Source organism: Vibrio rotiferianus CAIM 577 = LMG 21460, assembly GCF_002741985.1.
GTDB lineage: Bacteria > Pseudomonadota > Gammaproteobacteria > Enterobacterales > Vibrionaceae > Vibrio > Vibrio rotiferianus.
Genome location: NZ_APHW01000013.1, coordinates 57,672 through 143,303, shown reverse-complemented (window position 1 = coordinate 143,303; position 85,632 = coordinate 57,672). Strand labels below are relative to the sequence as shown.

At 43.9% G+C, this 85,632-nt stretch carries 70 protein-coding genes, 2 tRNA genes, 8 pseudogenes and 1 riboswitch (1 of these 81 cut by a window edge); of the genes and pseudogenes, 39 read left to right on the top strand and 41 right to left on the bottom strand.

The features are described from left to right. Window positions 1-2,427: pseudogene (locus B853_RS06215) on the bottom strand (hypothetical protein); the annotation flags it as partial. 402 nt (window positions 2,428-2,829) lie between these two features. On the opposite strand from B853_RS06215, the gene B853_RS06210 reads away from it, so the two are divergent. From B853_RS06210 to B853_RS06195, 4 genes are all read left to right on the top strand, one after another. Next, the gene (locus B853_RS06210) at window positions 2,830-4,140 is read left to right on the top strand and encodes a TolC family outer membrane protein (RefSeq protein WP_038884146.1); all 1,311 of its coding nucleotides are present in this window, start codon (window positions 2,830-2,832) and stop codon (window positions 4,138-4,140) included. 2 nt (window positions 4,141-4,142) lie between these two features. Further along, entirely contained in the window at window positions 4,143-4,757 is a 615-nt protein-coding gene (locus tag B853_RS06205; protein WP_038884147.1) for an OmpA family protein, read from the top strand. 109 nt (window positions 4,758-4,866) lie between these two features. Continuing rightward, window positions 4,867-5,220: a DUF2750 domain-containing protein gene (locus B853_RS06200; protein WP_010448080.1), complete on the top strand. Its 354-nt coding sequence runs from the start codon at window positions 4,867-4,869 to the stop codon at window positions 5,218-5,220. A 178-nt stretch (window positions 5,221-5,398) separates the two neighbouring features. Continuing rightward, entirely contained in the window at window positions 5,399-7,366 is a 1,968-nt protein-coding gene (locus B853_RS06195; protein ID WP_038884148.1) for a tetratricopeptide repeat-containing diguanylate cyclase, read from the top strand. On the opposite strand, the gene queC is transcribed toward B853_RS06195, so the two are convergent. Beyond that, window positions 7,323-8,021 (bottom strand): 7-cyano-7-deazaguanine synthase QueC, encoded by a 699-nt coding sequence (gene queC / locus B853_RS06190; protein WP_038884149.1) that lies wholly within the window; start codon window positions 8,019-8,021, stop codon window positions 7,323-7,325. The genes B853_RS06195 and queC overlap by 44 nt on opposite strands. A 14-nt stretch (window positions 8,022-8,035) precedes the next feature. Further along, the gene (gene queE / locus B853_RS06185; protein WP_038884150.1) at window positions 8,036-8,686 is read right to left on the bottom strand and encodes a 7-carboxy-7-deazaguanine synthase QueE; all 651 of its coding nucleotides are present in this window, start codon (window positions 8,684-8,686) and stop codon (window positions 8,036-8,038) included. A 165-nt stretch (window positions 8,687-8,851) separates the two neighbouring features. On the opposite strand from queE, the gene B853_RS06180 reads away from it, so the two are divergent. Next, the gene (locus B853_RS06180; protein ID WP_010448084.1) at window positions 8,852-9,661 is read left to right on the top strand and encodes a Cof-type HAD-IIB family hydrolase; all 810 of its coding nucleotides are present in this window, start codon (window positions 8,852-8,854) and stop codon (window positions 9,659-9,661) included. Between the two features lie 66 nt (window positions 9,662-9,727). Here B853_RS06180 and B853_RS06175 read toward each other — a convergent pair whose 3' ends face one another. The 11 genes and pseudogenes from B853_RS06175 to B853_RS06130 all read right to left on the bottom strand — a co-directional run bounded on the left by B853_RS06175 (window position 9,728) and on the right by B853_RS06130 (window position 27,000). Next, window positions 9,728-11,161: an NUDIX domain-containing protein gene (locus tag B853_RS06175; protein ID WP_038884151.1), complete on the bottom strand. Its 1,434-nt coding sequence runs from the start codon at window positions 11,159-11,161 to the stop codon at window positions 9,728-9,730. A gap of 336 nt (window positions 11,162-11,497) precedes the next feature. Then, window positions 11,498-11,971, bottom strand: coding sequence for a GNAT family N-acetyltransferase (locus tag B853_RS06170; protein WP_038884152.1), 474 nt, complete (start codon window positions 11,969-11,971; stop codon window positions 11,498-11,500). Window positions 11,972-12,130: 159 nt separating this feature from the next. After that, window positions 12,131-13,776 (bottom strand): annotated as a pseudogene (locus B853_RS06165) (AMP-binding protein). Window positions 13,777-13,902: 126 nt separating this feature from the next. Next, window positions 13,903-14,010: pseudogene (locus B853_RS26790) on the bottom strand (acetyl-coenzyme A synthetase N-terminal domain-containing protein); the annotation flags it as partial. A 61-nt stretch (window positions 14,011-14,071) separates the two neighbouring features. Beyond that, entirely contained in the window at window positions 14,072-15,259 is a 1,188-nt protein-coding gene (gene prpF, locus B853_RS06160) for a 2-methylaconitate cis-trans isomerase PrpF (RefSeq protein ID WP_038884155.1), read from the bottom strand. Between the two features lie 23 nt (window positions 15,260-15,282). Next, window positions 15,283-17,894: pseudogene (gene acnD / locus B853_RS06155) on the bottom strand (Fe/S-dependent 2-methylisocitrate dehydratase AcnD). Between the two features lie 132 nt (window positions 17,895-18,026). After that, on the bottom strand, window positions 18,027-19,169 hold the full coding sequence (gene prpC, locus B853_RS06150) for a bifunctional 2-methylcitrate synthase/citrate synthase (RefSeq protein ID WP_038884158.1): 1,143 nt from the start codon (window positions 19,167-19,169) through the stop codon (window positions 18,027-18,029). 131 nt (window positions 19,170-19,300) lie between these two features. Beyond that, window positions 19,301-20,197, bottom strand: a complete 897-nt coding sequence (gene prpB / locus B853_RS06145; protein ID WP_038884159.1) for a methylisocitrate lyase — start codon at window positions 20,195-20,197, stop codon at window positions 19,301-19,303. A gap of 12 nt (window positions 20,198-20,209) precedes the next feature. Continuing rightward, entirely contained in the window at window positions 20,210-20,929 is a 720-nt protein-coding gene (locus B853_RS06140; protein WP_038884161.1) for a GntR family transcriptional regulator, read from the bottom strand. Window positions 20,930-21,511: 582 nt separating this feature from the next. Next, window positions 21,512-24,682 (bottom strand): HD domain-containing phosphohydrolase, encoded by a 3,171-nt coding sequence (locus B853_RS06135; RefSeq protein ID WP_038884162.1) that lies wholly within the window; start codon window positions 24,680-24,682, stop codon window positions 21,512-21,514. Window positions 24,683-24,981: 299 nt separating this feature from the next. Next, window positions 24,982-27,000, bottom strand: a complete 2,019-nt coding sequence (locus B853_RS06130; protein WP_038884164.1) for a methyl-accepting chemotaxis protein — start codon at window positions 26,998-27,000, stop codon at window positions 24,982-24,984. A gap of 149 nt (window positions 27,001-27,149) precedes the next feature. On the opposite strand from B853_RS06130, the gene B853_RS06125 reads away from it, so the two are divergent. Beyond that, a complete protein-coding gene (locus B853_RS06125; protein ID WP_038884165.1) occupies window positions 27,150-27,629 on the top strand; it encodes a C40 family peptidase in 480 nt (159 codons plus the stop codon). Between the two features lie 36 nt (window positions 27,630-27,665). On the opposite strand, the gene B853_RS06120 is transcribed toward B853_RS06125, so the two are convergent. The 3 genes from B853_RS06120 to B853_RS06110 form a co-directional block, all read right to left on the bottom strand. Then, complete coding sequence (locus B853_RS06120; protein WP_010448125.1) at window positions 27,666-28,010, bottom strand: DUF3802 family protein; 345 nt, start codon at window positions 28,008-28,010, stop codon at window positions 27,666-27,668. Window positions 28,011-28,136: 126 nt separating this feature from the next. Beyond that, a complete protein-coding gene (locus B853_RS06115; RefSeq protein WP_038884166.1) occupies window positions 28,137-29,111 on the bottom strand; it encodes a GGDEF domain-containing protein in 975 nt (324 codons plus the stop codon). Then, window positions 29,111-30,082 (bottom strand): response regulator, encoded by a 972-nt coding sequence (locus tag B853_RS06110; RefSeq protein WP_038884167.1) that lies wholly within the window; start codon window positions 30,080-30,082, stop codon window positions 29,111-29,113. Before B853_RS06110 ends, B853_RS06115 begins: the two co-directional genes overlap by 1 nt. A 224-nt stretch (window positions 30,083-30,306) precedes the next feature. On the opposite strand from B853_RS06110, the gene B853_RS06105 reads away from it, so the two are divergent. Together B853_RS06105 and B853_RS06100 are read left to right on the top strand one after the other, a co-directional pair. Continuing rightward, window positions 30,307-31,173: a fructosamine kinase family protein gene (locus B853_RS06105; RefSeq protein WP_010448131.1), complete on the top strand. Its 867-nt coding sequence runs from the start codon at window positions 30,307-30,309 to the stop codon at window positions 31,171-31,173. 267 nt (window positions 31,174-31,440) lie between these two features. Beyond that, complete coding sequence (locus B853_RS06100) at window positions 31,441-31,635, top strand: CPXCG motif-containing cysteine-rich protein (RefSeq protein WP_010448133.1); 195 nt, start codon at window positions 31,441-31,443, stop codon at window positions 31,633-31,635. Window positions 31,636-31,725: 90 nt separating this feature from the next. On the opposite strand, the gene B853_RS06095 is transcribed toward B853_RS06100, so the two are convergent. After that, a complete protein-coding gene (locus B853_RS06095; RefSeq protein WP_038884169.1) occupies window positions 31,726-32,337 on the bottom strand; it encodes a riboflavin synthase in 612 nt (203 codons plus the stop codon). A 281-nt stretch (window positions 32,338-32,618) separates the two neighbouring features. Between B853_RS06095 and B853_RS06090 the strand changes: the two genes are divergently transcribed. Next, window positions 32,619-33,989, top strand: a complete 1,371-nt coding sequence (locus B853_RS06090) for an MATE family efflux transporter (RefSeq protein ID WP_010448137.1) — start codon at window positions 32,619-32,621, stop codon at window positions 33,987-33,989. 107 nt (window positions 33,990-34,096) lie between these two features. Continuing rightward, window positions 34,097-35,110, top strand: a complete 1,014-nt coding sequence (locus B853_RS06085; RefSeq protein WP_038884170.1) for a DUF3080 domain-containing protein — start codon at window positions 34,097-34,099, stop codon at window positions 35,108-35,110. A gap of 2 nt (window positions 35,111-35,112) precedes the next feature. Here the strand turns inward: B853_RS06085 and B853_RS06080 are convergent, their stop codons facing one another. Next, window positions 35,113-35,949 (bottom strand): DNA ligase, encoded by an 837-nt coding sequence (locus tag B853_RS06080; protein WP_170001014.1) that lies wholly within the window; start codon window positions 35,947-35,949, stop codon window positions 35,113-35,115. 381 nt (window positions 35,950-36,330) lie between these two features. On the opposite strand from B853_RS06080, the gene B853_RS06075 reads away from it, so the two are divergent. The 16 genes and pseudogenes from B853_RS06075 (at window position 36,331) to B853_RS06000 (ending at window position 54,487) form a co-directional block, all read left to right on the top strand. After that, window positions 36,331-36,648: an STAS domain-containing protein gene (locus B853_RS06075; RefSeq protein ID WP_010448144.1), complete on the top strand. Its 318-nt coding sequence runs from the start codon at window positions 36,331-36,333 to the stop codon at window positions 36,646-36,648. Between the two features lie 33 nt (window positions 36,649-36,681). Then, entirely contained in the window at window positions 36,682-37,515 is an 834-nt protein-coding gene (locus B853_RS06070; RefSeq protein WP_038885931.1) for an OmpA family protein, read from the top strand. Between the two features lie 83 nt (window positions 37,516-37,598). Further along, window positions 37,599-39,617 (top strand): annotated as a pseudogene (locus B853_RS06065) (SLBB domain-containing protein); the annotation flags it as partial. Next, entirely contained in the window at window positions 39,617-40,297 is a 681-nt protein-coding gene (locus B853_RS06060) for a P-loop NTPase family protein (RefSeq protein ID WP_038885934.1), read from the top strand. The pseudogene B853_RS06065 and the gene B853_RS06060, both read left to right, overlap by 1 nt. Before the next feature lie 13 nt (window positions 40,298-40,310). Beyond that, window positions 40,311-40,688: an Hpt domain-containing protein gene (locus tag B853_RS06055; protein ID WP_038885936.1), complete on the top strand. Its 378-nt coding sequence runs from the start codon at window positions 40,311-40,313 to the stop codon at window positions 40,686-40,688. A gap of 145 nt (window positions 40,689-40,833) precedes the next feature. After that, window positions 40,834-42,339: a sigma-54-dependent transcriptional regulator gene (locus B853_RS06050; protein WP_038885938.1), complete on the top strand. Its 1,506-nt coding sequence runs from the start codon at window positions 40,834-40,836 to the stop codon at window positions 42,337-42,339. Continuing rightward, window positions 42,320-43,366 (top strand): glycosyltransferase family 4 protein, encoded by a 1,047-nt coding sequence (locus tag B853_RS06045; protein ID WP_050568987.1) that lies wholly within the window; start codon window positions 42,320-42,322, stop codon window positions 43,364-43,366. Before B853_RS06050 ends, B853_RS06045 begins: the two co-directional genes overlap by 20 nt. A gap of 195 nt (window positions 43,367-43,561) precedes the next feature. Further along, on the top strand, window positions 43,562-44,746 hold the full coding sequence (locus tag B853_RS06040) for a glycosyltransferase (RefSeq protein ID WP_038885940.1): 1,185 nt from the start codon (window positions 43,562-43,564) through the stop codon (window positions 44,744-44,746). 12 nt (window positions 44,747-44,758) lie between these two features. Further along, window positions 44,759-45,925 (top strand): glycosyltransferase family 4 protein, encoded by a 1,167-nt coding sequence (locus tag B853_RS06035; protein WP_038885941.1) that lies wholly within the window; start codon window positions 44,759-44,761, stop codon window positions 45,923-45,925. After that, a pseudogene (locus B853_RS06030) lies at window positions 45,918-47,350 on the top strand (lipopolysaccharide biosynthesis protein). The gene B853_RS06035 and the pseudogene B853_RS06030 overlap by 8 nt, the downstream one beginning before the upstream one ends. Further along, entirely contained in the window at window positions 47,347-48,744 is a 1,398-nt protein-coding gene (locus B853_RS06025; protein WP_170001013.1) for an O-antigen ligase family protein, read from the top strand. Before B853_RS06030 ends, B853_RS06025 begins: the two are co-directional and overlap by 4 nt. A gap of 78 nt (window positions 48,745-48,822) precedes the next feature. After that, complete coding sequence (locus tag B853_RS06020) at window positions 48,823-49,941, top strand: glycosyltransferase (protein ID WP_038885944.1); 1,119 nt, start codon at window positions 48,823-48,825, stop codon at window positions 49,939-49,941. Continuing rightward, window positions 49,938-51,365: a GumC family protein gene (locus tag B853_RS06015; RefSeq protein ID WP_038885945.1), complete on the top strand. Its 1,428-nt coding sequence runs from the start codon at window positions 49,938-49,940 to the stop codon at window positions 51,363-51,365. The genes B853_RS06020 and B853_RS06015 overlap by 4 nt, the downstream gene beginning before the upstream one ends. 183 nt (window positions 51,366-51,548) lie before the next feature. Next, window positions 51,549-52,657, top strand: a pseudogene (locus B853_RS06010) (glycosyltransferase). Then, on the top strand, window positions 52,654-53,844 hold the full coding sequence (locus tag B853_RS06005; protein WP_038885949.1) for a glycosyltransferase family 2 protein: 1,191 nt from the start codon (window positions 52,654-52,656) through the stop codon (window positions 53,842-53,844). Before B853_RS06010 ends, B853_RS06005 begins: the two are co-directional and overlap by 4 nt. 10 nt (window positions 53,845-53,854) lie before the next feature. Then, on the top strand, window positions 53,855-54,487 hold the full coding sequence (locus B853_RS06000; RefSeq protein WP_010448176.1) for a sugar transferase: 633 nt from the start codon (window positions 53,855-53,857) through the stop codon (window positions 54,485-54,487). Between the two features lie 21 nt (window positions 54,488-54,508). Here B853_RS06000 and B853_RS05995 read toward each other — a convergent pair whose 3' ends face one another. Then, window positions 54,509-54,895 (bottom strand): ATP-binding protein, encoded by a 387-nt coding sequence (locus B853_RS05995; protein WP_038885951.1) that lies wholly within the window; start codon window positions 54,893-54,895, stop codon window positions 54,509-54,511. Between the two features lie 287 nt (window positions 54,896-55,182). On the opposite strand from B853_RS05995, the gene B853_RS05990 reads away from it, so the two are divergent. The 3 genes and pseudogenes from B853_RS05990 to B853_RS05980 all read left to right on the top strand — a co-directional run bounded on the left by B853_RS05990 (window position 55,183) and on the right by B853_RS05980 (window position 59,840). Then, window positions 55,183-58,287: a response regulator gene (locus B853_RS05990; RefSeq protein WP_038885952.1), complete on the top strand. Its 3,105-nt coding sequence runs from the start codon at window positions 55,183-55,185 to the stop codon at window positions 58,285-58,287. An 11-nt stretch (window positions 58,288-58,298) separates the two neighbouring features. Continuing rightward, complete coding sequence (locus B853_RS05985; protein WP_128826826.1) at window positions 58,299-58,784, top strand: hypothetical protein; 486 nt, start codon at window positions 58,299-58,301, stop codon at window positions 58,782-58,784. Window position 58,785: 1 nt separating this feature from the next. Continuing rightward, a pseudogene (locus B853_RS05980) lies at window positions 58,786-59,840 on the top strand (porin). Window positions 59,841-59,902: 62 nt separating this feature from the next. On the opposite strand, the gene B853_RS05975 reads toward B853_RS05980, so the two are convergent. The 4 genes from B853_RS05975 to cyaB all read right to left on the bottom strand — a co-directional run bounded on the left by B853_RS05975 (window position 59,903) and on the right by cyaB (window position 62,895). Beyond that, window positions 59,903-60,841 carry a DMT family transporter gene (locus B853_RS05975; RefSeq protein ID WP_038885959.1) on the bottom strand — a complete coding sequence of 313 codons (939 nt, stop codon included), beginning with the start codon at window positions 60,839-60,841 and terminating at the stop codon, window positions 59,903-59,905. Window positions 60,842-61,025: 184 nt separating this feature from the next. Beyond that, entirely contained in the window at window positions 61,026-61,640 is a 615-nt protein-coding gene (locus B853_RS05970) for a sugar O-acetyltransferase (protein WP_038885960.1), read from the bottom strand. Between the two features lie 239 nt (window positions 61,641-61,879). Further along, window positions 61,880-62,209 (bottom strand): hypothetical protein, encoded by a 330-nt coding sequence (locus B853_RS05965; RefSeq protein ID WP_038885963.1) that lies wholly within the window; start codon window positions 62,207-62,209, stop codon window positions 61,880-61,882. Window positions 62,210-62,346: 137 nt separating this feature from the next. Beyond that, entirely contained in the window at window positions 62,347-62,895 is a 549-nt protein-coding gene (cyaB, locus tag B853_RS05960) for a class IV adenylate cyclase (protein ID WP_038885965.1), read from the bottom strand. Between the two features lie 106 nt (window positions 62,896-63,001). Between cyaB and B853_RS05955 the strand changes: the two genes are divergently transcribed. Then, window positions 63,002-63,628, top strand: coding sequence for a DJ-1/PfpI family protein (locus B853_RS05955; RefSeq protein WP_038885967.1), 627 nt, complete (start codon window positions 63,002-63,004; stop codon window positions 63,626-63,628). Continuing rightward, complete coding sequence (locus tag B853_RS05950) at window positions 63,621-64,061, top strand: MarR family winged helix-turn-helix transcriptional regulator (protein ID WP_038885968.1); 441 nt, start codon at window positions 63,621-63,623, stop codon at window positions 64,059-64,061. The genes B853_RS05955 and B853_RS05950 overlap by 8 nt, the downstream gene beginning before the upstream one ends. A gap of 38 nt (window positions 64,062-64,099) precedes the next feature. Here the strand turns inward: B853_RS05950 and B853_RS05945 are convergent, their stop codons facing one another. Further along, window positions 64,100-64,534 carry an Mpo1 family 2-hydroxy fatty acid dioxygenase gene (locus B853_RS05945; RefSeq protein WP_009706035.1) on the bottom strand — a complete coding sequence of 145 codons (435 nt, stop codon included), beginning with the start codon at window positions 64,532-64,534 and terminating at the stop codon, window positions 64,100-64,102. A 261-nt stretch (window positions 64,535-64,795) separates the two neighbouring features. Further along, a complete protein-coding gene (locus B853_RS05940; RefSeq protein WP_038885972.1) occupies window positions 64,796-65,278 on the bottom strand; it encodes a MarR family winged helix-turn-helix transcriptional regulator in 483 nt (160 codons plus the stop codon). Between the two features lie 120 nt (window positions 65,279-65,398). Between B853_RS05940 and B853_RS05935 the strand changes: the two genes are divergently transcribed. Then, window positions 65,399-66,304 (top strand): DMT family transporter, encoded by a 906-nt coding sequence (locus B853_RS05935; protein ID WP_038885974.1) that lies wholly within the window; start codon window positions 65,399-65,401, stop codon window positions 66,302-66,304. 164 nt (window positions 66,305-66,468) lie between these two features. Here the strand turns inward: B853_RS05935 and B853_RS05930 are convergent, their stop codons facing one another. Then, window positions 66,469-67,029, bottom strand: coding sequence for an HdeD family acid-resistance protein (locus tag B853_RS05930; RefSeq protein ID WP_038885976.1), 561 nt, complete (start codon window positions 67,027-67,029; stop codon window positions 66,469-66,471). Window positions 67,030-67,321: 292 nt separating this feature from the next. Here B853_RS05930 and B853_RS05925 point away from each other — a divergent pair, with 292 nt between their 5' ends. After that, entirely contained in the window at window positions 67,322-68,602 is a 1,281-nt protein-coding gene (locus tag B853_RS05925; RefSeq protein ID WP_038885985.1) for a mechanosensitive ion channel family protein, read from the top strand. A 43-nt stretch (window positions 68,603-68,645) separates the two neighbouring features. Here the strand turns inward: B853_RS05925 and B853_RS05920 are convergent, their stop codons facing one another. After that, a complete protein-coding gene (locus tag B853_RS05920) occupies window positions 68,646-69,737 on the bottom strand; it encodes a linear amide C-N hydrolase (protein ID WP_081641219.1) in 1,092 nt (363 codons plus the stop codon). Between the two features lie 228 nt (window positions 69,738-69,965). Between B853_RS05920 and B853_RS05915 the strand changes: the two genes are divergently transcribed. After that, window positions 69,966-70,883 carry a universal stress protein gene (locus B853_RS05915; protein WP_038885977.1) on the top strand — a complete coding sequence of 306 codons (918 nt, stop codon included), beginning with the start codon at window positions 69,966-69,968 and terminating at the stop codon, window positions 70,881-70,883. A gap of 72 nt (window positions 70,884-70,955) precedes the next feature. Here B853_RS05915 and B853_RS05910 read toward each other — a convergent pair whose 3' ends face one another. The 9 genes from B853_RS05910 to hppD form a co-directional block, all read right to left on the bottom strand. Continuing rightward, window positions 70,956-72,437, bottom strand: a complete 1,482-nt coding sequence (locus B853_RS05910) for a lytic polysaccharide monooxygenase (protein WP_487247906.1) — start codon at window positions 72,435-72,437, stop codon at window positions 70,956-70,958. Window positions 72,438-73,073: 636 nt separating this feature from the next. After that, window positions 73,074-73,150: transfer RNA gene (locus B853_RS05905), tRNA-Val, on the bottom strand. 46 nt (window positions 73,151-73,196) lie between these two features. Then, window positions 73,197-73,273, bottom strand: a tRNA-Val gene (locus B853_RS05900). Between the two features lie 179 nt (window positions 73,274-73,452). Then, window positions 73,453-73,791, bottom strand: a complete 339-nt coding sequence (locus B853_RS05895) for a hypothetical protein (protein WP_010447842.1) — start codon at window positions 73,789-73,791, stop codon at window positions 73,453-73,455. 146 nt (window positions 73,792-73,937) lie between these two features. Next, entirely contained in the window at window positions 73,938-74,600 is a 663-nt protein-coding gene (locus tag B853_RS05890) for a DUF2726 domain-containing protein (protein WP_010447841.1), read from the bottom strand. 184 nt (window positions 74,601-74,784) lie between these two features. Next, entirely contained in the window at window positions 74,785-75,453 is a 669-nt protein-coding gene (maiA, locus tag B853_RS05885) for a maleylacetoacetate isomerase (protein ID WP_038887171.1), read from the bottom strand. A gap of 20 nt (window positions 75,454-75,473) precedes the next feature. Next, window positions 75,474-76,511, bottom strand: coding sequence for a fumarylacetoacetate hydrolase family protein (locus tag B853_RS05880; protein ID WP_038887169.1), 1,038 nt, complete (start codon window positions 76,509-76,511; stop codon window positions 75,474-75,476). Between the two features lie 9 nt (window positions 76,512-76,520). Next, window positions 76,521-77,651 (bottom strand): homogentisate 1,2-dioxygenase, encoded by a 1,131-nt coding sequence (locus B853_RS05875; RefSeq protein ID WP_038887166.1) that lies wholly within the window; start codon window positions 77,649-77,651, stop codon window positions 76,521-76,523. Beyond that, a complete protein-coding gene (gene hppD / locus B853_RS05870) occupies window positions 77,644-78,717 on the bottom strand; it encodes a 4-hydroxyphenylpyruvate dioxygenase (protein WP_038887165.1) in 1,074 nt (357 codons plus the stop codon). Before hppD ends, B853_RS05875 begins: the two co-directional genes overlap by 8 nt. Before the next feature lie 388 nt (window positions 78,718-79,105). Between hppD and B853_RS05865 the strand changes: the two genes are divergently transcribed. Next, complete coding sequence (locus B853_RS05865; protein WP_038887163.1) at window positions 79,106-79,567, top strand: TetR family transcriptional regulator; 462 nt, start codon at window positions 79,106-79,108, stop codon at window positions 79,565-79,567. 163 nt (window positions 79,568-79,730) lie between these two features. Here the strand turns inward: B853_RS05865 and B853_RS05860 are convergent, their stop codons facing one another. Both B853_RS05860 and B853_RS05855 read right to left on the bottom strand, forming a co-directional pair. Then, window positions 79,731-80,465, bottom strand: a complete 735-nt coding sequence (locus tag B853_RS05860) for a hypothetical protein (protein WP_010447830.1) — start codon at window positions 80,463-80,465, stop codon at window positions 79,731-79,733. A 31-nt stretch (window positions 80,466-80,496) separates the two neighbouring features. Then, window positions 80,497-80,655 (bottom strand): hypothetical protein, encoded by a 159-nt coding sequence (locus B853_RS05855; protein ID WP_010447828.1) that lies wholly within the window; start codon window positions 80,653-80,655, stop codon window positions 80,497-80,499. Window positions 80,656-81,184: 529 nt separating this feature from the next. Beyond that, window positions 81,185-81,286, top strand: a riboswitch (glycine riboswitch). Between the two features lie 117 nt (window positions 81,287-81,403). Here B853_RS05855 and B853_RS05850 point away from each other — a divergent pair. Further along, a complete protein-coding gene (locus tag B853_RS05850; RefSeq protein ID WP_010447826.1) occupies window positions 81,404-82,780 on the top strand; it encodes an alanine/glycine:cation symporter family protein in 1,377 nt (458 codons plus the stop codon). A gap of 51 nt (window positions 82,781-82,831) precedes the next feature. Here B853_RS05850 and B853_RS05845 read toward each other — a convergent pair whose 3' ends face one another. Beyond that, entirely contained in the window at window positions 82,832-83,398 is a 567-nt protein-coding gene (locus B853_RS05845; protein ID WP_038887160.1) for a hypothetical protein, read from the bottom strand. Beyond that, window positions 83,398-84,033: a LysE family translocator gene (locus tag B853_RS05840; protein WP_010447822.1), complete on the bottom strand. Its 636-nt coding sequence runs from the start codon at window positions 84,031-84,033 to the stop codon at window positions 83,398-83,400. Before B853_RS05840 ends, B853_RS05845 begins: the two co-directional genes overlap by 1 nt. Window positions 84,034-84,342: 309 nt before the next feature. Here B853_RS05840 and B853_RS26370 point away from each other — a divergent pair, with 309 nt between their 5' ends. The 3 genes from B853_RS26370 to B853_RS05825 form a co-directional block, all read left to right on the top strand. Then, window positions 84,343-84,837 (top strand): hypothetical protein, encoded by a 495-nt coding sequence (locus B853_RS26370; RefSeq protein ID WP_038887158.1) that lies wholly within the window; start codon window positions 84,343-84,345, stop codon window positions 84,835-84,837. Between the two features lie 85 nt (window positions 84,838-84,922). Next, window positions 84,923-85,417, top strand: a complete 495-nt coding sequence (locus B853_RS05830) for a hypothetical protein (protein ID WP_010447818.1) — start codon at window positions 84,923-84,925, stop codon at window positions 85,415-85,417. A gap of 86 nt (window positions 85,418-85,503) precedes the next feature. Continuing rightward, a protein-coding gene (locus tag B853_RS05825) for a fimbrial biogenesis chaperone (RefSeq protein WP_050569006.1) crosses the window boundary here: on the top strand, window positions 85,504-85,632 show its beginning. Its footprint extends 576 nt past the window's final position; the window shows 129 of its 705 coding nt (coding positions 1-129); its start codon is at window positions 85,504-85,506; its stop codon lies off the right edge, out of view.

Sequence of the window (85,632 nt, the reverse complement as noted above, 5' to 3'; positions counted from 1 at the left end):
AACCACCACGGAAATGCTCTCTGCACCAGTGAGGGTTAGCTCGATGCCCTCGTTGAACAACGCCTTAAGTGCATCGCCTGTGTAGGTCGTGTCACCAATCTTGACCGAATCGATATCGTCGATATCAACCGAGTCCGCCATGCTGGTATCGAACTTGAAGGTGACCTTAGCTGGTTCGCCTTCTTCTTCTGTGCGTGAAATAGCAAACGAAGCCGTGCTTTCACCTTCCACTGCGGCAGCGTCCACCGTCTTGATTGACACCTCCGCCACTTCGTTACGGTCAACGGTTTCATCATTGATGGTGGCGTTTGCTTTGTTATTACCCGGTAGGATCGTCGCGCCTTCGCCAGCCACAATCTGACCGACTAAGCTCTCTAAACCTTCAATCTCTGCGTCGTCTTTTGGTGTGACGACAACACTGATGCTCTCAGCACCGGTGAGGGTCAGCTCGATGCCCTCGTTGAACAACGCCTTAAGTGCATCGCCTGTGTAGGTCGTGTCACCAATCTTGACCGAATCGATATCGTTGAGATCAACCGAGCCCGCCACGCTGGTATCGAACTTGAAGGTGACCTTGCTTTCTAAGCCTGTTGGTTCACCTTGGTTTGGAGTACGCGAGATCTGGAATGAAGCGCTGCTTTCACCTTCAATAGCTAATGCACTAACAGTCGTAATAACAACATCACCAATATATTCTGGTATCGTTACACTGTCTTGTGCTTCTGGGGATGTAGTACCAGCCTGATCCGTAATCGTAGCGACAACCGTCAGCGTCTCACCTTCTGCTGGAACCGGGTATTGCAGTGTGACGCCATTATCTAAATCGTTTTGTGTCAGTATACGATCTGGCTGACCAGTCACACTGAGCGTATCACCCACTTCTGCATTAGCCGGCAAGGTAACCAGTACATCGACCAAACCATCCACTTCATTGTTTTCAAGCGAGCCATCGTTGTTACTGTCTTCAGTTATTACCACCGTTGGCGCGTCTGGTGCGTCCGTATCTGGTACTTCAACGGTTGGAACCGTTACCGCATCTTGGCCTGGCTCTGAAGTATTACCAGCCTGATCCGTAATCGTAGCGACAACGGTCAGCGTTTCACCTTCTGCCGGAACCGAGTATTGCAGCGTGACACCATTATCTAAATCGTTTTGTGTGATGACTCGATCTGGCTGACCAGTCACACTGAGCGTATCGCCCACTTCGGCATTAGCCGGCAAGGTAACCAATACATCGACCAAACCATCCACTTCATTGTTTTCAAGCGAGCCATCGTTGTTACTGTCTTCAGTTATTACCACCGTTGGCGCGTCTGGTGCATCCGTATCCGGTACTTCAACGGTTGGAACTGTTACCGCATCTTGGCCTGGCTCTGAAGTATTGCCAGCCTGATCCGTAACCGTAGCGACAACGGTCAGCGTCTCACCTTCTGGCGGAACCGGGTATTGCAGCGTGACACCATTATCTAAATCGTTTTGTGTGATAACTCGATCTGGCTGACCAGTCACACTGAGCGTATCGCCCACTTCTGCATTAGCCGGCAAGGTAACCAGTACATCGACCAAACCATCCACTTCATTGTTTTCAAGCAAGCCATCGTTGTTACTGTCTTCAGTTATCACCACCGTTGGCGCGTCTGGTGCATCCGTATCCGGTACTTCAACGGTTGGAACCGTTACCTTATCTTGGCCTGGCTCTGAAGTATTACCGGCCTGATCCGTAATCGTAGCGACAACGGTCAGCGTTTCACCTTCTGCCGGAACCAGGTATTGCAGCGTGACACCATTATCTAAATCGTTTTGTGTGATGACTCGATCTGGCTGACCAGTCACACTGAGCGTATCGCCCACTTCGGCATCAGCGGGTAAAGTAACCAGTACATCGACCACGCCATCCACTTCATTGTTTTCAAGCGAGCCATCGTTGTTACTGTCTTCAGTTATCACCACCGTTGGAACACTCGGTGCCAGAGTATCAGGGTTACCGCTTGCGGAACTTATAACTTGGTTGAAGTTAAGATATGCTTCGAGCAATGACAGTGTTTGAGTTTGCGACACACCAAGATCGTGAAGGCCAGAGGTTTGAAAATCTGTCGCGGCTAAAATTTCAGATGCACTTCTTTCAAGTGTCGCCGTTAGTTGATAGCTAGAACCATTGGCAGTACCTGCTGCCGTAGCAAACTCTTCGCTGAGTTGGGTTGGATCTTCACCCGATTCTAGAGTTTCAATAATTTGAGCAATATCATCGCTGACATCAGTACTTTGTTCGTCTTTTACGAGCTCCACTTTCAAGTCACTTTGACTAACTCGCTCTACGATAATCTCACCGTTACGTGGCTGTGAGCCTTCGGAGAGTATGCGTATGTGGCCATCTAAACCTATTACAACCACTTGCTCTTGATATGAAACTAAAGATGTACGATCCATGATACTATGTGACCTTTTGTTTGCGTCAAACTTTTGACCAGTAATGCTTAATAGTTATATATTGCCTTAATGGCAGTATTATTAACAGCAAGTTAATAACTATTTTCATTCAATAGGTCACATATTTACCAATGAGCCCTCTCTTTCAATATCGTGATGTTGGTTCAAAACTTAGAGCACTTTAAATGCTGAAACCTATAGAAACATATAGAAACAATACATAAATCCTATCACTAACTTGTTTACCGAAAAGCTCTCGGTAACATTTTATTAATATTCAAACAATTGTATTGTTGCTTATGTAACTCAATGTGCGTTAAATTATTGACACAACGAACGACGCTCAATAAAAAGCACTCAGATCTGAGCATTTACCTATATAAATCACTTAGGAGCAACGAAGTGAAGTGGACTCCAGCCAAGCTGATTAGTCTCAGCGTGATAGCATCTTTTTCTACAGGTGCGCAAACTTTAGAACAGGCTGTTGCCAATAGCCTTCAAACCAACCCAGATATCAAAGGTGCGTTTAACGAATTCGTTAGCAAAAAATATATAAACGAAGCAGCCACAGGAGCCTACCTGCCGAGTGTTGATCTAGACGCTGGCATAGGTTACGAGCGTGTAGACTCCGCCGACTCTGACCGTGATGTAACTGACTTAACACGTAAAGAAGCAAGCATTACTTTCACTCAGCTAATTTGGGATGGTTCAGCCACCCTAAATAATATGGATAGAACGGCAGCAGATGCAGAATCTTTACGCTATCAACTGTTGGCGGATGCTCAAGACATGGCATTACAAGTTGCCAAAGTTTATCTTGATTCTGTAAAAGCCTATGAGATCTTAACGCTTTCTGAAAACAATCTTGCTGTACACAAAAAAATCTATCGTGACATCAAGAAGCGTGTCGACTCAGGGATCGGCTCTACCGCAGATTTGACACAGGTTGAGGCTCGTTTAGCTAAAGCGCACGGTAACCTTGCTGCGGCACAGAATAACTTATTTGATGCACATACCATGTTTATGCGCATTGTCGGTCAGTCACCTCAGGGCCTTGTGTTTCCAAGAGCAGATCAGAACTTTATCCCATACACAATAGATGAAGCGGTAGGTAAAGCGTTCGAAGAGCACCCTGTCATCAAGATAGCAAAAGTCGATGTAGACTCTGCCAAATTCCAGTACAAGCAATCTAAAGGTAACTATTACCCGACAGTGTCTGTAGAGGCTTCACAGACATGGCGAGATGATGCTGGAGGCATTGAAGGTGACAGTAATGAGACCAGTGCTATGCTACGCATGCGCTATAACCTGTTTAATGGTGGCAGTGATAGTGCAAATGCAGAGAGCTTTGCATACCAGCTAAACAAAGCAAAAGACTTAAGAGAGAGAGCTTATAAGAATGTAGAGGAAGGCTTAAGACTTTCATGGAGCGCTCTAGATCTAACACTTCAACAAAAAGAGTTTCTGTCAGACCATGTGGATTCTGCAGCTAAAACTGTTATTGCCTATGAAAAACAATATCGCATAGGAAAACGTACCCTCCTTGACGTCCTCAATACCGAGAATGAACTGTTTGAGGCACGAAAAGGTTATCTTGATGCTAAATATGCTGAGCAATACGCAAAATACCGAGTAATGAATGCTACTGGTCAGTTACTCAATGCATTGAGAATTGACACTCCCCAAGAGTGGAAGCAGAAGGTGGAATATTAATTATGCGAAAATTGACTTTTTTACTTAGTCTGATGCCGTTAGCTATTACTCTACCTACTCAGGCTCAGGATGAATTCGCTTACCAATCGGTGCCAGTTGCGCTCCAGTCGGCTGATTTACAAGATGATGATTCTGACGGTGTAATCAACGCAAGAGACTTGTGCCCAGAAACACCCTTAGAATCTGAATTAGACAACGATGGATGTGGTCAGTACGTTAAGTCATCGGAAAAAATGCAAATACGCGTTCTTTTTGCTAATGATTCAGATGAAATTAACCCTGTCTTTAGAAAACAGATCAGTGACATGGCTAGTTTCCTAAAAGAATACCCATCAACGTCAATTGAACTTCAAGGTTATGCAAGTAAAACAGGAACCAGTCAGCACAACTTTGAATTGTCGCAAAGGAGAGCAGAAAACGTCAGAAATCTTCTTATAAACTTTGGCATTACTCCAGAACGCTTGCGAATTGTCGGCTTTGGCGATACTCAATTAGCCTACCAAGGAAGCGATGAAGTTAGCCATGCCATGAATCGAAGAGTGACAGCGACAGTAGTCGGTTACAAAGGTAACGTAAAAAAAGAATGGACAATCTTCACAGCTTTACCGAAAAGCTAGCACTGAAGTGTTGAATAAGTAGGCATCTTTGATTCAAAGACTATTTATCATTGGGGGAAAGTTGAGTTTAGTGTTACCCTTAACATGTTCTAACAATGAGAGTTTTGAAATGAGCAAACTTACATCAGATATCCAAGCAAACTTGGATCTTTTTGTTGCCGAAACAAAAGAAAACCAATTGGTTTGGGGTTTACGTAACGAAGAAGGTTGGCTATCTTGCGATTCAACTGAATTCGAAAACAGCGAAGTTATGCCGTTTTGGTCGTCGAAAGAAGACGCACAAGCGCATAATGTTGAAGAGTGGGCAGATTTTGAAGTCTTAGAAATCCCTCTTGATATCTTTGTTGAAGATTGGCTTCTAACTCTTGCTGAAGATGGTGTTTTAGTTGGTACAAACTGGAATGCCCAACTTGAGGGTAAAGAAATGGAACCTCAAGACCTTGCGAAACTATACATCGCATAAAATCCCCTTTGATTGTTAAGCCTCGCGCATATGCGGGGCTTTTTATTATCTCTTTTTCAGTGACATATTTTCCGCAATAAAAAAATCCCAATCATCAGCCCTACGTCACAAAGGCCCTTATGCAAATGGTATATCATTCCGCTAATAATAATTTAGAAAAATTAAGGTTATATGCACTATGCGCAAGCTTTTTCTTTTTTTTACTCTGCTCGCCATAAGCGCCCCTCTATCCGCTGAAAACGCCCAAAGTATGACAAATTGGCATTCAGTCTATCAGCGCACGGTAAAGACAAACAAAGAGCTGGCTCTCAACATGCTTCAAGACAGATATCATGCTGTCAGCTCAACCGCGGAAAAGCTCTACATTAGCGGTTTAATTCTTGACTACATGTTTATGCTTAATCAGCCTTACTTTGGCAACAACCAAGCCGAAGATGGGAAAGCTGCGCGTGTGGAATCCAATTATTTGAATGCGATTGCAAACCGAAAAAAAGGTAAATATGACTTATCGGTAAAAAAATTTACTGAGCTTCTTAATATAGCGAAGGCTGATTCTGACGTACCGATGAAAGCCCTCTTCAATTACCAGTTGTGTTACACGCTCAACGAACAAGGCAGGTATCATCAGGCAAATTTTTACTGTTCGTCACTAGAAGCAGCATTAGCAACGGGAAGTTTATCCTTCCTTCCTTTAGATCTTGCTTACAGGGTAATTGCAAACAACTACGATCATAGAGGCAACTATCAAGAGGCACTATCAAAGTACGCAATATTACTTAACCTACTACCTGAGAGCAGCGACCCTACTGGCATCTACAATGATGCTGCTTTACTAATGATAGAAGTAGGCCAATATGACCAAGCAAAAGATTATTTACTCCAAGCGCTATCTATAAGGAAAGCCAAGGGGTCTCCGTTAGAAATTGCTCAAGTAGAGCATAGTTTAGCAACCCTATTTAGAAAGACTCATGAATATCAGTTAGCTACTCAACATTACCAGAATGCGTTGCTTATATTGAAAGAAGAGCGTTTTTACTATGGATTGGGTCTAACATACTTAGGTTTAGGCTCCACGATATTGGAATCCGGCGATCTTGAGCGTGCTTTACCATATCTAGAGGAGGCACTCCACCTAGGAAAGCAAACTCAAAACCATCGCCTACAACTCGAAAGCCACATTGCACTCGCTGATGCGTACTTATCAGCAAACGCCCTGTCACAGGCAGAGACCAACGCTAGAAGTGCACTCTCACTTGAAAGTAATAGTTCGGCGCCTTCACTGCAAGCACAGGCTTTGCTTATCAGTTCAAAAATCGAACAACAGCGAAAGAACTTTAAGTCTGCTCTTTCTTACTACGAGGAATACGCAAATCTTGAGCTTGCAACAAGGGATGCGAGCAACATTAAGGCTATAAAAGCTCTAGACTTAACCAAGAAAGAACTTGAGCACGAGTTAAAGTTAACTGAGATTAGAAACCTTAAAGATTTAAAGCAGCACGAGTTCCAAGAGCTTAAATATCAACAACGTGCATATAACTTTGTAATTGCTTGCCTTATCATGGCCATGGGTGCCCTTTGGTTCATACATAAGAAGGCAAAAACAAGAGCGCAATTTGACGACCTGACTGGTGTCTTAAATCGAGCTTCAGTAATAAAGAAAATCAAAACTAAAGCATCAATCAGTGGAAGTGAGAATAAACACGTACTCGCGTTATTAGATCTCGACAAGTTCAAAGATATTAATGATATATACGGCCACCCTACTGGTGACAAGGTATTACGCTATATCTGCGATAGCTTGACTGCGAAGTTACACAAAGGTGAGTTGATTGGCCGATTAGGAGGAGAAGAATTTATACTTTTAATGACGAACGTCGATGAGGTTGACGTGCCTTTCAGAATTAATAGTTTGCATAAAACGATTTCTGAAAAGCACATCTATTCTGAAAGTAACCAAGCGCTCAAAGTTACCGCAAGCATGTCCTATTTATCGACCTCAAAATCGTTGAAAGACTTTGATGAGCTTTATTCAATACTTGATCAAGCCCTGTATCAAGTAAAGAAAACGGGACGAAACTCAGTCATTGATGCCTACAATGAGCCTATTGACCTTCCACCTTCTGCTTTTCAACCAAAGAATGCATAACAGCTTCTTTGTTGTTTAGGTAGTCGTCTAAGCCCGCTTTGCGTAGATCGCAGGACGGGCAATCACCACAACCATCACCGATGATGCCGTTGTAACAAGTTAGTGTGTTTTCACGCACTAGTTGCAACGCGTCATATTGATCGGCCAATGCCCACGTTTCTGCTTTGTTCAACCACATCAATGGCGTCTTGATTTGAAATTGACGATCCATGCCTTTAACCAGCGCACTGTTCATCGCTTTTACAAAGTCATCACGGCAATCTGGGTAACCACTAAAGTCTGTTTCACAAACACCCGTAATTACCGTTTCTGCGCCAATTTGGTAAGCGTAGATGCCAGCTAGCGTTAGGAACAAGATGTTGCGGCCAGGAACGAACGAGTTCGGTAAACCGTTTTCTTGTAGCTCATGTGAAACTGGAATGTCGTCACGTGTCAGAGAGCTGATAGCAAGTTCATTCAGCAGGCCAACATCCATCACTTTATGTGCAGCGACACCAAGATCTTTTGCGACTTTCTCTGCCACTTCAATCTCCAGCTTATGTCGCTGACCGTAGTCAAATGTAATGGCATGTACTTCGTCAAACTCTTTTAACGCTTGAACCAGACATGTTGTAGAATCCTGTCCACCACTGAAAACAACCACTGCTTTTTTCATCTTTCTCTCCGAGCTTAAGCAATACTTAGGTATTTATGAGTTTGAACCGACAGACGCCAGTTGCGAGCAACACAGGTATCAATACACAGTTGGGTAGCACGAGGCTTTTGACTGATAGGCTGAAGTGCGATCACTGTCTTCTCACCGATCTCTGCAGAGGCCAATAACACATCCAGTTGAACGATGTCTTTTTGGGTGCCAACTGGGTGCTTGATTTCATTTGCGCGTTCTAATGCACTTTTAAGCACTGGTAGCTTCCCTTTCATTGCGACCTTAGGTGACACTGTCACCCATGTTCCTTCTGAAGTCACTACCTCTGAAGTACCACTGGTTTCGATTTGGCATTGGCAACCCATTTCTTCAAATGCAGCCGTCAAAGCACGTAAATCATAAATACATGGTTCACCACCAGTGATCACAATATGCTTCGCATTGAAGCCCTGCTTTTTATATTCAGCTACGATGTCTTCTGCCGATGCGAAACACCACGTTGGAGAATCTTCTGTTTTCACCAAGATATCACCGATCTGGCGCTGGTCTTCTTCTTCCGCGTACCAAGTCTGTTTCGTATCGCACCAAGAACACCCAACCGGACATTCTTGCAAACGCACAAAAACTGCTGGCACACCAGTGAAAACCCCTTCCCCTTGGATGGTTTCAAACATCTCATTTAGCTTATACAACGTAGAACTCACTCAACTCATTATACTTCGAGGCGAAGACCTTAATGGAGAGGCGCACTCAGGTCAATTTAAACCAAAAATAAATTGTTAAAATAGGTTGTTTTGTAGTTTCATACGCAGGTTCCCAATTTTTTAAGGTAAGTAAAGATGTACAAGCTGATCGCCCTAGACATGGACGGTACGTTGCTAAACAGCGACAAAGTAATTTCTGAAGAGAACAAACAAGCAATTGCAAAAGCACGTGAAGCGGGTGTTACCGTTGTCCTTGCTTCTGGCCGCCCTCTTGAAGGAATGCAAGACAAATTAGATGAGTTGAACATCGACTCAGACAAAGACTTTGTTTTGTACTACAACGGCTCAATGGTGAAAAACATTGGTACGAACGAAATCATCCACCAGCAAATCATTGATGGCAAAGCGGCGAAGAAAATTGCACGTAAAGCGCGCGAGCTTGGCGCTTATGTTCACGCATTCAGCCAAGAGCACGGCCTAATCACAGAAGAGAATAACCCTTACACAGACATCGAAGCGAAGATCAACGGTCTTGAAATTACCGAAATGAACTTCGACTCTCTAGAAGATGATCACGCGATCATTAAAGCGATGATGGTTGCAGAGCCAAGCAAACTAACTGAAGTTATTGCGACTTTACCTGCGGAATTAAAACAAGAGTTTACGGTAGTGCAAAGCGCGCCTTTCTTCTTAGAGTTTTTGAACCCATCAAGTAACAAAGGCATCGGTGTTTCGGCGATCGCTGAATACTTGGGCATCAAAGCTGAAGAAGTGATTTGTATGGGCGATGCAGAAAACGATCACCATATGCTTGAATACGCGGGCCTCGGTATTGCCATGGCAAATGCGATGGAAGAGACCAAACGCATCGCAAACTATATTGCCGAAAGCAATGATGACCACGGTGTGGCTAAATCAATCGAGAAGTTTGTTCTCAACGCTTAATGATCCACGCCCTCTTCTACCAAAAGGATAGAAGTAAAAAGCCTCGCGTTAATGCGAGGCTTTCTTTTAGGACAAGACCGTTTTTTGCAGAGTCAGCTTTCGTGCGATAGCGACAAAAATTAGCATTAATAATGGGTACTTTAACGTTGCTGTAATTAGAGACCATAACCCACTATAAGCGACTAACTGACTTAGATAGTCCCAAACCTGATTCGCAAACAGCAAAATTAAAATCAGGTACAACATTTGCTGAAATGTGAGTCGAACTTCATTATCTCTAAATGTGATAACAACAGCGGAAGCCGTTACAAGTATGGCTAACCAAGCAGCAAAAACGGGTCGCGGCCAAATTACGGAGATAACAGCTGTAATACAAGTGACCGTCAACCAAACACTCTTCGCGCAAAGTAGGTTATCAACATCAACTTCTGGGTTACTTTCCAACCTTAAAATATGCCAAGCAACCAGTGAACCAAATACAGCACCAATCAACATGTCCAATATAAATGCCGTACCTAGATAGAACTTACAGAACATCACCAAAACGGTTAATGTAACTGCACCCATCGTTATACGATTCATCCCGAAGGACTCTGTTCGTTGGAATATAAACATGCCAACACAAAACCAAACAGCAATTGGAAGGCTTGGGAAACTAAATCCATAGCTCTTAGTTAATTCTGCCATCGGTAAATATACATGCGGCCTAGGTAGAGAAAAGCCCTGCTGAGCGACTAAGGACATTATCGAAGTAATTGATACTGCAAAGAAAAGTCGGTATACAAACCGACCGTCGAAACGCATCATTACATAGGGAAACAGCAGTAACAGCATGACGGGTGAGGTTAGAAAAGTTACTGCTTTCGCAAAGTTACATGCAGAACTTTCACTCGTATCTGAAAAAGAACCAACAAAACTTTGTAAGTTGGTCATCCAATACAGTTCAAGTTGACGAAAGCTAGGTGCAGACTCAACCAACTGGCTGACATACAAGACTTCTTGATTAGTAGCTTCTTGGATAAAGGATTTTACCTGTTGCCACTGGCTAGGATACCGATAAAGGCTCGAAGGTAATGATTCAGCCTGCATTAACATCGTAGACGCAACTTCAACTCCATAATGAGGAGCGAACCAACTCGGCATTTCGTTAGCATCAAGCATGTTGTTTTGAGAAAAAGCAATAATTTCAGAGTCCGATATACAGTCAAAAATGACTGCCGTCTCTGTTCTTCCAAGCTCTTCTCCAACTGTCACTGACAAACCAGCTTCTTCCCATGTTTCTCGCTGGGCAGCGACCTTCGCAGGTTCCCCTGCAATGATGGTTCCGCCAGGTAGGGAAATTCTGTCAGTCAGAATCTCATGAACCAATACGACCTTTTCATCGGCCTTCACGACACAAAGTGCACCTTTTATGGCAGTTGAATCAGAGGCAGCAAATACGCTCCCTGAAACAATAGATGACACCGACAAAAATATGAGAATAAACAAAGATCTCAGCACAAAAAAACCTTAAATAATACAAGCCACGCAGACATATAATGTCTACGCCACAAATATTTTACGACAAAAATTAAGTAACAAGTTGTAGAATTGCTACCTAACGCATATTCACTATAGCAAACATCAGAAACTGATTTTCAATTGACTTAGCTCAGACACTAGACCAACTGAGCGCGAGATTCTGCCAGTATTATCAGAATTATGTCAGAAATTTTGACATGGAAAATATCATTTCTCAACAATGACACACCATCAGATTGCATTGAATTCACGATACGAATGGTAGAAAACTCAAAGCACAGGGTTACCTATTAGAAGTGTGCTCACATGCCCTTTTTATAGCGATTTTCTTAACCAATGAATATGATGCCCAAAACCTTGGTTCTCATAGAGAGAAATCGCTGTCTGGTTAAAGTCCCAAACCTCAACAAACATCTGTTTCACTCCATAATCAACGAATGTCGCCTCTATCTTCTCAATCAGAGCTTTTGCAGTACCCTGTTTACGATACTCTGGTAAGACGTAGAGCTCATCAACACTTCCCATCATGACAGGTTTACTAACCGTAGAAATAAGCTCGCAGAAATGCCCAGACACAAAGCCGATGATCTCATCCTCTACTCTAGCGACATAAACCAAACATTCAGGATTATCGAGATAGCGAGCAATGCTCTTTTCTTGTTCGATTTCTTCTGCGGTTTTAAACAGCTCTGGGGATTGAATGTGGTGTTCATCATGCAACTCAAACATTAGGTCGTTAAGTTGCTCAAGATCGTCAAAAAGCGCTGGTTTGATTACAAAAGTAGACATAAGAACTAAGCCAAAAATAAGAATCCATATAGTGTGTGTTTAAACATGCATTTAGGCAAGCAGGAATGCAAAAGCCTCTTGCCGACAAAGCAAGAGGCCTCGATGTTTGTGCTTGCTCCTAGGTAACCTAAGGGTACAGTTACTTAAGATCTTACTTAGCTAGCCACGTTTAAGCACTCGTTCGATTTCGCCTAAACTGGATGGATCATCAATGGTTGATGGCACCACGTATTGCTCACCATCGGCTATTTGACGAATGGTTCTTCGCAAAATTTTGCCTGAGCGTGTCTTTGGCAAACGATCGACAACCAGCGCATGTTTAAAGCAAGCCACAGCACCAATCTCGTTGCGCACTTTACCCACCAACTCACCTTCTAGCGTTAGATCATCAATCTTCACACCATCTTTAAGAACCACGAAGCCAAGTGGTAGCTGTCCTTTTAACTCATCATGGATACCGACTACCGCACATTCCGCAATCGCTGGATGACCACCAACGATTTCTTCCATCTCACCGGTAGACAGACGGTGACCTGCGACGTTAATTACGTCATCAATACGACCCATGATAAACAGGTACCCCTCTTCATCTAGGTAACCGCCATCTCCCGATACGTAGTAACCCGGAAATTGACTTAGATAACCAGTCTCAAAGCGGTCATGGTTGCGCCAGACAGTCGGTAGACAGCTTGGTGGTAATGGGCGCTTCAAAGCGACAAAACCTTGTTGATTTGCGCCCACTGGCATGCCCATTTCGTTGAGAATCTCGACCTGATAGCCAGGAATCGGCTTGGTAGCAGAGCCCGCTTTTACTGGCATTACCTCGATACCGGTCGGATTGCCCGCGATTGCCCATCCTGTCTCGGTTTGCCACCAGTGGTCAATGACCGGCTTATCTGCTTTGCTTTCGACCCATTCTAGCGTTGGTGGATCAAGCGTTCGCCTGCCATAAAGATAGAGTCGAGATTGGACAAGTCGTATTGCTTAATGAACTCGCCTTCTGGGTCTTCTTTCTTAATTGCACGAAAAGCGGTTGGCGCGGAAAAAAGCACATCCACTTTGTATTCGTCACAAACACGCCAGAATGCACCCGGATCCGGTGTTCTCACTGGTTTGCCTTCAAATAGAATAGTTGTACAGCCATGAATCAACGGCGCGTACACAATGTAAGAGTGACCAACAACCCACCCTACATCCGATGCAGCCCAGAACACGCCATCTTGGGGGATGTTATAAATCGACGTCATCGAATATTTCATCGCTACGGCATGACCGCCATTGTCGCGCACCACGCCTTTTGGTTTCCCTGTTGTGCCAGAAGTATAGAGAATATAAAGAGGATCTGTTGCTAACACAGGGACACACGCATGAGGCAAAGCTTGTGCGTATTCTTGCTGCCAATCTAAATCACGTTCTAGATTAAGTTCGGCTTCGCACTGTGGGCGCTGAAGAACAAAGACTTTCTCTGGCTTCCAACGACTGTCCATAATGGCTTTATCAACCATTGGTTTGTATGGAATCACCTTATTGATTTCGATGCCACAAGACGCCGTCATGATGACTTTGGGTTCTGCGTCTTCAATTCGAACGGCAAGCTCATTCGGGGCAAAACCGCCAAACACCACCGAGTGAATCGCACCCAATCGAGCACACGCTAGCATCGCCATTGCCGCCTCTGGGATCATCGGCATATAGATGACCACACGATCGCCTTTGGTTACACCTCGGTTCGAAAGCATACCCGCAATTTTTGCCACTTGGTCACGCAGAGCTTGATAGCTGTATGTTTGTTTTTGCCCCGTCACTGGCGAATCATAAATCAGGGCGGTTTTGTCGCCTCTCCCTTGCTCGCAATGATAATCCAACGCGAGCCATGACGTGTTCAACACGCCGTCAGGAAACCAACGTTCAACCCCATGTTCGTCAGCTTGTAAGATGGTATTTGGCGCTTCAAACCAATCGATGTTTTCAGCTTGAGCACGCCAAAAGTTTTCCGGTTCATTTTGTGCCCAAAGGTATTCTTTTTGATATGCAGACATATTGCTTCCTCCAGTATGTCCTGACATTGCTTCTCTTAAGTATCACTACCATGCAATTGTGTTATTCAAAGACATTGGAGGGAACACGCACAAAGCCCTCCATCAGTATTCTCGCGCTGCGGCTCATGACGGCTTTCTCAACCACCCAACCTTGTTCTGTTTGTTTGGCTTTTGCCCCCACCTTAAGTGTTCCTGATGGATGCCCAAACGTCACAGATTCTTTCTTTCCGCCACCAGCAGCTAAGTTGACTAAGGTACCCGGAACGCATGCCGCCGAGGCAATAGCGACCGCCGCGGTTCCCATCATCGCGTGGTGAAGTTTGCCCATAGATAAAGCTCGGACGAGAATATCGACCTCACCTGCTTCTACGGTTTTACCACTCGACGATAAGTAGGATTTAGGCTGGGAAACAAACGCAATCTTAGGCGTGTGTTGACGTGTTTGAGCCTCTTCGAGCGAATCAATAAGGCCCATTTTTAGCGCGCCATAAGCACGAATGAACTCAAACCTTGCAAGAGCAGATTCATCGTTATTGATGTCATCTTGAAGCTCAGTGCCTTGGTAGCCAAGTGCTTCTGCATCAATGAAGATCGTCGGTATACCAGCGTTGATGAAGGTGGCATTAAAAGTCCCAACATCCGGTACGACCAAATCGTCTACTAGATTGCCGGTTGGAAACATGCTGCCTTCGCCATCAGCAGGGTCGACAAAATCAACTTGGATTTCTGCCGCAGGGAACGTCACACCATCAAGCTCAAACTCCCCTGTTTCTTGAACGAAACCATTTACGATTGGCACATGAATCAATATGGTTTTGCCAATATTTACCTGCCATACACGAACGGTAACGATGCCGTTTTGAGGAATACGATCTTCGTCGATCAACCCTGCATGAATGGCGAAAGGGCCGACTGCAGCAGAAAGGTTGCCACAGTTACCACTCCAATCGACAAATGGCTTATCTATTGATACTTGTCCGAACAGGTAATCAACGTCGTGATCGACTCGCTGACTGCGCGACACAATCACAGTTTTACTGGTGCTGGAAGTCGCGCCGCCCATGCCATCAATTTGTTTGGCATACGGGTCTGGGCTACCAATCACACGAAGTAGCAGTTTGTCTCTTGCCTCGCCTGCAACTTGCGCGGGCTGTGGCAAATCTTCAAGGTTGAAGAACACACCTTTACTCGTACCGCCGCGCATGTAAGTCGCCGGGACTTTGATTTGGCTTTGCATCTTGCTATCCATATCTTGCTCCGTTATTGCGCTATCTATTGCGAGAGGAAGTCTTGAGCAAAGCGCTGTAACACACCGCCCGCTTTGTACACGTGGACTTCATCTTCGGTATCGAGTCGACAAGTCACTGGTACATCAACCTTGTCGCCATTAGCACGGGTAATCACCAACGCCAAATCAGCACCAGGAGTGATATCGCCGATAACGTCATAAAGCTCAGTGCCATCTAATTCGAGCGTATTTCGGTTCACGCCATCTTTAAATTGCAGAGGAAGCACCCCCATCCCAACTAAATTGGTACGGTGAATACGCTCAAAACCTTCCGCGACAATCGCTTCTACACCCGCCAAGCGAACGCCTTTCGCCGCCCAATCTCGCGACGATCCTTGACCATAATCCGCACCTGCGACCACGATAAGCGGCTGCTTGCGATTCATGTAAGTCTCTATCGCTTCCCACATACGTGTCACTTTGCCTTCAGGTTCAACTCTCGCCAGCGATCCTTGCACGACTTCGCCATTTTCCTTGACCATTTCGTTGAACAACTTCGGGTTAGCGAAAGTGGCGCGCTGCGCGGTTAAGTGATCACCTCGGTGAGTCGCGTATGAGTTAAAGTCTTCTTCTGGCACGCCCATCTTCGCAAGGTACTCACCTGCGGCGCTGCTTGCCAAAATTGCGTTTGATGGCGACAAGTGGTCGGTCGTAATGTTATCGCCTAAAACGGCAAGAGGACGCATTGAAGACAGAGTTCGCTCACCAGCCAGTGCACCTTCCCCCTCCTTTTTGCCAGTAGGGAGGTCGACGGATATACGTACTCATCGGACGCCAATCGTAGAGCGGATTCGGGTTACGAGCCTCATCATTCAGTTTAAACATTTGAATGTAGACTTGATTAAACTGCTCTGGCTTAACGTACTCACCCACCACAGCATCAATTTCTTCATCCGTTGGCCACAAGTCATTGAGATAAACCGGCTTGCCGTCTTTGTCTTTGCCTAAAGAATCACGTTCGATATCAAAACGAATCGTACCGGCTAACGCGTAAGCAACGACCAAAGGTGGCGATGCTAAAAATGCTTGTTTTGCGTAAGGATGAATTCGACCATCAAAGTTGCGATTCCCCGAAAGTACCGCCGTTGAATACAGATCTCGGTCGATGATTTCTTGTTGGATTTTCGGGTCAAGTGCGCCACTCATACCGTTACAGGTTGTACACGCATAAGCCACGATACCAAAACCAAGCTTCTCCAATTCGGGGAGTAATCCAGATTCTTCAAGGTAGAGTCGAGCAACTTTAGAACCCGGTGCAAATGAAGACTTCACCCAAGGTTTGCGCACCAACCCAAGCTCATTCGCTTTCTTGGCGACAAGACCAGCCGCCACAACGTTTCTTGGGTTACTGGTGTTGGTGCAAGAAGTAATCGCCGCAATGATCACCGCGCCATCTGGAAGCTCGCCTTCCTTCTCTTGCCACTCGCCAGAAACACCACGCTCAGCAAGCTCTGAGGTTGGCAAACGACGATGAGGATTTGATGGACCTGCTAGATTGCGCCCGACTTGGGACAAATCGAACTCAAGCACGCGTTCGTAAACAGCCGTGTCTAAATCATCCGCCCACAGACCGGTTTGTTTGGCGTACTTCTCTACCAAGTCGACCTGTTGATCATCGCGCCCTGTCAGTTTGAGGTAATTAATGGTCTGCTCATCAATGTAGAACATCCCAGCGGTTGCGCCGTATTCTGGCGTCATGTTTGAGATGGTCGCGCGGTCACCAATGGTTAGATCCCGAGCCCCTTCGCCAAAGAATTCGAGATAGGATGAAACCACGCGTTCATTTCGCAGGAACTCGGTAATCGCCAACACGATATCGGTGGCGGTAATACCCGGTTGACGCTTACCAGTCAGCTTCACACCAACAATGTCTGGCAGACGCATCATCGACGGGCGACCAAGCATAACCGTCTCCGCCTCTAAACCGCCGACACCAATCGCAATAACGCCAAGTGAATCAACGTGGGGGGGTGTGACTGTCCGTGCCGACACAGGTATCTGGGTAAGCAATGCCTTGCTTGGCTTGCACAACCGGAGACATCTTCTCCAAGTTGATTTGGTGCATGATGCCGTTACCCGCAGGAATAACGCTAACGTTCTCAAACGCTGTTTTACACCATTCAATAAAATGGAATCGGTCTTCGTTTCTGCGCTCTTCTATTGCGCGGTTTTTCTCAAACGCGTCTGGGTCAAAGCCTGCGTGTTCGACTGCCAGTGAATGGTCAACGATCAACTGCGTTTCGACCACAGGGTTCACTTTCGCTGGGTCACCGCCTTGTTCGGCAATCGCATCACGCAAACCAGCGAGGTCGACTAATGCGGTTTGTCCAAGGATGTCATGACAAACCACACGTGCCGGATACCAAGGAAAATCAAGGTCACGCTTGCGTTCAATCAACTGTTTTAAGCTATCAGTGAGCGTATTTGGGTCACAGCGACGAACCAACTGCTCTGCTAAAACGCGTGAGGTGTATGGGAGCTTTTCATAGGCTCCTGGAGAAATATCGTTAACAGCTTCTCGGGTATCAAAATAATCGAGTTGGGTTCCCGGGAGCGGCTTACGATATTGAGTATTTATATTTGTGGTGATGCTCATGGGCTTGCTTCCGCTTTAGTGTACATCTTGTTCCTGAACGCACCGCGATACTGTTTTTGAAATGGATTCGCGATGAAAGAGACGCCCCTTGTGAATGCCATCAAGACAAAACTCACAAAGAGGCGTCACGCGCTAGCGTTGTTCGATTGGCACCCAGTCTTGATGATCCGGTCCGGTATAATCCGCACTTGGGCGAATGATTCGGTTGTTCGCACGTTGTTCATACACGTGCGCCGCCCAACCTGTCAGTCGGCTCATCACGAAGATTGGCGTGAACAATTTGGTTGGAATATCCATGAAGTGGTAAGCCGAAGCATGGAAGAAATCGGCATTACAGAACAGACCTTTCTCGCGCTTCATAACGGATTCCACACGCTCAGAGACCGCGTAAAGATGTGTGTCACCCACCTCTTTCGATAACGCTTCTGACCAACGCTTGATCAGTGCATTACGAGGGTCACTTTCACGATAAATCGCATGCCCAAAGCCCATGATTTTGTCTTTGTTCTCTAGCATTTGCAGAATATTGGCTTCTGCCTCATCTGGCGTTTGCCAATCTTGAATCATCTCCATCGCCGCTTCGTTTGCACCGCCATGAAGTGGACCACGCAACGTGCCGATAGCGGCTGTGATACAAGAATGAAGATCAGAAAGCGTAGAAGCACACACACGCGCCGCAAATGTTGAGGCATTAAACTCATGCTCTGCATAAAGGATCAAAGAACAGTGCATCACCTTTTTGTGCGTTTCACTTGGTGCTTGATCAGTAAGCAGTTTCAGGAAGTAGCCGCCAATACAGTCTTCGCTGTTATCGTGAGTTTTGATTCGTACGCCATCGTGGCTGAAGCGATACCAGTAACAGATGATCGCAGGGAAAAGCGCCAGCATTCGCTCAGTAGCATGGAGCTGTTGTTCAAAGTCCATTTCTTGCTCTAAGTTACCCAGCATAGAGCAACCTGTGCGCATAACATCCATCGGATGTGCGTCAGCAGGAATCAGCTCTAACGCTTGCTTAAGCTCCGCTGGTAAGCCACGCAGGCTCAATAGATGTGTCTTGTAGGCGTCTAGCTCTTGTTGATTAGGTAAGTGACCACGTAATAGTAAATGAGCTACTTCTTCAAATTGAGCATGATTTGCCAAGTCCGTAATATCGTAACCACGATACGTTAGACCTGTCCCCGTTTTACCGACAGTGCATAAAGCTGTGCTTCCAGCGCTTTGACCGCGTAGACCTGCGCCACCTATCTCAGCTTTCTTTTCTACAGAATGAGGCATTGTTGAACTCCTTTTCTGTCTGATTTGGCTCTCTTAAATCGGCTCTTTTGAATCAGACAATTTTCACGTTATTGGATTAGAGATTCTTAAATAGTATTTGTCTTGGGCTTCCGTTTGTTTCTTCGTTGACCTTATTTACCCTCCGAAAACAGCTTGTCTAACTTATTCTCGTAGTCGTGGTAATTAAGGTGCTCATACAGCTCTTTTCGTGTTTGCATTGAATCAAGCAACGCTTCTTGGTTGCCAACTTCTAGCAAGTGTTTGTAAACCATCTCGGCCGCTTTGTTCATCGCACGGAATGCGCTCAATGGGTACAAAACCATGTCCACGTTGGATTGGGCTAACTCTTCACAGCCGTATAGTGGCGTTTGTCCAAACTCAGTAATGTTGGCAAGAATCGGCACGTGCTTCCCTGTCGCGTCTTCGAGCGCTGCCGAGAACTGTTGATATTGGTCTAGCTGATTCATTGCCTCTGGGAAGATCATATCTGCGCCCGCTTCCACACATGCAATCGCTCGTTCAATCGCGCTATCCATGCCTTCCACCGCTAACGCATCAGTACGAGCCATAATGACAAAGCTCTCATCATTACGTGCATCCACCGCCGCTTTCACTCGGTCGACCATTTCTTGTTGGCTAACAATCGCTTTGTTCGGACGATGGCCACAGCGTTTCTGTGCCACTTGGTCTTCCATATGCACTGCCGCCGCACCCGCTTTTTCCATCGCCTTGATAGTGCGTGCGATGTTAAACGCACCACCAAAACCGGTATCGATATCGACCAATAACGGCAAATCACACGCGTTGGTGATACGGTCTACATCGACTAAAACATCGTTCAGTGTCGTAATGCCAAGATCTGGCAAGCCGTAAGACGCGTTAGCGATGCCGCCACCCGACAAATAGATAGCTTGGTGACCCAAATTTTTCGCCATCATGGCGCAGTATGGGTTAATGGTGCCGACGATCTGCAGCGGGTTGTTTTGCTCAATGGCGAGTCTGAACTTCGCCCCCGGAGATAAGCTCATGACAATTTCCTTCTAGTCTTGTTCTCTATCTTTACTTTCAGAATGTAAGATCTGTAATTCGATAAGTTTTCGGCTGCCTGAGATGTGCCTTCTCATCAGCATTTCTGCCAGTTCTTCATCACGGTTGCGAATCGCTTGCAGAATGAATTTGTGCTCGTTGAGTGCTTCATTAGGACGAGATTGCGCACGCGGTGATTGGTAACGATACATGCGCAGCAAGTGATACAGCTCGTCGCAAAGCAAAGAGATAAGCTTGCTGTTTCGACTCGCTTGAATGATTCGATAATGGAAGTCGAAGTCACCATGCTGGTGGAAGTAAGACGCCCCTTCAACTTCATCGATATGTTTGGAATGTGTCGACAATAGCATTTCCAAACTCAGTAACTCTTCTTGAGTGATATAGCGAGCCGCGAGTCTGGCAGCCATGCCTTCTAAAGCTTCGCGGACGGAATACAATTCGATGAGTTTTTCCGGAGAGAAAGTAATAACACGAGCACCAACATGCGGAATGCGCTCAATCAACCCAAGACCTTCAAGACGCATCATGGCCTCACGCAAAGGGCCTCTACTCACTTGATATTTCTTGGCTAATTCAGGCTCTGAGATTTTACTGCCCGGTTCGATTTCACCACTCACAATCGCTTCCACTAACGATTCGGTCAGCGATTCAGATTTAGTGTGCTCCTTCTCAGAGACAATCACTTTATGACGAGTTTTCAATTCTGTATTCATATTCAAAGCACTCGTATTTAGAAATCAAAGTGTCAACAATTTGTTAACCTGAATATAAAATAGACGATCAGATTGTCGACAATCAAGTAAATTGTCGACAATTTAGACTAAGGTATAGTACCAAGAAGGGTAATTAAGGTTGAAATCGACCATTAAACAAAAAGATTACTGAAGATTGTCGACAATTAAAGCCAAGTACATTCAAGAGTTAAAACAAAGTAGTAAATTAATTGAACAGTACTGGATGCGCACGTGTGTACACTAGTTGATGAGCTCTTGTATTTTCTGATGCCCCCTCAATGAAATCCTTCTAAACTCTGATCCTTGGAATCTATACCCAAGTAGCCTCGAGATGCTAGGTTCAGCGAGAATGACTTGGTTTGTAGACGCGCGGCGATTTAAAGGTCTAGTGGGTCTAAATCAAGAATCGACAACAAAGTATACAAGCCAAGGCCCTTACTATTTGTAAAGAGTGCCCTTTGGGAGCGTGTCATTGACTCGGTTTTTTATTAAACCAATGGCTACGTCAAACAACTTGGAAAGAACAGGCTATTACACTGCGTTGTTTTCCTTGCCCTCGAATCAATGACAACGCTCTGAATCCTGCACCTTGAAGTCACTTGGGTATATATATTTACTCACATCAACATGGTCAACCTGCTTGGAAGGTAAAAACGTATTGGCATACTCAAGATAAACACCACTTTCTAGAAACAGTTGGAATAGCTCCATATCCAAGTGTTCATCCAACGCCATTTTGTACATAATGTCGACTGCCACACTGACAGGTTTAGCCTTTTTATATGGCCTATCCGCTGCAGTTAACGCTTCAAATATATCTGCGATAACCAGAATTCTCTCAGGAACTGAAAGATCTTCAGCACTCAGCTTTCTAGGATAGCCAGAACCTTTTAGCGTCTCATGGTGCGTTGATGCATATCGAGGCACATTGCGTAGCTCAGGAGGAAACGGCAGCGCCTCAAGCATCTTTATACCGCTTATCATATGTTCATTAATTTTATAGCGATCTTCAGCTGTCAATGTACCGCGAGAAATAGATAAGTTATAAACCTCACCCATGTTGTATTGGTGTTCTGGAACCTGCATTTTGATCCCATGCTTAGGATCAAACTCCACTGGGCGTATACGATGAATAATATGTTCCGGCTTGTCAGCTAATAGCTTCTCAACAACAGGCAAGTTTGCGCTGTTTTCTTTTTTATTCAGCTCTTCAAACGGAGACAAACCCAGACGGTCATCGAAGTGCCTTAACCAAGTTTGTTGAGCGATCTGTTTGATTCGCTCTACCTTCTCATCACTCATAAACTCACCACCAATGTTTGCCTGAGCGATAAATTCAAAGTCATCGGTTAACTTACGTTTCTTTTCATAGAAGATGTCTCTCGCTTCTTCTTTTGTTAACTCACCAGACAGTATCGTTTTCAAATATTGGATTTCTGCATCACGCCACAATACTTCAAAGCGTGTGCGTATTTCATGAATTCGGTTATAGTTTGCTTCTAACTTGGTGCCTTTATCTACAATATGCTCTGGGGTTGTAATCTTACCGCAGTCATGAAGCCATGCAGCAATTCGAAACTCCCGTCGCTCATCTGCGTTATTGAACTTAAAGTCTTTAAATTTACCACTAGTACTGGCTTCAGCCGCTTCAGCCAGCATCAAACCAATTTCTGGAACACGATTACAGTGCCCTGCTGTATAAGGCGATTTGTCATCGATAGCCTGAGCAATAAGGCGCATAAAGGCTTCAACAAACTCATCCTGTTGTTTCTCATGACGTTGAATTTCCTCAGCCATCTCAACGACCGAGTCTGATAACTCAGATACTTCTTTAATTCGAGTATTTACTGCCATCGAGTTGCCGAAGTTCCTTGCTTTTATCTGCTCAGTGACCTCTCTAAGCTCTGTAATTGGACGAACAATTGGAGAACCGAACTTCCATGCTAGCGGTATTAACCCCATCATGACCAAGCCGGTGGCTAACGTTGAGGTAACCAGCTTGGAAAATACTTGCTCGGTAACTACAGACTGAGGGATAACCACGGCAAAGTATTCAACACTTCTGCCATTGGTGACCAAAGGTGTCACATACACGTACTTCACTTCACCATTTATCCTAACTGGTATCATGCTGTCGTGTTTTTCACTGTCTTTGGTAATTTCGTATATTTCTGGGTAAGGCACAAAGCTGCCGCGCCATTGGCTCGAATCCAACCATTTTTCATTGAGTGCAACTTTTTGCTCAGCAGTAATCGCTGATAGCGCTTGGTTGACTATCGCTAATACTGAGCCATCTGACTCTTTCATGAAAAGATGGTAACTCGGCTTTTCGCTAGTTTTTAGCGTGGTTAATTCAATTGAATTACGAGAATCTAAACTCTTGAGTTCTTCTAAGGTGTGATAGTTATCAATCAGATAATCGATTTGGCCTTTTTGAAGAGCTTCTTTTGCTATGTCTAAGCTAGGGAGCTCTAAGATGTTTAGCGTTGAATAACGGTCTAACAGCCATCCTTTTAGACCAAAACTGCTTACAACACCAACCTTCTGTTGCTGGAAGCCATCAAGCCCCTTTGGCACATTTTTAATTCCTCGGCTTGCAATGGCTAACTCGCCATCAAACATTGACACACTTTGATATCCCAACCCTTTTGCGCCTTTAGCCACCGAGTGCAAAATGTCGATATCATTTTGAATATACTTGTCTACCAATGTTTTTGAGTCAAAACCATTTATAAACTCTATCTGGAGCCCTGTTTGCTCAGCGACAAGGCGAAGCATATCGACAGAATAACCATTTGGTTGACCCGCCTGAGCGTAATCATAAGGTCCCCAATCATTTTGGTTTGAAACCATTAGCGAACGGGTATTCATTATAATTTGCTGCTGTTCGGGACTCAGTTTCAATGGCTTAGAGTTAGGAATCTCCACGGGAGCAAACAAGGAGATGTTTGATGCGATAACCTCCCCTTTATTATTGAAAACAAACGACTCTGCACCGCTATCTTCACTCATCCCTAGTTCTGAAGGCTTTATTTTTTCGTTTATCGCTGACAGAACAATATCGACACCAATGACTGCTTGTTTACTTCTGACTGAATACGTTTGTCCGGTGATTTTTAAGTGTTGGAACAAGTAAGGATCAGTTTTGTAGATACCATCCTGAGTTGCGGCATCAAACCATGGTCGTTGAGTTGGAAAGTAGTTACTTGTTTCAGTACTGCTCTTTGTTAATTCAAACTTTTCGGTGAAATACTGTGTTTGTCTCAGCCTTAAATCACCTTCACCATTTATCTTAATGATGACCCAACGATCTTCTGGATCAGCATCAATCTTTTCCCTGACAATTGGAGACGACGCTAAATTAATGATTTGATAGAAATCATCTGTTTCAGTTCCAAAATACAGACTGTAAAAAAGAGGGTTATCTTTCAATACTTGTGTGAATATTTGCCTAGTTTCATTTTCGCTAAACTGATGCTGTGTAGCGATCGACACACTTCTAAGTATGCTTGCACTGCTTGCCGCATTAGTATCAACTTGCTGTATATACTCACTCACCTCAGTCGTTGCCATAACGAGCTTGGATAGCACATGCTCTTGAGACATCTGCTTGCCAAAATAGTACTGTAAAGAGATCGCAATAAACGCAGTGACTGCCGTTGCAAACAAAAACAGGCTACCAACGGTAAAACGAATTGAAAACTTACGCGAATGTAATGGTTCAGACTTCATTCTATAGTGCCCTCCGTTGGCATCGATGGAATGTGAGGTCTATGTCGAAACTAGGACATCTTGTGTATGTATTTTGTGATTTCCTAATACAAAACCATTATTCAACGAGTTGCTTTATATATCAACTCAGGCATTTATAAATACGTGTAATTACATTTTGTATATCAAGGAGTTTGCGCAAGGTTGTATTTTTACCGCAACACGAGTCAGTGGCTATTAGCTTTAGCCCACCTTAATACATGGAAAGCAAAAAGGCAGAGCATTTGCCCTACCTTTAATCTTTGGAAGTTGAATAAGTATTAAATCGTTTGATGCAGCTGATACTTGTGTAACATTGCTTGCTGATGCCCTGCTATTTCTGCAACTTGCTCTGAGTTTGCAACCATAGAATCCAAACGGAGTTTTGTTAACTCACCTTGTTCTGAAATGCGGGTTATTGAACGAGAAACATCAGCCGTAGCACGGTCTTGTTCTTCTGTTGCTACGGATATCTGCTCAATTCTCTGCTGAATATGTTTTACGGCTACATTAATATCTGAGAAAACAATTTTAACGTCGTCGCTCGATTGCAGTGCTCGTGTCATCTCTTCTCGAGAGTCTATGACTGCTCTACGCGAGCCTTCTGCTGCGGCCACTAGCTCTTTCATCATTTCACGAATGTTGGTGGTTTGTTGAGATGTCCCACTGGCCAATTTACGAACTTCATCCGCAACAACAGCAAACCCACGGCCTTGTTCACCTGCACGAGCCGCCTCAATTGCCGCATTGAGAGCCAGCAAATTAGTATTCTCAGCAATACTACTGATAACCTCGACCATCTCATAAATTTTCTTAACTCTCTGATCCAACTCAAGCATAGAGTCTTCATTAGCAGTGAGTGCTTGGGCCAAAGAAGCAAGGCGTTCTCGGTTTTGGTCGACCACCTCAACACCCTTCATCGTACTATTTGTTGCGGCTTGCGAGTCCTCAAATGAGGCAGCGGTGATTACAGCGATCTCCTTTATAGATGCCTCTAACTGCTTAACAGTAGTAACCATGCATATTAAGGCTTCATTTTGCGAGCTCAAACTCTGATTAGATTGCTCCGCCGCTTCGTAGCTAATTTCTGCTGTTTGATAGAGCGTTTCGCAATTGCGCGTAACCAATGCTATGGATTCATGTGTTGAATCAATAACCTGGTTGAGCTTTCTTGCAATATCCTTCATTTCTCTTGGCCCTATTGCGACAGCATTTGAACGTAGGTCGTGCTCAGTTAATAAAGACAACTCATGTGTAATGTTGTTCAGCCCTCTATTAACCCACGCTCTTATACCAACCCAAGAAATAACAATGAGACAAGCCAATAAGCTGCAACTCATTACAACTATGAAGCTCGCTTCCTTAATGGTTAGCTGTACGATCCTCTCTCTGTCGTCAATTAAGTTACGTGCGGCTTCAGAGACTTGACTTAATAACGCAATGGTTTGATTAGAAAGCTGTGAGGCTCTCTCAAGGTCAACTTTTTGTTGTTCTGTTTGCTGTAACTTACCAAGGATCCTATGGAGGAGCCCACCCTCTTCAAAACCAGCTTGTACCATCTCATAGGGTGCGCTTAAGCTCGTAAACTCAGAGATTTCAGGGTGCCAAGCCTTAAAGTCATCATACGCGAGGTGAATACCCGCAATTCGATTCCTCAGCTCTCGATACTCTTGCTCGGCTTCTTCCAACTCTGTTTGCATCATCATTAACAGGAATGTACTTTCCATCGAACTTGCGGAAGCAATAAAACGATTTGCTGCATCGGCTGATTCTGAATTATCAATACTAAGAAATGAACTAATTCGATTCATTTCTGGGCCAATTGAGCTTAAACCATATCGAAACTCACTCAGTTCACTGTTAATCTCAGCTTGAATCTGGATTACAGATGCTTGTGTGGAAAGAACGACTGTCGTTATGCTGTGTAAGTCATCTAAATTCTCAGCAAGCATCTGAGAGAGATGGAAATCAACTCCTGAAGTTTGATTGACCAATTCGTTGGTCTGAGAGGCAAGTTCAATCAATTGAGCTCTTATCAAGCTAAGCTGATTGGGCTCCGTTACTTGCATACCGACGTTGAGTAACTTGATTTGTTCCAAGACATTTTTTGTTAGCGCAGCATTAGCCATCGCCATGGGCAGCGCTTTTGTGGAAAGATCATCAAACTCGACCCCAACTCGCTCCATTCCTTTGAAACTTGACGCAGATAAAGCTATAACAAGAGCAAGTATAGTGACGAATGTAATAGTGATGGTTTGTACCAGTGACAATGAAATACTTGAACGTTTGCGGCTTGTCATAATGTCCACGCTTTACTCTAGTTAGGGCTCAGTCATCACTCTTGGATTGTCACGAAAATGAGACTTAAGTGTGATTTTTAGCCCATCTTATTGAGTGCTTATGACGGTAAGATTTCATTAATAAGACAATAGGATTAAATGCAGACAGGATGCGATATATAAAATTTTCGTTATTATTCAGCCTATTACTAGTAGGCTGCTCGTCTAGCCCAGGCAATAGCCCTACAACTGACCAGCGCTTAAGTTCGGCACAATTGCTCTCCGATACTCCGGCATTAAATGACTTCTATGTCGAATGGCAAGGCACACCATATCGCTATGGCGGAAATCAGAAAAATGGTATTGATTGCTCCGCCTTTGTGCAAAAAGCTTTTGTTGAGGCATACCAATTAACACTACCTCGAACAACTAAGGAACAATCAAAACAAGGTATAAAACTGGATTGGCAAGATGCGAGAAAAGGCGATCTCGTCTTCTTTAAGACGAAGAGGACAACGTACCACGTAGGCATCTACCTCGGAGATATGCAGTTTATGCACGCATCTACATCCAAAGGTGTGATTATATCAAGGTTAGATAACCCCTACTGGTCATCTAAATTTTGGCAAGTAAGAAGAGTCACCCTGTAACTCTTCTTCTATTAAAAGGACTCAGAGCAACCCAAACTAATCGTATGTCGCGACAGCGGTATCAAATAGGTTCTTAACTAAGGCAATGTATTCGTCAAGGAAGGTAATCTGTTCGTTTGTCGCTTTTCTATGCCAAACGCCCGCAAGCACTTCGCTTAGGTCTTCGACTACAGCGTCAGCCTCTTTTAGAAGCTTAAAGCGAACACTTGAGTGAAGCTCAGGGTTCTGTTCAAAGATCGCCATGATGTTGGAGGCAACCATGTCGGTTACTACATCTTCAATGCTTTCTGAACCTGTATCGCCGGTTCCTGAAGTAAAAATATCGAGGTTTAGCGACAAGTGCTCAATTAGAGCCAGATATCCATCGGTTTCTACAACCACTTCTATTCTCCGTTTGGTGCTGGCTTTCACTGTGGAAAGCGAATAGTTTCAATACTAAGACATGCCAAAAAAATTTCATTAACTAATTTCATATATATCAAAATTAGTCAATTAACTGGACGAATATCAACCAATTTTATGCATTTCTTGTTGACTGCATGTTTGGTTTCGCCCGCCTTCTTTTGCACGATATAGTGCTGAATCGGCAGACTTCAGCCATTGAGTATGACTATCAAACTGAGATTTATACTCGCAAACGCCAAGACTTATCGTGTAGTTAATCAAAAACTCTTCAACTTTTACGATTTCTTGCTCAATTCGCTTTCTCAAACGCTCTGCAAAGTACTTTGCTTGCTCCTCACTTGTGTTGGGTAATAGTACTGTAAATTCCTCACCACCAAAGCGACCACAAATATCACTCCCTCTCGCTGTGCGTTTCAGCAAGTTAGCGGTTCGACGGATCACCTCGTCCCCCGTATGGTGTCCGTATGTGTCATTCACTTTCTTAAAATGGTCGATATCAAAAATAACCAAAGAACATGGGGTTTCCATGCATTTAAGTCTAGCGAACTCCTCTTTAAAAGCTTGCTCCCAAAACGCTCGATTAAATAACCCTGTAAGCCCATCTTTTCTACTGATTTCAGAAAGATGCAAGTTCGTCTCTTTTAAATGGATTCGGTTACGTGCCGTTTCAGAAACATCATTAACTTGTATAGCGATATGATTTATCTCGCCGGAAAGTGAATGCAACGGTGTTATTACGATATCTTGATACATGTAATTACTGCCGTTAGAAACAGGGGAGAAATTCTGAAACTTGAAAAGATAAGGTCGATTCTCCCAACTAGAAAAAGAACGTGTTTCTAGATCCGCTGCGGTTTTGATTTTCGTTTCTAACCACGTTCTCGGTAGGTCTTCAAAATGGTCAAAGAGACAACGCCCCAAAATGTTCTGTGACAATACCCCACTGTATGACTGCATAAAGCCATTCCAGACACACACCTTATACTCCCGGTCAATCACCACCAATCCTGAATCCATCGTATCAAGAATTTGAGTAACCCAGTGAAAGTCAGCAATATCTAACGTAATCTCAGACATCAAATTAGCTCCATGATTTCATATATGATTTCCACAGACGACTTGTCGATTAAGAAAAGGACCTCACACTCAAAATCAAGGGACTCAGCCATGTAAGTGTATTCAATAGTAAAGAGCTCGCCAGCCTCTTCGCTCTCTTCTTTGAAAGGGGAGACAGTGTCAATAATGGCTGGTTGGCGTAAGGAGAATTGTTTGTCGAGTTGGCTCCCCAAAGAGGTGAGGAAAGAAGATACCAAAAGGTTTGCGATGTTTAAGATAATTTCATTCGACGGCGTAAACTCCAGCAAATATCCCAACTTTTCGCCAATGAGATTGATGTCCTTACCGCGCAAACAAACCAGCGCTTCACCATGAACACCACCACCAACGAAGCGCTGAGAGACAGCCACAGATCGTTCTCTACCCAAAACATCCACCAATGTCATGTGAAGCTCACCGTATGACAATGGACCGACGTGAGGAACTGGCAATTGTATAAACTCACTCAGGTGGTCAGCCATAATTGCTGCACCTTTACCTAAGGCGATATTGGCAACTTCACGGAATTTTGCAATTGGAGACAGTGTTGCTGACTTTGTTTGCTCACTTGTACTTGCTGGGCTCATTAACGCATAGTGAAGCCCTAAACGAGTAAACAAAGGCACAATTTCTTGCTCAGAAAACGGTTTTTCCACGAAATCAAGCGCGCCTAACTCAAGACACCTCTGCTTTGCTTCTTGCTGTACGTCACCAGAAATGACGACCACTTTTGTTTCATAGGTACTCACTGGCAATGATTCGAGTAGTTCAAAGCCATCCATTACTGGCATAGTCAAATCTAAGAACAAAACGTCTATGTTTTGTTCCATCATAATTTGAAGCGCCTCGTAACCATCCTGAGCTTCGAGCAATTGCAGCGATGGCTCTTGCAAAATAGAACGAATAACCAACTTTCGTGCTACTGCCGAGTCGTCACATATGAGTATTTTCATATCACCTATGGAACTAAAGTCAAAAAAAGAATAATACTCGTTGTATAGAGACACCGCCATATGGTAGTGACGTAAATCAGTCACTTATAAGAGACTTGATTCACAGTTATGCAATTTATTAACATTTCCAACATATTTTGTTGCCGAAGTTTGCTCTATTACCCGTCAATCCTTCGCCACTTCATCTAAACTATTGGAGGTTAAGTGGATTAGCGGAGTTTTCTATGTGGCAAGCAATAGCTCAACAGCTTTCTGACACCTTACTATTCGAATATCAAATCGCAGAAAAAACGAGGCTTTCAGGTGGTGACATCAGTGAAAGCTATATGATTAACGATGGTGAGCAACGTTACTTCGTAAAGATAAACGAGCGTAATTTCTTCACTAAGTTTGAGCTCGAAGCAGAGAGTCTTCACTTACTCAGAGAAACCTCCACCGTTTTTGTGCCTGAAGTAGTTTTGGTGGGAACAACCAAAACGCACTCATTCATCATCCTAAATTACCTCCCTACAAAACCGCTTGAGGATTCATCAAACAGTTTCAAGTTCGGCCAGCAATTAGCGCAGTTACACTTGTGGGGAGAACAAAAAGAATTTGGTTTTGACAACGACAATTACATTGGTTCAACCCTTCAACCAAACCAATGGCACAAGAAATGGTGCACTTTTTTTGCTGAACAACGAATCGGCTGGCAACTCCAATTACTCAAAGAAAAAGGCATTGAGCTAGTCGATATAGATGATTTTATTGACGTGGTAAAACGCCTCTTAGCCAACCATTCACCTGAGCCTTCACTTCTCCATGGTGATTTGTGGAATGGCAATGCCGCCCTCACCCCTTTTGGTCCAATCTGCTACGATCCGGCAAGTTATTGGGGTGATAGAGAGTGTGACATCGCGATGACTGAATTATTTGGTGGCTTTACACCCGAATTTTATCAAGGTTATGAGTCTGTCTCCCCTCTACCACTCGGCTATAGCGAACGAAAAGACATTTATAATCTTTATCATATACTTAATCATTGCAACTTATTTGGCGGACATTATTTAGAACAAGCTCAAGTGCTAATAAATAAGATCGTCTCATATTGAACATTCGTTGCATATTTAGCATGTAAATCATTTCATATTGTAAATTTTCGACGCATATCACCACCATATAATCCCCCCCCAAGCTCAACCGTGAGTTTGGGGTCAACTTTTCCACTTATTTCGACTCAATTAGCAACAAGAACACCTAATATTCTTAGTAACTCGGCTTACGTTGTATCTCTGACTCAAAGAGAAAAGCGAGTAAACAAGGGCTGTATTTTCTCTAACACAAAGTATTAAAAGCCCTGCAATACTAGGAGTTTTTGTATGCAAAATTACACAGAAAGACATGTTAAATGCCCCCACTGCGGGCACTCAATTGGCATCACTCTCGATGCAAGTAACGGTAACCAAGAGTTTTATGATGACTGTCCGGCTTGCTGCCATGCCATCCACCTCAACATGAAGGTTGATGAGCTCGAGCAGAAAGTCGAATTATTCATCGATGACAACTACGAGTAGAAACTCATCCCCCAATAGAAATAAGAAAAGGAGCCTTAAGTGCTCCTTTATTATTTTCGTTGTTGAAGTAAGTTGGCTATTACAAGCAGACTAAAGCTGCTTCGCTGCTAGTACGCGCTCTACTGTGTCAACAATCGCTTGCGTTTGCGGGTCGAATTCTACGTTGATGTTTTCACCGACTTGGCGACGACCGAACAATGTTCTTTCTAATGTCTCTGGAATTAAGTGAACAGAGAAACGGTTGTCTTCGACTTCACCAATCGTCAGCGAACACCCATCCAAGCCAATGTAGCCTTTCGCTAGCACATATTTCATAGAATCTTGTGGCAGCGTAAACCAAATCGTACGGTTATTTGGCGTATCAATCACTTCCGAAATTTCAGCCATCAAGCTGATGTGCCCCGACATACTGTGGCCACCAATCTCATCACCAAACTTCGCGGCGCGTTCAATATTCACGCTATCGCCCTCTGCCAATTCACCAAGGTTGGTCAACGCTAGCGTCGCCTGCATTAAGTCAAAGCTGATCTGGGTCCCTTCTATTTTGGTTACGGTGAGGCAGCAACCGTTGTGCGCGACAGACGCGCCAATCTCTAGACCTTCATTTAAAGCGCCTTCGAGCTCCACAACATGAGTTTGAAAGCGATCTTTCTTGTCGATATGAACGACTTTAGCCGTACCTTGAACGATTCCTGTAAACATTCTTTTTACCTATTTGTTAGAAGCGACTGATAGCCAAGACAAACGTTCCAAGACGATTTTTACAATCGTCTATCAATTAACCAAAATTCCACATCTTGTGGGTATGGTATCTGAGCATACAATTGTTTATCATCTGCGCGGAGTTCCTCCGAGGCATTTTTTCACCTTATAGTGACTAAAATCAACCATCAGATCAGTTCATCACATCTTTTGTCCTCGAGCGCTCTATATCTTTTCAAACAATTTCTTTTACAACTTATTGTTCCGCTCTGGAGTATTTCGTGCATCGCTATAAAGAAGAAGCATCGAGCCTTATTAAATTAGCAACCCCTGTGTTGATCGCTTCTGTCGCGCAAACGGGGATGGGCTTTGTGGATACTGTGATGGCAGGTGGCGTCAGCGCTACCGATATGGCTGCCGTATCTGTAGCAGCAAGTATTTGGCTTCCATCAATTCTATTTGGTGTAGGCCTATTGATGGCACTTGTGCCAGTAGTCGCTCAACTAAATGGTTCTGGTCGACGCGTTAAAATCCCATTTGAGATCCAGCAAGGTATCGTACTGGCCCTGCTTATCAGTATTCCTATCATCGGCGTATTGTTCCAAACTCAGTTCATTCTTGGGTTTATGGATGTCGAAGCCGCGATGACAGAGAAGACAGTAGGTTACATCCATGCCGTGATCTTCGCTGTGCCAGCCTTTTTGCTATTCCAAACCTTGCGCAGCTTTACTGATGGGATGTCCCTTACAAAACCAGCAATGGTGATTGGCTTTATTGGCTTGATGCTGAATATCCCTCTTAACTGGATTTTCGTTTACGGTAAATTCGGTGCTCCTGCTTTAGGCGGGGTTGGTTGTGGCGTTGCAACAGCAATCGTATACTGGGTAATGTTTGGCTTACTGCTGCTTTACGTGACAACCTCAGCACGCCTAAAGAGCATTAATCTATTTGGTGAGTTCCACAAACCTCAACTCAAGGCGCAAGTTCGTTTGTTCAAACTGGGCTTCCCTGTCGCAGCGGCGTTGTTCTTTGAAGTGACGTTGTTTGCAGTGGTGGCGCTTTTGGTTTCTCCGTTGGGCTCAATCATTGTCGCGGCGCACCAAGTTGCGATTAACTTCTCTTCACTGGTGTTCATGCTACCAATGAGTGTAGGTGCAGCGGTGAGTATTCGTGTTGGCCATCGCTTAGGCGAAGAGAACGTAGACGGTGCACGTGTCGCTTCTCGTGTCGGTGTGATGGTTGGTCTTGCACTCGCAGTAATGACAGCAATCCTAACCGTGCTGTTCCGAGAGCAAATTGCGTTGCTTTATACCAACAACCCAGAAGTAATTGAGCTTGCGATGGTGTTGTTGCTGTTTGCTGCAATCTACCAATGTACAGACGCGGTTCAAGTTATTGCGGCAGGTGCACTACGCGGCTACAAAGATATGCGTGCTATCTTCAACCGTACCTTCATTGCGTACTGGTTACTTGGTTTGCCAATCGGTTATGTACTTGGTCGCACAGATTGGATTGTAGAGCCAATGGGCGCACAAGGTTTCTGGCTAGGCTTTATTATTGGCCTTTCATCTGCTGCGTTCCTATTGGGTATTCGCCTCCGTTGGATGCATCACCAAGAACCAGATGTGCAGTTGAACTTCTCTCAGCAATAGTTCAAACTTCGAGACTATCAAATTTTAAAGCCAGCGAACGCTGGCTTTTTTGATCTCTCCCGCGTGTCACAAAGTATACTTATCTAAGTGATAAAAAAGGAAATGCTGTGAGAACTTCGCTTATCGCTTCGGCACTTTTACTCTCGACTACTCTGCTCAGTGGGTGCACCGAATGGTTTAACCCGGAGAAGGCTGTATTCGAAAAATACAATCAGCGCCTAGCAAATGTTTTGGAGGTATCGGAATCCGAACTCGAAACTTCACATGCCGTCACCATTCCCGACAAACGAGAGTTGTTTCAAGAGCTCCCTCGCCTGTCACTTGGCCTACTAGAAAGCTACCAACTGCGTCAATGTGGTCTGTTTAACTTGTTGGCAGAAAAGAACTCACAACTGGGAAAAGTTCAAGACGCTTTTTACGATTTCGACTATCAAACCAGTCTGCTTAGAACATTGAATGGATGCTTGAGTGATTACCCATTAAGCGATGAGGAAATCACAAAGCTCAGTGGCTTGTACGATCAGAAGTGGCACCACCTAACAGTACATCTCGACAATATGCTGCTTACTAGCGACGCCATGCGCAAACAGCTAACAGGTTCTGAATGGTTACCATTAGAAAGCAAAGACCAAATTGCCCATGTGCGAGATGCTTTCCTTGCTCTAGATGAAATGTACCAAACACCCTATCGCACCCTTTCTCGCTTACCCGACGTTACCATAGTGAACTATCAAGAAGAGCTCGAAAAAACACGTATTGTTGGACGACTCTATTACACCTTGGTTGATGCGACCCATTGGCTAGAACAAACCACACAAATGCTTGAAGAAAACCAAGACAAGATCATTTGTGGCGCTAACCGTGATACAACTCAGTTTCGCTATTTGAAAAACGTATTCCAATCCATCTATGTAGCCGAAGTTCAACCTTATATGGCGTTCGTTGATAGTACTTATCAGCAGTTAAGTGTTGGAGTCCGATTAGTCGAACAAAGAATGGCTGCGCACGGGAAGAGTTACGGCATTGAATCGGCACACAACCAGTTCCGAAAAAAAGCATTAGAACATGTGCATTTTTGGAAAGATCTGTTTGGGCGTTGTGGTGTCAAAGTAGAGCGCTGATTTTATTCTTTTAGTCGCTCACGTAAATAACGAGCAAATTTAGGGATGCCATTGTGCGTATAGCCATTAAAACGATAAGTAATGGTTGCGCCTAATTTAGGTGGTGATTTTCTATCCTCATCGGTAAATCCGCTGCCAATGTAAAACTGCTTTCCTTCTGATGTCTGTATTAAAATCGCCCCCATCATTCCAAGCAGTCTTCCCGTTCCTGGTTTGTAACCAATAACTACACCTTCTGCATCTTCATAGCGTTTAAGCTTAAGTAAGTCACTACCACGCCCAGCTTGATATCGGCTAGATACCTTTCGCAACATCACACCCTCACCCCTAGAGTGTGCAATGTTATCGAGCTGCTTAAAAAGTTGTTTCTCACTTTTTATCGGCCTGTGCTCAATGTACTTTACGTGGTCAGCATCTAGCTGTAAGACAATACTTTGAAGATTATAGTATCGCTTTTGGTAATCACCAGCCGCTTCAGGAATATCAAACACCATAAAATCGATGGCCCTCCACGACGCATCATTGGGTGTTTTATCTAAAACCGTTTGCTGAACAATATTAAAGTTACCTCGTCCAGCCCACAGTTCCCCATCAAGAGGAAACGGAGGTAAGTCTTTCTTAAACCATTCCGGTGCGTGAATAGTATTCCCGTTTCGAGTAACAAACTGTCTACCAGTCCAATACGCCCTAATGCCATCAAGTTTCTCACTGTACCAATATTCCGCTATATCGATATCTTGGTGGTAGGTTTCAGCAAGGGGGACAAAAGGTGTCTCAGAAGACTCTGCAGTAGCACTAATCGTAGCAATTACTGCCAAAGCAATTAAATTCATTCTCATAATAAGCAACGACCGTTTTACCCTCTCATAAGCATCATTAAAACCCATCAATAAACCAATCTACATGGGCAACCAAAATATATCCGAGAGAGTGCAACAATACTGATGCTCATCGTCACCTTGGTTACATGATTCTTCAAAGCACTTCATATTGCGCAACTCCCCAACTCTGAAAGTGCCGTCAATTTAATTCTCATTTTGGTGACCCAGTTTCTCAATGTGGCTATTTCATTGCTAACTCCGTTTTGATTCTCAATTTGAGAGTCAACACCCGCCACTACCAATCGAGCACACCAAAAACACATAACCAATTGTATTTACTAAACAAATTATTTGGCACATTAAGTGCTACACAAGAATTACAACGAAGGAGATATCGCAATGGAACTAAAAAAAATCGAAACGAGTCACACCCAACTTACATTGGAAATTTATGGTGACCTAGATGCCAAAGGTTGTCGCGAGGCGCAAAGTCAAATTGACGATGTGATTCACTCGGACAATCATCCTGAAGTTGAAGTGAACTTAGAAAACGTCCAATTTCTTGATTCTTCTGGTATTGGTGCCATTGTTTACTTGTATAAGCGCTTAGTTGAACGCAACAGGAGTATGCGTATCGAGAACGTAGCAGGACAACCACTAGAGATCATGTGTTTGCTGCGTATTGACCACGCAATACCTGTTAATTCAAAACTTTAAAACAAAAAATAACCGTGATAAACGGAGGTTGGCATGCTAAATACTGTGCAACAAGGATTCGTTTGCAGTTTGTTGGTGGGCATCGTTGGGTGTTCCTCTCTTGGCTACCCCGAACATGGTAACGGCGGTCTTGCTGAAAGCTATCAAGATATATCTATTGAAAACTACCAGTTCTCTCCGGTAATGCCAGACGAGCCACTTGGCCCAGAACATGGATTACGTTTTGATTGGCAGCTTAGCAAGCTACACCTTGATGCATTAATCCAAGAAGGCGCACGGTGGTGTTTCCCTGCTGCCGTCGTTCAGGCCCTCGAGAAGCAAAACCGCATTGCTCGCGAGTTAGAAGGTGGACTGTTGCTGGATGCTGCAAATGATCTTGTTATACAAAGACGGCGACTCAACCAACTCGAAAAACAACTCGATTACGTACTCACCCAGACAAAATGCACTCCCCCTCAGGATATTGACGCACTTCGACAAGATCTCGATGTAGTGGCGAGTATTTATCAATTACTAAATATTGATAACCAATTTGCCATCGACTCAGCAGAAATTAATCCTAAATACATGGGGCACTTGGCAGAAGCCGCTTATTTGCTACGTGACCATAATGACCTAACTCTCGTCGTTACAGGTCATGCAGATGCTTCCGGCGACTCAGATTACAACCAAAAACTGGCTAAGGACAGAGCAGAGCAAGTAAAGCGATATCTAACTGTTTTTGGCATATCTCCCGATCGAGTTGAAACCAAATCTTTGGGAGAAGAGTTACCACTCTATGAAGGTCAAACCCCAGGCGTTAAATTGACCAACCGACGAGTGAGCATTGAAGTTATTGCAGAGACAACTCACGGAGGCACATTATGAATATCATGCGCATACTCCTAATCATGTTCTCAATCGTCTTTAGTGCTATCCCTTCAACTTCGCTAGCAAATAACGACTCGAGCACAGTTAAAGTCGGCGATTTGGTGCAAATTAACCTCCCCGGCGAAGCAACGTTGAATAGAGGTTTTCAGGTTGATAAGCGTGGCCGAATAGAGCTCCCTGAAATTGGCCCGGTCTTTGTGGCTGGTTACACAGAACAACAACTGCAGACCGTCATCATCGAAAATCTGAACACCGTGTACCGAGAAGTGAGCAGCGCACGCGTGTTTATTAAGCAGCAACAATTACTCATCTCTGTGCAAGGCTATGTAAACAAACCCGGTGAGTACACGCTCCCAACGGGTTCAAATATACAGATGTTCTTGTATGAGGCTGGCGACCTGCGTTCAGGCGCGCAACTCGACAAAATGATTGTCAAACGTGGTAACAACAACATTGAGTTTGACTACAAACGATTTTTAGATACCGGAGATGAGAGTCAGTTACCTACGTTGGAGTCTCTGGATGTTCTATTCGTGCCGGCTTCACCTTTGGTTGGGAACATTGAGCAAGAGTTTGATGCTGCAAAATTAGCAAACTCCGGGGACAGTGCGGACTCAGCGAAAGCAATTAAAGTGTTTGGAGAAGTCAACGCACCTGGTTCTTTTACTTATAAACCTGGCTCTTCATTGGTGGACATCATTATGCGCGCTGGCGGGGTCACTCGTTATGCCAGTGTCGAGCAAATACGAGTCATCACAAATAACACCCCTATCCTCTTTAATCTGAAGAATTATTTAGATTCTGGTGATACCAAGTTACTACCAGCTATTGAACCGGGCGCCACTATTTTTGTTCCTAAGCAAGAAGAGGAAATTAAAGCAGGTGCCAATGTGGTGTACATAATGGGAGAAGTCGATAAACCCGGCGCCTATGAAGGTAAAAAAGGCGCAAGCTTTATGGACATCTTAGCCAATGCAGGTGGTCCAACACGCTACGCGGAATCTCGTCAAATTCGGGTCATTAAAGCAAGCGGTCAAGTATTGAAGTTTGACTTAACGGCCCATACCGAAGGCCTAAGTAACCAGCCACCTCCTAAGATTCAGGCTGGAGATGCCATCTTCGTTCCTGAGAAAACAGATATGAACGAAAAGTCTTGGCTCAAGGTGTCACCTGACCGCGCCGTGGCAGTCATGGGCGAAGTGGTTCGTCCCGGACGAATAGAATGGTCAGATGAAATGGACCTCATCGATTTGCTTGCGCATGTTGGGGGACCGACGCGCCGTGCAGACACCACTGAAATTGAAGTGGCAAATAATGGGAAAATGACCAAGTTCAATTTAGATAAATACATCCTTGATGGTTCTCCAAGATCAAGGCTTCCCGCGATTTTCGCTGGCTCGATCGTCCGTGTTCACGAACTCCCTGATGACCCTTCAGATAACAAATCGCAATGGGTGCGCCAAAGTTCAGACGCCTCGATATATGTTTTTGGACAAATAAACTCACCAGGCCGCTATCGATTTACGCATGAAATGCACTTTCTTGATATTTTGTCCGCTGCCGATGGCCCGACACAAAACGCTGACATTCACAACATTCGCGTCACTCACCGCGGGTTAGGCTATGCCAAAGTGAGTAAGCTGAATCTGTCCCTGTATTTTGAAACTGGCGATGAATCTATTTTGCCGAACGTTCGCCCTGGCGACACTATCTACATTCCAGAGAAAGATAAAAACTGGTTAGATCGTTCTAAAGAATCTACCGTTCGAGTCCTTGGCGAAGTCCGCGACCCTGGTCGATATGTATTTAATGACAATATGACCATTCTGGATTTACTTGCAGAGGCGGGAGGCCCTACAGACAGTGCCTATTTAGAGAAAATAAGCGTGGTCAATATGTCTTGCTGCCAAGGTCAGGCGAGAACCTTTAATTTGGTCGATTTTAGTAAAACTGCCAACATCTATGACTTACCAGTTATCCGTGCTGGTGACACCATTTATATCCCACACAAAGATGAGAGTTTTGCAGAAAAAGCGCGCGCAGGTTTACGCGATATCCTCCAAATCACAACCACCATTGTCTTGATAGGAGCCCTCTAATGACGATACCAGCAACGCATGCTGAAATAGAGCAGCTTTATTTACAATGTGAACTTAATGGACACCGCTCAATTTGTATCAGTGCTTGTCAAAGTGAAGACGGGGTAACCTCTGTTGCAGCGTCACTTGCTGAGCGATTTATCTTAGCTGGCCAACGCACTTTATATGTGGATTTCAACCTTCACAAACCTGCATTTGAAGCTTTGTATAAGCTGGACGACGAGGTTGGACAGCTGATCGGCCATACGTCTAGCCACCAAGCATTTGTTGGAGTGACTGCCCCCGAACAGGCAACTAAGCAACTCAACTTTCGAGACCCTAAATATCTATCTAGTGACATCAAGGATTGGTTATCACGTTATGACAAAATTGTGTTCGATACTTCACCACTGCTAAGTCTAAATAAAAGCAACGTCCCAGCCCACATGGTCGCATCAACTTGTGACGCAACGATACTGGTCACTTGTTTTGGCCAAACGACAACAAGACAGCTAGAGCAAGCTAAATCACTTCTTGATTCAAGCGGTGCACACCTGATTGGTTCTGTTTTAAACATGAAACACTCACCTAGCCTCAAGGAAGAGATACTAAGACAAATTGAAAAATTGCGATTCATTCCCATCCGTTGGCGACAAAACTGGATAGAATCAGTACATAAAAGTGAATTATTAGAACTGTGAAAGGGGTAATGTGATGAAGGAAGCGACCGAACGACTATCAAAAGGTGAACTCGTTGACGAAACGATACTGCAGCAAATGATAAAGGATACGAGTGCAGACATTATTCCAATGCTCATCGAGCACTATATTGATGAATCACAACAACGACTTGCAAACATTGAGCAAGCGGTTCTGACACACAACTTAGAGCAGCTTGAATTTGAGGTACATACACTAGGAAGCTCTGCTCTGGCATTAGGTAATCGAGCTCTCTCACGCTTAGCTCGAGACATAGAAAAACTATGCTTAGACGGTGAAAACCAACAGGCTATAGCCAAATGTGAAGAACTGCCAACACTCGCCCAGCGCTCTTTTTCTGCGTTAGTTGATAGAAAAAACATGGGGCTTTAGCCGTCATCAATCACTGCGTTTGATCACTTAATTCATTAAAAAATAAAGTAATATCTTCCATCCGATACAGCATATGCTAATACTTATGTTAAGAAAGATTAAAACAAAAATGATAACGATGATGGAATAACGTTGGGGAAGGATTATGAGACCGAAGGTTTTATTGGTAGAGGATTCAACCTCTCTTGCTATCTTATATAAACAATATGTTAAAGATGAGCCTTATGATATTTTCCATGTTGAAACAGGTAAAGAGGCTAAACAGTTTATTGAACGAACCAAACCTCAACTTGTCATCCTGGATATTAAGTTGCCTGATATGTCTGGTGAAGACGTCTTAGATTGGATTAACGAGAACAATATTCAAACCTCGGTAATTATTGCAACGGCTCATGGCAGCGTAAATTTAGCGGTCAATCTGATTCAAAAGGGAGCGGAAGACTTTTTAGAGAAGCCCATCAATGCGGATCGCCTCAAAACATCCGTCTCATTGCACCTCAAGCGGGCGAAGCTCGAACATTTAGTTGAAAACATCCAAGCAACTTTCGATAGACACAACTATCACGGCTTTATCGGTTCTAGCCTACCAATGCAGGCCGTTTACAAAACAATCGATGCGGTAGCCCCTACTACAGCCAGTGTGTTCATTGTCGGAGAGAGTGGCACGGGTAAAGAAGTTTGTGCAGAAGCTATCCATCGTCAAAGTGATCGTCGTGATAAGCCTTTCATTGCTATCAACTGTGGTGCTATTCCGAGAGACCTCATGGAGAGTGAGATATTTGGTCATGTCAAAGGAGCCTTCACCGGAGCAACCACAGACCGAAAAGGAGCGGCCACACTGGCACATGGTGGTACATTGTTTCTGGATGAACTATGCGAAATGGAGCTAGAAATGCAGAAAAAGCTCCTGCGCTTCTTACAGACAGGAACCTACACACCACTAGGCGCTAGCAGAGAGATGAAGGTAGACGTACGCATTATCTGTGCAACGAACCGAGATCCTCTAGAAGAAGTTGAACAAGGACGATTTCGTGAAGATCTGTATTATCGTGTACATGTTGTGCCAATCGATATGCCACCATTATCCGAGAGAGGAAGTGACATAGTCACACTTGCCACTCACTTCTTGAACACTTATGCAAAACAAGACAAGAAAAAATTCAAATCGTTAAGTAAAGAGGTTCAAACTCTTTTCAAAGCGTACGCTTGGCCGGGAAATGTGCGACAACTACAAAACATCATTCGCAACATTGTTGTTTTGAATAACGAAGAGCAAGTTTCCCTATCCCACTTACCTTCACAGTTAACCGCCAAAAAGAGAGCTCAAACAGACACAACAAGCGCTAATTTTGGTCGCGATTCAGTAAACCATGTACAGCAGATCACACCGAGTTCCGACCTAAAAAACATCGAAACACGCCCATCTTATATCGATGAACCTATCGCGCGTACTCACTCAAACAATACTCCATACTTTAATGACGATGGCAGCATTCGCCCAATGTGGGAAGTCGAGCGAGAGGCGATTCAAAACGCCATTAATTTTTGTGATGGCAATGTTCTCAATGCCGCTGTAATGCTGGAGCTAAGCCCATCAACGGTATACCGCAAGAAACAAGCGTGGGAAGCAGATGAGGCCAAAATTGAGTAAGAAACCCGCAAGTAAAAAGATCTGGCTGCTAATCGATAGCCGGATCTTTGGTGGAATAGAAAGCCACATACTTGAATTGGCTAAAGGGTTGAAACTGTTTGGCTATAGACCTTTGGTGATTTTTACTAACCACTACGATACACATTCGATTCTTCATCAAAAGCTGTCTAATGAGCATATTGAGTGTGCCTACTTAGATCAATTATCTTCCAACGGGCAGCAAAAGCGCCTCTTTCAGCAGTTGTCGTCCGCTGTAATGCAGTACAAGCCAGACGTTATCCATACCCACGGCTACAAAGCTGCGCTTGTCGCAAGAGTCGCTAAAATTCTGTCTCGTACCTTTCCCAAACTGATATCAACTTTTCATGCAGGAGAATCACCAACAGGTAAGGTATGGCTGTATGATTTTTTTGATCGCTATACTGGCTTTGTTTCAAACTCTCGCTTTGCAGTGAGTAAAGAAATTCAGCGTAAACTACCCTGCTCATCGATATTGCTAAATAACTTTGTGTCCCTACCGCGAAATATCCCTAACTATCAGCAAATCGCCTTTGTTGGACGTTTAAGCCATGAAAAAGGGGCCGATAATTTCATACAACTAGCAAAGCTCAACCCAAATACAAACTTCTCTATTTATGGTGATGGACCAGACCGAGCTCAGCTGGAACTTAATGCACCAAACAACATTACCTTTTATGGCCATCAGAAAAACATGGACAAGGTTTGGTCAAATATCGACTTGCTCGTCATATCTTCACGCTACGAAGGCTTGCCAATGGCAGCTCTTGAAGCCATGGCCCGAGGGATTGTGGTGTTGAGTTTTTCTGTAGGTCGGCTGCCAGAGCTTATAGTCGATGGCAGTAATGGGTTTCTAGCAAAGGATGTTCGAGCTCTCTCAGACAAACTGTCTCTTTGGGCTACGTTGCCTGAAACACAAAAAACGCTAGTCCGACAGAAAGCAATAGAGACCATATCCAATAACTTTTCCACCGAGAGTGTGATTCCTAAACTCGTCCAATACTATTAGGGTCTGTTGATCTTTCGCGGTTAAATTTTGTTCGAGATAGAATCCTCATTTCGAATCTCATTTTGAGAATGCATCCCCTCCCTTGCTCACCACAAACCAATAAACCAAACAAAATCATACATATAAACTAATGGCATATTTTGGCATCTCGGTTGCAACTGTTGACACATAACAGATTGGCTATTCGAGGTGATTATGAACAACATCAAACGAATTCTATACGTACATTACGGCGACAACTGGCTTCGAGGTAGCGAGGTCGTGTTGCTTGATCTACTCAAAGGGCTAGATCGTTCGAAGTTTGAGCCAATCGTTTGGACTAATTGCTCGCCGTTGGCGAAAAAATGCAGCCAGTTAGGTATTCAGAATACGGTTTCTGAGTTTCATATGGTTGGTGGCTGGAATGTGCCCCGCTGGGACGTAAGTGGCTGGAACACGCTCATTAAACAAGGCATAAACTTGATAGAAGAGCACGCCATTGACCTTGTACACGTAAATAGTGGCGGGCCTTGTCAATGGATGTGCTGGGCTGCACGCATGGCAGATATCCCACTCGTAACACAACTACACTGCCACTACACGCTAAGAGATCGCTTTTCTTTAGGGTTACACCTCTCCCCTAAATTAATCTGCGTTAGTGAAAATGTGAGTTTACAACTGCTAGAAGATGGCTACCCAAAACAACAAATGCGTGTCGTACATAACGGCGTTTCTTTAACACAGAAGCCCCTATCGAAGGATGTGAAGCGCGATTTAGGCATACCTGCCAGCGCGTTTACCTTTTTGTCTGTCGGCTCTCTAATTCAACGTAAAGGGTTTGATCGACTCATTCATGCCATGCGTTTACACAACTATCACCAACAAAACCCACACTTGGTCATTGTCGGTGACGGAGAAGAAAGAGAGCACTTAGAACGACTGTCAAAAAGCCTAGGTGTTGATGAGCGCATTCATTTTGTTGGTGAACAGGACAACGTTGCCGAATGGCTTACTGGTAATGTAGATGCCTTTATTAGTGGTGCATATGAAGAAGCTTTTGGCCTAGCGCTTGGTGAGGCTGCTCTTGCTGAACTGCCTATTATTGCCCCTATGGTTGGTGGTATCCCGGAGCTGTTTAAACACAATCACAACGCGCTCTTATATCAGAGTTCCGGCATGGCCAGCCTACTAAATGCCATTCAGCAGATGATGACTGACGCTTCATTACGCGAAAGGTTATCGCTCAACGCTCGTAATCATGCAGAAAACAACTTATCTGTAGCCACTTCGGTACAAGCGATTGAATCTATCTACCTTGAGGAACTTAAGGCCTGTGTACCGACACGAATCCCTCTTTCACGAGGGGTAAAACCCATCACACGATGGTTAAACCTGAACTAGCGGGGGTGAGTAATGCAGCGCGTATTAATGTTTGACTCGATACCTATGAATGGTGGTTCAAAAGTCGCCAACTCAGAAATTTTGGCCCTTTGCGAAAATAAAAACATCACTGGTTATATTGCCTCTACTCATGTTCAACATTGGGAAGCCCACTTAAGGGTGAATTCCAATATCAGGTTATTGCCACTAAAAATCTCTCCAATACAAAAATCTTATGGCCTTGGTTATTGGTTGATGTGCTGCTTTTACACTCTACAGCTTTTGCTTATCGCTATTCGAGAACCCAAGTTTCATAGTTATATGGGACTGTCTTGCCCTAGCAATGATATGCCATTGTATTTGCTGCGCTTCATCATCAGTAAACCGATCGTTCAAATGATTCATGGCCCAGTAGCTGGCGCCCGCTCTACAGGGTATTGCCTTACAAAAGCCGCAAAGATTTATTATCTCGCGAGTACAAAGTCTTCCATTCTTCTCGCTTTGGAAAAATATCTAAAAACCTCCGCAATGGAGACAAGAAAAGTCTGGATGAGCTTTAATGCCGAAATCTTTATTAATGGTCTGTCTGAACAGCGTTGGTCAAGCCCGGCGAATCCTCTGTCTCAACGCGTCTTCTGGGCGGCAAGTTTGCTCAAATGGAAAAACGTCGATCTTCTGGTTGAAGCGAGTCGTATAGATAAAGGTAACTACATAGACACCCTAATATGCTATATAGAGCCGCAAAGTGAATTAGATACATCCACACCAGATTTTGAAGCGAGTAACATCCAGTGGGTGAACTCTCCTAGCAACCTCGATGAACTTAGAGCTTCTTGTGGAATATTTGTTTCCACCAGCATTAACGAACCATTTGGTCTCTCAATCCTTGAAGCACTAGCCGCTGGAATGTGCGTGGTTATTCCTAGTGACGACAGTTATTGGGATCGAGTACTTATTCACGGAAAAAACTGCATTAAATACACTCCCAATTGCCCGAAATCACTTCACAACGCAATACGTTTGCTCAATGAATCACCTTGGCAAAAGGTGACCATGAGTATGGAGGCATTGAATCTAGCCCAACTCTATAAAGCCAATCGATGTTATGAATCAATTCTTCGTACATTAAGCAATGGAAGTGATGATCTTACCTCAAAGCCAAAGCATAAGCGTCCTGCTAAGGGGGCCCATCATGTCTAAGGCTATGATCAACATGTCTTACTTCGCTTTGGCGCTGGTTATTAATAAAAGCATTAGCTTATTAATGCTGCCTGTGATCCCTCATTTCTTAGCACCTGCACAGATGGGGAAATTGGAGTTACTTACTTCTTTTAACGTTGTCGTTGCTTTGGTTGTTTGCTTTGCGCTAAACGAAGCTCTCTTTCGATTTGTCGGAACAGAAAAACGAACAAACGTACAATTAAAACTAAGAAACAACATCTACACGTTAACCGTTAGCATATCGTTTATTACTGCACTGGCTCTGTTTGCAATGCTCTCCCTTGTTCCCCTGCCAACCGAGTTTATGTTGCTTGAGCTTATCGTTATCATTTTGTGTATCAGCCTTGAGGGCAGTATTGGTATCGGTACTGCGTGGTTGAGGATGAAGGACGATAAAGCGAAAACCTTGTTTACCATGATGGTATCAACCACCCTGCTTCAAGTTATTTTCATCATTACAGCATTGAACGCCTCACCTTCTGTATTATCGGTGCTACTGGGCGGCCTAGTGGCTTCCTCAATTCAGTTTGTTTGGCTCCACCTCATTAATCGTTATCACTTCGCTTTTCCGAGCAAAGAACAAATATACACGTTTCTCCGTTACAGCACGCCAATCATGCTCGCGGGTCTAATGGCCTTTTGCTTAAATGGCGCTGAGCGTTGGTTTATCGGTGCCAATGCGTCTTTAGAAACATTGGGCGTATACGCTATCGCTGCTAAATTTGCTTTAGGGATGTGCATATTGGTCCAGCCTTTTGGTATGTGGTGGATGCCTCGACGATTTGCGTTCCTTGAGGAAGGTAATACAAATACAGCCATACGAATAACCCACCTAGGCGTCATCTACATTGCAGCATTAACAACTTTGGTTGCGACTTTAGCCTATATCATCATACATACGTTGCTGCCAGAAACTTACCACGATGCCTTTCTATACACCCTGTTCCTACTACCAATCGCAATGCTTAAAGAATGGTACGAACTCCTCAACCTCCCAATCCTCTATAAAAAGCACACCAATAAGCTACTTCTGATTAATGCTTGTTCCGCTAGTCTTGCTGTACTACTACTTTTCAGCCTAAACGACATTGGAATCTGGGGGGGGTATTCATCGCGCTCTACATTGCTCAAATGGCAAAACTCGTAATGACGCTCTTTGTTGGTAAGAGCTGTATAAAAATGAGGTTTAATATCAACTTATTGGTTGTGATGCACTTACTCTCCGGTTTCGGACTGGTACTCGTGCACTCCAGCCCTTCAACCTTTATCGCAATGCTATGCTGCATCGTAATGTGCTGTGTTTACTTCTTAATCGCCAAAAACTATATGACGAAAAAGCAACGTAAAGCCGTTAATGATCAAGTACAGAAGTGGCATATCCAACTGTCTAGGTCTTTACAATGAATACCCATAGCAGCAATGGTAGACACATTACCATCGCAGCGTTTTTTTGCTTCGCTGCGGCGGGGGCCTGGTGGCTGCTCCCTCACCCAGTGATGATTGTAGCGCTTTGTGTATTCCCTTTAGTGGCCTTGTTTGCTTTAAGCCAAACCTTTTGGCTCGTTACGCTTTTCGTTATTTTCTCCTTCTTCAGAATCCATGAAGCATTCCCTACAATCTATAACTTCAAAATTCCTTTGCTACTTTCTTTAGGCGCATTGGGGGCTTTGTGCTTTCACATTATATTGAGTCGCTCCATACAGCCGTATTGGCACCCATCGCTAAAGTGGTTAGCCATTTTTTGGCTTCTTACCACCATAGGAATTGTTTTCGCATCTAACCGCGGTATCGCTATTACTGAGTTTAAAACGGTTTATTGGAAAATAATCCTAATGACGCTTGCCATCACTTGGCTCATTAACACGCCCAAGCAACTTGCAAAAATATCATTTTCTATCATCACCGCTGGCTTGCTCATCGGGTATGTTGCCCTGTCTAATGCATCCAATGGTATCGACCTTGTTGAAGGAACTCGAGTATCCATCGGGCGCAGCTTTGGTTCAGTGCTTGGCGACCCAAACGACCTCGCGCTAGTTCTTATGTTCCCTCTGGCTTTTGCTGTTGCTCAAGCGGTAGACGTTCGTTCACATTGGCTCTTGAGAGGATTCGCTCTCTTCGTCTGTGTTGTCTTATTTGCTTCAATTATTGAAACTCAAAGCCGAGGGGGACTCTTAGGTTCACTATCAGTATTTGGTTATTTCGCATTCAAACATATAAAAAGCAAAACTCTGGTTATCACCCTTGGTTTGGTTGGTGCGCTCGTTCTGTATGCGGTAGCCGGCATTTCAGGAAGAGCATCGGGCGGAGCGGCGGAAGCAGGAATAGACGCCTCAGCCATGGGCCGACTCTACGCATGGGAAGCGGCATTTAAGATGGCGATACACAATCCTATCACTGGTGTAGGTCTCGATAACTTCTATTACAACTATTTCTTCTACAGCCCTCATTGGGACGGCATCAACCACGCAGTCCACTCTACTTGGTTCGGAGTATTGGCCGAAACGGGCTTTGTTGGCCTATTTGTATTTATCGCACTTATTGTCTCTTTATGCCGCACATCTCGACAATCGATTAGGTTGCTAGGCGAACACTCGCCTTCAGCACTTGTCATTGGGGCTAACGCCGTGTTTGGCGGCCTGATTGGCACTATCGTATCAGGTACTTTTTTAACGCAAGGCTTTACGTGGCCAATCTATATACTGGCAGCACTTACCGTTGCGATAAATAGAATCGCGCAAAGTGACTTTCAAAATGAGAATAACCACAGAACATCAAGCAGTGCTAATTTAAGTCATTGATTTTAAATATCTAACACTCTGGCACGAACTATGAAACAGATTCCCTAGATTGCAGTTTAAGTTTATTCGGAGTCGTTTATGAAAGAGATTGTGGTTTTTGGGGAAGATTTTGGCGGCCTACCTTCATCGACTCAGCATATCATCAAGAAACTTAGCCGTAGTTATCGCATACTGTGGGTTAACTCTATCGGCCTTCGACAACCTACCTTATCAACCAAGGATTTAAAACGGGCACTCTCAAAAGTCAAAAGCCGATTTCACTCCAAGAAAGAAGCAAACTACTCAAACAGTAAGTTTCACAATATCGATGTCGTAGATTGCCTCACCATACCGGCCCCTAAAACTCGCTTTGCACGACGTATTGCCTGTGAAATGATCAAATTCCAACTTACAAACACCCTGAGAAAACTCAAGTTCGATAAACCCATTTTTTGGACTTCGTTACCAACTGCTGCAGATGTTTGCCAGTCAATGAGCAACAACGGTGTTATCTATTACTGTGGTGACGATTTCTCTGCATTAGCAGGGGTTGATCACAAGACTGTCATACGCCACGAGTCGGATTTGGTGCAATACGCCGACCTTATACTCGTGGCAAGTGAATCACTTGCTGACAGGTTTCCATCACAAAAAACCTTTGTTGTGCCTCATGGTGTTGACTATGACTTATTCTCCACCCCGACTTCGAGTGCGAATGACTTACCATCCCCAAAGGAGAACGTTATTGGCTTTTACGGGAGCCTTTCCAATTGGTTAGATTACGACTTAATCAAGCAGGTTGCCTTGCAATGCCCAGACTGGACCTTGGTATTTATTGGTCCATGTGAGTTGACCACAAACTTGCTACCCAACTTGCCGAATGTGCGCTACCTAGGGACGAAACCACATACCGATTTGCCTAAATACTCTCAGCATTGGGCGGTAAGTTGGTTACCTTTTGTCGATAACAAACAGATCAGAGCATGTAACCCACTAAAATTACTCGAGTATCTTGCTGCAGGAAAGCCAGTAATCAGTACACACTTTCCCGCTATCGATCCTTATAAAGGGATGATCAACGTTGTAAATAACGCCACAGATGTAAAAAAGTGCATGGATAGCCTCATCCCCGTTGATAAAGAGAAAATGAGCATCGTTAGACAGCAAAGCTGGGATAGCAAAGCGCTCTACATTGATGAACTAGTGAGGCAGTTATGAACGACCTAAGAAGTAACCTAACCGCGATGTTAGTTGGCGCTTGGCGAAGAAGATATTTGATCGTCCTACCAATGTTAATACTGCCCATTCTCGGTTTGGGTGTGAGTAGGTTACTGCCAACAACCTATATCTCTCATACCAGCATGTTGATACAAGAAACAGCGAAATTGAATCCGTTTCTTGAAGACATCGCTGTCTCGACCATGCTCAAAGATCGACTCAGTGCACTAAGCACTTTGCTTAAAAGTCGCCACGTACTCTACTCTGTGGCCACAGAGCAAGGACTGATTGATCAACACACTACGGATGCACAACGCGACTATATCATCGGACAATTAGCCTCCCAGTTGTCTGTTCATCAGTTAGGTAAAGATTTCATTCAAATTCAGCTAAAAAGCCCTCACTCTGAAGGAATGGACACGCTGCTTACTTCTGTAAGCGAACACTTTATTGAGCAGTTACTCGCGCCAGAACGCTCATCGATTAAGGATTCAAGCCACTTCCTCAACATGCATATTACTAAGCGAAGAGAACAACTCGACAAAGCCGAGTTAGCTTATGCCGAATATAAAAATGCCTATTCACACGCTACGCCAGAAATGCAATCTCAAAGTCTTGCTCGCTTAGCTAGCTTAAAGCAAACCTTGGCTGAAAAAGAAGCCGAACTGGCAGGTGTAGAAAGAAGCCTTGGCAGCTTGGACCAACAGTTGTCAAAAACTAACCCAGTGATTGGTAAGATAGAAGAACAGATTATCGAGATCCGCAGTGAACTTACTCTCCTTCGCGCAAGGTATACAGAAGCTCACAGCCTTGTTCAAGGCAAGTTACGTGAGCTCCAGCGGTTGGAGCAGGAACGCTCAATACTGATCAAATCGAAACAGCCGGAACTCAATAGCGCACAACTTTGGGACATCGCCAGCAACACCAAGCTCAGCCAATTAGGAGAAGCACAACCACTATTGGTCAGTCAGTTACATCAGTTACAAATCATGCGAGGTAAGTTTGAGTCACTCACGGAGGAAACCATTAGTCTGAAAAAAATGGTGACTGAACTTGAGTATGATGCCAACCGTTTTGGTAGCACGACGACAGACATTAACCGCCTTGCTCGAGACGTCTCAGTAAAACGAGAGCTCTATGAGGATCTTGTCGAGCGTTACGAAATGGCTCAACTTACTGGTTCATTGGGTAGCTTTGAAGAAGGAAAAAGAGTGAAAGTGATTGATGAACCTTTTGTACCCAGCTCTCCTTCAAACTTGCCAGCAATCGTATTTGTATTGTTAGGCTTTGTTGGCGGCGCAGGGTTAGGCATCAGCTTAGCCACCATTTTAGAACTGATAGATAACTCCATTCGTTCAAAGCAAAGCTTAGTAAAGAGCTTGGGCGTCCCGGTCATTACCGTGATCCCTCGAATTAAACCTTAACCCAAAGCTCATTTAAGTTTATTGAGCGCCATTCGTGGCGCTTTTGTTTTTTCTCACCTCGCCATTCTGATTCTCAAAATAAAACAACCTCCATACAGAAACATAGGTCATTGTTTTTAAATGATAATAATTTGGCACACCTCGTGCAGTTATCTATTAGAAACGTCATAATAGGTGAGTAAAATGAAAAAGAGAGTCAATCCAAAACAAGAGAAAAGAAACGTACTCCATGTCGTACAGCACCTAGCTCCTGGTGGCTTGGAAATGTTGGTATTGGAAATGCTACGTTTTGCTCCAGCTTCAGACCACGTCATGATCGTTAGCCTCGAAGGAACATCAGCCGACGCAATAAACAAGTGGGCGAATCTGAAGCCATACCAAAATAGCTTAATATTTTTAGACAAAAAGCCCGGCTTCTCCCCTTCCTGCTTGTATGACTTACTCAAGTTCATAGTCGGATTCAAGCCTGATGTGGTTCATACCCATCATATCGGCCCTTTGCTTTATGGGGGGGGCTCGCTGCTCGCATCACCACAACACCTGGCCTAATTCATACTGAGCATGACGCTTGGCATCTGAATAATAGAAAAGCAGCTCGACTACAATCACTTTTACTTAAGCTTTTGCGGCCTAAGGTTATCGCCGACGCCGATCTGGTTGCCAAGCAAATCATCTCAAAATTGGATTATCACGACGTAAACACCATTCATAATGGTATTGATTGCCACAGATTTGTTGCAGGACACCCACTGCAATCCCGCAAAGTTTTAGGACTCCCAACCAATAAAAAAATCATTGGTACCGCAGGGCGACTAGAACTCGTAAAGGGCCATTCTATTCTTATCCGAGCGCTCCACTCACTACCTGAAAATGTACATTTGGCAATTGCAGGCATGGGAAGCTGCCTACCAACTCTAAGGGCTCAAGTCGAGACTTTGGGCCTGAGTGATAGAGTCTCCTTTTTAGGCCTTGTCCAGGATATGCCGACCTTTTACCAAAGCCTCGATCTTTTCTGTCTCCCATCTCTACAAGAAGGCTTTCCACTCTCCACTTTAGAGGCTCAGGCATGTAACGTACCGTGCGTTGCATCAGACGTTGGCGCAGTCAGTGAAACACTATGCCCACAGAGCAGTGTACTAGTGCCACCAAATGCAGCAGAACCGCTCGCCAAAGCACTTCAACAGCAACTGAGTTCAGTTAACTCCTCACCTCGACATCATATTAAGCGCCACTTTGATATTCGAGAAATGATTAAACGCTACTCAAACCTAACCGAAGGAGCACAGCTATGATTGAAATTACATTGTTCATTACCTTCGGTATTTCCGTTACTTTAATTGTTTACCACCATATCGGTTACCCTTTACTGTTGAAGTTCTTGTCTAAAAGACATGTTGTTTCTTCAGCTTCAAACACTCTCGCACGTAGTTACGTAGACGGCAAAGCAGACCGATTTTTACCGAGCATCACAATCATTGTTCCAGCCTACAATGAAGAAAAGTGGATCGCGGAAAAAATCAGAAACCTCGCCTGTTTAGATTACCCTCGCAGCAAGCTGTCGATCATCATCGCTTGTGACGGCTGTGTAGATCGCACGGTAGAGATTGCAGAGCAAACCATACAAGAAGCAATCTGCGCAGATACTCTGTTTATCATTCAGAACTTCTCAGCGAATAGAGGGAAAATCGCGGTTATTAATGATCTCGTTCCGACGGTAACCTCCGATATTACCGTTCTTAGTGATGTCTCCGCGTTGATTTCATGCGACTCCTTGCTAATCGCTGCTCATCACTTTCGAAACCGACAAGTGGGAGTAGTCAATGCTGCCTATCAATTACTTAACTCTCAAAATCCAGGCGAAGTAAAGTATTGGCATTACCAAAGTAACCTAAAGTACTTTGAATCTCTTGTTGGCTCTTCTATTGGTTCTCACGGTGCATTCTACGCTTTCCGTACCGAACTCTTTTCTCCGCTGGCTGGCAACATTATTAATGATGACTTTGTATTGCCGATGAACATTGTCGCAAAAGGGAAAAACGCGATTTATGAACCTAAAATGCGAGCACTTGAACTTGAACAAAGTGACAGAAAAATGGACTTTAAACGTCGACTTCGTATTTCGGCCGGTAACATGCAGCAACTTATTAAGCTTCACCAGTTATTAAAACCGAGGTATCGAGGAACAGCCTTTACCTTTTTCTCTGGCAAAGCGCTTAGAGTCGCCATTCCGTATTTAATGCTGATGAGCTTCGCTTGTTCAATAGCATTGATGGAATACTGGCTGTTCCAGTACATCCTTATTGCTCAAATAGTGGTTTACTCCGTTTTCGCAATTGCACATTTCATTCCTCAGCACCTCATCAGCAAACCCTTGAAACTAGGAAGTTACTTGTTGGTAGGACACTACGCTAATTTTATTGGCGGCTTAAGATATTTGTTAGGTTTAGAGCGTCACCGTTGGACTCGCGTGCACCACTAAGGGGAACATTATGAAGTCAGTACAATCAAGAATTCGCAACTCAAAACGTATCTTCGACGTGGTTATTTCATTGGTTATTTTGTTAATCACACTACCCTTATTTCCATTGATAGCACTAGCGATAATAAGTAGCTCTAAAGGGCCTGTGATATATCGCCAGCTTCGCGTTGGGCGCTCAACGCCAGATCAAATGGATTTATTCAATATCATGAAGTTTCGTACCATGTATGTGGATGCAGAGCAACGTTCTGGCGCAGTGTGGGCAAGCAAGAACGATCCGAGAATTACACCTGTGGGGCGTGTTCTTCGCAAAACCCGACTTGATGAGATTCCACAGCTTTTCAATGTACTAAAGGGGGAGATGTCATTAATCGGCCCTAGACCCGAGCGCCCTGATTTTTACCAAAAACTAGAAGATGAAATTCCGTTTTTTGTCGAACGCACCTATGGCGTATTGCCTGGTATTACAGGGTTAGCGCAGGTAAATCAAGGATATGACTCATGCATTGAAGATGTCAGAAGAAAAGTCGCATTCGATCATAGCTATGCGCTGAGTTTGGATTCGTACAAAAGCTGGATTACTACGGACATCTCTATAATGACAAGAACTTTGGTTGTGATGATTGATGGTAGAGGTCAATAGAAACTCGCGCTCACTTGCCCATTAGTCTTGCCATTGGCGGCGCATTTTATCGATGGTCGCCAATGGGACACCATGAACACTTTGGTATTCACCAGTGCAAATATGAATCTCTACAGGAATGCCTTCGCTTTTACACAAATCTAAGTAGCGTTGCATTTCCCAACGTTGCACAAAAGTATTGCTGACAATGACAACACGGTTTCGCTTTAACCACTTCTTTGTTTGCGAAAAGCACCATTGGTGAGCATCCCCAAGGAGTTGAGCGTCAAACTGGTACTCCCCTTTATCTGTTTCAAAGAACATATCCGCTTCAAAGTGCTTGGCATCTTGTTGAACCGCAAGTTCTCGAGCCAACGTCGATTTGCCGGAACCAGGAAGGCCTCGAATTAAAATTAGTTTTGCAGTCATACTCTTGAGTTCACTTTATAAAGACTTGGCCGGAGCGTATTTAACACCAACTTGATTCCACGGTGAAGTAACTTTTTATTCCGATCTATTTCATGCCCTCCCTATATACTCAAGTAACCTCAAAATGCTTGGTTCAGCGAGAATGACGTGGTTTGAAGGCAAGGCAACAATAAAGCGACCATTAGACCTAAGGTGTGATTTGGGTTCTATTATCTTGTTGTAATCATGCACATTATTAAGACTAAACTACACTTTTTATATCAACTGGTTTTATATGGATGTAAACAGTGGCGCGAGCGATTTCTTGGAACAACTTTTCTGTTAAGCATAAACTTATTAGCCTAGTGCTACTGCCTATATGTATGTTGCTTATACTGGCAACTCAACAAGTACTAAGCCTCTCTGAGCAAGCCAATACACTACAACGAGCAGAGCTGTTCTCAAAGTATGTCGATAAGATGTCAGAGATTTACCAAATCACTCAGGACAGTAATGCCGCGTCTCCTATAACCGACATTAAGTTCCGAATATCAGAACTATCTACACTAACTCCAACACTGTTCAATAGCTCACACGTTAATGCGAAAGATGCGCTTGCCGATTTAAAAGAAAGCACAATATCTCTGGTTGAAACGACTGCATCGGAAGATAGGCTTGATTTAGCTGAGTGGGTCTCTGACAGCTACAAACAACTCTTAATTGAGTTAGAAAAAGTCCCATTCACGAATGCAACACCGGAAATCAAAGAGCATTTAACAGCCCTAACCCAACTCGAATGGCTACTGTTTTGGTCTAATGAAGAGAACAGACTTAGCCAAATCCTTGTAAAAAGCGCACAACAAGGTGAGTACGACGACGAATTTCGTAGCACTATTCTTTCGCTCATACAGAGCCAACAACTATTTTTAGAGCGATTCCTTAATCTGAATGCTAACCAAGAACAGGTCTCCCTTCTTCTCGATACCTTTACCAGTGATGCCTTTGTGCAAAGCCAGGATTTTCGGAGTTACCTATTAAATCGTAGTGATCTTGATGAGCTCTCTTCCCTTGAAATTGAAACAGGACTACAAGCGCTAAAAACAAGGTTAGAGCTCCTAATCGACGTGGATACTACAATTAAAGCGCAGTTAACTCATGATGTAGAAAGTGCAATTAGAAAAGCAGAACGAGAGCAGTTGATTTTCATACTTATCATCGGATTAATGACATTATTAGTCATTTATTCGGTATTGAAGCTTAGTCATAAAGTGACTCAAGATCTTAAGCTTGTCCTCAAGTTTCTAAAAAGAGATGACTCAAAGCAAGATGACAGTCTCAAACAGATAGTAAAAGGAAAAGACGAGCTCAGCCAATTTGCGAAAGAAGTTCAGCGCCTAAGCTACGAGCGGCAGGAAGCAAGTATCAAACTCAAGCAAGCGAAGGAAGATGCTGAGCAAGCAAAAGATGATGCGATACAAGCAAGTAAGGCCAAAAGTAGCTTCCTTGCCAATATGTCACACGAAATCCGAACACCACTAAACGGCGTGATTGGTATTTCCGAAGTACTCTCTGAAACGCCTCTCACCGCAACACAGCTCGATTACGTTGACACCATTGAAACCTCTTCACATCTGCTTCTCAGCTTAATCAATGACATATTGGACTTCTCCAAGATTGAGTCAGGCATGTTACTCATCAGCCCACACTCTACCTGTATCCGTGAATCCATATACGACATTGCCTCGATCGTATCCCCGAAGGCGAAAGAGAAAGGCATTGTGCTAGATGTCTCTATCAGTCCAAATACCCCGTACCGAGTGATGATAGACGATCATCGCTTACGCCAGATTATGATGAACTTTATCTCAAACGCAGTGAAGTTTACCGATAAAGGCTATGTACAGTTAGCCATCGAAACAAAACAACGTACAGGAACAAAAGCAAACATTGAGTTCTCAGTGTCGGATTCCGGTATCGGGATTGATGAAGGGCAGCAAAAGAAGATCTTTGAACCCTTTGCTCAAGAAGATGATTCAACCACACGTCAGTTCGGCGGAACTGGGTTGGGTTTAGCTATCAGTACGCAGCTGGTGGAGTTGATGGGAGGGAAAATAAAACTAGATTCGAAAAAAGGGATTGGTAGCCGATTCTACTTCGAACTTGAACTCGATATTCAGCAAGCTCGTTATGAGAACATCAGTAATACGGAAACAAGCAAGCCCGTTACCCTACTCTATGATGATTCTAGCTTTGGTGAACGATTGATTAACGAATTGAGCTTTTACAATATCGCTTGCTCTTCGACACACTACCGTTGCATCGATAAACCTGTTGCTACGCAACTACCAACGAGTAGCGTTTTAGTTTATGTAGAAAGTGAACCTAACTGTGCCAACAAGCAGACATCTTATTTCCGACAGCTAGAAGCCTGTGATATTCATGTATGCCTCATTCGCCACCTTCACAGTGAGCAATTTGATTTTGAGAAAAATATCAGTGCAGTGATTACGCAGCCACTTCTTGGCCAACGACTTGCCAAAGCAATCAAGACATGCATGGCGAGATCACCCCATCTCGATGCTGATTTTAACGCTGAACACCTGCCAACATCCGGAAAAGTTCTCATTGTGGATGATAACAATGTGAACCAAAAAATAGCGGGGCTGCACGTACGCAAAGCTGGATTCGACTTTGATTTCGCAAATGACGGTCAGGAAGCGCTTGAGATGTACCAAGCCAATCAGTATTGCTTAATCTTAATGGACTGCATGATGCCCGTTATGGATGGCTTCGAAGCGACAAAACGTATCCGTCAAATTGAAGCCGAACAGAACAAACCTAAGATCCCTATTATAGCGCTAACTGCTAGCGTAGTGGATGACGACATCCAGAAGTGCTTTAACGTAGGTATGACTGATTACATGGCAAAACCATTTAAAGCCAATCTTCTTCAAGACAAAATGTTACAAGCCATCGCTGATAAGCCAGAGGCTGCAGCCACTTCGATCATAGAAGAGTCGCCCAAAAACACAGCAAACAAAAACGGAAGAATTTTGCTGGTTGAAGACAATAACGTGAACCAGAAAGTCGCTTCACTCCTACTCAGTAAAGCTGGTTATCAGTTTGAAATCGCGGAAAATGGGCAAGTTGCCGTAGATATGTTCCAACAAGATAGAGGATTCGACATTATCTTGATGGATTGCATGATGCCAATAAAAGATGGATTTGAGGCAACCCGAGAGATTCGACAGTTTGAGCAAGACTCTGGTCTATCTAAAACACCAATCATTGCACTGACAGCAAGTGTGGTGGACGACGACATTCAACGCTGTTTTGATTCTGGTATGGACGCATACGTACCGAAGCCAATACGTAAAGAAAAGCTGATTCACCAAATTGAAAGCGTCATTTAACGAATAAGGTAATGGTTATGGATATCCATATCTTAGAGAAGAATAGAAGAATACTTAAAGTGCTGTTGAGTGTTCTTGTCTCACTCGCTGTCTTTCTTTCTTTTGATAGTAAAGCGCTCGCCGCGGACAGCTATGCAATTTTTTCCCTAAACTCGGAGTTTAATGAACTGAGCATTACGAAAGCCCGCAAGTTATATCGAGGAAAAACAAAACGCCTACAAGGCCATCGCGTTGAACTTGCAGATTGGCCAGATACGTCATCTGAACGTTCTGAGTTTTATCGTTATTTGCTCAACAAGAACATTGCACAAATGAACGCGCATTGGGCTAGCTTATCGTTTTCAGGCAAAGCGCGCCCACCGAAAGTCATTGATAACTCAAACATAGACACGCTTTTAGAATGGATGAAAGAAAAGCCAAATCGCATTGGTTACGCTCCCGTCAGTAGCCTCCCATCAAATGCGCAAATCCTCTACGTAGTAAGTTCGGAGAAATAATATGAAGAAAACACTGATTGCATTATTTGTTTCTTGTATCACGGCTCCAAGTTACTCAGCGATCGAGATTACTGACAACCTAACGCTTAGCGGTTTTGGCTCGACTTCATGGGCGTCATCTGACAATGAAATGCCACTTCTCGTGAATCGATTTATTAACGACAAGAACTGCTACGATTGTGACACCACGTTCGGCCTGCAACTCGACTTCTATTACGATGCCTTTAAAGCCTCTGCTCAAGTGGTCAAACGACCTCAGGATCACTGGAGTAATCCTCAGTTAGAATGGGCTTATATCGCTTACACGTATGAGAACGTCGAGTTTCGTGGGGGGGGCGACTAAGAATGCCGCTATTCTTAGCATCTGAGTATTACTTTGTCGGCCATGCATTTACACCAGCTCGCCCGCCTAATGAAGTCTATGACAGTATTCTTGGTATTACCGCATACAATGGACTCTCCGTCCTTTGGAATCACGATATAAATGAAAGCCTTACTTTAACAACAACACCATTTATCGGATTTAAAGACGACAGCAGTGTTGATTACAACGACACCACTGAACTAAAGTTCACGACCGATGGCATGTACGGCATTAACCTCGTCCTTAGTGGCGACAATTATCGCTGGAATTTTGGCTATCTTGATGCGAAATACGATCTGGAAACTATACTCACGAATGTTAACTTGGCCATGAAAGAGACAGACCAAAGAATACAGCTATTTTCGCTCGGGGCCGTGTATGAGCTAGATGCCCTCACCTTAACTGTCGAAGGTCAAACCAACGATATTGCCTCTGCGTGGTATGTACAAGGTTCTTACAACCTCAACGAATTCACGCCCTACGCGACGTATGGCCAACAATTTGATGACCAAGAGCACAAAGATGGTGACAGCTATTTATTGGGGGTGAGATACGATCTCCACTACAACGTGTCACTTAATGCAGAATGGCAACACTTCAAAGCCTATCGCAATGCCTCTGGTGCGTTTGTTGATACTCCAGAAGACGATGACGCAAACATGTACACCATTATGGTGAACTTCGTCTTTTAGGCACTTGGCAGGTCGAACTTTTTCGACCTGCCCGTTCTACACGACTTGCCTGTTTCTTTTCGCTATTTGCTACGATTGATCACCACCACAGACGCAATGGTCAGCACCATGCCAATCGCGTGATACCAAGTGAATGCTTCGCCTAGTATGACAATCGCGCACAGCGCCGTCATAGCAGGACCGACATTACTGACTAAGCTTAAGTGCGCAGGATGCAAACGAGCCATTGCTGCTGCGATCAAATAGGAAGGAATGACAGTACAGAACAAACCTAATAGTACGCCAACAATGATCAGTTCTTTCCCCATGGTGTGCAATTCCAACTCACTGAATGACAAGTGAATGAGAATAGCGACACCCGCGCTCCCCATTCCAATGCTGGTAAAGATGGTGCTACCTAACTTGGCGATGCAGCCTTTGCTCAGCACCAGATACACCGCAAAAACAAACGCCGACAAAATCGCTAACCCACCGCCAAACCAGATTTGTTCGCCGTATTGGGAAAGATCATGGGCGACAATCAAGCCCACACCAACATACCCCAGCATTACTGCAATCAAAACATTGCGCTTCGGGGCTTGTCTTTCCTTAAACCACATAATCAGAACAACAAAAGTAGGGAAAAGAAAAATCAATAACCGCTCTAACTGCGCTGAAATATAGTTAAGCGCTGTGATATCTAAATAGCTTGCGAGATAGTACCCCAACACACCAATGGCGGCTGCTTTCACTCCATGCTGCTTTACTTGTGCTCGCTGCTCACACCGGCGCAACATCCAAAAGAGAATACAAAGATAGATAGGCAGCGAACTGATGGCTCGGAGCGTCATGATGCTGACTGCATCACCGCCATATTGATACGCCATTTTGACGAAAATAGGTTTAATCGAGAACAACAAAGTGCCTGCAAGTGCGAACATTACGCCTAATGTGATTGCACTCACCGCTCGCTTTTGAGGCTGACTTTCAGCATGGGGGCTGGGTTCAGATGCCGTATTCATTTTCTCTCCTTGACGATGTTTTCATGTTCAAACAAGGCTACGAGATAGAATACGACTCAGGCTGCATCTACTCGCAGCCAGGCACAACTCAACCTACCGACTGCTTGGCAAAGGGAGGAGGAGGAGCCAGAGGTTAGTTGTGCGTAGGATCATTCTAGTTTCCTAGTAAAGTAGAGAGTTTAGGCTAACCGTTGAATATATTTTGTTCAAGCTTACGGTCTTTAAAATAGTACTCTTTATCGTGTTGTCCGACCTCTCGTAGTACTCGACACGGATTACCAACCGCAACAACGTTGGCTGGAATATCCTTTGTCACCACACTACCAGCACCAATCACCGAGTTTTCACCAATCGTCACGCCCGGCAATACCACAGAGTTGGCCCCGATCCAGACGTTATTGCCAATATGAACAGGGATATTAAACTGCGCCACGTCGCGCCTTAGATCCGGGTCAATTGGGTGCCCTGCGGTCGCGATAGTGACATTCGGCCCAATCATTACGTGGTCACCGATATAGATATGAGTGTCATCAACTAGCGTTAGATTGAAATTGGCGTAAACATTATCACCAAGGTGAGTATGACAGCCCCAGTTCGCTCTCAATGGTGGTTCGATATAGCAATTCTTCCCAACTGACGCGAGCAGGCGATGCATAATCTCAACGCGTTTTTCACCTTCTGACGGGCGTGTCTGGTTATAGTCATATAAAGTCTCTAGACATTCGGTTTGCATTGCCGCCAATTCTTCATCATCACAAAAGTATACTTGTTGGCTATGTAGCATGGTTTTCTTATTCATTCTTGTTCCTGTAGGGAGATATTCTGTGGGAAATCTAGCAAAGAGCGAACAACAAAATCTTGGCAAAAATCATTAAATTCGTTTCGTATCGCAATCAGAATGGAATAATGCCATCAGGTACACAATTTGACGCGATACAAACGCACCTTGTTTAGACGCACAATGGCTAGAAAGTACAGGAATGAGATACGAGACATACGAGTAAAAAAGCCGCAACCCTCGAATATTGCAGCACCTTATCAAACGGACTTATTTTCTTGATTTCGGTTTTCTAATCGTGCTTTGAATTTCTTATTTCGGCGCTTTAATGCACGGAAAAATTTAGACTCTTCGTGATACCAGCCAATCACGCTGATCGGAAAGCCCACCAGCATCATGATAAACAGATCGGCTGGAAGCTGCTCCGTGATATCTCTGAGGGTTTGCAGCTCACCAAAGACGAACAACCCAATGACTTTGCCAACCAGCAATGCACAGCAGATCATCAAGAAAGACTTCACAATGTAGTGCCATTTGCCTTTCTTGCGCTCTTCTCGCCAATACACGTATTTGTGCTCGCGGTTGTACATTGCCCCTCCGAATCCGTGACATCGTCACTAGCTACTTGCATCTTTTAATGAACGTAGACACAGCGCTTTCACACTACTCTAATCATAGTGCGATTGGAGGGAGTTGCTTGTCAGACCAATAAGAAATGACGGGGATTTTACTGAGCGGTCCACATTTGTTTATATGAGCGCAATTCTCTGTTGGACTCATCCAAACCAAACATGCCTGCTAGTGCTTGCAGTTTTTGTTTGTAGCGTCCTAATGCGCTTTCATCGTCAGTCATGATTGCGAATTCTGCGAAATAACCGATGCCTTCAAGGTGGTCAAGCGTGATATGGAATTCACCGACAAAGTAGATACTGCGAGTCTTCTTAGTATGAAGAATCACCTCGTACCCCATGTTCTCCAACATGCTTTTTGCCGCGTGAGACTTGGTGATGTCTGTTGCTTCGCAACGATCTTCTTCCGGACCTTTAACAATCCAAAGCTTAATGCCAGATGGTTCAATTTCACGAATCACCAAGCTTTTGTTTTCGTTGGTTAGTTTGCGTTCCGGTGTATCGTAAAACCAATCTGATTCTTGGTTATCTTCGAACATCACCTCGTGTTGTAAGCTGCTTAGCGCGGTTAAAAACGCTCGCTTGTCTTTCACTCGGTATTTCAATTCAACTTCAAACTGACCCTGAAAATGATCTTCTGCACTCATGTACATTCCCCATAATTTATAGCTTTAAATTGAATTTATCATAAACCTTGAAACAATGACAGCATGCTGTCATTATTGTAGGCGTTACCATTTTAGAGGAAAAGTCATGAAAAGAATCGTTCACCTCGCAATATACGAGGGAATTTCTGACTGGGAATTTGGCTACGTAATAGCACATATAAATTCTCCAGAGTTTCAACAAAATAATCACAGTTACGAGGTCAAAACAGTAGGTAGAGACAAAAATTCTGTAAAATCTAAAGGCGGTATCACAATGCTTCCTGATTTGACTTTGGAAGAATTGAATCCACTCGACAGCGAAATGTTAATATTGTGTGGCTCTGATACTGCTGCTACCGGAGGTATCAGCGATTTCATTCAAAAAGCAAGACTATTCATCGAACAAAACAAATCTATTGCTGCCATATGCGGTGCAACGGCAGCGTTAGCCAAAGAAGGCCTGTTAGACGAGAGATCACATACAAGTAACTCCAAGGAGTTTTTGGAGATGATGGGTTACTCCGGTAGCAAATACTACGTTAATGCGCCTGCCGTTACCTGCAATCGTGTTATTACTGCAAGTGGTATCGAGCCTGTAGCTTTTGCGATCGAGATATTTAAAACCTTGAATCTATACTCAGAAAAAACATTAAGTTCATGGGAAAAGCTATTTTATCAGCGAGACATCAACGGATTCTTTGAATTGCTCGGCGAGGTGAAAAGTAATGCGTGATGCCAAACAAGACCTAAGTACATTAGCGCTTTCTATATTCGAACTTAATGGACACTTCCTTACCATCGCTGAACATATCGCAACACAAGCAAACTTAACTGCAACACGCTGGCAAATATTAGGTGCAGTGGAAAACCACCCTTTTACCCAAGCAGAAGTCGCTCGCAAGATGGGTATTACACGTCAGAGCGTTCAAAGAACAAGCAATCAACTCATAGACGACGGTCTTCTAGAAACCATTGAGAACCCTTCACACCAGAAAGCTAAATTGCTTCGTCCAACATCCAAAGGGTATGAAGTTTTATCAAAGCTCACTCCTTTTCATAAAGCTTACGCCGAAGAATTTTGCAATCAAGTTGGAGAGGAGAACATGCATGAGATCGTCGAAAACATAACCAAACTAAACGACATAATTACTCAGATAAACAAGTAACTTTGAGCTAATGGCCGATAAGCATTAACGCTCCCACGTTAATGCTTACGAAACACCCAAATTGGCCCAATTAAGAGGAACTGAACATCTTCAAAAAACGATGGTTTCTTCCCTTCGATTTTGTGCCCGATAAACTGGAAAATCCAAAGCACACCAAAAAGCAGCATCGAAATCTGTAAAACTGGCCAACCGAGTATGTCCATCGACCAGATTAGCCCAATACACGCAACGGTGTAGCCAATCATCATCATGAATACGCTGAGAGACAGACGGAAGTAGAAGATCCAAGCGGGTAAAGCAACGACCCACACCCAATTAAGATTGAATCCAAACAAAGGAATTTGCGGAATAGACCAAATCAACCCAACCACGGATAAAAAGATACCCGGCACAGCCACTTTATGAATCTTTTGATTGATTGGGTTTTGATGGCTTTCACCGTAGGCTTCTAACCATTCAGAGAGTTCACGCATAACTTCACCTTTAACATCACTATAACATTTATATAGTCGGTGCGAGTTAAAGGTGCGAGTTTTTGTTTGTTGATATTGGCGATAAGCGAAGTATCTGTGACCAAGAACAAACTATCTTACTGATATCAAAATGAAATACGCTGAGCTTATATTAATTTGGCGGCCACTAGATCATATGAGCATTCACATAAACGTACCAACAAACTGCTCTAGCTCTTCAATGCCCATGATTCATCCCAATCCGAAGCCTATGGAGCTCAGTTACTCATATTGAGGCAGTAACAGCTTTAACGCCTGGTTAACCTGCTCTCTTTCATCGCTGGTTAGCGAACCCATCAATTCATGTTGTGCCTGTAAATGCTGCTCAATAAGCGCATCGATCAACTCAAAACCTTTTGAAGTAAGTTGAACAGTGACACTGCGGCGATCTTCTTTACTGTGCTCTCGAGCAATTAAGCCTTTCTTTTCTAGCTTATCGAGTCGGTTAGTCATCGCACCAGAAGTCAGCATCATCGATGAGATCAACTCCGATGGAGTTAAGCGATAAGGTTCACCGCTACGACGCAACGTGGCTAATACATCGAACTCACCCATTTTGAGATCATAGCGCTTATGAACTTCGGCAACGTGGTTTTCCATATGCTTGGCAATCCGCATTAGACGTCCCATGATCGCCATCGGTTCGGTGTCGAGATCCGGCTTTTCCTTAGCCCACTGGCTTACCACTCTGTCAATTGCGTCCATTACCCTTTCATCTCCAAAGACATTTTGATTTACGAATTTATTTTAACATAAAGATACTTTACAAAAAGCAATAACGAGCGTACCTTTACAATAAATTATCTCAACGTAAAGATATTTAACATGAACATTTTACTCGCGATGATTCCGGCGTTCTTCTGGGGAACCACGTACGCCGTAGCACAGTTTACTTTGCCAGACTGGCCGCCAGTGTTACTTGGTGCACTACGAGCATTGCCAGCTGGTCTATTACTACTTGCTATCAAACCTTCATTACCAAAGAAACAAGATTGGAAGATCTTGCTTGTACTTGGCACGATTAATATCGCCCTCTTTTTCGGTCTCATTTTCGTGATGGCGTTAACCTTACCTTCTGCGATCTCTGGTGTGGGTATGATTTCAGTGCCTGTCTTTGCCATGCTATTTGGTTGGATGGTTTACAAGCGCCAACCGAGTCTTATTCAAGGGATCAGTGGTGCCACCCTTATCGCGCTGGCTTGGTTCTTGTTCGACCCGAGCTCGATTACGCTAAACCCGGTCGGTTTAGTGGCAATGTTGTCTGCCATTATGTGTATTGTGATTGGCAGCAGCGTAACTAAATCTTTAGGTTCAAGAATGCATTGGTGGACGGTGCTCACTTGGCAACTTATTTTAGGCGGCGTGATTTTATCTATCGCGGCAGGTGTACTAGCAAGCATTAACCCTGAGCCCTACGTTCAAGCTGTCCAAAACATCTCATTAAGAAACGTAAGTGGGTTGCTGTGGGTAATCGTACTCAACACGGCACTTGGCTACGGCATGTATGTATGGTTGTTGCAACGTATGTCGGTTGTTGACTTCACGTTTGGTGGCATTGCTAACCCTGTTGCAGGGATTGTATCTGGTCTGATTTTGATGGGTGAAAGCTTCACGCTCATTCAATACAGCCTAATGATCGGCATGATTACCATGTCACTGGTGCCTCAATTGGTTCTGTCATTTAAAGAAAAGCGCAATACCAACCACGCTAGAGCTTGTGAATCCAAATAACGCAGAACGTTAGCAGAACTTCCTATTCACGTAGAAAGCCCGAGTAGATACTCGGGCTTTTTGTTGTTTCGCAACTCACTTCAGCGTTATCGTTCTATAAAAAATGCCCACCAAACCGGCAGGCACTTTGTACTATTTAACCTCGAGATGCTAGATAACGCTCATTAAGAGAGCTTCTTCATTTGCATCCCCATAAAGATAAAGCTAATGCCTTCAATCAATAATGAGATGCCAACAAAAGTGCCCAACAATGTAGTCGAGAACGCAGGATCATCGAGCAGCATAAAGAAGTAGCCACCAATCAGAACAGAAATCACGCCACTGAGCACGATCACATTGCTGCTTGGTAAACTGCGATTGCTTAACCCGAAGAACACACGGGTTAAACCATTAAGAATCATCACAATCACCATCAACATCGTAATGGTGACAAGGCCCGCTAGTGGTTTAAACAGAATGAACAAGCCACCGACAATATACAGCACAGCACTTAAAACGTACCAAAGCTTCTCTTTCCACACGTTAATAGAAAATGTGTGGTATGCCTGAACCAAACCACTGAACAACAGTACCGCACCCACGATGGTCGAGATCGTTACGCCCGCAAGCACCGGCAAGCTCATAGCACCAATGCCCATTAAACAGATAATAACACCAACGATAACGAAGTATTTCCAGCCTTTAGACAAAAATGTAGGCTGTTGTGATTGATTAGAATTTTCCATTGAATGCCTCTTGAATTAAACGCGAGCCGCCTTTTCAGTCTAGTCTAATAAAACATTGAGAGTTCACAGACTTAGCAGAAAAACGTGTCCCGTTTTCATAATTTGATGTTAAACCTGTATCACATCTTCGCCTATACGCTATTTTTGAATAATAAGTTTCAAGATTGCTGGATTAAACCAGTGCAAAACATAGAGATGGAGAGTAGGATTAGCGGCTTTCTAAGGCCTGTTGCCTGACTTCTACGCAGAAGTTCTCACTTCTTCATTCAGGCTACATTTTGAGGATGACATTTTGCTCGATCATCACATTCGCACCTTTATTGCAGACAAACTCAGTTCCGTGGGCATCAATAGTGACCCTTATGGCGTCGAGCTCACAACCGTTTTTATTCTTGCGAGCTTAACCGCTGCAGCGATCAGTTACCTGATAGTTCATCATCTGATCGTTCGGTCAGTAAACAATGTTCTGCAAAAAGCCAATAAACCGCTCGCTGAAAGTTTGGCGAAATATGATGTCTTAGAAAAACTCTCACTGCTGATCCCAATCATGGTGTTGGATGCTTTTATCCCTCTCGCCGTTGGTCATTACGACTGGTTAGCCAACATTTTTGACCGGATTCTTAGTATCTCTATTTTGGTCATTTTTATTTGGATGATCTTTGCCCTGCTTGACGCATTAAATGACATTGCAACATTTAAAGGCATCACAAGAAGAATGCCGATCAAAAGCTTCGTCCAACTGATTAAGCTGTTCACCTTCTTCGTTGGTGTCGTGGTTTCCATGTCGATTCTCGCCAACGAATCACCAGTAATTTTCCTCTCCGGTTTGGGTGTTGCGACGGGCTTCGTCATGTTGGTGTTTAAGGACACGATATTGGGGTTTGTTGCAGGTATTCAGCTATCTGCAAACCACATGATCAGCTTGAACGATTGGATTCAAATGGACTCTTACGGCGCGAACGGCACAGTAGAAGAAATCTCACTCACTACAGTAAAAGTTCGAAACTTCGACAACACAGTGAGTATGCTTCCAGCTTATGCCCTAGTGCAAAATGCCTTTATTAACTGGCAAGGCATGTCAGATTCTGGCGGTCGCCGTATCAAGCGTTCTGTGAATGTCGATGTCACATCGATTCGCTTCTTATCTGATGAAGAAATTGAAAAGCTAAAAAGCATCCGAATCCTTCGCCAGTACATTTATGAGAAATCGCGTGAAATCAACGATTACAATGAAGAAATGAATGAAGAGCCAGCCTTTGGCAACCTACGCCAAATGACCAACTTGGGTATGTTCCGCGCTTACATTAATGCATACCTGAAAGCGAACAAAGACATTCATCAGTACATGCTGATCATGGTGAGACAGTTAGAGCCGACACCAGAAGGTATTCCGTTACAGGTTTACGCATTTACCAACAATACTGACTGGGCTTACTATGAAGGCGTACAAGCGGATCTGTTCGATCATATTTATTCCATCATGCCACTGTTTGGTCTGCGTCCATACCAAATGTTAACGAGCAACGATGCTACCCACCTAACACGAACCAACAGCACTTCATCATTCAGCTGAGCATTTGAAATATGGGGGCCGCTAAGCCCCCATTCGGGAATGTTTAGAGTTCCACATTCTCTATCGTGAATGAGCCATTATCGAGTTTGCGTTTTAACTCTTGCTTTTGGTTAAAGTCGATTTTAGTCAAATCAACTTTCTTAATCCTGCTGTCGTGCATCGTTTTGTAGTAAAGCGCTTCATTACCTTGGTCAATCACCGAAGTCCATTGCGTAGCACTTGGTAAATCAGGGATATGCTCTCGATATTCAGAACTAAACTCAGTACCAATCGGAATATCAAAGTTGTTCAGTATATGGAATGCTTGCGATACCGCCTCTTGCGAGGTTTTAGATTCTGGCGCTGTATTAACAAAGAATGCCGCACGAACAAAACGCGATGGTGGTGTGATATCTCCAGGCAAACCTAAAAAGCCAGAACCGATACCAAAAGATCTCGCTTCTACACCACCAAACTTAGTCGGTGCACTGGTGCCCGGCTGAAGGTGAATATAGTTGTTCAAGTTCGTTACTTGCCATGGGAAGGTTGGCGAGTTGGTCAGTACCCCCACTTCGTTATCGTAGATGTGTACCTGACCACCATCCATAATCTCAATCACGATGTTGTTACCCGCTTTGTCGGTAACACGCCAATGTCCAGTTGGTGATGGTTGCCCTTTTTCATCAATGTAAACAGGAACAATATCGATGTTTTTCATCGCGGTTTTGACTTCATCAACCGTCTTGAATTGCGATAACATCCAACGAACAAAATCCATGTCAGCAATACTGTTTGTACGATCTTTTGGATTGTACGCCTTTAGCGATCCGTATCCTTTAAAGTAGAACAAACCTGCCGTTAACCCTTCTTCGTTGACGCCTTCACCAATAAAGCGGTCGTCACTCACCGAAATACCAACAAACCCGTATTTGCTCTTCCAGCTTAACCCTTGTTTTTGGTCTGGCATGGTTGAAGTAAACGAGTAATCTCGAGGAGCAACGATCAGTTTGCTGTTTAGATCGCTCTCACCCCACTCAATCGTTCGAGCGTGAATATGGTCGTTTGTAGTAGTAGAAAGAGAGATGCCAGTACAAGCACTTGCTGGCGCGATAATGCTGGCTGAAAGTGCCATAGCTAGGAGGGTTTTCTTTATCATTTTTAGATCCACCAAGGAGGGGTAATAATTCGCGATTGTATTCCTTTTTAAACAACTTACAATCAAAAACATATTAAATTAGTAGAGTATACCCAAGTGACTTCAAGATGCAGGATTCAGAAGTCACTTGGGTATATAAGCAAGTTTTGATTTATCCCAAAATAAAACACATTTTTCGTGTGGAATTATGTGTAATGACGCACCACACTTATGAAAAAGGAGGTCGTTATGAGTAAATTTCAGAATATTTTGTTCGTTAGCCACGGATTGGCCAGCCAAAACAACTCGCTGGATCAAGCCCTCAAACTCTCCCAGCTTCACAACGCCAAAATCAGTGGCCTAATTACTTGCCCTGCACTCCCGTCTAGCATGAGTGAATATAAGGAGACTTACCAAACATCTCTAGTAAACACCGTTAACGCTGAGCTTTCATCAATCGGTCAAGACTTTAACTCATTTCCAATCGATATCGAAAGCAATACAAAACCCGCGGTGAGTGTTATTCAACATGTATTAAGTGGTAACCACGATTTGGTTTTTAAAGAAGCTGAACCAGCATCTGACGACCAAAAAGGGTTTAAAGCACTTGATATGAAGTTGCTACGCAAATGTCCTTGCCCCGTTTGGATAAGCCGAAGACACAGCAAACAGATGGCAGACCAAAAAGTCGCAGTCGCTATAGAGCCAGATGTCGAGAATAATGAAGAAATGGAACTCGCCATTGAGCTTCTTAGAACGGCACGATCCATCGCTGATACATGTAACGGGACATTAGAAATTATCTCCTGTTGGGATTTCCTAATGGAGAGTTATTTACGACATCATATTTGGATACACGTTGATGACCAAATACTTGATAAACAAGTTCAAGCGATGAAAGGAGAACATCAGAAGAAGCTTAATGAGTTGATTGAAAAGTCTGGAATTTCTGGAGATATCAAAGTGCACCACTTACATGGCTCAGCTGAAGAACTTATACCCCGTTGGGTAGATAACGAAGACGTTGATACATTGGTGATGGGAACCATTGCACGCTCAGGTATTCAAGGGCTCGTTATTGGCAACACTGCAGAAAATATCCTTCAAGCGATCAGGTGCTCTTTAGTTGCGCTCAAGCCAGAAGGGTTTGTATCTCCAATTAAATAACGTTACACCTTTATCAGGCCACCTTCAATCCATGATTAAAGTGGCCTGATTTATTCGCATAAAGTTCAGGTCTTAATTCGCCGGACGCCAAACACCCCATTGGTCTTTTTGGTAAGTCGTTTGTGGATCATCACCACCTTGAATCCACCACTGAGCTTTCCATTTTCCATCAGCGTAAGACACCACTTCACCACCTAAGTAAGTTTTTGCTGCATCCCATTCGTCGCCACTTGGATCTGGGTCTGGTGTTGGTTCTGGATCTACACTGCCTTCGTCTGCAATCACTTCAAATGTGAATGTCTCTTTACGTTCACTGTTGACCGCATTGGCAACAAACGAAAGTGTTTCATTTTGAGTGATAGCGGTCGTGTCCACCACGATAGACGCCGTACCATCGTTTTGAATGCTCACCGCCGTGCCTTGAGTTTGAGTCAGGTTTGCCGCTTCACTGGTGGCGATCACAACTTTGTCACCTGCATTTACGACCTTATCACTCTTAACAAGCTCGTAGAGTTCACCAGTTAGAGGCTCAACCGTACCGTCGTCACCATCAATTACTGAGATCACACCCGATGCACGGCTATCTTTTGAGTTGAAGAAGTTACGTGAAGGATCGTTTTGGAAGTACATGTAGTGAGACATCTCTTCATGCCAATCACCAATGAATACCGCTCCACCTTTGAACTCAGCATGCCATCCGTTGATCTCTGACGCCAACAGACGCTGCCAGTCATTGATGTTGGATGAATTCACTTCAATATCAAAGCTGCGTGCAACATCGCCGTACTTGTTGATGATGTCATACTTAACCGTGTCACCCAGATCAGGACCGATGAAATCAACGGGAATGTACAAGTCACCTTTTACAAGATCAGGTTGCGGTGTTGGCTCTGGTGGAGGCGTTTCACCACCCACAATAGTAATGTCTGAACAGTTATAGAATCCTTCACCCGCAGCATCATCACGCTGCCAACGTACAAATAGAATTGCGTCACCCGAACGGTCAGAAGGAATGGTAACGTTCATACGGTACTTACCACCTTCAACAGGAACATTGCCCTCTTTCTGAATAAGATCTAGGTCACCCCAAGCGAGCGCTTTGCTCAGATCTGCACCTGGTTTGGTTAGGTAAAACTCCCAGAATGATGGGTTGTGTGGTGCAGTGGCGTTGAATACAAACTCAAATGAACCCGTGTTGAGTTCTGTTCGAGTCCAAGCTGTATGTGGTGCACCCATGCCCTTTTTCTGAGGGTCATTTGCAAAACACAATGTGCCGTCAGGGATCGCCGCTTTTACTGCTGCGATATTGTTGTAGTCAGTAATGTTCTTGGCGTATTCATTACGTTGAACAAACGGGTAAGTACCCGAGATTTCTTTTGCTTGAGCACAAGCTGCATTTGGTGGATTACCCGACCAAATTCCGCCTTGTTCATAACATGTGTTTTGACGAGCACTCGGAAACTCGGTCCAACCGTGAGCATGTGCCGCTGTAGGCAGACCGGATAGCATTGCCATACCCACTGCTGCTTTAAGAATGTTATTATTTGCCTTCACTTTTTCACTCTCTTCCATTTATTGTACAAATAAGATCTAACAGACGTTTTATATCCGCTATCACCTATTGCGCGTTTATAGTTTTAATCAGAAAACAGTAAAAAATAATATACGTAACTAATTTCAATAAAAGTCCCACATTTATCTAAAGGAATTAATATCACAATTTTAAATATTTGGATTTTGTATAACACACTCCTCACCTAAACATGACAACCTTTAAAAACATAAACTTACAGTCAAGAAATACACATAAAGTGACGTATATGCAGATAAAACGCACTACAAGCGAACACATCTAAGGCAACCAATAACATCGTTATATAGTGTGAGTTACATTCCAATTAATTTCTTAAATCATTATGGGAATAAAATTTAATTAAAGAACAACTAATATAAAATAAGAGAATGAATGCAGGTGTTTCATTTTGTATTTTTATTTATTGTTAAAGGTTATAAATATAATCTAAGAAATAAGCGGAATCATAGATATTTAGTGGGTGATAATCACATCTTTATTTTGCTTTGCTCCTAGAATTCGTATGGGAGTGAGGGGGAGCAAGGACGTCTAGCTTCCAGATACAACAAAGCCCGCTAAGTTAGCGGGCTTTGCGTTTGTTCACGAAGAACTAAATTTGGTGGGTCCGGGCGAACTCGAATCGCCGACCCCTACCATGTCAAGGTAGTACTCTAACCAACTGAGCTACGGACCCAAATTTAATGTTCAGCATACTTTGGTTTTAGTATGGCTTTAAGGAGTGGTGGGTCCGGGCGAACTCGAATCGCCGACCCCTACCATGTCAAGGTAGTACTCTAACCAACTGAGCTACGGACCCATTCCTTAAGAACGAGAAGGATATTAGCTATATCCTATGAGGGGTGCAAGTATAAATTAACTAACTTTGAATCGTTTGGCGAAAATCTAAACTCAACGCCCGTTTTCAGACGATTTTATCGTCAAAGCCACGCCTGACTGGGCGTAAAAGTGTGATCTACTTAACTTTTATGTTTTAGATTAATTATCATAAGGCACTTCATTCAGCATCCAAATCTGCAGGACTTGCGACACATTTGGACAGTAGCCAAACAGAATCTGATATTTCGGTTCAAACGGTTCACCAATGTATGTCGTGCGGATCAGTTCTCCAGTTTTAAGATCTACTTGTGTACTCACCCGCCCCTTAAAGTTCTGGAAAATCGCAAACTGCTCGCTGTGGTAAACCATCTGCTCACGATAAAACAAGAAGTGGTCTTGCGGTGTGTCTATCAGTTGGCATTCAAGTGGTTTGAGTGACTGCTGAGCGTTGCTACTGAATGCGAGTAGCAGCGCAGAAAGAATCCATCCATATCGCATAACACGTCCCTATTCTTCTTTCTTTATCAAAGTATAGGAGCTATCGGAGTCACTGTTGCAAAGAGCGGTTCTTATGGCCTTACATAAACAAAGAGGCTTCGACTAGTGAGTCGAAGCCTCTTTTAAAAGCGACGTGCTAGCAGCATCTATTCACTTTCTGTATCAAACACCACATTATAGTTTTCGGTGTAAGTACAGTTTGGTTGACGACTACAAGTAAAGAAGCGTCTCCCTTTAAAATCTCCTTGGCTTGCCGTTCTAATGATCATCGGGCTGCCGCACTTCTTACAAAAACGTATTTCTTTATCAGGCTCAATCAAATCAATATGCGCGGCCAATAAGCGGCGTAAACGGCCGACTTGGTAGCTGTGTTTTACAGATGCGCCAATCAAAGGTAAATTCGCCGATTTGCATACATGCATCAGCAACTTTTGGCGCTCGACTTTACCTTTATGAAGTTGCTGACCATTGTCCAGTTCAATGATCACTCTTGGCTCTAACGTTCTCGGATCGCAGATAACGTAATCAAAGTAACTACGTGAGATTCTGTTACTCGCAACGAAAAACTGTTTCTTGTTTTTAATGTCCTTTGGAACAACGACGTTGGACATATTAACCTTGGCAAGTACGACTCCGTGCTCACCTACCGCAGCTCGCAATGCATTGAAAAACGCGCTTTCTGGCCCTTTCAATACTGGCCCTTTAGAACGATACGGGTAATCTTTCGTATCATCCTGCTTCACAACATACTTTTGAATAATAAAGAAGAATACAACCAGAAGAACAACAATGATAAAGATGTTGGTCATAGATAAAGTGCGCCCAAAACAAACAGTTACTCAAAGCCTAATGGGAAAACTACAGCAGAGCAACAAAACTGATAAAAATTGCGGGGTAATAATAACAGTAGCGGACGACTTGCGTTAATCAAACAAGAATATAAACGGGCTCAACTGGAGCCCGTTTGTTAATCGTTAAGGTACAAAGAAAGTGTTAGCTATTTGCGTCGGCTTGATTCTCAGGCATGGCATCAATAAACGCTGGCAGTTGATTACACGCCTCTACAATCGAATTGATCACTGGATAAGGTGTCATGTCCACGCAAAATCGCAACGCATTGTATACTTGCGGCACTAAGCACATATCAATAACAGAGGGAACGTCAGTCACACTGTAGGTACAGTTTCCATGTTGTTGTCGATGCTGAGTTAGCTTCTCTTCCAATGCTGTAAAGCCTTGATTTACCCAATGATGAATCCATTCGATTTTTGTCTCTTGGTCACAAGATAGCGCCCCTTCTAGATACTGCAACACGCGCAAGTTGTTAAGAGGGTGAATTTCCATCGCGATATCTTGAGCCATTGCTAATACTTGGTATCTCAGCGGCGATTGCTCTGGAATCACTGGTACTTGAGGATACTGCTCATCAAGATACTGAATGATGGCAAGAGACTGATTTAACTGAACATCACCATCCACCAGCACTGGCACGAGTTCAGAGGCGTTTAACTCATGATATTCCGCACTGTGCTGCTCACCGCCATTACGTACCAAATGAACCGATTTTGACTTGTAACCCAAGGCTTTCAAGTTTAAACAAATACGAACTCGATAAGCCGCCGAAGAACGCCAATAGCCATAGAGGGTGATGTTATCGCTCATCGCTTCCTTACCTCTCACTGTTAGTGTTTTAGGTATTGGCTGACTTGCTGATCAATCGCACCAAAGATCGAGTTACCATCTGCGTCAAACATCTCTAGCTTGATTGCGTCACCAAACGACATAAACCGTGTCGATGGCTTACCATCACGAATGGTTTCAATCATTCGCACCTCTGCAATACACGAGTAGCCCACACCACCTTCTTCGATAGAGGTACCATGCTCGGTACCCTGCTTGTTCGATACCGTACCAGAACCAATGATCGCCCCAGCAGAAAGTGGACGTGTTTTGCAGGCATGGACAATCAAATCAGCGAAATCAAACGTCATATCTATGCCTGCATTCGGGCAACCAAATGGGGCATTGTTGTAGGTTGAAACAAGCGGCAGATGCACTTTGTTCTCATACCATGCTTCACCCAGCTCATCTGGCGTTACTGCAACAGGAGAAAACGCCGATGACGGTTTTGATTGGAAGAAGCCAAAACCTTTGGCGAGCTCTGCTGGGATCAAACCGCGTAACGAAACATCATTGACCAACATGATGAGACGAATCGATTCTTGCGCTTCGGCAATGCTTGCTCCCATCGGAACATCACCTGTGATAACCGCGACTTCTCCTTCGAAATCGATACCCCATTCATCACTAGCAAATTCAATGTTGTCACAAGGGCCAATAAACGCATCTGAACCACCTTGATACATAAGAGGATCAGCCCAAAAGCTTTCCGGCATTTCTGCTCCACGCGCTTTACGCACTAGCTCGACGTGATTGACGTACGCACTGCCGTCTGCCCATTGATATGCGCGAGGCAGTGGTGACTCTAAATAGTGGGATTCAAACTCTTCGCATCCCGATACGTCACCGCTATTTAATGCGCTATAAAGCTCTTCAAGTTGTGGCGCAACTCTATCCCAATTATCCAATGCCACTTGCATGGTTGGCGCAAGGTGCATTGCATGGAATATTTCGGTTGCAGGCATGCATACTGTTAGGTCTTTGCTCACGACCATCAACAGACCATCGCGAGTGCCATTTTTCTTGGTTGCTAATTTCATCCTTGCCCCTTACTTCTCTTGCCAGCTATAGACGTATTCTTTGTTTTCAACCTTATCGAGTTCATCAGAGAACTCGAGCGCGTGGCGTGTATCAATCATGACTGCCACCTCATCGGTAAACTTCTTCTTGTATTCCTGACCAGCTTTGAACGCTTTCGGGTGTGGCCCGTGTGTAAAGCCCGCCGGATGGAAAGTCACCATACCTGCTTCAATGTTGTCGCGGCTGAAAAAGTCCCCCGCGTGGTAAAACAAGACTTCATCATAATCGTCATTATTATGATAGAACGGCACCTTCAATGCGCCAGGATCGCTTTCGATCGGACGAGGCACAAACGTACACACCACAAATCCAGCACCAACAAATGTGGTATGTGCGGAAGGCGGTAAATGATAACGATGCGACATCAACGGTCGAATATCACGCCAGTTCACTTTCACCACCGCTAAGTCACCGTGCCAACCAATCGCATCAAGTGGATTGAATGGATAAGTAATGACGCTGACTTTATCGTGACGCTTCACCTGTACCTGTGTTTGCTCTTCTGAGTATTGCGCGCGAAATTCGTCGTTAATCGAAGGCGTTTCCAGTACTGCCGGGTCGAACACCGCATGATTGCCCACCATGCCTTTTTCTGGCAAAGAATAAGCGGCATCGGTGTTTTCAATCATCAGAACAAACATTGGCTCACTTGGCTCTAATCGCCAACTGGTCGAGCGCGGGATCATCACGTAATCCCCTTCACTCACTTTGAGATGACCATAGTCGCAATAAAGGTCGGCCGTTCCGTGATGGATGAATAGCAGCTCATCACCATCAGCGTTACGCACCAAGAAGTCCATATTCTCGTCCATACGCCACACGCGAACCTTACAGTTTGCGTTGTGTAGAAGGTGTGGCACTGCCCAAGGCGAAATCTGGCTCGCCGTTTCAACTAGGTTGAAATCGAAAGCGCGCGGACGTAAATCCCCCTCCCACTCAGACCAACCTGTCGGTGCGTGTTGATGATGAAAATGTGCTGCTGGGCCGAAGAATCCACTTCGACCTGCTTCACGTTCGTAAATTGCCTCTTCCGGGAAATCAGCATGTGCTTGCTTGGAGCACACTCCCTCCCGATGAGGGAATGTGATCCATTTATGCATCGCTTAGTACTCCTCGGCGGATTTGGTCTTCTTCAATCGATTCAAACAGCGCCTTGAAATTACCTTCACCAAAGCCCTCATTGCCTTTACGTTGAATGATTTCAAAGAACACCGGGCCAATTACAGTCTGAGTGAAGATTTGCAGCAAAATGCCATCTTTGGTCGGCGCGCCGTCTATTAAAACTCGTAAATCACGTAGTTTGCTAACATCTTCGCCGTGCCCTTTCACACGCTCGTCCACTTTCTCATAGTAGGTGTCTGGCGTCGGCATAAACTCCATTCCACGATCACGGAGCGTTTGAACGGTTTGATAAATATCATCGGTGGTCAGCGCGATGTGCTGAATACCTTCACCGTTGTATTCACGAATGAACTCTTCAATCTGCGATTTGTCATCAGAAGACTCATTGATTGGAATGCGGATCTTGCCACAAGGTGCGGTCATTGCGCGGCTAACAAGACCGGTCAGTTTACCTTCGATATCGAAATAGCGGATCTCGCGGAAGTTACCAATGCGCTCGTAGAATCCTGACCACACATCCATATTTCCTTGCTTTACGTTGTGGGTCAGATGGTCAATTTCATACATACCAACGTCGGCTTTCGCTAAACGCTCGTCGGCATCGTCATAGAAACGGAAGTCGACATCGTAAATACTCTGCTTGCCGTAACGATCCACGAAGTACAGAAGGCTTTCACCAATACCGTATATCGCTGGAATGCTCAGCTCCATTGGACCAATTTCAGTTTTGTACTCAACGCCACCGTTATCCAGCGCTTGCTTTAATGCGATGTTCGCGTCTTTCACACGAAATGCCATGCCACAAACCGATGGGCCGTGAACTTTAGCAAAGCCTTCTGCTTGACTGTGCGGCTGGGCGTTAACGATAAAGCTGATGTCACCTTGTCGGTACAGCCAAGCCTCTTTAGAGCGGTGTTTTGCGATCTCTGCAAAACCCAACGATACAAACAGCGCTTTTAATTGTTCAATGCCTTCGCTATTCGCCGCTGTGTATTCCACAAATTCGAATCCATCCGTTCCTAATGGGTTGTAGGTGTCCACCATGACTTTCTCCTTATGTCATTGCTGTATTTGAACATGCGTTCTCGTTCGATATTTCTAACTTGGCGCAGGAGGAGAAAAATTGGAATACATGAGTGGAAATCTGGCTTTACGCAGTTTTAAACGGCAGTTGTAAAATTTATGTTACACACAATTTTGCAATAGCAAACGTTTACGCCAATTATACGGAAAGCGAGCTATATCAATGCATTATCATATCCATCAGCAATTTACACACAACAAGCAAATGTAAACAAGTTGTTACCTTGGCTATTTTTATGGCCAGTTATGCGCATTTCTCATGCGAACAACGTCAATATTAGGTTTCCGATATGGAATGGCGGACGATAAGTGGTAGTATCTTTTTTTAATCACAACACTGGCAATAGTTATGGCGCGCCGAACACAAGAAGATACCCAAATCACCATCAACACCATTCTCGATGTTGCAACAGAGCAATTGATAACGCTTGGTTACGAGAAAATGTCTTACACAACGTTGAGTGAGCAGACAGGGATATCGAGGACGGGGATCAGCCACCACTTTGCAAAGAAAGTAGATATTCCATGTGCGCTGCAAGGTCGCCTACTCAAGCTGATGGTTGAAAAGTTAGATCTCTCAAAGAATGAGACTGTGTTTATAGCGAGTTGGCAGAAAGCTCTCGAAGACGGTCAGTTCTTGGCGATATGGCGCCTCGCTTTCCAAATGACGATAGGCAGACATCATCAACCTTACGTTTATGAGCTAACCTCTCAGGTAGAGAGCTTAGTCGCTTATAAGCTCAGCCAACCATGTTATAAGACTATTGAATGGCTGATAGGGTTAACGCTTATGAAAATAGGGAAAGCGTAAAATTATCCCAATCACAGTAAGTAGCTGGAGTTAGCGCAGAAAAAACGTCTGAAAACAAGGCTAACATTTTTGATTAGTGGTTATTTACTAAGACGGTATTAGATACAACAAAGGAGCTCAGTGAGCTCCTTTTTAATAGGTGGTCACTACCGAAGCGATGGTGCTATAAACCCATGTCTTCAGTAATATCTTTAATCTGCTTTAAGTCCATTTTATTGACTTCAATAAGCTGGTCAACTTGGCTTAAACGAGAGTTTGCTTCATCGTGCTTATCACAGGCGTCAGATTTCACATCCCAAGATTTGCCTTCTAAGAAAACATCACACTCTTTCTTTAGCTTCTCAATTTTAGGCAATAGTGCTTCGCGCTCTTTCTCAAGAGACTCAAGCTCTTGCGATATTTGTAATTCTTTGCGGAACACCTCTCGAGAACGCTCGAACATCGTCGCTTGCATATCGGCTTGGCGATTCAACTTGTCGTTTTCATTCTTGGTGCTGCTTAATTTGTTTTTCTGCTCTTTCACTTGTGATTCAAGTGCAAGATTCACTTTTTCGACTTCGGTTAACTGTTCTTGAAGTGCTTTTAATTCGGCTTTATGAGCTTCTTCTTTCTCTGCCAACAGTGTCGCTACTTTTGCATCAACTTCTTGATCTAGGCTCGCTTCACGTGTTTTTACTTGAGAGACCAAGTCAGTTTTGTCTTGTGTCAGTGCTTGGTACTTTTCTTCCAACACTTGATACGTGGACTCCCACTTGCTCGCTGTCATTGCTGAGCCAGCTAAACCACCAAATGCCAAACCCAACACTGCCGCAATCGCAATATAAATATGAGTACGCTTATCGCGCTCCTCAATGACAACTACTTCGTCTTGATCTTCAATATTGTTCTGAGAAGTCACCGTATCTTACTCCAAGGGATCTACTGATTTGCTAGCGAGTGAGTTCCGCAATCATGATTGATGCGGTATAAATTAAGAATGCGCCAATCAAGGTAATGACGGTCGCTTTTTGGACTTTTTCATTGGTACGATAACGAAATAACACAAACGCTAACGCCACCAATACTGCAATGGCTAACAATCTGGTCATACTGCCTCCTTGTCCAACTCTGAGAACCTATCTGACTCCATAGACAGTCTCGCAAAAACTCATTGTAACCTATTTCTACGGAGCATACGGTCAACATAGCGTAGAATTTAAAGCGATTGCTCCCGTTTTGATCAAATTAATGTTCTAATGTGAACAACATATCATCAGCCAATCGAAATCCCATCGCGCCCTAGAATCCTTCCCCGACCTTCCATACACACCAAGAATAAACCCAATTGCACGTGATTTGTTTAATTAATCGACAAACCTATGAAATCAAAGCCACAACATCCGCATAATGTATTGAAAATAAATCTTCATTTGGTGTTGAAATGGTAACAAAACATGATAGAGTTCACACGTTAATGGTGACCAGCATCATTAACTAACCTTTACTCATTTGATTGAGTAAATGTTCCGATGAAGACTGCAGGAGAGTGGTTATTAACTAAATTTTAACATTTAGTTAGGGTAACTCGCCGAAGAATTAACTATTTCAGGTGCTACTTAGGTAGCGGGGACTGTAGTTGGAGGAACCTCTGGAGAGAACCGTTAAATCGGTCGCCGAAGGAGCAAGTCCTACACATTTGTGTAGGGTGAAACTCTCAGGCAAAAGGACAGAGGAGTGGAAAGTAACAACCTAACTATTTGGCGTTCCCGCCTAATTTAAATAGCTTGGCTCTATTAGAGATCTTTGATCTCGTCCTTTCCCTCTTCTCCTTATTAGTTGTTTTATTAAGGGGAAATCATGAACGACCTACAATCTTTACTTCAAACCATTGATAACTTTGTCTGGGGTCCACCACTGCTACTTTTGCTTGTGGGAACCGGTGTTTACTTCACTTTTAGCCTAGGCTTGATCCAGTTTAAGCACCTACCAACTGCGTTAGCGATGGTATTTCGTAAAGATAAGTCATCTGATAAACAGGGTGACGTTTCTAGCTTTGCTGCGCTGTGTACTGCGCTGTCTGCAACAATTGGTACAGGTAACATCGTTGGTGTTGCTACCGCAATCAAACTTGGTGGCCCTGGTGCCCTATTCTGGATGTGGCTTGCCGCTCTATTCGGAATGGCAACCAAATACGCGGAGTGTCTTCTTGCGGTGAAATACCGTCGCGTTGACGACAAAGGCCAAATGATTGGTGGCCCTATGTACTACCTACAATATGGTGTTGGCTCGAAAGCGCTTGCGATCATGTTTGCGGTATTTGCACTGGGTGTAGCGTGTTTTGGTATCGGTACCTTCCCTCAAGTGAACGCGATTCTTGATGCCAGCGAAATTTCTCTCGGTGTAAACCGTGAACTTGCTGCTTTCATCCTGACTCTATTGGTTGCGTTTGTCACTTTGGGTGGTATTAAATCCATCGCGAGTGTTGCAGGTAAAGTGGTTCCAGCAATGGCAGTATTTTACGTACTGGCTTGTTTGAGCGTGATCATCATGAACGCTGACCAATTGCTAAACGCCGTTGAGTTGGTGTTGGTGTCTGCCTTCACTTCAACCGCAGCGACAGGTGGTTTCTTGGGTGCAAGCATTATGCTAGCCATCCAGTCAGGTATCGCTCGCGGTGTATTCTCAAACGAATCTGGTTTGGGTAGTGCACCGATGGCAGCTGCGGCAGCGAAAACCGATTCTTGTGTTAAACAAGGTCTGATTTCAATGACTGGTACCTTCTTCGATACCATCATCATTTGTACTATGACAGGTCTAGCTTTGATCCTTACAGGCGCTTGGCAAAGTGACTTCTCTGGTGCAGCGATGACAACGCACGCATTTGCTGTAGGCTTGAACGCAGAGACATTTGGTCCAATGCTGGTGTCTATCGGCCTGATGTTCTTCGCGTTTACCACCATTCTTGGTTGGAACTACTACGGTGAGCGTTGTGTGGTATTCCTGTTCGGTACTAAAGCAGTGCTGCCATACAAACTGATTTTTGTTGGTTTGGTAGCTTCAGGAGCTTTCCTTCACTTAGACATGATTTGGCTGCTGGCTGATATTGTGAATGGTTTGATGGCAATCCCTAACCTGATCGGTTTGATTGCTCTACGACATGTCGTGTTGGAAGAGACAAAGCTGTTCTTCAAATCCTCTTCTCAATCTGATGATTTTGATGCAGTGAAAGCATAAACCGAGTTAGAAACTTTAAGCCCGCTGATTTCAGCGGGCTTTTTTATTTTGCTAATCTCTCAACCATTGGTGTTCGACCTCTTCCCCTTGCTTTTCAAAAAATGAAGAGTGCTGTTGTTTAAACTGATCGACTTTAATGTCATCAATAGGCCACTGCTTAAAGTCTTCATTGATAACTGCTTTTTCTACACCAAACTCAAGCGACACAAGCTTAGGTCTGACATGACGATGAAAGTAGGTTTCTCCGCTACTGTCACACACCATAGGAACATGGGATGCGGGTTCGTTGTTAATCGATACCATGGCCCAAATACTAGAGTCAGGCTTACAGCTCTCCTCTTTGACCACATCAATTTCAAACTTATTATCCAGTGTCGTCATAACATAAATAGCCAATGACTCTTCTAGATAGACGCGCCTTAGTAAAAGCTGCTTTGTGTCTTGTGTTCTAGCTTGTTGGATACCATTTGAAAACGGATGGAAGTATGACCAATGCCACTGCCAGTCCATGTCTCTCTGTTCAAATTGAAGCTGCGGTACGGCTTTCCAAGCGACAGCGCCAACCATCGCAGCCAGAAAAAGGAGGAGAATTAATATCAATTGAATAAGTAAACGCATTAGACTGGCTTTTCTACTAGTAACTTAACACCAAGAACAACTAATACCGCACCCGTTGCCCCTTCCATCCACTTCATAAAGCGCGCATTTTTCAGCAAGCTTTTCGCCGAATTAAGTGCTCCGGCCAAACCACACTGCCAAACCATCGCAATCATAAAATGAATCATCGCCATCGTCATCGACTGTAACAACGGCGAACCTTCTGGGTTCACAAACTGCGGCAAGAACGCAAGATAAAATACGGCAGTTTTCGGATTCAATACGTTAGAAAGAAAACCTTCTCGAAAAGATCGTTTCCCACTGTAGGCCTGATGAACTTGCTCTGAGACTGCAATACCACCATTGGCCTTCATCAATGCTCTTAAACTACTTAGACCCAGCCATATCAAGTACGCCGCACCAATCATTTTAACGGTTTGGAAAAGCTCTGCAGATTGCGCAAGAATGGCAGAGATACCAACCGCTGAGAAAAAAGCGTGCACAAACAGCCCAAAACAAATCCCTAAACTGGTCGTGCAACCATCTTTTAGTCCAGAGCGACTGGTATTACGGATCACCAAAGCAGTATCCAAACCAGGCGTTAAGGTCAAAATGGTAATAGCAACCAAAAAGGCCTCAAAATTTAAAATATCCATATCATTGATTGAGTTATTGAGAATTACCCATCAATACCGCCAATCAGTGTGTTCTGCAAGTCCATTTTTATAAATCAGCATGTAAAGGCTCTACCCCACCTATGAAAATGGCCATTTTCCATGGCAACGGCCTCTGCATCAGTTGCTTACCCCTGCTCTCAACCTTGAGTTGATTCACCAGAAAAATACAAAACTACAACTATATCTACAACTTTTATGTATCGCTTCCAACTTGTTTACTACTTCATTATTCATAGGGAGACTTATAGTTTTGTTAGTTCAAACGTATTAATTCACAAAGGACGTCAGATGTGCCGACTCAAAGCGAATTTGATTTATTTGACGATTTCCCAGTTTTGGATGTTGGGACATGTCCAAGCTGACAGCTTATCGATGAATATATCTGGCTATATCGGTGATCAATGTGAAGTAAATTTTGGTTCTAATGACACTATGGACTTTTCTGATGAAATATCAAGAACACTACCTTTTGACATATATTGCAACCAACCAATAGTGCTTACTATTAGTTCAAAATACGGCGGTCTTAAACACGAAGATAATGAACTTGTAAACCTCACTCATTATTCCATCAATTTGGATGTTAGCTCAATAAATATCGCTACAGAGTTAAACAGTGAGGATATTACCACACCAGTACAAATTGACAGTTTTGGCGCTATTCCTCTTTCCACTATTGGGAAACTAGGAGTAACGCTTGAGCATGGCTTGCTATACGCAGGCTATTATAAAGACGTCATTGAAATTGATATCTACCCATCAATAAATAACGTCACGAAGTAGGAAATCTGCAATTTCGCAGAAAAGCTAGCTCGGCAGGATTTGAGCTAAACATGAATGTTATCTCTTGAGTTAAAGGAATCTTCTTATGAAAAAACTAACGATTTGCGCAGCAGCAATTACTGCTTTATTTGGTACTCAGGTCAATGCTGCACCGGGCGATGTTCAATTAGTTGGTTATGTTTCACCTGTTTGTGAAGTTACAGGGCTTGCTACTCAACTTCTTGATTTCGGCGATGTAACGAATATTCAAACTGTATCACTCAACCTGGGTATGCAATGTAATGATGTTGATGGTGCAACTGTTTCTCTAACCAGCTCAGAAGGTGGTTTGGAATCTGATGATAATGAGGACTTTGCGCTGGAATACACAGCTACGTTTACTCCTACCGGTTTGTCTCCTCTGGTTTTGAATGCACCTGGTGGTCCTGGTCTTAATGATGTATCGGTAGATGTAGCCTACCCAGGTTCATCAACGTTGGCAGGCGGTGTAGGCGCGACCTTAACGGTAGCAACGACTGAAACCGCGGCTTGGGCTGGCGGCTACTCTGATACGTTAACTGTGAATATCACATCAAACTAATCGATATTCTTCCCCCCCCAATGGGAGGCTTAGGCACGGGCCTCCCTATAACAACAGCAACACCGATGAACTTGATGGAGCTCAACATGTCTCGTTGGATAAATTTAGTAGTACTATCTTTAGTTTGTTCTTATGCACACGCTTATAAAGTCGAGCCTATGGTTGCAGAAATGGAACCTCTCGGCAAACGAGCACAGATGTCCATGCGTATAGAC

Bases quoted from the DNA above. Each gene is read 5' to 3' on its own strand.
- queC (WP_038884149.1), bottom strand. From the start codon at position 8,021: ATGAAAAAAGCAGTGGTTGTTTTCAGTGGTGGACAGGATTCTACAACA.
- B853_RS06140 (WP_038884161.1), bottom strand. From the start codon at position 20,929: ATGAATACAGAATTGAAAACTCGTCATAAAGTGATTGTCTCTGAGAAG.
- B853_RS05935 (WP_038885974.1), top strand. From the start codon at position 65,399: ATGAACATTTTACTCGCGATGATTCCGGCGTTCTTCTGGGGAACCACG.
- B853_RS06080 (WP_170001014.1), bottom strand. From the start codon at position 35,949: ATGAGAATGAATTTAATTGCTTTGGCAGTAATTGCTACGATTAGTGCT.
- B853_RS05995 (WP_038885951.1), bottom strand. From the start codon at position 54,895: ATGACTGCAAAACTAATTTTAATTCGAGGCCTTCCTGGTTCCGGCAAA.
- prpC (WP_038884158.1), bottom strand. From the start codon at position 19,169: ATGCCTCATTCTGTAGAAAAGAAAGCTGAGATAGGTGGCGCAGGTCTA.
- B853_RS06020 (WP_038885944.1), top strand. From the start codon at position 48,823: ATGAAAGAGATTGTGGTTTTTGGGGAAGATTTTGGCGGCCTACCTTCA.
- B853_RS06180 (WP_010448084.1), top strand. From the start codon at position 8,852: ATGTACAAGCTGATCGCCCTAGACATGGACGGTACGTTGCTAAACAGC.
- B853_RS06095 (WP_038884169.1), bottom strand. From the start codon at position 32,337: ATGTTTACAGGAATCGTTCAAGGTACGGCTAAAGTCGTTCATATCGAC.
- B853_RS06025 (WP_170001013.1), top strand. From the start codon at position 47,347: ATGAATACCCATAGCAGCAATGGTAGACACATTACCATCGCAGCGTTT.
- B853_RS05830 (WP_010447818.1), top strand. From the start codon at position 84,923: ATGAAAAAACTAACGATTTGCGCAGCAGCAATTACTGCTTTATTTGGT.
- B853_RS06005 (WP_038885949.1), top strand. From the start codon at position 52,654: ATGATTGAAATTACATTGTTCATTACCTTCGGTATTTCCGTTACTTTA.
- B853_RS06070 (WP_038885931.1), top strand. From the start codon at position 36,682: ATGCTAAATACTGTGCAACAAGGATTCGTTTGCAGTTTGTTGGTGGGC.
- prpB (WP_038884159.1), bottom strand. From the start codon at position 20,197: ATGAGCTTATCTCCGGGGGCGAAGTTCAGACTCGCCATTGAGCAAAAC.
- B853_RS05850 (WP_010447826.1), top strand. From the start codon at position 81,404: ATGAACGACCTACAATCTTTACTTCAAACCATTGATAACTTTGTCTGG.
- B853_RS05965 (WP_038885963.1), bottom strand. From the start codon at position 62,209: ATGTACAACCGCGAGCACAAATACGTGTATTGGCGAGAAGAGCGCAAG.
- B853_RS06015 (WP_038885945.1), top strand. From the start codon at position 49,938: ATGAACGACCTAAGAAGTAACCTAACCGCGATGTTAGTTGGCGCTTGG.
- hppD (WP_038887165.1), bottom strand. From the start codon at position 78,717: ATGGTGGACACCTACAACCCATTAGGAACGGATGGATTCGAATTTGTG.
- B853_RS06130 (WP_038884164.1), bottom strand. From the start codon at position 27,000: ATGACAAGCCGCAAACGTTCAAGTATTTCATTGTCACTGGTACAAACC.
- B853_RS05915 (WP_038885977.1), top strand. From the start codon at position 69,966: ATGAGTAAATTTCAGAATATTTTGTTCGTTAGCCACGGATTGGCCAGC.
- B853_RS06045 (WP_050568987.1), top strand. From the start codon at position 42,320: ATGAGGCCAAAATTGAGTAAGAAACCCGCAAGTAAAAAGATCTGGCTG.
- B853_RS05895 (WP_010447842.1), bottom strand. From the start codon at position 73,791: ATGCGATATGGATGGATTCTTTCTGCGCTGCTACTCGCATTCAGTAGC.
- B853_RS26370 (WP_038887158.1), top strand. From the start codon at position 84,343: ATGTGCCGACTCAAAGCGAATTTGATTTATTTGACGATTTCCCAGTTT.
- B853_RS05865 (WP_038887163.1), top strand. From the start codon at position 79,106: ATGGCGCGCCGAACACAAGAAGATACCCAAATCACCATCAACACCATT.
- B853_RS06035 (WP_038885941.1), top strand. From the start codon at position 44,759: ATGCAGCGCGTATTAATGTTTGACTCGATACCTATGAATGGTGGTTCA.
- B853_RS05930 (WP_038885976.1), bottom strand. From the start codon at position 67,029: ATGGAAAATTCTAATCAATCACAACAGCCTACATTTTTGTCTAAAGGC.
- B853_RS06135 (WP_038884162.1), bottom strand. From the start codon at position 24,682: ATGAAGTCTGAACCATTACATTCGCGTAAGTTTTCAATTCGTTTTACC.
- B853_RS06100 (WP_010448133.1), top strand. From the start codon at position 31,441: ATGCAAAATTACACAGAAAGACATGTTAAATGCCCCCACTGCGGGCAC.
- B853_RS06170 (WP_038884152.1), bottom strand. From the start codon at position 11,971: ATGTCTACTTTTGTAATCAAACCAGCGCTTTTTGACGATCTTGAGCAA.
- B853_RS06195 (WP_038884148.1), top strand. From the start codon at position 5,399: ATGCGCAAGCTTTTTCTTTTTTTTACTCTGCTCGCCATAAGCGCCCCT.
- B853_RS05945 (WP_009706035.1), bottom strand. From the start codon at position 64,534: ATGCGTGAACTCTCTGAATGGTTAGAAGCCTACGGTGAAAGCCATCAA.
- B853_RS05950 (WP_038885968.1), top strand. From the start codon at position 63,621: ATGCGTGATGCCAAACAAGACCTAAGTACATTAGCGCTTTCTATATTC.
- B853_RS06200 (WP_010448080.1), top strand. From the start codon at position 4,867: ATGAGCAAACTTACATCAGATATCCAAGCAAACTTGGATCTTTTTGTT.
- B853_RS06110 (WP_038884167.1), bottom strand. From the start codon at position 30,082: ATGAAAATACTCATATGTGACGACTCGGCAGTAGCACGAAAGTTGGTT.
- B853_RS06115 (WP_038884166.1), bottom strand. From the start codon at position 29,111: ATGTCTGAGATTACGTTAGATATTGCTGACTTTCACTGGGTTACTCAA.
- B853_RS06000 (WP_010448176.1), top strand. From the start codon at position 53,855: ATGAAGTCAGTACAATCAAGAATTCGCAACTCAAAACGTATCTTCGAC.
- cyaB (WP_038885965.1), bottom strand. From the start codon at position 62,895: ATGAGTGCAGAAGATCATTTTCAGGGTCAGTTTGAAGTTGAATTGAAA.
- B853_RS05875 (WP_038887166.1), bottom strand. From the start codon at position 77,651: ATGCATAAATGGATCACATTCCCTCATCGGGAGGGAGTGTGCTCCAAG.
- B853_RS06060 (WP_038885934.1), top strand. From the start codon at position 39,617: ATGACGATACCAGCAACGCATGCTGAAATAGAGCAGCTTTATTTACAA.
- B853_RS05955 (WP_038885967.1), top strand. From the start codon at position 63,002: ATGAAAAGAATCGTTCACCTCGCAATATACGAGGGAATTTCTGACTGG.
- B853_RS06075 (WP_010448144.1), top strand. From the start codon at position 36,331: ATGGAACTAAAAAAAATCGAAACGAGTCACACCCAACTTACATTGGAA.
- queE (WP_038884150.1), bottom strand. From the start codon at position 8,686: ATGTTTGAAACCATCCAAGGGGAAGGGGTTTTCACTGGTGTGCCAGCA.
- B853_RS05880 (WP_038887169.1), bottom strand. From the start codon at position 76,511: ATGAAATTAGCAACCAAGAAAAATGGCACTCGCGATGGTCTGTTGATG.
- B853_RS06125 (WP_038884165.1), top strand. From the start codon at position 27,150: ATGCGATATATAAAATTTTCGTTATTATTCAGCCTATTACTAGTAGGC.
- B853_RS05975 (WP_038885959.1), bottom strand. From the start codon at position 60,841: ATGAATACGGCATCTGAACCCAGCCCCCATGCTGAAAGTCAGCCTCAA.
- B853_RS06105 (WP_010448131.1), top strand. From the start codon at position 30,307: ATGTGGCAAGCAATAGCTCAACAGCTTTCTGACACCTTACTATTCGAA.
- maiA (WP_038887171.1), bottom strand. From the start codon at position 75,453: ATGAGCGATAACATCACCCTCTATGGCTATTGGCGTTCTTCGGCGGCT.
- B853_RS05940 (WP_038885972.1), bottom strand. From the start codon at position 65,278: ATGGACGCAATTGACAGAGTGGTAAGCCAGTGGGCTAAGGAAAAGCCG.
- B853_RS06050 (WP_038885938.1), top strand. From the start codon at position 40,834: ATGAGACCGAAGGTTTTATTGGTAGAGGATTCAACCTCTCTTGCTATC.
- B853_RS06055 (WP_038885936.1), top strand. From the start codon at position 40,311: ATGAAGGAAGCGACCGAACGACTATCAAAAGGTGAACTCGTTGACGAA.
- B853_RS05840 (WP_010447822.1), bottom strand. From the start codon at position 84,033: ATGGATATTTTAAATTTTGAGGCCTTTTTGGTTGCTATTACCATTTTG.
- B853_RS05890 (WP_010447841.1), bottom strand. From the start codon at position 74,600: ATGACCAACATCTTTATCATTGTTGTTCTTCTGGTTGTATTCTTCTTT.
- B853_RS05855 (WP_010447828.1), bottom strand. From the start codon at position 80,655: ATGACCAGATTGTTAGCCATTGCAGTATTGGTGGCGTTAGCGTTTGTG.
- B853_RS05920 (WP_081641219.1), bottom strand. From the start codon at position 69,737: ATGATAAAGAAAACCCTCCTAGCTATGGCACTTTCAGCCAGCATTATC.
- prpF (WP_038884155.1), bottom strand. From the start codon at position 15,259: ATGGATAGCAAGATGCAAAGCCAAATCAAAGTCCCGGCGACTTACATG.
- B853_RS05845 (WP_038887160.1), bottom strand. From the start codon at position 83,398: ATGCGTTTACTTATTCAATTGATATTAATTCTCCTCCTTTTTCTGGCT.
- B853_RS05970 (WP_038885960.1), bottom strand. From the start codon at position 61,640: ATGAATAAGAAAACCATGCTACATAGCCAACAAGTATACTTTTGTGAT.
- B853_RS05985 (WP_128826826.1), top strand. From the start codon at position 58,299: ATGGTTATGGATATCCATATCTTAGAGAAGAATAGAAGAATACTTAAA.
- B853_RS06040 (WP_038885940.1), top strand. From the start codon at position 43,562: ATGAACAACATCAAACGAATTCTATACGTACATTACGGCGACAACTGG.
- B853_RS06205 (WP_038884147.1), top strand. From the start codon at position 4,143: ATGCGAAAATTGACTTTTTTACTTAGTCTGATGCCGTTAGCTATTACT.